The organism is Streptomyces sp. NPDC093065 (assembly GCF_044754585.1).
Taxonomy (GTDB): Bacteria; Actinomycetota; Actinomycetes; order Streptomycetales; family Streptomycetaceae; genus Streptomyces.
In genome coordinates this window covers 103,692-219,034 of sequence record NZ_JBIVPJ010000015.1, presented here as the reverse complement: position 1 = coordinate 219,034, position 115,343 = coordinate 103,692, and the positions used below count along the sequence as shown (strand labels likewise).

Genomic DNA, 115,343 nt, shown 5'->3' with positions numbered 1-115,343 from the left:
CGGGCCAGAGGGCGAGCGTCGTGGCGACCGCGGCCAGAGCGGCTCCCGTGCCGATGGCGAGCCGCCTTCGCCCGCGTGTGCCCGGTCGTCTCAGCCTGGGCAGCCGGGCGGTGAACGCGCCGCTGACGCCGTCCTGTTGTGGACTCACGGGATCCGCCATGGCGGGATCCTAGTGTCCTGTGCCATAAGTTGATCGTCAGTGAGTGTTTTCAGGGCTGCCTCTCCAGGGTGAAAACGGCCTTGCCGTTCGACGGGTGCCCGGGACGTGGTCAGTGCCCGGTTGACCGTCCGCCGTGTCGGGGACAGCTGCCCGCCGGCAAGGCCGGCGGCATCCACAGCATGTGCCCGGCCGGGTCGGTCACGACCTGCATGTTCACGCCGTGGCCGCGTGCGTGTGCGAGTAGTCGGCCCGGCCGTCGCCGACGCGGTTTCGGCGCCGGTAGTGCTCCTGGTCGAACCAGGCGGGCCGGAACTGTATGCCTTGTCGCCGCTGGCATGAGCTGGCCGGCTTCGGGGGCGCCCGCTCGACGGACGGGGAACCGGGTCCGGTCCAGAACCTCGGTCATCTGCGGTGCGTAACCCCCCGGCCTCCCCGGCCACCCGACGGCGGCAGGTGTGGCCCCAGAAGCGACCACTCGCGCTTCGTCAGATCCCCTCGACGCATGACCGGACCAACGAGCGAGCGATCAGAGAAGGTGACTTCGTCCGCCGGACAGGACCTGGTCCCCCTACCCTGCGAGCGTGTCCAGGACGTCCGCAACCGGGGTGGGATCCAGAGGGCCGACGTGTGACGCTCCGGGGAAGTCGTGCACGCGGAAGCTGTTGCCGGGTGTGGACGCGTCGGCTTCCGCGATCATTCTGTCCTGGAGCGCGGTGGCGATCGTACGGTCCCTTCCGAAACGCAGGTACGTGCGGGGAATGCGCCCCCAGCTGCCGGCCCGGCCGACCGCTCGGCCCGCATAGGCGGCGACGGGCTCGTCGGTCTGCATGCCGGCCAGTATCCGGCGGAAGTCGGCGTCGGGGTAGTCCGCGCAGATCATCTCCTTCAGGAGGGCCAACTCACCGCTGACACCCGTACGAAAGTTCAGCCGCAACACCCCGAGCCGGTCCGGGTCGCCCACCGTCAGCTCCACCGGGCTGACGGCGTTCGCGTTCTCGGGTGCCGCCGTGCAGGCGTCCGCCGTGGGCAGGACGCGGCTCGGACAGAAGGCCGCCATGTAGCAGATGTGGTGAAGCAGGTGCGGGACGGCGTCGCCGACACGGCTGACCGACACGCCACCCAGGCTGTGCCCGACCAGCACCACCGGGCCGTTCCGTGCGGCCTGCCGCACGACGCCCGTGACGCGTGCCTCGTAGTCGTTCAGCCCGAGGCCCTTCAGAGGGGAGGGCTCGACCGCCATCGCCGCGAGGTCCTGCCGCTGGTACGACTCCGCCACGAAAGCCTCCGCGCCGTGCCGCGGCTGGTCCACCATGACGACGCGGTGGCCGCGCAGCACAAGTTCCCGCGCAACCGGCATCCAGAACGCGCCGGCGCTGTGGGTGCCGTGCACCAGCACGTAAGTTCCGAGCCCGCGACGCGGGGCCGCCGCGGCCGACGAGGTTCCGAGCCCGGTGGCCAGCGCCGTGCCCCCCACTGCGAGACCCAGCCCACGCAGCGCCGTCCGTCGGGTGGCACCCTTTCGTTCTTCGTTCGTGTCATCCATCATGAACACAACGCTATGAACGGTCCGTTCGGCCCACCAGCGGTCCAGCACCCCCACAGGGGTGGACCCAGAACCACCCCGCCGTGCGGCTCGCGGGGTCAGCCCCGCGCGCCGGCGTCTTCGCAGGCAACGGCGTTTGCGGCACCGGGGCGTCGGGCTGCGCAGCTCGATGACGGCCCAGACGCAGACGGCGTCGAGCGCGGCTTCCGCATCGTCGAAGGCATCGACTGGCCGACCGCCGTCTTCAAGACACAGGACGACCGGGTTCGACGCGGTGGTGCGGCACCCGGGGACGGTGGTCTGACGCGGGCCGCCCGCTTCGTCCGCTTCACCCCACGCCGCCGTACTGCTCCCTCTCGCAGGGCACACCGACACGGCCGATCCGGAAGAAACGGCACAGCTGTGCTGTTGGCCTTGTCGAAGCGACTGCCCGGACCGTTCGGACGGAGGTGCGACGCGTGACACGTGTGCTGCGTGCCGTCCGCCTCCACTCCCGGCCCCACATCGACCTCCAGCGCGTGGCCGGCTCGCTCTGTAGTTCCTGACCCGTTTCCCCAGCGCCGCGCGCCCCGGATCTCCGCGGGCAGGCGATCTCGTACGGACCTTCAGGAAGGCACTCCCGTGTCCGCAACCCCTGCTTCCCCTCTGCACCTCGCCGTGGCCCTCGACGGCGCCGGCTGGCACCCGGCCGCCTGGCGCGAACAAGTGGCCCGCCCCCGGGACCTGTTCACGGCCGGATACTGGGCGGACCTCGTCACCGAGGCCGAGCGCGGCCTGCTCGACTTCGTCACCTTCGAGGACGGGCTCGGCCTCCAGTCCTCCCACTACGGCGAGCTGGACGGCCGCACAGACCAGGTCCGCGGCCGCCTCGACGCCGTGCTGACCGCCTCCCGGGTCGCACCCCTGACCCGGCACATCGGCCTGGTGCCGACCGTGGTCGCCACCCACACCGAGCCGTTCCACATCTCCAAGGCGATCGCCACCCTCGACCACGTGAGCACCGGACGCGCGGGCCTGCGGGTGCAGATCAGCGCCCGGCCGCACGAGGCCGACCACTTCGGCCGTCGCACCCTCCCGCCGGTGAGCCTGGAGGAACTGCGGACGCCAGCCGGGCAGGACCGGCTGAGTCACCTCTTCGACGAGGCCGCCGACCACGTCGAGGTCGTGCGCCGGCTCTGGGACAGCTGGGAGGACGATGCGGAGATACGTGACTCCGCCACCGGCCGCTTCATCGACCGCGACAAACTCCACTACATCGACTTCGAGGGCGTGTACTTCAGCGTCAAGGGCCCCTCGATCACTCCGCGTCCGCCGCAGGGTCAGCCGCCGGTCACCGCCCTCGCCCACCAGACCGTCCCGTACCGGCTGGTGGCCCGCCAGGCCGACGTCGGCTACGTCACCCCGCACGACGCCGAGCAGGCCCGCGCTGTCGTCGCCGAGATCCGCGCCGAGCAGCGGGCGGCCGGCCGGGCCGACGAACTCCTGCACGTCTTCGGCGACCTGGTCGTCTTCCTGGACGACGAGAAGTCCGCCGCCGAAGACCGCCGTGCCCGCCTCGACGCCCTCGCCGGGGAGCCGTACACCAGCGATGCACGGATCTTCACCGGAACCATCGGACAACTCGCCGATCTGCTGCAGGAGGTGGCGGAGGAGGGGCTGACCGGCTTCCGGCTGCGGCCCGGCGTCGCCGGACACGACCTCCCGGCAATCACCCGCGGCCTGGTCCCCGAACTCCAGCGCCGGGGCGCCTTCCGCACCGCCTACGAGGCCGACACCCTGCGCGGGCTCCTGGGCCTGGCCCGTCCCGCCAACCGCTACGCCGCCGCCTGAGCCGGGAGGACCGTACCGACATGACCAGCAAGCCGCCGAAGCAGATCCATCTGGCCGCGCACTTCCCCGGGGTCAACAACACCACCGTGTGGAGCGACCCGCGCGCCGGCAGCCACATCGAGTTCAGCTCCTTCGCCCACTTCGCCCGGACCGCCGAACGCGCCAAGTTCGACTTCCTCTTCCTCGCCGAAGGGCTGCGGCTTCGCGAGCAGGGCGGAAAGATCTACGACCTCGACGTCGTCGGCCGCCCCGACACCTTCACCGTCCTCGCCGCGCTCGCCGCCGTCACCGAGCACCTGGGACTGACCGGCACGATCAACTCCACCTTCAACGAGCCCTACGAAGTCGCCCGGCAGTTCGCGACCCTCGACCACCTCTCCGGCGGCCGTTCCGCGTGGAACGTCGTCACCTCCTGGGACGCCTTCACCGGTGAGAACTTCCGCCGGGGCGGCTTCCTGCTCCAGGACGAGCGCTACTCCCGCGCCGAGGAGTTCCTCGCCACGGCGAACGAACTCTTCGACTCCTGGCACGGCGACGAGCTCCTCGCCGACCAGGAGACCGGCACCTTCCTGCGGGACGCCAAGGCAGGCTCCTTCGTCCACACCGGACGGCACTTCGACATCCACGGACAGTTCAACGTCCCCCGTTCCCCGCAGGGCCGGCCCGTCGTCTTCCAGGCCGGCGACTCCGACGAGGGCCGCGAGTTCGCCGCCGCCGAAGCGGACGCCATCTTCAGCCGGTACGGCACCCTGGAGGCGGGCCAGGCCTTCTACACCGACGTGAAATCCCGCCTGGCCAGGTACGGCCGCCGACCCGACCAACTGCTCATCCTGCCCGCCGCGACCTTCGCCCTCGCCGACACGGACGCCGAAGCCGAGGAACTCGCCCGCGAGGTCCGCCGCCAACAGGTCAGCGGGGCCACCGCCCTCAAGCACCTGGAGTTCGTCTGGAACAGGGACCTGTCCGGCTACGATCCCGAAGGCCCGCTGCCCGACATCGACCCCGACACCGGCGACGACCACATCTCCCAGGGCCGAGCCCAGGTCCGCATGTACCGGGACCCGCTGGCAACGGCCCGAGAGTGGCGGGAACTGGCCGCCGCCAACAACTGGTCCATCCGCGACCTGGTCATCCACACCGGCAACCGGCAGAACTTCGTCGGCTCCCCGTCCACCGTCGCCGAGACCATCGACGAGTTCGTCCAGGCCGACGCGAGCGACGGCTTCATCCTCGTCCCGCACATCACCCCGAGCGGCCTCGACGAGTTCGCCGACAAGGTGGTTCCGCTGCTTCAGGAACGGGGTGTCTTCCGCACCGAGTACGAGGGCACCACTCTGCGCGACCACCTCGGCCTCGCCCACCCGGACGATGCCCGCGACGAACCGGCGTCCTCGTGAGGTTCAACGCCATCGCCCTCGTCGTGCACCGCCCGGACCGGATCACCGGCGTGCGCAAGTCGACCCACGAGCGGTTCCGCGAGGTCGTCGACAACGCCCGGCTCGCGGAGGAACCGGGCTGCGACTGGGACCGCAACGCCGAGGTGTGGCCCCGCCCCTACCAGCAGTGCATCCGGGTCTGGCACGGCGGCGCCACCAGCAAGGTGCCGGTCGACCTCGCCGCCCGCTACGGCGGCCCACCTGTGCTCCGCGAACGTCACCCACCCCATCGAGCCGTACGCCGGGCTGATCAGCCACCACCGCGAACGCCGGGAGCACTTCGTCGAACGCAGCTCCGCACTGATCGGCAGTCCCCAGCAGGTCATCGACAAGGTGCACCGCTGCCACGAGCAGACCGGACACACCGTGCTTCATCTGCGCGCGGACGCCGCGGAGTTGACGGTTCATCAGCGCGGCACCTCCCCGCAGCTGTTCCAGTCCCAGGTCGCCCCCGTGCTGCGCCGCGACCGGATCCGCCGTTCGCGTGGGAGCCGGTGAGTCCCGCCCCCGCCCCCGCTTCCGCCCACACCCAGGAGTCCGCCCGTGCCTGACATCCCCCTCAGCGTCCTCGACCTCGTTCCGATCTCCTCCGGATCGACGGCTGCCGAAGCCCTGCGCAACTCCATCGACCTCGCCCAGCAGACCGAGCGGCTCGGCTACGCCCGCTACTGGTTCGCGGAGCACCACCTCAACCCGGGAGTGGCGGGTACGTCCCCCGCGGTCGTCCTCGCCCTGACCGCCGCGGCGACCTCCACGATCCGGCTCGGCTCCGGTGCCGTACAACTCGGCCACCGCACGGCGCTGTCCACGGTCGAGGAGTTCGGCCTGATCGACGCCCTGCACCCCGGCCGCCTCGACCTGGGCCTGGGCCGCTCGGGCGGCCGCCCGCCCGCGGAGAGGACCACCACGCCGACAGCCACCCCGATCGTCGACGGCCGCGCCCCGAACGGCCTGACCATCCCGCCCCGCTTCTCCCTCGAGCGCCTGCTCGGCTCACCCCGCGTGGCACTGCAGCGCAAACTGCTCCAGCTCCCGGGCGCCGAGTCGCAGGACTACGCCGAGCAGATCGACGACATCCTCGCCCTGCTGGCCGGCACCTACCGCTCCCCGGAGGGCGTCGAGGCGCACGCCGTGCCCGGGAAGGGCGCCGACGTGCACGTGTGGATCCTGGGCAGCAGCGGCGGACAGAGCGCCGAGGTCGCAGGCGCCAGGGGTCTGCGCTTCGCGGCGAACTACCACGTCAGCCCCGGCACGGTCCTGGAAGCGGTGGACGGCTACCGGTCCTTCTTCCAGCCCTCCGAGTTCCTCGACAAGCCCTACGTCAGTGTCTCCGCCGACGTCGTCGTCGCCGAGAACGACGCGACCGCCCGCGAACTCGCCACCGGATACGCCCTGTGGGTCCGCAGCATCCGCACCGCCGAAGGCGCCATCGAGTTCCCGACCCCCGGGGAAGCACGCGCCCACGCGTGGAGCGACGACGACCGAGCGCTCGTGCGGGACCGCGTCGACACGCAGTTCGTCGGCTCACCGGCCCACGTGGCCGACCGGCTTGAACAACTCCAGGAAGCCACGAACACGGACGAGTTGCTCATCACGACGATCACCCACGACCATGCCGACCGGGTCCGCTCCTACCGACTGCTCGCGGAGGAATGGGGCCGACGCCACTGAGTCCACCCTCCGAGGGCCGATTCGGCCGCCGGGTGTGCCCACCTGGTGAGACGTCGTGACGTCGGCCGAACGGCCCTCTTGACGCGGTTCGCGCACAGCCCGAGACTCCACTACGGGACACCTAGTGAAACGGTAGGGGAATCATGGGCCGTGCCGCGCTGGACCTCGGCAGCGACGCCGTTCGTGTCGCCGTCCGGCCGCTGCCCCTGCTGACCTCCCGGCGCCACATCGACCTCGAGCGTGTGTGCAGCGCGGCAAGTTCCCCGCGCGCCGGCGGCCGAGTCCCCGGCCACGCCTGACCTTCCGGTACACGTACCGCCTGCCGGCCGTGCCGAAGCCGCCGCGTGCCGCCGCCTCCTTATGCCCGTACACCTGTGAGCACTCCAGGGAGACGCATGTCCGCCACCTTCCCGACATCCGCGCCGTCCTTCCGCAGCAGGATCGGCTGTGACGCGCGCAGCGGCTACTTCGCCGCCCCCCACCGCTACCGGCTCCACCTGGCACTGTCGTGCCCGCACTGTCTGCAGATCGCCGTCACCCACGGCCTGCTCGAACTCGACGACACCCTCGCCGTGACGTTGCTGCCCGCCGTCCCCGACGGGCCCGACGGCGGGCACCGGGCGCTGCGCCCGCTGTACGAGGCCAGTTCGCACCAACACCCGGGCCCGGCCGTGGCGCCGGTCCTCAGCGACAACTGGACCGGGCGCATCGTCAGCACCCACACTCCCGACATCGTGCGGGACATGGCCCGGAGGTTCGGCGGTCGCGGCGCCGATCTCCACCCGCGCGCCGCCGAAGAGGCGATCGAGGCCGTGGGCCGGCTCTGCGAGCAGGGCATCACCGCGAACGCCCAGCGTGCCGGGCAGTGCGGTGGTGACCCGGCGGCCAGGGGCACGGCGCTGACCGCCCTGCTGGGCGCCCTGGACACGCTGGAGAGGCGGCTCGCCTCCCGGGGGTACGTCCTGGGAGACGAACTCTCGCTCGCGGACGCGCAGTTGTGGGTGACCCTGGTGCAGCTGGACACCGTGCACCGGCACCACCTGGACGCCGCTGCGGTGGACCGGATCACCGATCATCCCCGTCTGTGGGCGTACGCACGACGGCTGGCGGCACGTCCCGCCTTCGGCTCCCACCTGGACCTGGACGGCATTGCCCGCAGGCACCACGCCCACTGCCGGGGCCAGGAGGACGCGGGCGCGGCGGTACAGATCGTGGACTGGGTCTCGTACGCGCCGCGCAAGGAGTCGGCGCCCGTGCGCATGCCTGGCTGAGGGCATGCGCACGGGCGCCTCGTACCGCGCCGACCGGAGGTGGGCCCGCGGCTCAGCCGGCCGGCGCGAACGTGGCCGTGTGCCCGCCCAACGCGGCGGAGAACTGGTCTGTCACCTGGCACAGGGCCTCGGCGGCCCCTGGCGCGACGACCGTCGACCCGTCTTCGTCGACGGTGATGTCCTTGTCGAGCGTGAACCAGCCGGGGACCACGTGCAGGGCGCCCATCGAACTGAGCACCGGCCGCAAGGCGTAGTCGATGGCCAGGACGTGTGCCGTACTGCCACCGGTGGCCAGCGGGAACACCGTCTTGCCGGCCAGCGCGTACTGCGGGAGCAGGTCCAGCAGCGACTTGAGCAGACCCGAGTACGCGGCCTTGTACACCGGGGTTCCGATGACCACGCCGTCCGCCTGCTCGAAGAGCGATGCGGCGCCGGTGATCGCCGGATGACGGAAGTCGGCGCCCAGCAGCGCATCGGCCGGCAGGGTGCGGACGTCGAGGGGTGTCACGTGGTGCCCGTGCAGTCGCAGCCGGTCGTCCAGGTGGCGCAGGAGGCGAGCGGTCCGTGAGGTGGGGGAGGGGCTTCCGGAGACGGAGAGGATGGCGGCCATGAGGGCACCTTTCGCGGTCGGGGGTTCAGCGGGGCGGCTGGGCCGGGAGATCACCGGCCCGACCGCGGACGTCACCAGGCGCTCGACTCCACCGTGACCACGGGGACCAGTTCGTTGCGCACGGTCTCCAGGAAGGCGACGATCTCGGCGGCCACCGAACGGTGCTGCACGTCGTTGAGGACGTCGTGGTGCGCGTCCCGGACCACCGACAGGCGGGCGCGGGGCAGGGAGGCGGAGATCCGGCCCAGGGCCCCGCGGTCCGCGAGCGGGTCGGCGTCGCCGACGAGAAACAGTGCCGGAACGGTGAGTTCGGCATCGTAGGCCGCGTCGAGCAGGGCCGGGGACAGCGCCTCGTTCAGCGAACCACGCCGGACCTGGGTGTCGGTGCTGAGCGTCCCGCGGTGCGCGGGGCAGGAGGTGCGTACGTCGAGTTCCTCGTCCCAGGTGCCGACGCCGGTGGTTGTACGGCCCGGCAGCCCGGCGAGGACGGCCGCGTCGGGCCTCCGGCCGCCTGTGGGCAGCGCGGCAGTGCTCAGATGCGCGGCGAGCAGGGCGGCCCCGGCGTCTGCCCCCAGCAGGACGAGGGGCTCCGCCACGGCGCCGTCGGTGACGGCGCCTTCGACCGCGTCGGCCAGCCGGGCGCCGAAGCGGTCCAGGGCCCCGGAGAGATCGGCGGCGGTGGTGTCGGGGTTGTCGACGACACGGACGCGGTACGCGTCGGCGGCGAGTCGCGCCGCGAGCCGTCCGTAGGTGGCCCGGGTCTCGCCCCGGCCGGGCACGACGATGACCGTGCCCCGGGTGCGCAGCCCTTCGGGGGCGTGGTGGTCGGTGTGGTCGCTCATGTGCGGGCTCCTGCGGGTACGGGCTCGTTGCGGGGTGCCGGGCTCCAGCCCAGGGCCGGTGCCACCTCGGTCGCGATGAGTTCCAGCGCGCGGATCGTGGCGTCCTGGTCGGGGACCGCGGGATTGAACTGGGTGATCAGGTCCGTCGCGAGAGGGAGCACCTTCTCCTGCCGGAAGGCCGCGACGATCTCCTCCGGGGAGCCGTGGAAGGCGTGGAAACGGCGCAGCGCCTCGTCCCTGTCCAGCCCTTCGGGGAACGCGCCGCTCTTGGCCATGCGCAGCGCCGCGCGGTGGACGTCGTCCCCGATGTGGGCCAGCGCCGTACGCCGGTCCTTGGCCGGGAACACCAGCCTCGACACTCCTATGCGCGGTCCGCGGGGCCGGTTCCAGGCGGTGAGGTAGGCGTCCGTCCAGGGACGCTGCACCTCGTCGGTGGACGCGTCGTGGCCGTAGGCGGCCCGGTTGAGGAGGAGGTTCGATCCGAGGCTCGCGGCGTACGCCGCTCCCCGCGCGCTGAAGACGCCCTGCCAGATGCGGTCGGTGAAGTCCCCGGGCGTCGGCTGGACGCGGAAGCCGGGGGCGCCTACCTCCTCGCCCCGCAGGGCGCGACGCAGCACGTCGAGGTGTTCGCTGGTGAGCTCGCGTCTGCGGGTCGCGTCCCGGCCGAACGCGGCGTACTCCAGGTCGCTGGAGCCGCTGCCCACGCCCAGCTCCACCCGGCCGCCGCTCAGCGTGTCGACGGTCGCGACGTCCTCGGCGAGGCGGACCGGGTCCTCCAGCGGCAGGACGGTGATGGCGGTGCCGAGACGGATGCGGCTGGTGCGCGCGGCGGCGTGGGCCAGGAAGGTCCACGGCGAGGACAGCCCGCCACCGCCGCCGGGAACGTGGTGCTGGGCCACCCAGCCGACGTCGAGGCCCAACTCGTCGGCCGCGACGAAGAGTTCCTGGGCGTTGCGGTAGGTCCGGGAGAGGTCGGCGTCACGGCCCTGGACGTGGGTGAGGAAGCCCAGTCTGAAGCGGGGTTTCCCGCTGGTCATGGCAGGTCCCCTCAGCCGTTCGCGGGAAGGCGGTCGAGGGTGTGGCGGTTCGCCGGAACCGGCAGGCCGAGGTTCCCGCGCAGGGTGTCGGACTCGTACTCGGTGCGGAACAGGTCCCGCTTCTGCAGGATCGGCACCACCCCGTCCACGAAGAGGTCCAGCTCGTCCTGCGTGCGGAAGGCGAGGTTGATGCCGTCGAAGGTGCCGGCGTCGAACCACCGCTCGATCGTGTCGGCCACGGTCTCGGGCGCCCCCACGAACGGCGAGCGACGGAACTCGGCGACCGACTGCGCCACCTGACGAAGCGTCAGCCCCTCCGCCCTGGCCCGCTCGATGATCCTCGCCGCACCCGTACGGCCCCCCTTCTCGGCGAGGTGGGCGACGTCCGGGAACGGAGCGTCCAGGTCGTGCACGCTGAAGTCGTAGGCACCGAAGGATCGGCCGAGCAGCGCGAGATGCCGGTCGAAGTCGTTGTCCTCCTCGAAGATCTCCCGCTCCCGGCGCCGGGCCGCCTCGTCGGTCGCGGCGACCACGGGGCCCCCGTGGATGAAGATCTTGATGTGGTCGGGGTCGCGGCCGTACGCGGCGGTCCGCTTCTTGATGTCGGCGTAGTACTCCCGTGCCTGCTCCAGCGAGCCGCCCGGCGCGTAGATGCCCTCGGCGACCCGTGCGGCGAGGTCGCGGCCCTCCTCGGAGACACCGGCCTGGAAGACGACCGGCTGGCCCTGCGGCGAGCGGGAGAGGTTCAGCGGGCCCGCGACCTTGAAGTGCTCGCCCTCGTGGTCGAGCGCGTGCAGCTTGGCGGGGTCGAGGAACACGTTGCGCTCCAAGTCCGCGGGAAAGGCGTCGTCCTCGTAGGAGTCCCACAGCCCGCGGGCGACCTCGACGAACTCCAGAGCCCTTCCGTACCGGGTGGTGTAGTCGAGGTGCTCGTCCAGCCCGTAGTTGCGCGAGGTTCCGGTGTCGAAGCTGGTCACGACGTTCCAGCCGGCCCGGCCGCCGCTGATGTGGTCCAGCGAGGCGAAGCGGCGGGCCAGATTGAAGGGCGAGTTGTACGTCGAACTGGCCGTGCCCACCAGGCCGATGTGCCGGGTGTGGGTGGCGACGGCCGACAGCAGGGTCAGCGGCTCCAGCCGGTTGAGGTAGTGCGCCGGGTAGGTGGCGTTGATGAACTGGCTGTCCACGATGAACAGGGCGTCGAAGAGCGCGTGTTCGGCGGCCTGGGCCTGGCGTATGTAGTACTCGATGTCGATGCTGGCGTTCTTGGCGACGCGGGGGTCCTTCCACAGGCCGTGCTGGCCGGGGCCGCCGACGCCGTAGGGATGCAGAGCGAGATGAATCTTCCGGGGCATGCTTCTTCCTGTCTGTGGTGAGGACGGTGTGGGGCGCGGGCGGGGCGGGTCAGGCGTGCAGCAGGGCGCGCAGGGCCTCGCGTTCGGAACGGTCGGCGGGGGCGCCGTGCAGGGTGGGCGCGGAGCCGACCAGCAGACGGGTGTAGGGGTGTCGCGGCCGGCCGATGACGTCGCGGGCGGTACCGGTCTCCACCAGCTCGCCCCGGTACAGCACGGCGATCCGGTCGGCGATCCCGGCGACCGATCCGAGGTCGTGGGAGATGAAGACGAGGGCCACTCCGGTGGCGCGCAGTTCCCTGAGGATTTCCAGCACCTGGACCCGGTTGGCCGAGTCCAGGGCGCTGACCGGCTCGTCCAGGATGACCAGCCGCGGCTCGGTGACCAGTGCCCGGGCCACGGCGATGCGCTGGCGCTGCCCGCCGGACAGCTCCCCGGGCAGTCGCCCGAGAAGGTCCTCGGACAGCCGCACCCGGGGGAGGAAGGCGCGCACCCGTGCCCCCGCCTCCGCCCGGGCCACACCCCGGACGAGCAGCGGCTCGGTCAGCGAGTCCTCCACGGTGAGGTCGGGGTCCAGGCTGCGCAGGGGGTCCTGGAAGACGTACTGGACCACACCTCGGCGGCGCAGGTCGCGCCACTGCCGGGGGCCGTGATCGGTGACGTCCTCGCCGTCGAGGACCACCGACCCGGCGGAGGGGCGCACCAGGCCGAGCACGGCGCGGGCGAGCGTCGACTTGCCCGAGCCGGTCTCGCCGATGAGGCCGAGCGTCTCGCCCGGCGCGACGCTCAACGAGACGCCGTCCAGGGCCCGTCGGCGTCGGTGGCGTGCCCCGTAGTGCACCTGCAGACCGGTGACGTCGAGGACGGGCCGGGCAACGGCCCTTGTCCGGGCGGTGGTCATGCGTCCTCCCGGGGGGTGAGGCCCTGAGGCGTGCGGAACTTCTCCAGGCCGTACTGCTCGTGCTCGTCGATCAGCAGCCGCGTGTACGCGTGCCGCGGCTCGTCCAGGACGGTGCGGGTCGGGCCCTGCTCGACGACCTCGCCCTGCCGCATCACCAGTACCTCGTCGCACAACTGGGCGACGACGGCGAGGTCGTGGGAGACGACGACCAGGGCGAGTCCGGCCCGTTCGCGCAGGTCGGCAAGGAGGTCGAGGATCTCCGCCTGCACGGTGACGTCCAGTGCGGTGGTGGCCTCGTCGGCGATGAGGATCCGCGGGTCCGCGGCGATCGCGGCGGCGATCAGGACCCGCTGGAGCATGCCGCCGGACAGCTCGTAGGGGTACTGGTCGTGGACCAGTTCGGGGTCGCGCAGCCGTACCGCGTGCAGCAGATCGAGGACCCGCCCGCGTGCCTGGCGGCGGCCGAGGCCCTTCTTGACGCGGACGACCTCCGCGATCTGCTTGCCGATCCGCAGCGACGGGTTGAGATAGGACGCCGGGTCCTGGAAGACCGCGCCGATCGTCGCCCCGCGCAGCGCGGTCCACCGGGCGGGAGTGAGACCGGTGATGTCGGTGCCGCCGATCTCGACGGTGCCGCCGGTGACGTCGAAGTGGGCCGGCAGGATGCCGAGGGCCGCGCGGCAGGTGAGGGTCTTGCCGCTGCCGGACTCGCCGACGATGCCGACCACCTTGCCGGGGGTGAGGTCGAAGCTCACGCCGTGCACGATCTCCCGGCCGTCGCTCCGGTCACCGATGCGCACGTCGCGCAGGGCGAGCAGGGGCGCGGGCGGGGACTGCGGATCCCGCGCTGCGGGCAGGCCGGTTTCCTCGGCCCGCGTGAGGAGCCTCTCGGATGCCGTTGTCATCACGCATCTCCTGTAGCGGCGGGAGCGGAGTCGGTTCGGCCGGCGCGGGTTCCGCGGCCCTTGAGCAGGGCCCGGCCCGCCTCGCCGGACACGTCTCGGATCGCGTCGGCGAGCAGGTTGCCCGCCCAGACGGTGACCATGATCAGTAGCGCGGGGACCAGCGGGGCCCACGGACGGTGGCTGAGATAGCCGAGATCGGAGGCGAGGAGACCGCCCCAGGTCGGCTCCGGGGGCTGCACACCGATGCCCAGGAACGTCAGGCTGGAGACGATGACGAAGCCGACGCCGATGGTCTGCGCGAACGCCACCGCGATCGGCGGCAGCACCTTGGCCCACACATGGCGGCGCACCACCCAGCCGACGGAAGCGCCGGAGATCAGCGCCGCCTCGACGTACTGGGAGCGGGCCACCGCCAACGTGGCGGCGCGCGAGACCCGGTAGAACAGGGGCGACACCAGCACCCCCGTCACCAGCATCGCCTGCGTCAGCCCGTTGCCGAGCAGGGCGATCACGGCGACGGCGAAGAGCAGGAACGGCAGGGCCACCAGCGTGTCGGCCAGCCGCAGGGTGATCCACTCGAAGACCCGGCCGAGGTACACCGACAGGATCCCGGGGACGGCGCCGACCACCAGTGCGGTGAACGCCACTTCGAGGGCTCCGAGCACGCTGACCCGGGAGCCGTCGAGCAGGCGGCTGAGGACGTCCCGGCCGAGGTAGTCGGTGCCCAGCCAGTGGCCGCCGGACGCGGCGGCCAAGGTGTGGTCGCTGGTGGCCAGCGGGTCCTGCGGGGCCAGCAGCGGTCCGAGGACCGCGAGCAGGGCGACGGCGGTCAGGATCGCGACGGCGACACGGCCGGAGGCGAGGGAGAGGACGCGACGGACCATGGTTCACACTCCCCGCTGGGACGCCGGCGTGACCCGCGCCAGCACCAGGTTGACGACCAGGTTGAAGGTGACGACCAGCGCGATCGACACCACGAGCACTCCTTGTACGGCCGGTACGTCACCGGCCTGGGCGGAGTCGTTGGCGAAGCGGCCGAAGCCCTGCAGGCCGAAGATCCACTCGGTGACCACGGAGGCCCCGACCAGGGCCGGGAACTTCAGGCCCAGGGTGGCGAGCGCCGGACCCAGTCCGTTGCGCAGCACATGGACGAAGAAGATCCGCCGCGGGCTCAGCCCTCGTACCACCGCGCCCGTCACGTAGTTCTCCTGGTAGGCGGCGACGAGACTGGACCGCAACTGGCGCGCCACGTCCGCGATCACGTCGAAGCTCAGCGCCAGCGCGGGAAGCGTGATGTGCGCGAGCCACGGTCCGAACCCCTGCTCCGCCGGCACGTAACCGGCGGAGGGGAAAAGATGCAACTGCACGGCGAGTACGGCGACCAGCACGATGCCGACCACGAACGCGGGCATCACCGAGATCACCGTGACGAACCCGGTGATCGCGCGGTCGACCCATGTCGTGCGGCGCAGCGCCGCCAGGGTGCCGAGGGCGAAGCCCACGACCACACCGATGATCAGCGCGAACGTCGCCACGGAGAGACTGACGCCCAGGCCGAGACCGATGAGGGTGGAGATGTCCGCGCCGTTGCTCCAGCTCGACCCGAGCTGCCCCTGCAGCACGCCACCGATCCAGTCGCCGTACTGGACCAGGAACGGCCGGTCCAGTCCCCACTGCGCCTCCACCCGGGCGATGGCCTCCGGGGTCGCCTCCTCGCCGAGCTGGATCCGCGCCGGGCTCAGGCCGCTCAGTGAGCGCAGCGCGAACGTCACGAACGTCGCCACCAGGAACACGGGCACGAAGATCGCGACCGACCTGGCGACGGTGGTCAGGGCCCGGCCCAGCGTGTGCCGCCCCCGGGCCTTGGCGAGTGCCCGCGGCGGCGCGGGTTTTGCCGGTGCCTCGGTCGTCGTCACGGAGTCGCCTCCTTGCCGCCGATGGTCACGCCCGTCCAGTCGATGTGAGCGGGGTTCTTCGGCAGGCCGGAGACCGACTTGCTCTTGGCGACGAGGTTGGGCGAGGAGTACGTGAAGACCAGGGCCTTGCTCCGCAGTCCGGCCCGGGTCGCGTCCTGGAGCACTCGCGGGTACTCGGGTGCGTCCAGCGGGGTCTGGCGTACCTTCGCCACGGCCGCCTCGAAGCCCTTCGGCTGGTAGGGGGAACTGAGGTTCAGCGGCCCGTCGGGGCCGAAGTGGGCGGTGAGGGTCTGGGCGGCGGAGTCGCGGCCGGTGGTGCCGTAGAGCGAGAAAACAAGCTCCTTGGCGAAGAAAGGTGTGGCCCAGTTCTTGTCTATCTTGATGTCGACGGTGATGCCCACCTTGGCCAACTGCGACTGGACGATCTCCGCCTGGGGATCCTCCGAGGGGATGACCAGGTCGAGCTTGATGTCACCGGCCTGGTAACCGGCTTCGGCGAGCAGCTTCTTCGACTTGGCCGGGTCGTAGGGGTAGCCGTCGGCGGACTTCGGGTCGTAGGCCACGTAGCCCTTCGGGAAGGGCTGGTTGGTCGCCTCGCCGTAGCCGAAGGTCAGCTTGTCGACGAACTCCTGCCGATTGACGGCGTGCCGGACCGCGTCGACGACCTTGTCGTTGTCGAACGGAGCCTTGTTGATGTTCAGGCTGATGTTGGAGGCGTTGAACCCGGGCTGGACGAAGACGTCGAGGCCGGCCTTCTTGGCGGCGTCCGCCTGGCTGGGGTCGATGTCGGCGAAGTTGTAGACGCCGGTCTGCAGCCCCGAGACGACCGTGGAGGCGTCGGGGGCCGAGGTCAGCTCCACGTTGTCGATGTGGATGTTCTCCGCGTCCCAGTAGTCGGGGTTCTTCTTCAGGACCGCCTTGGTCCCGGGCACGATCTGGGTGACGGTGAAGGGACCGGCACCGACCGGGTTCTGGTCCAGCTTCTCGGGCGCGGCGGCTGCCTTGGGGCTGGCGATCTGCAGGACCCGCTGACCGAGCAACTGCGGTATCTGGTAGTCGACTTGGCTGAGGTGTACGACGGCGTCGAGCCCGTCGGCGTCGACCGACTCGATCGACGTCAGGTCACCGAAGAGCGCCGAGTTCTTCTGCTTCTGGGCACGTTCGATCGCGGCCTTGACGGCGTCGGCGTTCACGGGCTCGCCGTCGCTGAACTTCAGTCCGGGGCGCAGGTGGAAGGTGATCCGGTCGCCCTTGTCGTTGTACTCCCAGCTCTCGGCGAGGTCGGGGACGGCCTTGCCCGTGGCGTCAGTGCGGGTCAACGAGGCGTAGACGAGGGAGAGTTCACGGAACTGGGCGCCGCTTCCCCCGACGACCGGGTCCCAGTGGGCGGGGAAGTAGGTCGAGGTCCACTTGAGGGTGGCGCCGCCGTTCGCGGAGGCCGCGTCACCGCCGCACGCGCTGAGGGCGGGGACGAACACGGTGGCGAGTGCGGCGCCGAGTGCGGTGGCACGCAGTCGGCCGGATCGGCGGAGCGGTCCGGGGCGGCGGGGCGTGAGTCGTCCGGGCATGTCGTACCTTCTGTGACGGTCCCCGAGCCGTGTCCGGGCAGCCGGAACGGGAGCGGGGCAAGGGGTGGTGGCCGGCCGCGCCGACGTCCGTTCGGACGCGCCGGGGCGGCGTTCCGTGCCGAAGGAGGGGAGCGGACGGTGAAGTGTGGCGAAGAGTGCGGAGAGCGGGCGGCGCGGGCGGCGGGCGCGGTTGAGCGGCGGACGGCCGGACTGACAGCAGGTGTCGGAGCGTCAGGCGCCTGGAAGCCGCGAAGTGCGGCCGGTCAGCGACAGAGGGCGCTGCAGGTGCGCCGCAGATCCACGTAGCGGCACACCACTGCGGGGTGCGTCGTGAGCATGCTGCACATCCTGGAGGCAGCGATGAGCGCCTGTCAATGGACACCAATTGGTGTCTCATTGGGCGGGACGCAGCCCTGACCGCAGATCAGACGCCCGTCGAAGGCCGACCGGGGACGCGCGGACGGACCGCGGGGTGGGTTGCGGCCTCCTCGGGATGCAGCCACAGCGGACCGTTGCCCGTCTCGACGCGAACCGCCCCCGCCGACGGCCAGGGCCCGTCCGTCAGCAGCCTCCACTCGGGCTCGGTCATGCTCCCGTACCGTCGCAGGGCCTCCTCGGGCGCCAGCCGTTCCGGCTCGCGCGCGGGCGTCGGGAACACCTCGTGCAGAGCATCCGCGTACGCCTCGTAGGGGCGCAGGCCCGGTACGAGCCGACGCCCCCCGAGCCCCCGGACCAGCACGGTCGGCAGCGCGTACCGGTACCCGCCGTCGACCGTCTCCTTGGCAGCCCCGGGATGCGGCGAACCGCCCGGCACCGACCGCGCCTCGGAGACCGGACGGCGCGCCTCGGCACGGTCCGCACAGACCTGCTCCCGCACGGCGTCGGACCGCGCGTCGGCGGCCAGCCGCGCCGGATCCAGACCGGGGACGCCCCACACCGCCGACAGGGCCAGCTCGAAGGTGTCGGCCGGCTCGCCGAGGACGAACGCCGTCTCCCGCAGCCGGCGCAGTACCCGGTCGGCGACAGGGGCGCCCTGCGGCTCCGCCGCCTTCGCGACCAGCGACGCGGGCCAGGAACTCGCCGCCACCCGGCTCAGCCGCACGGCCCGCGGGGCACCGGTGTGCCGGCCGATCTCCGCGACGTACTCCGCGTACCAGGCCGTCTCCGCCTCCGGATCCGGCGCCGGGTCGTCGTCCTCGTCGAACAGGATGCAGAACACCCGGCGCACGCGGACCTCGTCGGGCAGCGCCGCGCGGAACGCGCGGAACACGGGCTCAGACCCCCACGCCCACGGACACAGCGGATCGGTGTACTCCACCACCTCGGCCGACGGCGCGTCCGGCACCGACGTCACGCGGCCCCCGTCCCGGCCAGCCGCTCGCCCGTCGCCCCGGCCAGCAACGAGGCCACGGTCACCGCACCCAGGACTGCCGCCGCGTCCGCCTCGATCCGGCGCCACACCTCGGGCAGCCCCGCCGCGGCACCCGGATAGACCAGCGCGGCCAGGGGCTCGCCGCGCAGGGTCAGCAACTCACCGTCGACGACGCGAGAGACGTCGAGAAGGGTGATCTCCTCGGCCGGCCGCCCCAGCCAGTAACCGCCCTCGCAACCTCGTTGGCTGCGCACCAGACCGGCCTTGCGCAGCTCACCCACCACGGACTTCAGGAAGCGGAACGGAATCTGCTGCGACGAGGCGATGGACTCACAGGTCAGCGGACGGGCAGGTTCACGGGCGAGCTCCAGAAGGGCACGCGTGGCGTAGTCCGCCTTCGCGGAAATATGCATGCGCTCATGATGCCCGACCCGAACACGCCGACACGGACCCTCACCCCGCCCACGCTGTATTGCGGCAACATTTCTGCAGGTGAAGGGCATTGGACACCTCTTGACATCCTTTTCGGGCCTCTCCTAGCGTCCTCGATATGAGCGAGCCGCTGACAGCCCCCGGTGAAGGCTTCCACCCCCACCTGCCAGATGCCCCCGCGCCCGTGGTCCCTGCGTTGCGCGCCCGCCTGCACCACATCCGCGCCGACTCCCTGGACGGGGGCACCGCGCAGACCGGGGGCATGCGCAGGTTCGCCGCCGTCAGCGGCCGGGCCGTGGGCTCCGAGAAACTGTGGATGGGCCAGACCCACGTCGCTCCCGCCACCTCCTCCTCCGACCACCACCACGGCGAGTCGGAGACCGCCATCTACGTCGTCAGCGGCCACCCCGAGTTCGTTTTTCTGGACGACACCGGCGGCCGCTCCGAAGAGATCCGACTGCGCACCTCACCCGGCGACTACATCTTCGTCCCGCCGTTCGTCCCGCACCGGGAGGAGAACCCCGACCCCACCGACGAGGCGGTGGTCGTGATCGCCCGCAGTACGCAGGAGGCGATCGTGGTCAACCTCCCAGAGCTGTACGCACTCCCGGCACAGGACACCTGACCGAGGCGAAGACCCACTCGGTCACGGCGAACACCGTGCGGCGCGTTCAGGTGCCGCCTGTAGGCCCGGCGGGGCCGCCGACGCTCCACCACCGATGCCACACCGCACTCGACGGCCACCCACCGATCGGCCGCGTGAACAGCCCTGCGGGTCAATACAGCTAGAGCGTCGCCATCGTGGTCATCACGCCGTGATGTTGGCGCTGTCGCCGCCGGTGGCGGCGAAGCTGGTGCCGGTCACCATGCGCGCCTCGCCGGAGGCGAGGAACACCACCAGCGGTGCGACGTCCTCGGGCTCGACCCACGGCACCCCGAGCGGCAGCTTGCCGCGCTGGGCGTCGGCTGCCGTCTGCTCATCCTTGGCGACGTCGCCGGTGGGCTCGTTGCCGCCCGTGCGGATGATCTGCGCATAGCGGTCCTCGTGACGGGTGAGCGCCGTGTTGACCAGCCCCGGGATGACGGCGTTGACGGTGATGCCGTGCTTGCCGAGGTCGAGGGCCGCCGACTTCATCAGCCCGATCAGTCCCCACTTGGACGCCGAGTAGCCTGCGCCGTCGAGGGTGCCGTGCTGGCCCTGGGTGGAGGACGTGACGATGATCCGTCCGCCTCCGCGCTCGATGAGGAGCGGCGCGGCGGCGCGGAGAACGTTGGCGGTGCCGGTGAGGTTGATGTCGATCTGGTCGTCCCAGAGCTCGTCGCTCATCTGAAGCAGGGACGCGAAGCCCTGGATACCGGCGTTGGCGAAGACGACGTCGAATCCCCGAAACGTTCTACGACCTGGTCGAACCCGGCCTTCACCGCGCTACGGTCGCGCTGGTCGAAGACCACCGGCAGCCACTCGGCCCCGGCCTCCTGGACGAGCCGCCCGGTCACGGCGAGGTCCTCGGGCGTCGCCGGGTGGTAGTCCATCGCGGAACTCGCCGGGGCCGCGATGTCGGCCCCGGCGACGCTGTATCCCTCTCGTGCGAAAGCCACGGCTGTGGCGCGACCGATCCCGCGGGCCGCCCCGGTGATGACCACTACTCGGTTCTCGCTCATCTCTGACTTCTTGTCGTTCATCGTCCGGCTTCTATCCGGGTCGTTCAGGGATCGTTCGAGTGCTGACCGCCCGGCGTCCTTCCCGGTGCCGCGCCACCCCGAGCCCGATCGCGCCGAGGGCCATGCACGCACCGGCCACGAGAAGTGCCCCGGCGCCGGACCAGGCACTGATCAGCAGCGCGCCGAGAGCACCTCCTGCGCCCATCGAGACAACCGCTCCCGCGCGGCGGACCCACTTGTCGCCGGTGCCGCCGGCGAGCGGGCTGTCCAGCGCGAAGTTCACCAGCGTGCTCGTGATGACCACTGTGGTGACGTCGGAGATCCGTGTCCCGCGGGCGACCACCGCCTGCACACCCATCGTCGCGGCGAGCAGAGCCGTGAGCCCGATCAGCCATCCGCCGGCCGGAGCGCCCAGCAGCCGCCAGGCGACTCCGATCACGAGGACCGTGGCAGCGGTGCCGGACAGGGCCAGCAGGTGAGCGGTGGGCAGGCGCGTGACGTGCGTGCGCCCGTGCACGAAGCGTCCTGCGACGATTGCGCCGGCGAGGAACCCCGCCAGGGCGACCGCGTTGTTCAGCAGAGGCACTTGCCCGGACCCGGCGAGCCCGAAGCCCACGAACAGCACGTTGCCGGTCATGTTCCCGGTGAAGACGTGGTCCAGCACCAGGTAGCTGACCGCGTCCACGAGGCCGGTGGCAACCGTGAGCGCGAACAGTCCCACCAGGTACGAGGCATCGCTGTCCGTCGGCTTCATGGGCTCAGGGTCTCGCGTGACGGCGCCGTTCCGGCGAAGGCGCGTCTCTCGTAGCCCTGTGTGTGGGCACGTGGGGGAGTTCCGGTTCCACGTGTAGCTGCTGACACCATGTCACTGGTCTGGAAAACGTACAGGTCAGGTGCTGTCTGACTCTCCGGGGAACTCTACGGCGCCGACAGGCGGGCCTTGCGCCGCTAGTTGCCCTCCGCGCGGCGGGCGTTGGCTGCGTCGCCGGACATCCAGGGAGATCTCCTCACCTGCACGCTGGAGCGCACCACCACACGTGGCCAACTGTGGAACCTCGCCCATTGGAGGGAACCGGCGGCTCGTGGCTTCGGCGGTGCTGCCGTGCCGGTGAGCATCCGGATCGCTTGGTGGCGTACTGCCGATCTCCGCCCGCTTCCGGAGCCACGCCGCCGAGCGCGGGGGTCGAGGTCCTTCGGGGCCCGCTGCTCCCAACCCTTCTGCGTCGTGTCGTGTCTACGGCAGTCGTACGAGCCCGTGCCGGGGGGCGTGGCCCGGCACGGCAGAGGAGTACGTCGTGCCGAACAACCAATCCACCGCCGCACAGAGCCCGCCGGGCAAGCAGGAGCGGGGGCGGGTGCACCCAGGCCCTGTGCCGCGCGAAGACCAGCGAAAAGCCTCGCACACCGCACGTCCTGCGGTTCCTGGCGGAGCGTCGGGGGAGTCCCAACCAGCCGGTGGGCGGCATCGCGGCGGCCTGGGCGCAGCCGGAGCCGACGTCCAGTACGCTGCACGATCGGCGGCTCGCAGCGGCAGCGCATCGCGCAGTGCGGGCTCATCGACCTGGACCACAAAGGTGCCCGCCGTCTCCAGGTCCCGCACCTCGTCACACAGGGTTGATGGCGTCGCGTTGGAAGCGGAGCCGGACGTGGGCGTAGACGGTTGCGGCGAGTGACGCCCAGGCGGCTTTCGAGGGCGATCTGGAAAGCGCTCAGTCGCGCCTCCCAGCGCGCATCGTCCAGTGGCGTCGTCCTTGCGAAGCGAACCGGCAACGCACCCCGCGGGATGCAACCTGGCGCAATCTCGCCGCCGGCGCCCTCCGGCTGAGCGGCGTCAAGAGCTTCGCCGCCGGCGTCCGCCGCACGGCATGCGACGTCCGTCGTCCGCTCGCGCTCCTCGGCCTCTCGTGATCACAAAGCGGGCGCCCGCCGACTGTGCCGAAGCCCTGGGTCCTGCAGAGGGCTGATGGCGATGCTGGGGGTGGGTGCGGGTGGTTTCGTAATCGAGAGCCAGCAACGTTTGTCGATGGTTTCGGGTAGCACTTGGCGATCAGACGGCTCGAAAATGTCGATGAGAACTGGCAACGCTGAGAATCGGCTGCGGAACCTGTCACGCCAACCGCGGGAGCAGGACCGTGCGATCCCGGTTCGAGTGCTAGAGGAAAGCTTACTCACGGGCGATGACTTCGCTCCGGTGTAGGAGTCTTCCCCATGAACGCCCGTGCCGGACGCTCACCTGTTCCAGCCCGGGAAGATGGAGACCACGACCCGTGACAGGAGACCTGCCCGTATGACTGATCCCAAGCTGACAGCTGACCGCAGCCGTGGAACCGGGGTCTGGCCCTTGATCCGCACTGAGCGAGCGGCGCTGGCAGCCGATGTTGGAGATCTGACGGCCGAGCAGTGGACGACGCTTTCGTTGTGCTCCGGTTTGACGGTGCGTGAGGTGTTGGCGCATCTCACCGCGGGCGCCAGCCTGAACACCGTGCGCTGGCTGGCGGGAGTGATCCGCTGCCGGTTCGACTTCGACAAGCAGGTGGCCATGCGGCTGGCCGAGCAGCTGGGCACGACTCCGGCTGAGACCCTTGAGCGGTTCCGGCACATCATCCCGAGCGAGACCAAGCCTCCCTTGCCTGCCATCGCCATGCTGGGCGAGACGATCGTGCACGGACAAGACATCCGGCGCCCGCTGGGCATCCGTCGTGACTATCCGATCGAGGTCGTCACGCTGGTGGCCGAGTATTACCAGGGCTCGGATCTCGTAGTTGTTGCCAAGGGGCGAATCGGTGGACTGGAACTCGTCGCGGATGACGGTCCGTTCACGACCGGTTCCGGACCGCGTGTGTCCGGTCCCACCTTGGCATTGGTAATGGCCATGACCGGACGCGCGACGTACTGCGACGACCTCGACGGCGACGGTGTGGAACTGCTGCGCAGCCGCTGCGGGCCGGCGTGAGCTGATGTCGTGGGCATCCTGCCCGGCTCCCCGGGCCAGTGGCTGAGGCCATACCGGGTCGACCTGCCGTGGATGGTTGCTGTCGTGCCGGTGATGAGAGTGGGTGGTCAGCCTGCGGGAGCATCCTGATCACCCTCCGCTGAAGCGAGGCATTCTCGGTCCTGAGTAACAAGCGGTGTCGGATCCCGTCAACAAACCATGCGTGTCCTCGCGGGGGGTCCATGCGGGCGACGGTTACCCGGTGAACTGGCCGGATCAGCCCGGAGAGTGGCTGTCACCCGGCTCTCTGTTGGCTCCTGGGTTTCCGAAACTCGAAGGCGGCCTGGTCGGGCATGTCGGTTTGTCGCGGCATCGTGTCCGGTGTCCGGCGTCGTCGCGTCCGATACTGCGGCGGCAGTCCTGTACGAGTGGTCGGGCTGGGAGCTGATGGCCAGAGTCGAGCAGCAGCCGGGCTCGCACCAGACGGTGGCCGTCCGCTGCAGCGCCGTCGTGACGTCTACGTCTACGTCTGATCGGTCGGTGCAAGACCGGTCTGCCATGCCCATGCGGCGATGCCCATCCGGTTGCGGACCTTCAGCTTGCGTTGGAGGTTGGCCGCATGGGATTTACGGTGGCGAGGGAGACGAAGAGTTCTTCGCCTATCTCGGTGTTCGTCAGTCCCGCGGCGATCAGCGCTGCCGCCTCCTTTTCGCGCTGGGTCAACGGTTCGGAGGGAGGGCGCAGTGTTCCACCTTCCTGCCGGCGGGCCCAGGCGGCCACCACCGCCGACCTCGGCTGCTGCGAACTGGGCTCCGAAGTGGCCCTGGTGCGCCGGACCGGCAGACGAATGTAGGTTAGCCTTGCCTTGCTTTCCGCTCGTCGATGTCGACTCCTGAGGAGTGCCCGGGTGAACCGTCGTTCTGGAGTGCGGGACACGGCGGTGGTGGACGGCGCTCCGCGGGCCGTGCCGGTCCGGGCGGGGCCCCGGGCGCTCCTGCGCGGCGGCGGAATCGTCCTACTGGCCTCCGTACTGTTCCTGCTGGTGCTGCTGAGCACCTGGCTGGGCACCAAGGACACCTCTCTCGCCCAGGTGTGGGGCGCGCTGTGGCACGACGACGGCTCGTACACCACGGGTGTCGTCCGTGAACTGCGCCTGCCCCGCACGCTGGTGGGCCTCATGGTCGGAGCGGCGCTCGGAGTCGCCGGCTCGCTCATGCAGACCATCACCCGCAACCCGCTCGCCGACCCCGGGCTCCTCGGGGTCAACGCGGGAGCGTCGGCCGCGGTGGTCTTCGGGATCGGGGTCGTCGGCCTCGGCGACTTCACGTCCCTGGTCTGGTTCTCCTTTCTCGGCGCGGCCCTGGCCGGCGTCGTGGTGTACGTCCTGGGCGCCTCCGGGCGGGCCGGCCCGACACCGGTGCGGCTGGCGCTGGCCGGCGCGGCCGTCAGCGCCTGTCTGGGGGGAGTGATCGCGGGGCTGACGGTCTTCGACGCCGCGACCTACGACTACCTGCGGTTCTGGATGGTCGGCTCACTGGCCGGACGCAGCCCCGAACTCGTCGTGGACCTGGTGCCGTTCGTCCTGACCGGCCTGGTGGTGGCAATGTTCCTCGCCCGCGCCCTGAACGCCCTCGCCCTCGGGGAGGAACTGGGCAGGGGGCTGGGCGTACACCTGGGCAGGACCCGGGTGGCGACCGTGATCGCGGTGACCCTGCTGTGCGGGGCGGCCACCGCCGCCGCCGGTCCGATCGGCTTCGTCGGTCTCGTCGTGCCGCTGGTCTCCCGCTGGCTCAGCGGTCCCGACCTGCGCTGGTCGCTGCCGTACTGCATGCTCCTGGCGCCGGTGCTCCTGCTCGTGTCGGACATCGTGGGGCGACTGGTGCTCCCACAGGGGGAGTTGGAGGTCGGTGCCGTGACGGCGGTGATCGGCGCGCCGGTCTTTATCGCCATGGTGCGCCGGTACCGGACGGTGTCCCTGTGACGCTCACCCGAACGCCCCATTCCGCGGTGCGCAGGCCGCCCGCCGCCTCCGTGCGCTGGGGCCGTCTCTCCTTCCGGTGCCACCGTCGTACGGTTCAGGTGTGCGCGGCCTCTCTGGCGGTCGCGGCGCTGCTGCTCGCTGTGAGCCTGTGCACCGGCGCCTACGCGGTGGCTCCGGCGGACGTCGCGCGCGCCCTCTTCTTCGGCACCGGGGACCGGCTGGCGGTCCACTTCGTCAACCAGGAGCGGCTGCCCCAGGCGCTGTTGGCCGTGCTCGTCGGCTGCGCGCTCGGCATCAGCGGGTCCATCTTCCAGAACGTCTCCCGCAACCCGCTGGCCAGCCCGGACGTCATCGGCTTCAACAGCGGTGCGGCGACCGGGGCGATCGTCGCCATCGTGTTCGGCGGGGGAGCCGCCGCAGTCGCCGTGTGCGCCGTCGGCGGTGGCCTCGCCACGGCTGCCGTCGTGTTCCTGCTCGCCAGCAGCGGTGGTCTGCACGGGGTGCGGCTGGTCCTGATCGGGCTCGGTGTGACGGCCATGCTCGGCTCCGTGAACTCCTATCTGCTGACGCGATCCACCCTGCACAACGCGCAGAACGCGCACGTCTGGCTGATCGGCACCCTGAACGGCCGGTCGTGGAGTTCCGTGCAGACCATGGCGGTGGCCCTCGCCGTGCTGCTGCCGGCCGCCGTCGTGCTCAACCGGCAGCTGCGGATGCTGGAGATGGGCGACGAACTGGCCCACGGCCTCGGTGTCCGGGTGACCCGGGCACGGCTGGCCCTCACCCTGCTCGGCGTGGGGCTGTGCGGAGTCGCCGTGGCCAGCGCCGGGCCGGTGCCGTTCGTGGCGCTCGCCGCGCCGCAGATCGCGATGATGCTCACCCGCGGACCGGTGAGCGTGCTCGCGGCCGGTGCCACGGGGGCGGCGCTGCTGTCGGGTGCGCACCTCGTGTCGAACCAGGCCATGCCGCTTTTCGCCGAGCTGCACCTGGTGGCCGACACCCAGCGCGACGGACAGCTGCCGGTCGGCGTCACGACCGGTGTGCTGGGCGGCGCCTACCTGGCATGGGTGCTCTTCCACCGGCGTAGGGGCCGGGCGGTCTGACGCGGTGTCCGGGCCCTTCAAGTCCTCTGCGGTCAAGGGCGTTTGATGGCCGGAAGTGGCCTGTGGGTCGCTCTTGTCTTCTGCGATTAGGGAAGGTTAGCCTAACCTAAGTAGATCGAAGGAGGAGTTGTGACCAACCCGTTCGAGGACGAGAACGGCACCTACCTGGTGCTCGTCAACGACGAGGGCCAGCACTCGCTCTGGCCCTCCTTCGCGGACGTTCCCGCCGGCTGGACGGTGGCCCACGGAGAGGACACGCGTGCCGCGTGCCTGGAGTACGTGGAGGCGAACTGGACGGACCTGCGCCCCAAGAGCCTGATCGAGAGCATGGCTGCCGACGCCTCATGACCTCCTTGCCGAATCTCGGACGGGCCGCGCTCGGCAGACGGGGCTTCCTCGTCGGGGCCGGCACCCTCGGCACGGGTGCCGCCTTCGGAGCGGGTGCCCTGCTCACCGGAGGCAGCGCCCATGCAGCGCCGGTCCCGCCCCGCCCCGACCTGATGACCGTCGCCCTCGGCACACCGCTCGACACGCTGCCGCAGGCCCTCGAAGAGGCTCGCGAGGCCGGGTACGCCACCCGGGCCGACACGGCCGCCGTCCGGGCGGCGGCAAAGGCGGCTGCGACGCTCAGGCCCTTCGTCGACCGGCTGCCCGTGCCACCGGTGCTGCGCGGTCGCAACGGCTCGCTGACGGTCTCCCTGCGCAGCGCCTCCGTGCGACTGCACCGGGATCTGCCGGCCACCCGCCTGTGGACGTACGAGGGTTCCCACCTCGGCCCCACCATCGAGGCGCGCAGCGGCCGCCGGCTCCGCGTGGCCTGGGAGAACGACCTCACCGGCGCGTTCCCCGTCCCCGCCGTTCGGGTCCCTTTCTCCTACGAGGAGGGTCAACCGCTGATGTGGGACCGCCCCGGACGAGAGGGTGGCCTCCTGCGCGAAGACGTCGCGGCCCTGCCGCCCTGGACCGCCGTGCACCTGCACGGCGCGGTGACCGGGGGCGCCAACGACGGATGGGCGGAGAACGCCGTCCTGCCCACGCACGCCCAGCTCTCGGAGTACGGCAACCGGCAGCCCGCGTGCGGCCTGTGGTACCACGACCACGCCATGCACATCACGCACCTCAACGTGATGACCGGCCTGGCCGCGGGCCTGTACCTGGTCCGCGACGACGAGGAGGCCCGTCTGCGCCTTCCCTCCGGCGAACACGAGGTGCCGCTGGTCCTGTTCGACCGCAACCTCGACCTCGACGCGGACGGCGCGTTCACCGGGGACCTGCTCTACAAGGGCATCGTCGTCGCCGACGACCCCTACGAGCTGGTGCGCCCCTTCACCGGCCCGTACACCCTCGTCAACGGCAAGATCTGGCCCTACCAGGACGTCGACGCCGCCTGGTACCGCTTCCGGGTCCTCAACGCCTCCAACAACCGGCCCTATCTGCTGAAGCTCCTCGACGAGGAGGGCCGGGAGGTGCCGTCCGGGGCGTTCGTCCAGATCGGCACCGACGCCGGTCTGCTGCCCGTGCCGGCACCGGTCGTGGACGGCGTCGCCCTCGCCCCGGCGGAACGGGCCGACGTCCTCGTGGACTTCTCCCGTTTCCGCGGACAGCGGCTGCGCCTGGCCAACGCCCTGCCGGAGCCCGGGATCCGCGCCGAGATGCTGGAGTTCCGGGTCGCCTCACGTGCCCACGGCGGCGGCTACTCGGTGCCCGACAAGCTTGCCCGCTCCTTCCGGCCCGTCGACCGGGGCAAGCTCGCCGGGTCCCGGGAACGGATGGTGCTGGTCACCCCCGTCTACCCCAAGGACCCCGAACTGTGGGAGATGGAGGAGACCGACGACCCCACCGGCGACCTGCCCGTCGACGGCATCGTCCAGTTCGAGGACGCCCTGGGCCGGGTACGCACCTTCCGGCGCGTCTCGTCCACCTACGCCGACCCGGTCGCCTTCACCGTGCCCGCGGGCACCACCGAACGCTGGACGTTCCTCAGCCTGGAGCAGTCCGAAGGCTCCTACCCCCACCCCATGCACCTGCACGCCACCGCCTTCCAGGGGCTGAGCCGCGACCTGTACGACGTCAGCACCTTCACCTTCTTCGAACTGGAGGAAGGCGGCTACGGAGCGGGCACCACCACCCCGCTCAAACGCAAGGGGGCCGGTACGCTGACCGCCGCGGAGAAGGGTCCGAAGGACACCATCGCCCTCCATCCGGCGGAAATGATCACGGTGGCCGCGGAGTTCAAGGACGAGCCCGGCCGTTTCATGCACCACTGCCACATCTACGAGCACGAGGACATGATGATGATGCGGCCCTTCGTGGTGCAGCCGCAGGCCGTCATGGCCCTCGCCCCGCACGGCGGCCACGGCGGGGCACCGTCCACCGGCACCTCGACGACTCGGCACACGCCGCACTAGCCCCCACCGACACGCGCCCCACCAGCCCCGCCGCCTTACGCTCGCCAGCCCCCACCGACCAACGCATTCCGCGCTCGACACCCCATCACCCCACCGCCCGACCGCCCGCGCCCACCGGCACGGGCGGTGCCGGGGCGTGCCCCCGTCCGGGAGACCGGTCCCCACCGCAGACCCTCACCGCCCGCCGGCGGCGAGAGAGCACGCCGGGAGATTCCGCATGAGCACCGACCGCGACCGCCTGCCGCTCACCGCGGCCCAGCAGGGCCTGTGGACCGCCCAGCGGCTCGACCCCGCGAGCCCCGCCCACCTCACGGCCGAGTACGTGGAGCTGACCGGGCCACTCGACCCGGACCTGCTGTGCCGGGCGGTGACCGACGCCGTGGCGGAGACGGACGGACTCTCTGTGCGCTTCGTCACCGAGGCCGACGACGACGGGGAACGGGTCTGGCAGCGACCGGGTGCGGTACCCCCGCAGCGCCCCGACGTCCTCGACCTCACCCATGAAGCCGGCCCGACGGCCGCCGCACTGTCCTGGATGGACCAGGACCGCTCCGTCCCCGTCGACCTCGAACACGGGCGGCTCCACCGGCACGCCCTGCTGCGCACCGGCACGCACACGTGGCTCTGGTACCACCGCTGCCACCACATCCTCCTGGACGGCTACGGCTTCCAGCTCCTCGCCGCACGCGTCGCCGAGCTGTACCACGCCCTCGACACGGGCACCGAACCACCCGCGTCCCGCAATACCTCGGTGCGGGAGGCGATCGCCGAGGACCAGGCGTACGCCGGGTCCGAGGAGGAACGCGCCGACGGGCAGTGGTGGCGTGAGCAACTCGCCGACCGCCCGCGCCCGGTGACCCTCGGGGACAAGCCCCTGCCCGGCGCCGCACACGGCTTCCGCCGGGAGCGGCGGACCGTGCCGGCGCCCGAGGCGGCCGCGCTGGCGGAGTTCGCCCGGCAGGCCAAGGCCACCTGGCCCGAAGCGGTGCTCGCCGCGTGGGCGCTGTACCTGACCGGTCTCACCGGCACCCGCGAAGCGGTCATCGGCCTCCCGGTCAGCAACCGCACCAAGGGAGCGCTGCTCCGCGTACCCACCACCGCGGTCAACGTCGTCCCGCTGCGTGTCGAGGTCGACGTACACGAGTCACTGGCGGCGCTGCTGCGCCGGGTGACGCTGGCGATGCGCGCCCAGCGCCGGCACCAGCGCTACCGGGGTGAGCAACTCCGGCGCGACCTCGGGCTGTTCGGCGACGGTCGGCGGCTCACCGGACCACACGTCAACATCAAGCCCTTCACGGACGTACTGACCTTCGGCCGCTGCACCGGCACCGTGCACTACCTCGCGGCGGGCGCGGTCGAGGACCTCACCGTCAGCGTCAGCGGACAGCCCGGGACCAGCGGCCTCACCCTCACCCTCGACGCGCACCCGGACCTCTACACGGACGCCGAACTCGCCGCGCACGCCGACCGGTTCACCGACCTGCTGCGCCGCCTGCCGGACACCTCCGTGCAGGCGCCCGCCGGCCGGCTGCCCCTGGTGTCCGAGCGGGAGCGGCACCGGTTGACCCGGACCTGGGCGACGGGCCCCGACGCGCCCGACCGGGCCCCCGACCTGGCGCGAGCCTTCGCCGCACAGGTACGGCGCACCCCGGACGCCCCCGCCCTGTGGACGGCCGACGGCGAGCTGACCTATGCCGAACTCGACCTGCGCGTCGAAGTGTTGAGCCGGTGTCTGCGCGCCCGGGGCGCCGGCCGCGGCACTCTGGTCGCCGTCCTCCTGCCGCGCACCGAGGCGCTGGTGGTGTCTCTGCTCGCGGTCGTCCGCGCCGGGGCCGGATACGTACCGCTCGACCCCGCCTATCCGGGCGAGAGGATCCGGCAGACGCTCACCGACAGCCGCCCGGTGCTGCTGCTCACCGACACCGACACCGACGGCGCCCGGGACCGCGGCGTACCCGAGATGGTGGTCGGCCGGGACGGCACGCCCGCCGTTCCCGTGGAGCCGCGCGGCGGGGACGACCGGCCGTCCCGCACCCCGGGGGACACCGCCTACGTCATCTACACCTCCGGCTCGACCGGACGGCCCAAGGGCGTCGTCGTCTCGCACGGCGCCCTCGGCAACTTCCTCGCGGCGATGCGCTCCCTGCTGGACCCGCGGCCCGGCGACCGGATGCTCGCCGTGACGACCGTGTCCTTCGACATCGCCGCCCTCGAGCTCTTCCTCCCGCTCGTCACCGGCGGCACCGTGGTCCTCGCCGACCGGGAGGACGTACGGGACCCGTTCGCGCTCGCGACGCTCGTGCGGGCCCACCGCCCGCACCTCATGCAGGCCACCCCCTCGCTGTGGCGCGTACTGACCGATGCCGACCCCGGGGCCCTGGCCGGCGTACGGCTGCTGTCCGGCGGCGAGGCGCTGCAACCCGACCTCGCCCGGCGTCTCGCCGGGCTCGGCGCGGATCTGACCAACCTGTACGGGCCCACCGAGACCACCATCTGGTCGACTGCCGCCGCCCTCGGCCCGGACTGCCGCCCGCACGTGGGCCGGCCCGTCCGGCACACCCGCGCCTACGTCCTCGGCACCCGGCTCTCGCCTCTGCCCACCGGCACGACCGGAGAGCTGTACCTCGCCGGAGAGTCCGTCGCCGACGGCTATCTGGGGCGGGCGGGGCTGACGGCGGAGCGGTTCACGGCGGATCCCTTCGGTCCAGCGGGGGAGCGGATGTACCGGACGGGGGACCTGGCCCGGTGGCGGGCGGACGGCACGCTGGAGGTGCTGGGCCGGGCCGACCACCAGGTGAAGATCCGCGGCCACCGGGTCGAACCCGGCGAGGTCGCCGCCACCCTGTCCGGACACCCCGGGGTGCGCGAGGCCGCCGTCGTCACCCGGACACCCGGCGACGGCGCCGAACCCGTCCTCGTCGCCTTCCACACCGGTACCGCCGAGGAGCCCGAACTGAGGGCCCACCTCGCCCGCCTGCTCCCCGCCCACCTGGTCCCGGCCCACTTCCACCCGCTGCCCGCCCTGCCCCGCACCCCCAACGGCAAGACCGACCTCGGTGCACTGCCGCAGACCGGCGCCACCCCGGGTGAGCGGCGCCGCGCCCCCGCGACCGCGACCGAGGAACTGCTGTGCCGCCTGTTCGCACGGATTCTCGGCGTCCCCGAGGCAGGTGCCGACGACGACTTCTTCGCGCTCGGCGGCCACTCCCTGAGCGCCGCCCGCCTCACCACCGCCCTGCGCGCCGAGGCGGGGGTCGAGCTGCCGGTGCGGGCCCTGTTCGACCGACCGACCCCGGCCGGGCTCGCCGCTGCCGTCGAAGCCGCCCGCGACGCCCGCGAGCCCCTGGCACCGCAGCCGCGCCCGCACCGGATTCCGCTCTCACCCGGACAGCGCCGTCTGTGGTTCTTGCACCAGGCCGAAGGAACGAGGAGCGGCGCGTACAACATCCCGCTCGCCGTCCGCCTGGCCGACGCCCCCGGCCCGGCCACCCTCACCGCCGCAGTGAAGGACCTGCTGCTGCGCCACGAGGTACTGCGCACCGTCGTCCGCACGCCCGCAGCCGGCGCCGACCCCCATCAGGAGATCCTCGACGCCGCCGGATCGGCACCACCCGTACACCGGCACCGTGTCACCCCGGGGGAGCTCGACCGGGCGATCCGAGAGGCCGCCGCCGAGCCCTTCGACCTCGGACACGAACCACCGCTGCGCGTCCACCTGTTCACCACGCCCTCCGGCACCGAATGCACCCTGCTGTTGGTCCTGCACCACATCGCCGGCGACGAATGGTCCCTCACACCGCTCCTGCGCGACCTCGGCGAGGCACTGACGGCGCGCGGCGCGGGTCACGCCCCGGACTTCACACCCCTGCCCGTGCAGTACGCCGACTTCACCCTCTGGCAGCGGCGCACCGCACGCCGGGACGAGGCCGAGCACCTGGCCCACTGGCGGGAACAGCTGCGCGGCGCGCCCGAGCAGACCGAGCTGCCCTGGGCCCGCCCCCGGCCCCACGAGAGCGGCGGCCCGGCCGCCACCCACACCTTCGCCCTCGACACCCGCCGCTACGAGCGGGTGACCGAACTGGCCCGCCGCAGCCGCACCAGCACCTTCATGGTGCTGCACGCCGCCCTCGCGGTGACCCTGTCCCGCCTCGGCGCGGGGGACGACCTGGTCCTCGGTGCCCCGGTCGCGGGCCGCGACGACGAGGCGCTGAAGGACGCGGCCGGCCTTTTCATCAACACCCTCGCGCTGCGCACCGACCTCGGCGGCAACCCGACCGTCGACGGGCTCATGGAGCGGGTCAGGGAGACCGACCTGGAGGCACTCGCCCACCAGGAACTGCCCTTCGACCGGATCGTCGAGGAGGTCAACCCGGCCCGCGTCGCCGGGGTCACCCCGCTCTTCCAGGTGCTCTTCGCGGCCCGCGAGGAATTCGGCCGTACCCCGCTCCTGCCCGGCCAGTGCGGCAGACCGCGGCTGGTGCACACCGGGGACGCCAAGTTCGACCTCCAGGTCACCTTCAGCGAGGACCGGGAGTCCGGCACGGCGGACGGCCTCCTCGAGTACCGCACCGCCCTGTGGGAGGCGCGGGACGCGGAGCGCTTCGCCGACACCCTCGTCCGCGTGATCGACCAGCTGACGGAGGACCCCACCCGCCCCCTGTCCGCCCTCCGGACGCTCCCCGACGCCGAACGCGAGCGGATCCTGACCGCGCCCAACTCCACCGCCCGCGCCCTTCCCGCCACCCATCCGGCCCTGCTCTTCGCCGGGCAGGCGACGCGCAACCCCGACGGGATCGCCCTCGTCAGCGGCGTCGAAGAACTGACATACCGCCAACTGGAGTCGCGGGCCGCGCGGCTGGCGACCGTACTCACCGAACACGGAGCGGCCCCCGGCACCCTCGTCGGCGTCAGCCTGCCGCGTGGCACCCAACTCGTCGTCACCCTGCTCGCCCTGGCCCGCACCGGTGCCGCCTACCTCCCCGTCGACCCCGACTTCCCCGCAGAACGGATCCGGCTCCTGCTCGCCGACGCCGACCCGGACCTCCTGATCGCCGGCCACACACCCGACGGCGTCCTGCCGCCGCACCGGCTGCTCGACCCGGACGACCCCGCCTTCCGCGCCCGCGTGGCGGACGCCGCCGAACTGCCCCCGCCGCCGCCGAGGCACGGCGCCCACCCCGCCTACGTCATCCACACCTCCGGCTCCACCGGCGCCCCCAAGGGCGTCGTCGTCACCGAGGCCGCCCTGACCAACTTCCTGCTCTGCACGGCGGACACGCTCGCCTTCACCGGCGGGGAGCGGCTGCTCGCCGTCACCACCGTCGGCTTCGACATCGCCGTACTGGAACTGTTCCTGCCGCTGATCACCGGCGGCACGGTGGTCCTCGCCGGACGCGAGGAGGTCCGCGACCCCGCCCTGCTCGCCGGTCTCCTCGGCCGCAGCGGCGCCACCGTCATGCAGGCCACCCCCTCGCTCTGGCGCTCCCTGCTGGAACAGGCCCCCGAAGCGCTGCACGGGCTGCGGATCCTGTGCGGCGGCGAGGCGCTCGCCCCCGACCTGGCCGTCGCCCTCGCCGGACTCGGCGCGGACCTGACCAACCTGTACGGGCCCACCGAGACCACTATCTGGTCCACGTCGGCGGCGCTCGACCGCGGTGCGGCCGCCGCCCCGCACGCGGGCCGCCCCCTGTGGAACACCCGTGCCTACGTCGTCGACCGCTTCCTCGCCCCGGTCCCGCCGGGTGTACCTGGGGAGCTGTACCTGGCCGGGGAGGGACTCGCCCAGGGGTATCTGGGGCGGGCGGGGCTGACGGCGGAGCGGTTCACGGCGGATCCGTTCGGTCCGGCGGGGGAGCGGATGTACCGGACGGGGGACCTGGCCCGGTGGCGGGCGGACGGCACGCTGGAGGTGCTGGGCCGGGCCGATCACCAGGTGAAGATCCGCGGTCATCGGGTCGAGCCCGGCGAGGTCGCCGCCGCCCTCCGCGAGGACCCGCGCGTACGGGACGCCGCCGTGATCGCGCACACGGCACCGGGCGACCCCGCGCCGCGCCTGGTCGCCTACCTCGTGGGCCCGCACGGCCAGGAGGAGGCCGGGCGGATCCGCGAGGACGTGGCCGACCGCCTCCCCGCCCACCTCGTCCCCGCCTTCTGCCTGGTGCTCGACGCGCTTCCGCAGACGCCCAACGGCAAGCTGGACCGCGCCGCCCTGCCCGAACCGGGCCCGGCCGCCCGTGCCTCACGCGCCCCGCGCGGCCCCCGGGAGGAAGCCCTGGCCGCCCTGTTCTCCGAGATCCTGGGCGGCGTCGAACCCGGGGCCGACGACGACTTCTTCGCGCTCGGCGGCCACTCGCTGCTCGCCGCCCGGCTGGTGGCCAGGGCTCGGCCCCTGCTGGGCGACGACCTCACCGTGCGCCACGTCTTCGACCATCCGACCGTCGCCCGGCTCGCCGCCCGCACCACCTCCGCCCGGCGCACGACACCGCCCCCGACCCGCGGCGAGCGTCCCGCACGGCTCCCGCTCTCCCCGGCCCAGGCACGACTGCGCTTCCTGGACTCCCTCGGCGGCACCGGCACCTCCTACCACCTGCCGTTCGTCCTCACCCTCACCGGAGACGTCGACCTCGCGGCCCTCGACGACGCGCTCACCGACCTGACCGACCGCCACGAGGTGCTGCGCACCGTCTTCCCCGACGACGGCGACGGCCCCCACCAGCGGATCCTGGACACGGCCGGACCCGTCGAGCACGCCGACGTGCGCGACGAGCGGGAACTGGAGCAGCGGCTCGCGGAGCTGAGCGGCCGGCCCTTCGACCTGGCCGCGGAGCCGCCCCTGCGGATCACCGTCCTCACCGGCGCCGGCCGGGTGACCGTACTGCTCCTGCTGCACCACATCGCGGGCGACGAGTGGTCCGTCACCCCGCTGCTCACCGACCTGTCCGCCGCGTACGCCGCCCGTCGCGCCGGGCACGCGCCCGACCGGCCTCCGCTGCCCGTCGACTACGCCGACTACGCGCTGTGGCAGCGGCGGCTCCTGGACGACGGCCGCTACGAACCCGAACTCGCCTACTGGCGAACAGTGTTGACCGGCGCACCGGCGGTGCTGGAGCTGCCGGCCGACCGGCCCCGGCCCGCCCGGCCCTCCGGACGCGGTGGTTACGTTCCCTTCACCGTGCCGGACAGCACCGCCAGCGCCCTGCGACGGCTGTCCCGCGACACCGGCACCACGCCGTTCATGGTGACGCAGGCCGCACTCGCCGCGCTGCTGAGCGCCCTGGGCGCGGGGGAGGACATCCCTATCGGTGTGCCCACGGCCGGCCGGGAGGAGCGGCACACCGAGGACCTGATCGGCTTCTTCGTCAACACCCTCGTCCTGCGCACCGACCTGACCGGCACGCCCACCTTCCGGGACCTGCTCGACCGGGTGCGGACCACCACGCTCGACGCCTTCGACCACGCCCGGGTGCCCTTCGAGCGGGTCGTGGAGGCGGTCCGGCCCGAACGCGCCGCGCACAACCCGCTGTTCCAGGTCATGCTCACCTACCAGAAGCGCGACGAGGTGCCCTTCTCGGCGCCCGGAGTCGAGGCCGCCTTCGCGCTGCGGGAGACCGACACCGCCAAGTTCGACCTCGTCGTCGGCCTCACCGACCACGTCGGCACCCACCGCCTGGACGGCGCCGTCAACTACAGCGCCGACCTCTTCGACCGGGCCACCGCCGAGCGCTTCGCCGCCCGCCTGGTACGGCTGCTGGACGCGGCCGTCGCCGCCCCGGACACGCCCGTGCAGCGGCTGCCGGTCCTCGACGACGAGGAACGCCGCACCGTCCTCACCGACTGGAACCCGGCCAGAACCGAGCAGCCCGGCCCCGACCTGCTCGGCCGCCTCGCGCTCGCCGCCACGGCCCACGCCTCGCGCACCGCCCTCACCTGCGGCGAGCACAGCGTCGACCACGCCACCCTGGACCGCCGCACCAACGCGCTCGCCCGCACCCTCGTCGCCCGCGGGGTCGGCCCCGAGGACCGGGTCGCCCTGCTGCTGCCCCGGTCCGCCGCCCTGGTGGAGGCCGTACTCGCGGTGGTCAAGGCAGGTGCCGCCTACGTGCCCGTGGACCCCCGCTACCCGGCCGCCCGCATCGCGTACACCGTCCGGGACGCCGCACCCGCGCTCGTCGTCACCACGGGCGCCACCGAGGCCCCCGACGGCGTCCCGGTGCTCGACCTCGACGACCCCCGGGTCCGCGACGACCTCGCCACCGCACCCGACGGGCCGGTCACCGACGCCGAACGCACCGCGCCCGTGCACCCGGACCACGCCGCCTACCTCATCTACACCTCCGGCTCCACCGGCACCCCCAAGGGCGTCGTCGTCACCCGGCGCAACCTCACCCGGCTCTTCGACGCCACCCGCCCGCTCTTCGGCTTCGGCCCCGACGACGTGTGGACGCTCTTCCACTCCTACGCCTTCGACTTCTCCGTCTGGGAGATGTGGGGCGCGCTCCTGCACGGCGGACGGCTGGTCGTCGTCCCGGACGGGACGACCCGCTCCGGGCCGGACTTCCTGAACCTGCTGCACGAGGAGGGCGTCACCGTCCTCAACCAGACCCCCGCCGCCTTCGCCCAGCTCACCGAGTCCCTGCCCGGCCGGGGCGTGCCCGCCTCCCTGCGCTGGATCGTCTTCGGCGGCGAGGCCCTGGAACCGGGCCGTACTCTGCCCTGGCTCACCGGCCCCACCCCGCCGCGCCTGGTGAACATGTACGGCATCACCGAGACCACCGTCCACGTCACCGCGTACGAACTCACCCGCGACCGCGCCGAGGAGGCCGCACGCCTGGGCGTCAGCCCCGTCGGACGCGCCGTGGACGACCTGCGCCTGTACGTCCTGGACGACGGACTGCGCCCGGTCCCGCCCGGCGTCAGGGGCGAACTCTACGTCGCCGGCGGCGGACTCGCCCGCGGTTACCACGGCCTGCCCGCGCTGACCGCGACCCGGTTCCTCGCCGACCCGTTCGGCCCGCGTGGCAGCCGCATATACCGCAGCGGCGACCTCGCCCGCTGGTCCGCGTCGGGGCAACTCCAGTACCTGGGACGCGCAGACGACCAGGTGTCGCTGCGCGGCTTCCGGGTGGAGACCGGCGAGATCGAGGCGGTACTCGGCCGCCACCCCGACGTGCGCACGGCCGCCGTCGTCCTGCGCACCGACCTGCCCGCAGGGCCCGGACTGGTCGCCTACACGACCGGCACCGCGCCTGCGGGGCGACTGCGCGAAGCCTGCGCCGCCGCACTGCCCGAGCACATGGTGCCGACGGCCTTCGTCACCGTCGACGCGCTGCCGCTCACCGCCAACGGAAAGCTCGACCGGGCCGCACTGCCGGTACCCGACACCTCCCGCCAGGCCGGGGCAACCGCCCCGCGCACCGCCCTCGAAAGCACCCTGAGCGAGCTGTACGGCAGCGTCCTCGGCGTGCCCGAGGTCGGCGTCGACGACGACTTCTTCGCCCTTGGCGGGCACTCGCTGCTCGTCACCCGCCTCGCCAACCGCATCCGGTCGGCCCTCGGCAGGGAGGTCGCCGTACGCACCCTCTTCGAGGCCCGCACCGTCGCCGCCCTCGCCGCGCGGCTGTCCGCCACCGGGGCGGCCGACCTCGCCCGGACGGCCGCCGCGCCGCTCGCCGTCGCGGAAAGGCCGGCCGCACTGCCGCTCTCGCCGGCACAGGCCCGCCTGTGGTTCCTGCACCGGCTCGGCGGAGCCGCCCGCACCTACGCCGTGCCGCTGCTGCTGCGCCCCATCGCGCCGCTCGACACCGAAGCCCTGACCGGCGCCGTGCACGACCTGGTCGAGCGGCACGAGATCCTGCGCACCGCCTACCCGGCGCCCGAGGGGCACCCGGTTCAGCACGTCCTGCCCACCCCCGACCCGGCCGTGGGGCCACCGGTGCCCGCGACCGACCCGGCCGCCACGGCACGCGCCCTGGCCGACCGGGAATTCGACCTGGAGGCCGAGCCGCCGCTGCGCGTGCACCTGATCGAGGGGCCGACGGGGGAGCGCAGCCTGCTCCTCCTCCTGCACCACATCGCTTTCGACGAATGGTCCCTCGCCCCGCTCGTCGACGACCTGGCCGCGCTCTACTCCGCCCGGCTGCACGACACCGGCTCCCCGCCCGTGCCCCGGCACCAGTACGCCGACTACACCCTCTGGCAGGCGAGCGCCCTCACCACCCGCGAGCAGCCGCTGCTCGACCACTGGCGGCAGCGGCTGGCCGGGGCCCCGGCCGAGATCCCGCTGCCGCTGGACCGGCCGCGGCCCGCCGAGGTCGACCAGGACGGCGACTCGGTCGAGTTCACCGTCCCCGGCGGCGTCCTGCATGCCGCCGAGACACTCGCCGCCCACACCGGCAGCACGCTCTTCATGGTGCTGCACGCCGCCCTGGCCGCCCTGCTCACCGCGCACGGCGCCGGCACCGACCTGCCGATCGGCACGGTCCTGAGCGGACGCACCGAACGGGCCCTCGAAGAGATGCCGGGCCTGATGGCCAACACGGTCGTCCTGCGCACCGACACCTCGGGCGACCCCACCTTCCGGGAACTCGTGGACCGGGTGCGGGCGACGGATCTGGACGCCTTCGAGCACGGCGAGCTGCCCTTCGAGCGCCTGGTCGACGCGCTGGAACCAGAACGCTCCCTCTCCCGCCACCCGCTCTTCCAGGTGGCCCTGGTGCACCAGCGCACCCCCGGACGACGCGCCGACTTCGACGGCGTACCCGTGGACGTCGAACTGATCGAGACCAAGGGCGCCAAGTTCGACCTGACCCTGGCGGTGGTGGAACGACCGGACGGCGACCACCTGTCCGCCGCCTTCAACTACCGCACGGCGCTGTTCGACGCCGCGACCGTGGCGGCCCTGGGACGACGGTTCACCGCGCTGCTCGACTGGTGCACCACGCATCCCGACCTGCCCCTGACGGCCGCACCCCTGCTGTCGGACGCGGAGGGGCGCAGGGCGGTGCTCGGCGCCGCCACCGGCGAGAGCCGTGACCTGCCGCCCGCCACGGTGCCGGAGCTGGTCCGCCGCCAGGCCCACCGCACCCCGGACCGGGAGGCGCTGACGGACGGCGAACGGCGCTGGACCTACGCCGAGTTCGACACCGAGGCCGACCGGCTCGCGCACGCGCTCGCCGAACTGGGCGCCCGACGCGGCCGGGTGGTCGCCGTCGCCCTGCCCCGCTCGCCCGAACTCGTCCTCGCCGTGCACGCCGTACAGCGCGCGGGTGCCGCGTATCTGCCGATCGACCCCGAACTGCCGGTGTCCCGCGTCCGGGAGCTGCTCACCGACTCCGGCGCCCACTGCGTCGTGACCACCGGCGCGCTCGCCGACCGGGTCAACCCGGACGGCCTGCCCGTACTCGACCCGATCGGACCGCGCTCTGCCGTCCCGCCGCCGGCCGGCGCCGGGCCCCTGCCCGCGGACCCCGCCTACCTCCTGTTCACCTCCGGCTCCACCGGGCGGCCCAAGGGCGTCCTCGTCCAGCACTCCGCGATCGTCAACCGGCTGCTGTGGGCCCAGGAGACGTACGCCCTCGGCGCCGACGACCGGGTGCTGCTCAAGACGCCCGCGAGCTTCGACGTCTCGGTGTGGGAGCTGTTCTGGCCGCTGCTGGCCGGCGCGACCCTGGTGACCGCGGGAGCCGACGACCACCGCGACCCGGCCGCGCTGGCCCGCATCGTGCGCGAACAGGCCGTCACCACCGTGCACTTCGTACCGTCCATGCTCGCCGCCTTCACCACGGTCGCCGAACCCGCCGACTGCCGGAGCCTGCGCCGTGTCCTCGCCAGCGGCGAGACCCTTCCGCCGGCCGCCGTCACCTCCGTCGCCCGGATCGCCCCGCACGCCGAACTGCACAACCTGTACGGCCCCACCGAGGCCGCCGTCGACGTCACCGCCCGGCACACCACCCCGGCGGATGCCACGGCCGTCGCCGTCCCCATCGGCCGGCCGGTGTGGAACACCCGGGCCCTGGTCCTGGACGCCGCCCTGCGCCCGGTACCGCCCGGCATTCCCGGCGAGCTGTACCTGGCCGGTGCCCAACTCGCCCTCGGCTACCAGGGACGCCCCGCGCTCACCGCCGAACGCTTCACCGCCGACCCCTACGGCCCGCCCGGCGCCCGCCTCTACCGCACCGGCGACCTCGCCCGGTGGCGCCACGACGGTCAACTCGACCACCTCGGACGCGCCGACGACCAGATCAAGCTGCGCGGCCTGCGCATCGAACCGGGGGAGATCACCGCCGTACTCGACGCCCACCCGGCCGTCGCGCACAGCGCCGTGACCGTCTGGACCGACCCGGCCACCGGCGCGGGACACCTCGTCGCCCACGTCGTACCCGCCCGCCGCGACGAGCCGCTGCCCGACCTCACCACGCACCTCGCCGAACGCCTTCCCGCCCACCTCCTGCCCAGCACCGTGGAGCCCCTGGACGCGCTGCCGGTCACCGCCAACGGCAAGCTCGACCGGTCCGCGCTGCCCGCACCCCGGCTCGGCGGGGACGGGGCGGGGACCGAGCCCGCCACACCGCAGGAGCGGCGGCTCGCCGGGCTCTTCGCCGACCTGCTCCACACGGACCACGTCGGGGTCGACGACAGCTTCTTCGCCCTGGGCGGCGACAGCATCCTGTCCATCCAACTCGTCGCCGCCGCACGCAAGTCGGGCCTCCTCATCACCCCGCAGGACGTCTTCCGGCACCGCACCGTGCGCGGCCTGCTCGCCGCCGCCCGCCCCGAGGAACCCGCCCGGCCCGACGACCCCGCCCGGTCCCCGGCCACCGCCCTCGCCGGGCTCGGCCCCGAAGGCCCCTGGCCGGTGACCCCGCTCCAGGAGGGCCTGCTCTTCCACTCGCACTACGACACCCGGGGCGGCGACGGCGACCTGGACGTCTATCACGTACAGGTCGTCCTCGCCCTCACCGGCCGGGTCGACACCGAACGGCTCCGGGCCGCCCTCCAACGGGTACTGGAGCGGCACGCGCCGCTGCGCACCGGCTTCACCCGGACCGACACGGGCTGGTCACGACAGCTGCGGGCGGCGCGGGCGGACGTCACGGAAGTCGACCTGCGCCGCCGCACCCCGCGCGAGACCGAGCGCCGCGCCCGGCGCCGCATCGAGGACGAACGCGTCCGCCGCTTCGACCTGGACGCACCCCCGCTGCTGCGCTGCCTGGTCGTGCACCGCGAGGACACCCGCACCGACCTGGTCCTGACGGCCCACCACCTGGTGCTGGACGGCTGGTCGGTGCCGCTGCTCGTCCGGGAGCTGCTGCACGCCTACGGAGGAGCCGAACTGCCCGGCACCGGACCCGACCACCTCGACCACCTGCGGTGGCTGCACAGCCAGGACCGCCCGGCCGCCGAGGACGCCTGGCACACCGCCCTGGCGGACCTGGACGGACCCACCCTGGTCGCACCGGACGCGCGGTACGAGACACAACTTCCCGAGGAGTGCGTCCGCCTTGCCGACCGCGCGCTGACCGGGCGGCTGACGGCCTTCGCCCGGAGCCGGGACCTGACCCTGGCCACCCTTCTCCAAGCCGCCTGGGGCCTCGTCCTCTCCACCGCCACGGGCCGCCGCGACGTCGTTTTCGGCAGCGTCGTCTCCGGCCGCCCCGCCGACGTGCCCCGGGCCGACGAGATGATCGGCCTGTTCGTCAACACCGTGCCGGTCCGGGTCCGCCTCCGGCCCGAACAGACCCTCGGCGAACTGCTCACCGAGGTCAGGGACGCCTTCACCGGACTCCTGCCCCACCACCACCTCGGCCTCGCCGACATCCAGCGGGCCACCGGTCACGGCACCCTTTTCGACACCCTCACCGCGCTGGAGAACTACCCCGCGGACCCGACGGACGCCCTCGCCGAGGCCGCCGGTATCGGTGTCGCAGAGGTGCGCGGGAGCGACGCCACGCACTACCCGCTCACCTTCGTCGCCGTACCGGGCGACGAACTCACCCTGCGCGTCGCGTACCAGCCGGGCTGCCTCACCGCGACCGAGGCCGAACGGTACGCCGAGCGGGCGCTGCACATGCTGCGGCTGCTCTGCGAGGCGCCCGACACCCCCGTGGCCGCCCTCGATCCGCTGCTGCCCGCCGAGCGCGCCGCCCTCCCCGCCCACGCGGACGGACCGGCCGCGCCCACACCGGCGACCTGGGCGGACCTCGTCGCCCGTCAGGTGGCCGCCCGGCCCACGGCACCCGCCGTTGAAGGCCCGGGGGAGACCCTGACGTACGCCGGACTCGACGCCCGCGCCCGAGCCCTGGCCGCGCGGCTGACCACCGCCGGACTGCGCCCCGGCGACCTCGCGGCGCTCGCGCTGCCGCGTTCGGTGGACCTCGTGGTCGCCCAGCTCGCGGTCCAGCAGGCCGGCGCCGCCCACCTGCCGATCGACCCCGACTATCCGGCCGAGCGGGCGCGTTACATGCTGGACGACGCGGCTCCCGTCCTCGTACTGAGCCACCGGGAGCTGGTGGACCGCTTCCCGGACGCCCTCTTCGTCGACGACGGACCCGCCGGAGCCGACGACGAACCCACCGGTGCCGACACCGAACCGTCCGGAGCCGACCGTACCGCCGGCGTGCGGGTGCCCGTCACCTCCCGGCACCCCGCCTACGTCATCTACACCTCCGGTTCCACCGGTCGCCCCAAGGGCGTCGTCACCACGCACGCCGGACTGGCCGCCCTCGCGACCGCACAGGCCGAACGCCTCGGCATCGACGCCACCGGCCGGGTCCTCCAGCTGGCCTCGCCCTCCTTCGACGCGTCCGTCATGGAGAGCCTCATGGCCCTGGCCACCGGGGCCACCCTGGTGATCCCGGAGCCCGGGCCGCTCGCGGGAGAACTCCTCGGCGAGACGCTGACCGGCCGCCGTATCACGCACGCGCTGATCCCACCGACCGCGCTGACCGGACTCGACCCCGAGAACGCCGGCACCCTGCACACCCTCGTCGTCGGCGGCGAGGCGTGCACCGCGGCACTCGCCGCCCGCTGGGCACCCGGCCGCCGCATGGTCAACGCCTACGGTCCCACCGAGGCCACGGCCTGCGTCACCATGAGCGCCCCGCTCGACGGCCGGGGCACGCCCGCCATCGGCACGCCCCTGCACGGCGTGCGCCTGCACGTCCTGGACGGCATGCTGCGACCGGTCCCGGCCGGCACCACCGGCGAGCTGTACGCCGCCGGGGACGGCGTCGCCCAGGGCTACCTGCGCCGGCCGGGCCTGACCGCGAGCCGCTTCACCGCCGACCCGTACGGCCCGCCCGGCTCCCGCATGTACCGCACCGGCGACCTGGTCTCCCGCGACGCCGAGGGCGTCCTGCACTACCACGGCCGCGCCGACGACCAGGTCAAGATCCGGGGCTTCCGCGTCGAGCCGGGTGAGATCACCGCCCGCCTGGAGGCGCGGCCCGGGGTCGGCTCGGCGGCCGTCGTCGTCCGCGGCGCAGGCGGCGACGCCTCCGACGGGCCCCGCCGCCTGGTCGCCTACGTCGTTCCGGACCGCACGGACCGCACGGACCGCACGGAGGACACGGACGGCCCGGACACGCTGGACACCGAACGCCTGCGCACCGACCTGGCCCGGGTTCTGCCCGACCACATGGTGCCCACCGCGTTCGTCACCCTGCCCGCGCTGCCGCTCACCCCCAACGGCAAACTGGACCACAAGGCCCTGCCCGAACCGGACTTCACCGACGCCGTCGGGGACGCCGCCCCCGAAGGTCCCCTGGAGACCGCGCTCGCCGAGGCGTTCGCCCGGGTACTGGGACTGCCGGCGGTCGGCGCCGAGGACGACTTCTTCCACCTCGGCGGCGACAGCATCCTGTCCCTCCAACTCGCCTCCCGGGTCAGAGCGGCCGGGCTGCGGGTGACCCCGCGCGAGGTCTTCGAGCACCCCAGTGTCCGTGCCCTGGCCGCACTGCTGGGCGACCGCGGCACCGTCACCATCACCGACGCAGCGCCCGGTGCGACGGGCAGCGCACCGCTCACGCCCATCATGCGCTGGCTCCTCGAACGCGGCGGCCCTGTCGGCAGGTTCAGCCAGTCCATGCTGCTCACGCTCCCCGACGGCATCGAGGCCGGACAGCTGAACGCCGTCCTGGACGCCGTGGTCGGCCGCCACGACGTCCTGCGCGCCCGCCTCGACGCCGACGCCGGCACCTTCGTCGTCCCCGGTCCCGATGCCGGCGACCGTGCCCACCTCCCAGACCACCGCGAGGCCGCCCGGCTGTTCGACGCCGAGTCGGTCGGCCGCGACGTCGACGAGCTGGCGGCCCGGCTCGACCCGGCCGCCGGACACATGCTCCGCACCCGCTGGTACGGGGCCACCCGGTCCCGCACCGGGCGGCTGCTGCTCGTCGCGCACCACCTGGTCGTGGACGGTGTCTCCTGGCGCATCCTCCTCGACGACCTCGCCGAGGCGTGGCACGCCGTACGCGAGGACCGGGCGCTCGCCCCGGCCGGCGTGCCCACTCCCTTCCGGGGCTGGGCGGCGGAGCTGCCACGACTGGCACACGACCGCCGGGACGAACTGCCCCTGTGGCAGCGCGTGCTGAGCACACCGGCCGACCTGCCCGGCGTCCGCCGCGCTGCTCCGCCGGGCACCGTGGCGGCGGCTCGCCACCAGGTGTTCGTGCTGCCGCCCGAGGACACCGCAGACCTGCTGACCCGGGCCGTGGAACGCTTCGACGCCTCGGTGCAGCACGTCCTGCTCGCCGCCCTGGCCACCGCCGTACGCGCCGCCGACGGCGGGTCCACGGTCCGCTTCCTCGCCCATGTCGAGGGACACGGAAGGGAACAGCAGATCCGCGAGGGCTTTGACCTCTCCCGGACCGTGGGCTGGTTCACCTCCCTCTACCCCGTCGCCCTCGCCGCGGGCACGGACGAGAGCTTCGCGGACACCGTCGCCCGGGTGCGTGGCGACCTGCTCGCCCTGCCCGACAACGGCATCGGCTACGGACTGCTGCGCCACCTGCTCCCCGACGCCGGGACAGGGCTCGCCGACCGGCCCGCACCCGCGCTGTCCTTCAACTACCTGGGCCGCTTCGGCACCCCGGCGGACACCGGTGTCCCCTGGACGGCGGCCCCCGAAGCGCCCGTGCTCGGCGGCGGCATCGACCCGGACCTGCCGATGGCCCACGCACTGGAGATCAACGCGGTCACCCGCGACACCCCGCGCGGCCCGGAACTGCACACCCGCCTCACCTGGGCGCCCTCTGCCGTCGACGACGCCGTCGCCGAAGACCTCGGCACCCGCTGGCTCGACACCCTGCGCGGGGCGGCCCGGGAAGCCCGTACGGCGGCACCCGGCGCCACCGCGCGTCAGACCGAGGCCCCCGCACCCCCGACGGCCGGGGCGAGCGCGCCCCTGTCGCCGCTCAGCCCCGAACAGACAGCACGGCTCGCAGCCCGATGGAGGAACCGGTGAGCGCCGAGAACGGCCCCGACCACGGCCTGGACGACATCCTTCCGCTGACACCCCTGCAGGAAGGACTGCTCTTCCACTCCGGCCTCGACAGCTCGGGCCCGGACGTCTACACCCTGCGTCTGGTCCTCGACCTGGACGGCCCGCTGGACGGCGCCGTGCTGCGCCGGTCCGTCGACACCGTGCTGCGCCGGCACCCGAACCTGCGCGTCGCTTTCGTCGACGAGGGACTGGACCGTCCCGTGCAGGTGGTGCCGTCCACCTGGTCGGTGCCTTTCCGGGAGGCCGACCTGCGCGAACTCGCCCCCGACCGCCGTACGAGGGAGGCCGGGCGGATCCTCGACGAGGAGCGAGCCCACCGGTTCGACCCCGAGCGGCCCCCTCTGCTGCGGCTCACGCTGATCCGGCTCGGCGACCGCGCCCACCGGCTCGTGGTCACCGCCCATCACGTCCTGCTCGACGGCTGGTCCATGCCCCTGTTCGGCCGGGAGCTGTTCGCCGCCTACGCCCTGCACAGCGGGTCCGCCACCGCCGTGCCGCTGCCCGAGGTGCGCCCCTACCGGGACTTCCTCGCCCACCTCGCCACCCGTGACCGCGCCGCCGCCGAGGCAGCCTGGCGCGAGGCGCTGTCCGGCCTGGCCGAGCCGACCCTGCTCGCGTCCCCGGCCCCGGGCAGTACCGCCGCGCCCGCCGTGCCGCTCCAGACCGAGCTGCGCGTACCGGCCGCCACCGCGGCGGGTCTCGGCACCCTCGCCGCCGGCCACCGGGTCACCACCGCCACGGCCTACCAGGCGGCCTGGGGCATCACCCTGGCCCGGCTGACCGGCCGTGACGACGTCGTCTTCGGCACCACGGTCTCCGGCCGGCCCGCCGACCTGGACGGCGCCGAATCCATGATCGGGCTCTTCATCAACACCCTGCCCGTGCTCGTCCGGGCCTCCCCGTGGCGCTCCCTCGCCGCGACCGCCGCCGACCTCCAGCGGGAGCGGACCCGGCTGCTGGACCACGAACACCTGGGGCTCGCCGACATCCAGCGGCTCGTGGGACTCGGCCCGCTGTTCGACACCCTGATCGTCGTCGAGAACTTCGGCGTGGACTCCGGGGCCCTCGCCGAGGCCCAGGCCGCCGGTGGTCTCACCGTCACCTCCGCGGTGGGGGAGGACGCCACGCACTACCCGGTGACCGTCGTCGTCCACCCCGGCCCGGAGCCCCGCGTCGTCCTGCGCCACCGTCCCGACCTGGTGTCCGAGGAACAGGCCCGGGCACTGGGCGCCGCCTACGTCCGCGTCCTGACCGCCCTCGCCGACCGGCCCGACACCCCCGCGGGCGCCGTCGAACTCCTCGCGGCGCACGAGCGGCACCGTGCCCTGGAGGACGGTGCCGCCCTGGAGGCGGGCCCGCCGCCCGAGGACACCCTCACCGCCCGTTTCGCGGAGACGGCCGCCCGCACCCCGGATGCCGTCGCCGTCACGGACGCCGGGGAAGAACACACCTACCGCGAACTCGACGCGTACTCCGGCCGCCTGGCCCGGCTCCTGCGCGAACACGGCGCCGGGCCCGGCACCTTCGTCGCCGTGTGCCTCGAACCGTCCTTCGAGCAGATCGGCGCCCTGCTCGGCATCCTGAAGACGGGCGCCGCCTACCTGCCGCTGCCGGCGGACCTCCCCACGGGCCGTGCAGCGGCGCAACTGGGCACCGCACGCCCGGCCGCGGGACTCACCACCACCGCACTGCGCGCCGCCCTCCCGACGGACACGGGCACGGCCTGGATCGCGCTGGACGCCCCGGACAGCACCGCCCGGCTCGCCGCGTCCGACCCCGCCGGGCCGGTCGCCGTACCCGCCGCGTCCCCCGCCTACGTCATCCACACCTCCGGCTCCACCGGCACCCCGAAGGGCGTCGTCGTCGGCCACCAGCAGGTGCTGCGGCTGCTGGACACCACCGACGAGGTGTTCGGCTTCGACGGCGAGGACGTGTGGACCCTCTTCCACTCCTTCGCCTTCGACTTCTCCGTCTGGGAGATCTTCGGCGCGCTGCTCACCGGCGGCCGGCTCGTCGTCGTACCCCGCGCGACGACCCGCGCACCGGAGGAGTTCGCCGCCCTGCTGCGCCGCGAGGCCGTCACCGTGCTCAACCAGACGCCCTCCGCCTTCCACCAGCTCACGGACGCACTCCTCGCCGACGAGGGCCCCGGACCCGAGGGACTCGCCCTGCGCGTGGTGATCTTCGGCGGCGAGGCCCTGGAACCGGCCCGACTGCGGGCGTGGCAGCGGGCCGTGGGCGAGTCCGGCCCCGAACTGGTCAACATGTACGGCATCACCGAGACGACCGTCCACGTCACCCACCACCTGCTGGACCACACGGGATTCGCGGACGTTCCCGCCGGCACCGTCGGACGGCCGCTGGACGACCTCTCCGTCCGGCTCCTGGACACCGCGCTGCGCCCGGTCGGCCCCGGCCGCACCGGCGAGATCCACGTGGCCGGCCCCGGCCTCGCCCACGGCTACCTGGGCCGCCTCCCGCTCACCGCCACCCGGTTCGTCGCCGACCCCTACGGTCCGCCCGGCACCCGCATGTACCGCAGCGGCGACCTCGCCCGCTGGACCGAGGACGGCGACCTCGACCACCTCGGACGCGCCGACGACCAGGTGCAGATCCGCGGCTTCCGGGTGGAGCCCGGCGAGGCCCGCGCGGCCCTCGCCGCGCTGGACGAGGTCGCCGACGCCGTGGTGCTGGCCCGGCCGGGACCCGACGGCGCCGTCCGGCTCGTCGCCTGGGTCACTCCGGCCGGAGAACCGGTGGACCCGGCACGGCTGCGCCGCGCGCTGCGCGAACGCCTGCCGGAACACCTGGTGCCCGCCGCCGTCGTACCGGTCGACGGCTGGCCGCTGACCGGCAACGGCAAACTGGACCGGGCCGCGCTCCCCGAACCGGAGGACCGGCGGACCGCGTCCGGCCGCGCCCCCGCCACCTGGCACGAGGAGATCGTCGCCGGACTCTTCGCGCAGCTCCTGGGGCGCGAACGGGTCGACGCCGAGGCCGACTTCTTCGCCCTGGGCGGCCACTCGCTGCTGGCCACCCGTCTGGCCTCCCGGATCCGGGGCGCCTTCGGCACCGGTCTGTCCGTACGCGACGTCTTCGAGGCACCCACCGTGGCGGAACTCGCCCGCCGCGCCGCCGAAGGCCCCACCGCCGAAGGACCGCCGCTCGCCCCGCGTGAACGCCCCGCGCTCATCCCGCTCTCCCCGGCCCAGCGCAGGCTGTGGTTCCTCCAGCAGCTGCACGGCCCCGGCGCCGACTACAACATCCCCTTCGTCGCCCGGCTCACCGGCCCCCTCGACGTCCCCGCACTGCGTGAGGCCCTGCGGGACGTCCAGCTCCGCCACGAGAGCCTGCGCACCGTCTTCCCGTCGACCGCGGGCACGCCCCGGCAGCACGTACTGGCACCGGAGGACCTCGAGGACCCGCTCACCGTCCTCGACGCGTTTGACCGGGACCTCGACGGCGCGGTCACCGAGGCCGTCACCGCCCCCTTCGACGTAGAGCACCGCCCGCCCCTGCGCGCCACCCTGCTCCGGCTCGGCGCGCAGCAGCACGTCGTCGCCCTGGTCGTGCACCACATCGCCGCCGACCAGTGGTCCGCCCGGCCGCTGCTCGCCGACCTGGCCGCCGCGTACGGCGCCCGTGTCCGGGGCAAGGCGCCGGAGTTGCCGCCGCTGCCCGTGCAGTACGCCGACTGGACCCTGTGGCTCCGCGACCGACTGGGACAGGACGGGGGCGGGGACGTGAGTGCGGGCGAGGACGCGGGTGCACTCGCCGGCCAACTCCGCTACTGGAGAGAGCAGTTGGCTGGCCTCCCCGAGGAGACCGCGCTGCCCGCCGACCGTCCCCGCCCCGCCACGCCCAGCTTCCGGGGCGGCTTCGCCCGCTTCACCGTGCCCCCGCACACACACCGGGGACTGCGGGCCCTCGCGCGCTCCGCCGCCGGCTCCCTGTTCATGGTGAGCCACGCCGCCCTGGCCGCCCTGCTCACCCGGACCGGCGCCGGCACCGACGTGGTGATCGGCACGCCCGTCGCCGGACGCCACGACACCGCGCTGGACGACATGGTCGGCTTCTTCGTCAACAACCTGGTCCTGCGTACCGACACCTCCGGCGACCCCGACTTCACCACCCTGCTGGAGCGGGCGCGCCGCACCGACCTGGCCGCCTACGCGCACGCCGACGTGCCCTTCGAGACCCTGGTGACCGAGCTGAGCCCGCACCGCTCGCTCGCCCGCCACCCGCTCTTCCAGGTGATGCTCGCCTACGAGAACCGCGCCGCCGACGAGATCGGCCTGCCCGGTGTGACCACCACCGCGATCCGGGCCGCCGCCGGGGCCGCCAAGTTCGACCTCACCTTCACCCTGGTGGAGCGCGACGGCGCCGACGGTCTCGAAGGCGTCCTGGAGTACGCCCGCGACCTCTTCGAGCCCGCCACGGCCGAGGCACTCGCCCGGCGCTACGTCCGGCTCCTGACCGCGGTGGCCGAGCAGCCCACCACCCCCCTGCACCGGATCGACCTCCTCGACGCCGACGAACGCGCCGCCCTGCTCGCCGGGCCCCGCACCGCCCGGCCGGCGCTGCCGCACGCCTCGGGCACCCTGCCCGCGCTCTTCGCCCGCCAGGTCGCCGCACACGGCGCACGTCCCGCGCTGGCCGGACCGACCCTGGCGGGTGCGGCGCGCACCGAGCTGACCTACCGGCAGGTGGACGAGGCGGCCGACCGGCTGGCCGCCCTCCTGACCGCGCACGGCGCCCGGCCCGAGCACCGCGTCGCCGTCGCGCTGCCCCGGACCGTCGAGGCCGTCGTCGCCATGCTCGCGGTGCTCAAGGCCGGCGCGGCCTACGTGCCGGTCGACCCCGGCTACCCGGCCGAGCGCATCGCCCACATGCTCACCGACTCCGCCCCCGTGCTCACCCTGACCGCTCCCGGCGCCCCCCTCGACGGCACCCCCTGCCTGGAACTCGACCCCGCTCTCCTCACCGCCGGCCCGCCGGCCGCCGAGGCGCGGGGGTGGCGGACCCTGGCCTCCGCCTCGGCCGCGTACGTCATCTACACCTCCGGCTCCACCGGCCGCCCCAAGGGCGTCGTCGTGTCCCACGCCGGGCTGCCCGACCTGGCCGCGACCCTCCACGACGGCTTCGGCGCCGGACCCGGCTCCCGGGTGCTCCAGTTCGCCTCGCTCAGCTTCGACACCTCCGTCTGGGAGATCGTCATGGCGCTGACGGCGGGCGCCGCACTGGAGATCGTCCCCGCCGAGCAGCGCCTCGGCGCCCCGCTCGCCGAGTTCCTCACCGCGCACAGCGTCACCCACCTCACCGTCCCGCCCGCCGTGCTCGCCGCGCTGCCGCCCGCCGCCGTCGACCCCGGCAGCACCCTGATCGTCGCGGGTGAGGCCTGCCCGCCCGGCCTCATCCGCGACTGGGCCGCCCGCACCCGCATGTTCAACTCCTACGGGCCCACCGAGACCACCGTCGACGCCACCCTGTGGCGCTGCACGGCGGACGGACTGCGCGGACCCGCGCCCATCGGCCGTCCCGTCGACGGCACCGCCGTACGGCTGCTCGACGCGCACCTCCAGCCGGTCCCGCCCGGCACCGCCGGCGAACTGTACGTCTCCGGCACCGGACTGGCCCGCGGCTACCTGGGCCGGCCCGCGCTCACCGCGGAGCGCTTCGTCGCCGACCCCTACGGCCCGCCCGGCACCCGCATGTACCGCACCGGTGACCTGGCCCGGCGCAACGCCGACGGCGAGCTGGAGTACCTGGGCCGCGCCGACGGCCAGGTGAAGCTGCGCGGCTTCCGCATAGAACTGGGAGAGGTGGAGCGGAGCCTGACCGCGCTGCCCGGCGTCCGGCAGGCCGCCGCCGTACTCCGCGAGGACACCCCCGGCCGCCCGATGCTCGTCGGCTACCCGGTGCCCGAACCCGGCGCCGGACCCACCGAGGGGGAACTGCTCGACGCCCTTGCCCGGGACCTGCCCGACTATCTGGTGCCCTCCCGGCTCGTCGTCCTGGACGCCCTGCCGCTGAGCCCCAACGGCAAGGTCGACCGCACCGCCCTGCCCGCGCCCACCCGCGCCACCGGCACGCTCCCCGCCGGGGACGGTCCGGCCGGCGAACTGACCACGCTCTTCGGCGAGGTGCTGAACCTCGACCGGGTGGCCGCGGACGACTCCTTCTTCGCCCTCGGCGGCGACAGCATCTCCTCCATCCAACTCGTCGCCCGCGCCCGCGCCACGGGACTCGACCTCTCCGCCCGCCAGGTCTTCGAGCTGCGCACCCCGCAGGCCCTCGCCGCCGCCGTGCGGCCCCTGCGCGGCCACGCCGGCACCGCCCAGGACAGCGGACCGATCCCGCTCACCCCCCTCATGCGCTGGCTGGAACGCATGCCGGAACACTGGCGCACCTTCCACCAGGCGATCCTGCTCACCGTCCCCGCGGGCCTGGGGGAGAGCGTGTTGCGCGGCGCCCTGGACGCCGTCGTGGCCGCGCACGGCATGCTGCGCGCCCGCACCACCACGGACCCCGACGGGCGCACCGTCCTGGAGACCCTGGACAAGCCCGCGCACGAAGTCGTCGTGGCCGACGCGACCGGCACGGACGAGCACACCCTGCGCGAGCTGATCGCCGAGCAGTCGCGCGCCGCGGTCCGGCGCCTCGACCCGGCCGAGGGCCGGACGGTGCAGGCGGTGTACTTCCCGCGCGGCGCGGGCGACGGCGCGGCGGAGGACGGGCGGCTGCTGCTGGTGGCGCACCACCTGGTCGTCGACGCGGTGTCCTGGCGGATCCTCCTGGCCGACCTGGAGCGCGCCGCCGGGGGCGCCGAGGTGCCGCCGCCGACGGGGACCGCCTTCGGACGCTGGTCCCGGGAGCTGTGGGACGCGGCCGACGGCCTCACCGGCGAGCGCGGGTACTGGCAGGCCGAACTGGCCGCCGCACAGCCGCCGTTCCCCGCCCCGTCCGGCACCGGGGAGCCCGTCGAACTGCGCACGGTCCTGCCGCCCGCCCTCACCGGCGACCTGCTCACCCGGGTCGCCGCCGCCTTCCGCGCGGGCCCCGACGAGATCCTCCTCGGCGCCCTGGCCCGCGCCCTCCGACCCGGCCCGGGCGGCGTCCTCGTGGACCTGGAGTCCCACGGCCGGCACGAGGACCTGGTGGAGGGGGCCGAACTCTCCCGGACCGTCGGCTGGTTCACCACCCAGTACCCCCTCCGCCTGACGCCCGGCGACGGCCACGCCGGCGAGGCCGTGCAGCGCGCCAAGGAGTCCCTGCGCGCCGTACCGGGACACGGCACCGGCTACGGCCTCCTGCACGACCAGGCACCGAGCGGAGCCCGGATCGCCTTCAACTACCTGGGCCGCTTCGGCACCCCGACACAGGACGGCCACTGGGGCCCCGCGCCCGAGTCGAACGCCGTCGACACCGGCTCCCTGCCCGCCCTCACCGACGGGCACGTCCTGGAACTGCACGCCTCCACCCTGGACGGCGCGGACGGCCCGGAGCTGACCCTGCGCTGGACGTACACCGCCGACGTCCTCGACCACGAGCAGGTCGACGCACTCGCCCAGCGGTTCACCGACACCCTCGCCGAACTGGCCGAGCATGCCCACGAGCCGGGCTTCGCGGGCCCCACACCCGGCGACTTCCCGCTGCTCGCCCCCACGCCCGCCGAAATCGCCGAGATCGCCGCGGCCGGACCCGTGCCGCACACCCTCCTGCCGCTGAGCCCGCTCCAGGAGGGCCTGGCCTACCACGCCCTGTCCGACCCCCACGCACCGGACGTCTACGTCGTCCAGCTCGAACTGGAGCTGACCGGCGACCTGGACGCCGAACGGCTGCGCAGCGCGGCCCGCGCCGTCGTGGAGCGCCACGACGTCCTGCGGGCGGGCTTTTGCCAACTGTCGACCGGTCGTCTCGTGCAGTACGTGGCAGGCCCGGGACCCGTGGACTGGCGCACGGCCGACCTGCGCGACCACCCGGCCGACCTGCCACGGCTGGCCCACGAGGACCGCACCCGCCGCTTCGACCTCGACGCCCCGCCCCTGCTCCGCTTCACCCTGGCCCGGCTGGCCGACGACACCTGGCGCCTGCTGTTCACCAGCCACCACCTGCTGCTGGACGGCTGGTCCTCGCCCCTGTTCCTCACCGACCTGTTCACCGCCTACGCGGGCGGCACCCCCGCGCCCCGCAGGCCGTACGCCGACTACCTGGCCTGGCTCGCGGACCGGGACCGCGACGCCGCGCTGGAGGCCTGGCGCGAGGAACTGCGCGGCCTGGAGGCACCCTCGCTCGTGGCCGACGCCCCGGACACCCCGGGCGCCCTCGAACCCGGCGAGAGCGAGCACGTCCTGCCGCCCCGTCTGCGGGACGCCCTGGAAGCCGCCGCACGGGCGACCGGCACCACCCTCAACACCCTGATCCAGACCGGCTGGGCGCTGGTCCTGTCCCGGCTGACCGGACACACCGACGTGGTGTTCGGCGCCACGGTCTCCGGCCGCCCCGCCGACCTTCCCGGCGTCGACGCGATGCTCGGCCTGTTCGTCAACACCGTCCCCGTACGGGTGGACACGGCACCCGGGCGGAGCCTGCGCGACATCGTCACCGCTCTGCACGACCGCCAGGCGGCCCTGCTTGACCACCAGCACCTCGGGCTCGCGGACCTCCAGCGCGAGTCCGGTCTGCCGGTGCTGTTCGACACCATGACCGTGTTCGAGAACTACCCCTTCGACGAGGACGCGCTCACCGCGAGCGAGGCGGCGGCCGGGCTCACCGTTCGGGGGACCGGCGGCCGGGACGCCACCCACTACCCGCTCACCCTCTCCGCCACCGCGCACGGCGGCCGCATCCGGCTGCTGCTCAAGCACCGCACCGACCTGTTCGACGCGGAGACCGCCCGGCGCGTCCTCGGCGGGCTGGCCACCGCCCTCGAAGCCCTCGCCGGGGACCTGAACCGCCCAGCCGGCGCGCTGGACGTCCTGCCCGTCGCACCCGCGCCCGTCGCACCCCGCCCCGTCCCCGCCGTGGCCGACGCACCGTCACCGGCCGGCGTGGTCGCCCGGCACGCCGCCGCCGACCCCGGGGCCGTCGCGGTCCGCGGCCCGGATGGCACCCCGCTCCTGACGTACGCCGAACTGACCCGCCGTGCGGCGGCGTTCGCCGGCCGCCTGCGCGCGGTGGGCGCCGGTCCCGAGACCCCGGTCGGGATCCTGCTGCCCCGCTCGCCCGAACTGGTCGTCGCCCTGCTCGCGGTCAACTGGGCCGGCGCCGCCTACCTGCCGCTCCACCCGGACTGGCCCGCCGCCCGCTCCCGTGCCGCCCTGGACGCCGCCGGGGCCGTCGCCCTGGTCGCCCGGGAGACCGGCCCCGGCGTCGCGGGCGACCGCCCCGTGCTCACCGGGGCGGCAACCCCCGTGGGCGCGGAGAACCCCGCTGCCGCGCCGGCCCGCCTCCCCGGCACCGCCCTGGCCTACGTGATGTACACCTCCGGCTCCACCGGCGAACCCAAGGGCGTGGCCGTCACCCAGGACGACATCCTGGCGCTCGCCGCCGACTCCCGGTTCGCCTCCGACGCGCACCGCCGGGTCCTGCTGCACTCCCCGCACTCCTTCGACGCCTCGACCTACGAGCTGTGGGTGCCGCTGCTGCGCGGCGGCGAGATCGTCCTCGCCCCCGACGGGCCGACGGACCCGGAGCGCTGGCGGGAGCTGCTGACCCCGGGACGGGCCGACGCGGCCTGGTTCACCGCGGGCCTGTTCGACCTGCTGGCCCAGGAGGCACCGGAGGCGTTCACGGGGCTGCGCGAGGTGTGGACCGGCGGCGCCGTGGTTTCGCCCGGCGCCGTGCGGGCCGCCCTCGCCGCCGCACCCGGGCTGCGCGTGACCAACGGCTACGGACCCACCGAGACGACCACCTTCGCCACCGCCGGACCGGTGGACCCCGCCGCCCTCGACGGGCCGCTCCCGATCGGCCACCCCCTGGACGGCACGGCACCGCGCGTCCTCGACCCGGCACTGCGCCCGGTGCCCACCGGCGTGGCCGGCGAGCTGTACCTCGCCGGTGCCGGACTGGCCCGCGGCTACCTCGGCCGCCCGGACCTGACCGCCGAACGCTTCGTCGCCGACCCCTTCGGACCGGACGGCGCCCGTATGTACCGCACCGGCGACCTGGTCCGGCAACGGGCCGACGGCGCCCTGGACTTCCTGGGCCGCGCCGACGACCAGGTCAAGCTGCGCGGCTACCGCGTCGAGCCCGGCGAGGCCGAGGCGGCACTCGCCGCCCTGGACGGCGTCGCACGAGCCGCCGTCGTCGTCCGCGACGACCTGCCCGGCGGTCCCGCCCTGGTCGGCTACACGGTCCCCGCCCCCGAGCGGCCCCGTCCGGCGACGGAACTCCTCGCCGAACTGCGCGCCGCGCTGCCCGCCTACCTCGTACCGGCGGCCCTGGTCACCGTCGACTCCATCCCGCTCACCGCCAACGGCAAGGTCGACCGCGCGGCGCTGCCCGCGCCCGCGGCACCGCACGCGACCGACGACACGCACGGCACGGGCGGCGGCCCCCGCGAGGAACTGCTGCGCGCCCTGTTCGCCGAGGCACTGGGGCTGGAAAGAGTCGGCCCGCACGACGACTTCTTCACCCTCGGCGGACACTCACTGCTGGCGATGCGCCTCACGGGCACCGTCCGCGCCGCCCTCGGCGCCTCGCTGAGCGTGCGCGACCTGTTCGAGGCGCGCACCCCCGCCGCCGTCGCCGCCCTCCTGCGTCCCGACGGCCGCTCCACGCCGCCGCTGGTGGCCCGCCCCGACGCCGAACGCCCCGACCGGGTCCCGCTGTCGCCCGCCCAGCAGCGCCTGTGGTTCCTCGACCGGCTGGAGAGCGAGCCGTCCGCCGCGTACAACGTGCCCGTCGCGCTGCGCCTGACCGGTCCGCTGGACACGGCCGCCCTGCGCGAGGCGCTGGCCGACGTCGTCGCCCGGCACGAGGTGCTGCGCACCGTCTACCCCGAGCACGAGTCGGTGCCGTACCAGAAGGTGCTGGACGCCGGTGAGAGGGAGGTGCGGCTGCGGGTGCTGCCCGCCGCTGCCGCCGACGACCCCGCCGCGGTGGCGGCCCTCGAACGCGAGGCCGCCCAGCCCTTCGACCTGGCCCGCGACCTCCCGCTGCGCGCCCTGTGCCTGCGCGCCCCCGACGGCGACGTACTGCTGCTCGTGCTGCACCACATCGCGGGCGACGAGTGGTCGGTGCGCCCGCTGCTCGACGACCTCTCGGCCGCCTACACGGCCCGCTCCGAGGGTCGCCCGCCGCGGATGCCGGCCCTGCCCGTGCAGTACGCCGACCACACCCTGTGGCAGCGCGAGGTGCTCGGGGCGCAGGACGCGCGGGACAGCGCGGTCGCCCGGCAGCTCGCCCACTGGCGCGAACGGCTCGACGGCGCGCCGCCCGAACTGCCGCTCCCCTTGGACCGGCCGCGCGGTCCGCGTGCCGGGTACAAGGGCGACGTCGTCACGTTCGAGGTCCCCGACCCCGTCCGCCGGGGGCTCGCCGAACTGGCCGTGCGCACCGGTGCGACGCCGTTCATGGTGGCGCACGCGGCGCTCGCCGTGCTCCTTCGGCGGCTGGGTGCCGGCGACGACGTGCCGGTGGGCACCCTCGTCGCCGGACGCGAGGAGGCCGCCGTGCACGACCTGGTGGGCTTCTTCGTCAACACGCTCGTCCTGCGTACGGACTTGAGCGGGGACCCCACCCCGGCCGCGCTAGTGCGCCGCGTCCGGGACCGGGACCTGGACGACTTCGACCACGCCGACGTGCCCTTCGAACGCCTCGTCGACGTCCTGGACGTGGAACGCTCACTGTCCCGGCACCCCCTGTTCCAGGTGATGCTCAACCACCAGACGCGGGTGGCCCGCGGGCCCTCCTTCGCCGGTCTGGACAGCACGCCGTTCCCCGTCGGCACCGGCACCGCCAAGTTCGACCTGACCTTCACCACGGTGCGGGACCCGGGACCCGACGGCGCCCTCGGCGGGGGCATCACCTACCGCACCGACCTCTTCGACCGGGAGACCGTCGAGTCGCTGGCCGCCCGCTTCCTGGACGTCCTCGCCGACTTCGCCGCCCGCCCCGACGCCCCCCTGAGCACCCTCGACCCGTGGCACGGACCCGAACGCGACCAGGTCCTCGTCACCTGGAACAGTGCCGAACCGCCCGTCGCCGAACCGCCGTGCCTGCCCCGGGACTTCGCGGCGCAGGCGGAGCGCACCCCCGACGCCCCCGCGGTCGTCACCGACGACACGGTCCTCACCTACGGCACCCTCCTGCACCGCGTGCGCGGCGCGGCCGACGCGCTGCACGCCGCCGGAGTCACCGACGGCGACCTGGTGGCGGTGCTGCTGCCGCGCTCCCCGGAACTGGTGGTCGCCGCCCACGCCGCACACCACGCGGGAGCCGTCTACCTGCCCCTGGACCCCGCCCACCCGGCCCCCAGGCTGGCCCGCGTGCTGGCCGCCAACCCGCCCCACGCGGTCGTCACCGACCGGGCCACCCGCGCCCTGCTGCCCGCCGACGGAGCCTGGCGGCTGCTCCTGACCGAGGACCTCCCGCCCACCGGCGAAGCGCCCGCCGCGGCGCCCCACCCGGCCCAACCCGCCTACGTCGTCCACACCTCCGGCTCCACCGGCGAGCCCAAGCCGGTCGTCGTCCCGCACGGCGCGCTCGCCAACCGGCTCGGCTGGACCCGGCGCGCCCACCCGCTGGGCCCCGGCGACCGCATGCTGCTCAAGGCGGCGCCCGGCTTCGACGTCTCGGTGTGGGAGATCTTCGGCCCGCTCCTCGACGGCGCCGCCGTGGTCGTCGTCCCGCCCGACGCGCACCTCGAACCGGCGTCCGTGGCGGGCCTGATCCGGCGCCACGGCGTCACCGCCGTGCACTTCGTGCCCTCGCTGCTCGCTCTGTTCGCCGAAGCACCGGAGGCGGCCCGCTGCACGAGCCTCAAGTGGATCTTCAGCGGCGGCGAAGCCCTTGACGACGCCCTCGTGCGGGCCGTCGCCGACCGGCTGCCCGCCACGGTCGTCAACCAGTACGGGCCCGCCGAGGCCGCCGTCGACGTCACCGCCCGCCCCGCCGCCCCCGGCGAGCACACCCAGGTGCCGCTGGGCCGGCCCGGCGCGGGTACCCGCGCCTACGTCCTCGACGCCGCACTGCGCCCCGTACTCCCCGGCGTGCGGGGCGAGCTGTACCTGGCCGGTGCGCAACTCGCCCTCGGCTACCTCGGGCGGCCCGCCGCCACCGCCGAACGGTTCGTCGCCGACCCCTTCGGCCCGCCCGGCGCCCGCCTGTACCGCACCGGCGACCTCGCCCGCTGGAACCGGCACGGCGAGCTGGAGTTCGCCGGCCGGGCGGACGACCAGGTGAAGCTCGCCGGTGTCCGCGTCGAGCCGGGCGAGGTGCGCGCCGCGCTGCTCACCCACCCCGAGGTGAGGGAGGCCGCCGTACTCGTCCGCGACGGGCGCCTGCTCGGCTACGTCACCCCCCGCTCCGACGCCGACGCCCCGTCCGGCACAGACCTGATCGGCCACCTCGCCGCCCTGCTGCCCTCCTCGACGGTGCCCGCCGACGTGCAGGTCCTGGACGCGCTCCCGCTCACCGCGAGCGGCAAGCTCGACCGGGCCGCGCTGCCGGACCCCGGCCCGCACCCGGGCGCCGCCGAACCGGCGCCCGCCGGCACCGCGGAGGCGATCCTGTGCGAGGTCGTCGCCGACATCCTGCAGCTCCCCGAAGTCGGCGTCCACGACAGCTTCTTCGCCCTCGGCGGGGACAGCATCTCCTCCATCCAGCTGGTCGGCGCGGCCCGGCGCCGCGGGCTCCTGCTGACCCCGCGCCAGGTCTTCGAACAGCGCACCCCGGCTGCACTGGCCGCCGTCGCCCGGCCCGTGCGCGAGGAGAAGGCCGTCCACGACCCCGGCACCGGTGAGGTACCGCTCACGCCCGTCATGCACGCGTTGCGCGAACGCGGCGGCGACCACCGGCAGTTCAGCCAGTCGCTGCTGGTCACCGTCCCCGCCGCCGTCACCGCCTCCCGACTGGAGGCGGCACTGCTGCGGCTCCGGGAGCACCACGCGATGCTCCGCGCCCGCCTGGACACCTCGGGCACCTGGTCCCTGCACGTGCCGGACGAGACGCCGCCCGGCTCCGTCCTGCGCACAGTGGTGGTCACCGGCGACGACACCGGGCTGACGGAGGCGGTACGCCGGGAGTCCGCCCGCGCCGTGCGCGAACTCGACCCCGAGCGGGGCGAGATGCTGCGGGCCGTCTTCTTCGACCGGGGCCGAGAGCGCACGGGCCGGCTGCTGCTGCTCGCCCACCACCTGGTCGTGGACGCGGTCTCCTGGCGGGTGCTCCTGCCCGACCTGGAGTCCCTCTGCGCCGACGAGCGGTCCGACGCCGCCCTCCCGCCGGTCGAGGTCTCCTTCCGCGCCTGGGCCGGCGCCCTCGCCGGGTCGGTGCCCGACTGCCGGGAGGAACTGCCGTACTGGACGCAGGTACTGACCGGCGAACCGTCCGGGCCGCCCGCCCCCGATCCGCTGCGGGACACGCCCGACACCGTCCGGCAGCACGTCACGACGGTCCCCGCCGAGACGACCGAGGCACTGCTCGGCGAGGTGACCGCCGCCTTCCACTGCACCGACCAGGACGTACTGCTGACCGCCCTCGCCCTCGCCCTCGGCGCCTGGCAGGGCGGCGGCGACCCGCTCGTCCGGCTGGAGGGACACGGCCGGGACGCCGACGTCCTCGGCGACCGCGAGCCTTTCCGCACCGTGGGCTGGTTCACCACCGTCCATCCCGTGCGGCTCGGCCTGGGCGGCGCCGACCCGGCCCGCGCCCTCGACGACCCCGCCGAGGCGGGCCGCGCGCTGAAGCACGTCAAGGAACTGCTGCGGTCGGTCCCGGGCCACGGCGCCGGATACGGGCGGCTGCGCCACCTGGACCCGGACTCCGGACCGCGGCTCGCCGCCCTGCCCGAACCCCGGATCGGCTTCAACTACCTCGGCCGCTACGACGTGTCCGACGACACGCCGGGCGCAGCCGACGGCTCGGGCGGATGGACGCCCGCCCCGGAATCCGGGGCGCTGTGGCGCGAGCCCGCGGCCCTCGGCGTCGACCTCGCGGTCGACCTGAACATCGCGGCCCTGCACCGCACCACGGACACCGGCGCCCGGGTCGCCGAACTCTCGGCGACCTGGCAGCACGCCGAACGGATCGTGCCCGCCGACCGCCTCACGGCCCTCGCCGGCCACTGGCGCCGGGCCCTGGAGACCCTGGTGGCCGCGGCCCGCACCGCGGCGGGCGGACACACCCCGTCCGACCTCGACCTGCTCACCATCGACCAGGACGAGATCGACGCATTCGAAGACGAGTGGAGGACCCAGTGACCACCGGCGCACCCTCGGGACTGCGAGACCTGCTCCCGCTCTCCCCGCTCCAGCAGGGGCTGTACTTCCTGTCGTCCTACGACGACGGCGCGCTGGACGTCTACACCGTGCAGATCGCGGTCGAACTGCGCGGCCCCCTCGACTCCCCGCGCCTGCGCAGGGCCGCCGAGGCGCTGCTCCAGCGGCACCCCAACCTGATGGCCGCCTTCCGGCAGCGCAAGAACGGCGAGCCCGTCACGCTGATCCCGCACCGCGTCGACCTGCCCTGGACCGAGGTCGACCTGACCCGCACCGACCCGGCGGAGGCGGCCGACCGCCTGGCCCGCCTCACCGACGCCGACCGCACCGCCCGCTTCGACCTGGCGACGCCCCCGCTGCTGCGCTGCACCCTGATCAGGACGGGAGAGGAGCACCACCGGCTGCTCTTCAGCCACCACCACCTGCTGCTCGACGGCTGGTCCACCGCCCGGGTCGTCCAGGAGCTGTTCACCCTCTACGACGCGGACGGCACCCCCGACGCCCTGCCGTCCGTCCCGCCCTTCCGGGACTACCTGGCCTGGGCCGCCCGCCGCGACCGGGACGCCGACGACGCCGCCTGGACGCGGGCCCTCGACGGGCTCGACGGGCCCACCCTCGTCGCCCCCGCGGCGGCCGACGGGCCCGCGGCCGAACCCGCGACCCTCGACGTCGAGTTGAGCCCTGAGCTGGGGGCCGCCCTCACCGCCACCGCCCGGCGCCTCGACATGACCGTGCCCGTCGTCGTGCAGACGCTGTGGGCCCTGGCCCTCGCCGCGATCACCGGACGCGAGGACGTGGTCTGCGGCACCACGGTCTCCGGCCGCCCCGCCGAACTGCCCGGCGTCGAGCACATGGTGGGCCTGTTCATCAACACCCTGCCGTTCCGCGTACGCCTCGACACCGACCCGGGCCTCGGCCTCGCCGGCCTGCTGCGGCGCGTGGCCCGGGAACAGGCGGCCCTGCTGCCGCACCACCACATCCCGCTCTCCGACGTCCAGCGCATCGCCGGACAGGGCGGCCCCCTCTTCGACACCCTGTGCGTCTTCGAGAACTACTGGGTGGACACCGGCGGCGCGGAAGACGTACCGACCGACGGCTTGAGCGTTTCCGCCGTCAGCGGCCGGGACGCCACGCACTACCCGCTCACCCTGGTCGCCGCCCAGACCCCCGGCGACGGACTCACCCTGCGGCTGCGCCACCGAGAGGACGTCTTCACCGCCGCCGACGCCGAGCGCGTCGCCGCCCGGCTGCGCCGCGCCGCCGAGGAACTCGTCCACGACCCCGAACGCCCCCTGAACCGGCTCGACCTGCTCACCCCCGGCGAACGCGAACAGGTCCTGCACACCTTCAACTCCGACACCACCGAGGTCCGGCCACGCACCCTGGCCCGGCTCTTCGAGGACCAGGCCGCCGCCCACCCCGACCGGCCCGCCGCCGTGGACGGCGACACCACCCTCACCTACGCGGAACTCAACACCCGCGCCAACCGGCTGGCGCACCACCTGATCGGCCTGGGCGTCGGCCCCGAGGACGCGGTCGGCTGCGCGCTGCCGCGCGGCGTGCCCACCGAGGTCGGCATGCTCGCCGTCGCCAAGGCCGGCGGCGTCTTCGCCCCCCTCGACCCGGACTACCCGGCGGACCGGCTCGCCCGGCTCGTCCGCACCCTGGACGCCCGGGTCGTGCTCACCCGGTCCGGGACCGAGACCGACCCGTGGTGCGGAGACGCCACCGTCGTACACCCCGACCTCGTGAGCACCGGCCCCGCCCACGACCCGGACGACGCGGACCGCCGGGCGCCGCTGCGCCTGGACAACAGCGCCTACGTCATCTTCACCTCCGGCTCCACGGGCGAACCCAAGGGCGTGGTGATCCCGCACCGCCCGCTCGCGGACCTCGTCGCCTGGGCCAACGCCTGCTTCGGCACCGAACCCGGCGACCGCGTCACCCAGTTCGCCTCACCCAGCTTCGACGTCACCTTCTGCGAGCTGGCCAACTCCCTGTTCTCCGGCGCCACCCTCGTCGTCGTCCCCGAGGAACGCCGCGCCGGTGAACCCCTGACCTCCTTCCTGCGCGAGGCGGACATCGACCTCGCGGTCATCCCGCCCTCCGTCGTCGCCAGCCTGCCCACCGGCGCGGACCTGCCCGCCGGCATGGAACTGATCGTCGGCACCGAGGCGCTGCCACCCGAGGTCGTCCGGGCCTGGACCGCCCGGCACCGCCTCCACAACGCCTACGGCCCCACCGAGGCCGTGGTGAACTCCGCCACCTGGCCCGTGCCCCGGGACTGGACCGGCGGCCCCGTGCCCATCGGCCCGCCCGACGTCAACAAGCGTGCCTACGTCCTCGACCGGCACCTGCGCCCCGTCGCCCCCGGTGTGCTGGGCGAGCTGTACATCGCCGGAGTCGGCCTCGCCCGCGGCTACCTCGGCCGCCCCGGCATCACCGCCGACCGCTTCGTCGCCTGCCCCTTCACCGGGCCCGGCACCCGCATGTACCGCACCGGCGACCTCGCCCGCTGGAACGAGGCCGGGGAGCTGGAGTACGCGGGCCGCACCGACCACCAGCTCAAGATCCGCGGCTTCCGGATCGAACCTGCCGAGATCGAGGCCGTACTGACCCGGCATCCGGACATCGCCCGCGCCGTGGTCACCGGACACGAGGACGGGCGCGGCGTGAAGCGCCTCGTCGCCCACGTCGTGCCGGCCGGCGAACGGCGGCCCGCCCAGGCGGAAGTGGCCGCCTGGGCGGGGGAGTCGCTGCCCGAGCACATGGTCCCGTCCGCCCTCGTCGTCCTGGACGCGCTGCCCCTGACCCGCGCCAACAAGATCGACCGCGCCGCCCTGCCCGCCCCCGAGTTCACCACCTCCACAGGCGGCACCCCGCCCCGCACCGAGACCGAACGGGTGCTGGCCGCCCTGTTCACCGAGATCCTCGGCATCCCGGACATCGGCGCCCAGGACGGCTTCTTCGCCCTCGGCGGCGACAGCATCTCCTCCATCCAGCTCGTCGGCGCCGCCCGCCGCAAGGGCCTCCTGCTGCGCCCCCGCGACGTGTTCGAGGGCCGCACCGTCGAGGCGCTGGCCAGGCTCGCCCGCCGTACCGACGCACCCGCCCCCGCCTCGGGCGACGACACCGGCCCCGCCCCGCTCACCCCGATCCAGCGACGGCTGCTGGAACGCGGCGGCCCGATCGCCGACTACCACCAGTCCACGGTGCTGCACACCCCGCCCGGCACCGGGGCCGGGCACCTGCGCACCGGACTCGCCCGCGTCCTCGCCCACCACGGCGCCCTGCGCGCCCGCCTCACCTCCGAGGGCCTGGACATCCCACCGCCCGGCACCCCGGACGCCGGGGCGCTGCTCACCCGCGTCGACGCGGTCAGCCTGCCCGAGGCCGAACTCGACGCCGCCCTCGGCGAACACGCCGCGCGGGCGGCCCGCGCCCTGGACCCGTACGCGGGGACCATGCTGCGCGCCGTGTGGCTCGACGCCGGACCGGACCGCGGCGGACTGCTGGCCGTGCTCGTCCACCACGCCGTCGTCGACGGGGTGTCCTGGCGGGTGCTGACCGAGGACCTCGCCACCGCGTTCGAGGCCGCCCGCACCGGCACCCCCGCCGACCTGCCCCCGGTCGGCACCCCCTGGCGCGCCTGGGCCACCGGACTCGTCCGGGCCGCCGCCCGGCCCGAGCGCCAGGCCGAGGCCGGCCACTGGCGGTCCGTCCTCACGGGATCCACCGACCGGCTCGCCGCCCCGCTCGACCCCGCCGTCGACACCTTCGGCACGCTGAGCACCGTCTCCGTGCGCCTGGAGGCCGAGACGGCGGCGGCCCTGCTCGGCCCGCTCGCGGCGCGCTACCACGCCGGCCCCGACACCGTGCTGCTCACCGCGCTCGCCCGCGCCCTGGACACCCTGCGCGGCCGTCCCGCGCCCGTGCCGGTCGACCTGGAGGGCCACGGACGCGTCGAGGACGCGGTGCCCGGCGCCGACCTGTCGCGCACCGTCGGCTGGTTCACCACCGTCCATCCCGTACTCCTCGACCTCACCGGCGTCTCCCGCTCCCACGACGCCGCATTCAAGCAGGTCAAGGAACAGCTCGCCCAGGCCCCCGACCACGGCATCGGCCACGGACTGCTGCGCGACCTCGGACACCCGGAAGGCGCCGGCGCGGAACTCGCCCGGCTGCCCCAGCCGGAGATCGGGTACAACTACCTCGGCCGCTTCGGTGCCCCCGGAGAGAGCGCCGACGCCGCGCCCGCGCCCTGGAGCCCCGCCCGGACCGGCTCCCTCGGCGGCGGCGCCGACCCCCGCCTGCCCGCCTCCCACACCCTCCAGCTCGACGCCTCCGCCGTCGAGACCCCGGCCGGCCCGGTCCTGCACGCCGCCTTCCGCTTCCCCGAACGCCTCCTGGACACCGCCACCGTGGAGCGGCTGGCCGAACTGTGGCTGGACGCCCTGCGCACCCTGCGGCGGCTCGCCGACGAGCCCGCGTCCGGCGGTCACACCCCTTCCGACTTCCCCCTGGTCACCGTCGACCAGCACGAGATCGACACCCTTGAGCGGCAAGGACCGCTCGACGACCTGCTGCCGCTGTCACCGCTCCAGGAGGGCCTGTACTTCCTCGCGGGCCTCGGCGCCGAGGGGGAGGGCCCCGACGTCTACACGACACAGCTCGTCCTCGACATCGAGGGCGACCTCGACGCGGAACGGCTGCGGGCGGCGGCCGGGCAACTGCTCCACCGCCACCCCAACCTGCGGGCGGGCTTCCACACCCGGCCCGGCGGCGACCCCGTACAGGCCGTGCCCACGCACTACGAGACGCCCTTCGCCGAACACCGGCTCGGCGCCGACGACGCGGAGGCGGCCCGCTCGCTGCTCGCGGCGGAACGGTCCCGCCCGTTCGACCTCGCCCGGCCCCCGCTGATGCGGCTCACCGTCGTCCGCCTGGGCGAGGACCGACAACTCCTCGCGATCACCTCGCACCACATCCTGCTCGACGGCTGGTCGGGACCGCTGCTCGTACAGGACCTGCTCGGCCTCTACCGAGGCGAACCCGCGCCGGCGCCCCGCCCCTACCGCGACCACCTGCGCCGCCTCGCCGAACGCGACCGCGAGGGCACCGCACGCGCGTGGCGGGAGGCACTGGCCGGACTCGACGGGCCGACCCTGCTCGTGCCCGAGGCGGCCGGGATGCCCGCCGGAGTGCCCGAACGCGTCGAGGTGGACCTGCCCGACGGTCTCGCCGAGCGGCTCGGCGCCTTCGCCCGCGACCGGCAGGTCACCGTCAACACCGTGCTCCAGACCGCCTGGGGACTCCTCCTCGGCCTCCTCACGGGACGCGAGGACGTCGTCTTCGGCATCACCGTCTCCGGGCGCCCCGCCGACCTCGACGGCTCGGAGTCGATGATCGGTCTCTTCATCAACACCGTGCCCGCGCGGATCACGGCCCGCCCCGGCGACACCCCCGCCGCGCTGGTGGCCGGGACGGCAGCCCGGCAGGCCGCACTCATGGACCACCAGGACGAATCGCTCAGCGAGATCCTGCGGGCCGCCGGACACCGCGAACTCTTCGACACCCTGGTCCTGTTCGAGAACTACCCGGTCGACGGCGAGCAGCTGCGCCGCTCCGAGGCCCGCGCCGGACTGCGCGTCACCGGGGCGGAGGGGCACGACGCCACCCACTACCCGCTCGTCCTGGTCGCACTGCCCGGACGGGACCGCCTCGCCCTCGCCCTCGACCACCGGCCCGAACTGGTCGACCGCACGGCCGCGGAGGACATCGCACGCCTCCTGGCCGACACCCTCGCCGCCATGGTGGCGGCACCGGACCGCCCCGTACACACCCTGCGCCCCGGCGCTCCCGCCTTCGGGCAAGGTCCCCGTGAGGACATCACCGAGGCCACCCTCGCCGAGCGCTTCCTCGCCCGGGCCTCGGCCACCCCCTCGGCCACCGCCCTGGTCACCGGCGACGAGGAGTGGACCTACCGGAGGCTCGCCGACCGCGTCACGCTCCTCGCCCGGCGGCTCACCGCCCGGGGCGCGGGCCCCGGGACCCTGGTCGGCGTCGCCCTGCCGCGCGACGCCGACCTGGTGGCGACGCTGCTCGCCGTCGCCGCGACGGGCGCCGCGTACCTCCCCGTCGACCCCGGCTTCCCCGCCGAGCGGATCGCCTTCCTCCTCGACGACGCACGCCCCCTGCTGCTCGTCGAACCCGGGTCGCCCCTCCTCGCCACCGACACCGACCGCGACATCGGTTCCGACACCGACATCAGCACCGACTCCGCGCCCGCCCCGGCGGCCGACGCCGGGCCCTTCGTGCCCTTGCGACCCCACCCGCACGACACCGCCTACGTCATCCACACCTCCGGCTCCACCGGAACCCCCAAGGGCGTCTCCGTCACCCACCGCAACCTGGCCAACCTGCTGGACGCCATGGCCGACGTGACCGGGACCGGCCCCGGCGACCGGCTGCTCGCCGTCACCACGGTCAGCTTCGACATCGCCGTACTGGAACTGTTCACCCCGCTGGTCACCGGGGCCACCGTCGTCCTCGCCGACCCCGACCGGGCCCGCGACCCGCGCCTGCTCGCCCGGCTCGCCGCCCGCACCGGCGCGAACCTTCTCCAGGCCACCCCGTCCCTGTGGCGGGCCCTGGTGGAGGGCCCACCGGAGATCCTCGCCGGCCTGACCGTGCTGAGCGGCGGCGAACCCCTCGCCCCGGACCTCGCCGCGCGCCTCGCCGAGGGCGGCGCCCGGCTCGTCAACCTCTACGGCCCCACCGAGACCACCGTCTGGTCCACCGCCGCCGAACTCCCGGCGTCCGCCCCCGTCCCGCACGTCGGCACCGCCCTGCGCAACACCACCCTGCACGTCCTCGACGGCTGGCTGCGCCCCGTGCCCCAGGGCACACCCGGCGAGCTGTACATCGGCGGCGCGGGCGTGGCCACCGGCTACCTCGGCCGGCCGGACCAGACCGCCGCCCGCTTCGTCGCCGACCCGCACGGCACGCCCGGCGAACGCCTCTACCGCACCGGCGACATCGCCGAGTGGCGCCCCGACGGGACCCTGCGCATCCTCGGCCGCGCCGACCACCAGCTCAAGGTCCGCGGGCACCGCGTCGAGCCCGGCGAGATCGAGGCCGTGCTGCGCGCCCATCCGAGCGTCGGCGACGCCGTCGTCACCGGGGACACCGACACCGGCGGCGCCGTGCGGCTGGTCGGCTACGTCACCGGGGACACCGGCGGCACCGAAGGGCTGCGGGAGCATCTGGCCGCCCGGCTGCCGGAGTACCTGGTGCCGTCGGTGCTGGTGCCGCTGGCCGAACTGCCGCTCACCGCCAACGGCAAGGTCGACCGGAGCCGGCTGCCCGCCCCGGGATTCCCCGCCGCGCCGACGCGCGCCCCGCGCGACCCGAGGGAGGAGGTGCTGACCGGGCTCTTCGCCGACGTGCTCGGCCTGCCGTCGGCCGGTCCCGACGACGACTTCTTCGCCCTCGGCGGGCACTCCCTGCTTGCCATGCGCCTCGCCAACCGCGTCCGGTCCGCCCTCGGCACGGACGTCGCCCTGCGCGACGTCTTCGACCACCCGACACCGGCCGCGCTGGCGGCGGCCGTACTGCCCCGGCCCGGTGCCCGGCTGCCCCTGACCCGGCGCACCCGCGAGCGGGGCGAGCGACTGCCCCTGTCCTTCGCGCAGCTCAGGCTGTGGTTCCTGCACCGGCTGGAGGGCCCCGGAGCCACCTACAACCTGTTCTTCGCGCTGCGCCTGGGCAGCGGCCTCGACGTGGCCGCCCTGCAAGCCGCCGTGGGGGACCTGCTGCGGCGCCACGAGAGCCTGCGGACCGTCTTCCCCGACGCGGAGGGCACCCCCTACCAGGACGTCCTCGACGCGGACCGGGCCCTGCGCGGCCTCCGCCTGGACCCCGTCCGCGTACCGGAGGACGCCCTGCCCGCCGCACTGCGCGCCGAGGCGACCGCCGCCGTCGACCTCACCCGCGAGATCCCCCTGCGCGTCCGCCTGCTGCGCGTCGGCCCCGACCACGTGCTGACCGTGATGCTGCACCACATCGCCGGCGACGAATGGTCGATGCGTCCCCTGACGGCCGACCTGCGCACCGCATACGCCGCCCGCGCCGAGGGCCGGGCCCCCGACTGGCCCGAACTCCCCGTGACCTACGGCGACTACGCGCTGTGGCAGCGCGAGGTGCTCGGCGACGAGGACACCCCCGGCAGTCCCGCCGCGGCCCAGGCCGCCTACTGGCGCACCGCGCTGGCCGGCGCCCCCGAGGAGCTGGCCCTGCCCTACGACCGTCCCCGCCCGGCGGTGGACGACCCGGCGGGCGCCACCGTCGAGTTCACCGTGCCGCCCGCCGCGCACCGTGCGCTGCGCGCCCTGACCGCCGAGACCGGCACCAGCGTGTTCATGGCCGCGCAGGCGGCCCTGGGCGTCCTGCTGGCCGGGCACGGCGCCGGCACCGACCTGCCGATCGGCACCCCGGTCGCCGGCCGCACCGACGCCGCCCTCGACGACCTGGTCGGCTTCTTCGTCAACACACTGGTGCTGCGCACCGACCTCGGCGGCGACCCGAGCTTCCGGGAACTCCTGGGCCGCGTCAGGGAGACGGACCTGGCCGCCTTCGACCACGCCGACCTGCCCTTCGAACGGCTGGTGGACCTGCTCTCCCCGCAACGCGTGCTTTCCCGGCACCCCTTGTTCCAGGTGCTGCTCGCCGTCCAGAACCTCACCGGCGAGGCCCCGTCCTTCCCGGGCGTCGAGGCCGGCCTGCTCGGCGCGGACCCGGGGACGGCCAAGTTCGACCTCTCCTTCACCCTGGCGGAGCGGGCGGGCGTCGACGGCCTCGCCGGGCAACTCACCTACCGTACGGCCCTGTTCGACGCCTCCACGGCCCGCGCTCTGGCCGACCGCTACGTGCGGCTGCTCGGCGCCCTCGCCGACGCCCCCGACACGCCCTTCTGGCGCGTCCCCCTGCTCGACGGGGACGAACTCGCACGGCTGCGCGCCGTGGGCACCGGCGAACCCCGGCCGCTGCCCGACACCACCCTGCCCTACCTGATCGCCGCCCGGCTCGCCGAGGACCCCCGGCGCACCGCCCTCGTCGACGACACGGTCAGCCTCGACCGCGCCGCCCTCGGCGACCGCGTCGGCCGTCTCGCCCGGCTGCTCCGCGAACGCGGCGCGGGTCCCGGCGTCCGGGTCGCCGTGGGCCTGCCCCGCTCCGCCGACCTGGTCGTCGCCCTGCACGCCGTGCACCGGGCCGGGGGCGCCTACGTCCCCGTCGACCCCGGTCACCCCACGGCCCGTCTCACCCACCAACTCGCCGACAGTGCACCTGAGATCGTCCTGACGGACACCGCCCACGCCGGCCTCCTGCCCGTCCCGCCGGGCGTGCCGCTCCTGCTGCTGGACGACCCCGCCATCCGCGCGGAACTCGCGGCCGCCGCACCGGTCGGCCCGCACCCCGCCCAGCGCGGCGACGACCCGGCCTACGTCCTGTACACCTCCGGCTCCACCGGCCGCCCCAAGGGCGTGGACGTCAGCCACCGGGCCGTCCTCAACCGGCTGTTGTGGATGGACGCCGCCCACCCGCTCGTCGGGGACGACCGGATCCTCCAGAAGACCCCGGCCGGATTCGACGTCTCCGTCTGGGAGTTCTTCTGGCCGGCGCTCGCCGGAGTGCCCCTCGTGGTCCTCGCCGACGGCGCCCACCACGACCCGGCCGAGGTCGCCGCCGCGATCCGCCGGCACTGCGTCACCGTCGCCCACTTCGTGCCGTCCATGCTGGCCGCGTTCGCCGCCGAGGAGGCCGCCGGCTGCCCGGGCCTGCGCACCGTCTTCGCCAGCGGCGAGGCCCTGCCGGGCCCCGTGGCACACGCGCTGCTCGCCGCCCTGCCCGGCGTACGGCTGCACAACCTGTACGGTCCCACCGAGGCCGCCGTCGACGTCACCGCCTGGCCCGTGGACCCCGCGGCCCCGGCCGCGCCCACCGTGCCCATCGGGCACCCGGTGCACAACACCGGCACCCTCGTGCTCGACCCCTGGCTGCGGCCGGTCCCCGACGGTGTCACCGGCGAGCTCTACCTCACCGGCGTCCAGCTCGCCCGCGGCTACCACGCGCGCCCCGCGCTGACCGCCGAGCGGTTCCCCGCCCACCCGTGGGGGCCGCCGGGCAGCCGCATGTACCGCACCAGCGACCTGGTGCGCCGCCGGCCCGACGGCGCCCTGGTCTTCGTCGGGCGCGCCGACGGCCAGGTGAAGCTGCGCGGACTGCGCGTGGAGACCGGCGAGATCGAGGCGGTGCTCGCCGCCCACCCCGACGTCACCGCCTGCGCGGTCGTGGTGCGCGAGGACCAGCCGGAGCGGCGCGTCCTCGTCGGCTATGTGGTGCCCGCCGGCCCGCACTGGGAACGGGCGGACGTCCAGCGGCACTTGGGCGAGCACCTGCCGGAGCACATGGTGCCCACCGCCCTGGTCGCCGTGGACCGGCTGCCCCTGACCTCCAGTGGCAAGCTCGACCGGGCCGCGCTGCCCGCCCCGGACCTCGCCGCCGACGCCACCGGGATCGCCCCGCGCGGCATGCGCGAGGCCCTGCTCACCGGCCTGTTCGCCGAGCTGCTCGGCGTGCCCGGAGCCGGCGCGGAGGACAGCTTCTTCGCCCTCGGCGGCGACAGCATCCTCTCCCTCCAACTCGTCGCCCGCGCCCGTCGCGACGGCCTCTCCCTGACGCCGAGGGACGTCTTCGAACACCGCACCCCGGCCGCCCTCGCCCGCGTTGCCACCGACACGGAGAGCAGCACACCGCCGCCCGTCGCCGCGAGCGGACGCGCCCCCCTCACCCCCCTGATGCGCTGGGCCCTGGACCGCGGCCCGCTGGACGGCATGTTCCAGTACCAGCACCTCGTCACCCCGCCCGGCACGACCCGCGCCACCCTCGCCGCGGCCCTGGGCGCCCTGCTCGCCCGCCACCCCGTCCTGCGCGCCCGCCTCGTCGGCAGCGGCGCCGAACGCGCCCTCGACCTGCCCGGACCGGGCGATCCGAACGGCGCCGACGCCCTGCTGTACGCCGACCTGTCCGGCGTCTGCGACGACGCGCTGCCGGACCTGCTCGCCGCGCACGCGGCCGACGCGGTCGCCGGGCTCGACCCCGAACAGGGGCGGATGGTCCGTGCCCTGTGGTGCGACCGGGGACCGGACCGCGAAGGGCGATTGCTGCTCGCCGTGCACCACCTCGCCGTGGACGGCGTCTCCTGGCGCGTCCTGCTGCCCGAACTCGCCGCCGCCCACCGGGCCGCACACGACGACCGCACCTGGGAGGCCCCTGCGCCGGGTACGTCCTTCCGGCAGTGGAGCCTCGCCCTCGCGGACGCCGCACGCGCACGTGCGGCGGACGCCGACGAGGCCAAGGTCTGGCGCGAACGCGACGAACGGGACCGGCCGCTCCTCGGCGAGCGGCCCTTCGACCCCGCCCGCGACACCCGCGACACCGTGCGCTCCCTGACCCGCACCCTGGACAGCGGCACCACCAGGGCCCTGCTCACCGAGACGCCCGCCCTCGTCCACGGCACCGTGCACGACGTGCTCGTGGCCGCCCTCGCCGTGGCCCTGGCCGCATGGCGGCACGAGCGCGGACAGGACGGAGCAGCGGCCGACGTCGTCGCCGTGGAGGGCCACGGCCGCGAGGAGGCCCTGCTTCCCGGCAGCGACCTGTCCACCACCGTCGGCTGGTTCACCAGCTGGTACCCCGTGGTCCTCGACACCGGCGGCGTGTCCCCGCACCAGGCCCTCGCCGATCCCGCGGCCGCCCGGCGGCTCCTGGCCACGCTCAAGGAGCACCTGCGCCGAACCCCGGACGCCGGCATCGGACACGGACTGCTGCGCCAGTCCGCCGGCCGCCCGCCGGGCTCCCACGACCCGGAGATCGTCCTCAACTACCTGGGCCGCTTCGACCGCACCGGCCGTGCCAGGACCCCGTCGCCGGACGCCGAGGCCCCCTGGCCCCACGCACCCGAGCCGCTGCGCACCGCCCACCCGGTCCCGGCGCCCGTCCTCTTCCCGCTCGAAGTGATCGCCTCGACCGTCGACGGCGAGGACGGCCCCGTCCTCACCACGCAGTGGTCGTACGCGGCCGGACTGCTGTCCGAGGACGACGCACGGACCCTCGCGGGGCTGTGGTGCCGGGCGCTCGAAGCCTTCGCCGGGCACCGCGCGCCGCCCACGCACACCCCGTCCGACTTCCCCCTGACACCTCTCGGCGGCCCGGACGTCGAGGCGCTCCAGGAACGGCTGCCCGCCCTCACCGACGTCTGGCCGCTCACCCCGCTCCAGGAGGGCCTGTACTTCCTGAGCGCGTACGCGGACGACGAACTCGACGTCTACACCATGCAACTGGCGCTGCGCTTGGACGGCACGGTCGACCCCGCCGCCCTGCACGCCGCCGCGGCGGACCTCCTGGCCCGCCACGACAACCTGCGGGCGGCCCTCGTCACCACGCCGTCCGGAACACCCGTGCAGGTCGTCCTCGACCCGGCCGCGGTGACACCCGACTGGACCGACACCGATCTGTCCGGTCTCGCGCGGGAGGAACGCGAGGAGGCCCTGCGCGGCCTGGCGCACGAGGACCGCACCCGCCGCTTCGACCTGGCCGCACCGCCCCTGCTGCGGCTGCGCCTGGTACGGCTCGGCGCCGACGGCACCGTCCTCGTCCTCACCAACCACCACGCCGTACTGGACGGCTGGTCGGTGCCGCTCCTGGTCAAGGAATTCCTGGAGCTCTACGCCAACCGCACCGCGGGAACCCCGGCCCCCGCCCGGCGCCGCCCCTTCCGTGACTTCCTGGCCTGGCTCGCCCGGCAGGAACCCGGCGCGGCCGAGAACGCCTGGCGCCGGGCACTCGACGGCGTCACCGAACCCACCCTCTTCGCCCCGCCCTCAGGCACCGGCGGACCCGCACTCTCCCGCCACCTCTCCGTCGTCCTGGACGACGAGCTGCGCACCGGCCTGGACACCCTGGCCCGCTCCGCCGACGTCACCCGCAACACCGTCGTCCAGTACGCCTGGGGGCTGCTGCTCGCCCGGCACACCGGCCGCGAGGACGTCGTCTTCGGCGCCACCGTCTCCGGGCGCCCACCCGAGCTGGACGGCGCGCAGGACATGGCCGGGCTCTTCATCAACACCCTGCCGGTCCGCGTCCGCGAGGAACGGGGCGAGACCGTGCGGCAGGCCCTGGCCCGCCTCCAGGACGAGCAGTCCCGGCTCTCCGCCCACCAGCACCTGGGGCTCTCGCACATCCAGCGGATCGCCGGCATCGGCGAACTCTTCGACACCCTCCTGGTGTTCGAGAACTACCCGGTCGACGCCGACGGACTGCGCCGGGCCGAGCGGTCCGGCGCCCTCGCCGTCACCGGCGGTGAGAGCGCCGACGCCACCCACTACCCGCTGACCCTGGCCGTCGTGCCGGACGCCGGGCGCTTCACACTGGAGTACCGGCCCGACCTGTTCGACCAGGACCTGGCCGAGACCCTGCTGCGCCGGCTCACCCACCTGCTCGGCGCCCTCGCCGCCGACCCCGGCGTCCCCGCCCACCGCATCGAGGCGTTGGACACCGGTGAGCGCGACGCCCTGGTGCGCGACCGGAACGACACCGCCCACCCGTACCCGGGCGGCACCCTCCCCGATTTGCTCGCCGCGCAGACCGCCGGGGGACCCGGGCAACCCGCCGTGGTGCACGGCGACACCACCCTGACCTTCGCCGGACTCGCCGAGCGCTCGGCCCGGCTGGCCCACGAGCTGATCGCCCACGGCGCCGGCCCCGAGGACGTGGTGGCCCTCATGCTGCCGCGCACCGAGGAGATGCTGGTGGCGATCTGGGCCGTCCTCAAGGCGGGCGCCGCCTACCTCCCCCTGGACCCCTCCTACCCCGACGAACGGCTCGCCTTCATGCTGGACGACGCGGCCCCCGGCGTCCTGCTCACCACCGGAGCACTGAGGACCCGGGTGCCCGGCGGCCGGGCCGCCGACGTCCTGGTCCTCGACGACCCCGGCACCCGGGACCGCATCGCCGCCCGCCCGGCCACCGACCCCGGCGACCGGGAGCGGCTGCGCCCCCTGCGCCCGGACCACCCGGCCTACGTCATCCACACCTCCGGCTCCACCGGCACCCCCAAGGGCGTGGTCGTCAGTCACGCGGGCGTCGTCAACCTCTTCCACAGCCACCGCAGGAACCTGTACACCCCGGTGACCGAACGCACCGGACGGGAGCGGCTGCGGGTCGGACACGCCTGGTCGTTCTCGTTCGACGCGTCCTGGCAGCCACAGCTCTGGCTCCTCGACGGGCACTGCGTGCACGTCCTGTCCGAGGACCTGCAACACGATCCCGACGCACTCCACCGCCACCTCAGGGAGCACCGGATCGACTTCGTCGAACTCGCCCCCTCGCTGCTCGCCCAGGTCGAACGGGCGGGGCTCACCGCGGAGGGCGACTGCCCGGTGCCGCTGCTCGGGGTCGGCGGCGAGGCCGTCCCCGACGCCCAGTGGGCCCGGCTGCGGACCCTGCGCGGCACCGAGGTCGTGAACCTGTACGGACCCACCGAGTGCACGGTCGACTCCCTCCAGGCCTTCGTCCGCGACAGCGAACGGCAGGTCGTCGGGCACCCGGTGGACAACGCGCGCGCCTATCTGCTGGACGCCGCGCTCCGTCCGGTCCCGACGGGCGTGCCGGGCGAGTTGTACCTCGCCGGAGCGGGACTGGCCCGGGGCTACCTGGGCCGCCCGGGCCTGACCGCGGAGCGCTTCGTCGCCGACCCGTTCGGCCAGGACGGCGGACGCCTGTACCGCACGGGGGACCTCGCCCGCTGGACGCCCGAGGGCGCCGTGGAGTTCCTGGGCCGCACCGACGACCAGGTGAAGATCCGCGGCTTCCGGGTGGAGCTGGGCGAGATCGAGACCGCCCTCGCGGCCCATCACGAGGTCGCACAGGCGGTCGTGGTGGCCCGCGAGGACGGCGGCGTACGCCGGCTCGTCGGCTACGCGGTCGGCCGCGAGGGCACCGATCCCGCCCCCGAGCAGCTGCGGTCCCTGGTGGCCGCGACCCTGCCGGAGCACCTCGTGCCCGCGGCCATAATCGTGCTGGACGCCCTGCCGGTCACTGCGAACGGCAAACTCGACCGGGACCGGCTGCCCGCGCCCGACTTCGGCCGGGCCGCGGCCGGCGGCCGGGCACCGCTCGGTGAGGACGAGACGGCGCTGTGCGCCGCCATGGCCGCGGTCCTCGGCCTGCCGGAGATCGCCGCCGACGCCGACTTCTTCGCCCTGGGCGGCGACAGCATCGTCTCCATGCAACTCGTGGGCCGGCTGCGGGCCGAGGGCTGGCAGGTGTCCCCGCGCCAGGTCTTCGCCCTGCGCACCCCGGCCGCCCTCGCCACCGAACTGAAGCGGGACGCCCCCGCGCAGACCGACGACCCGGCGGGCCGCTCGGGCCGGGCGCCGGTGACACCGGTCGTCGAGTGGCTGCGGGAACTCGGCGGTCCCCTGGGCGAGTACTCCCAGGCCACCGTCGTCCAGGTGCCGGCCTCGCTGCGGCGCTCCGAACTGGACGCCGCGCTCCAGGCCCTCCTCGACCGGCACCACCTGCTGCGCGCCCGCCTGGACCGCCCCGGTGACGACGCGTGGTCCTTCCTGATCCCGGAGCCCGGGACGGTCGACGCGGCGGCCCTGATCGAGCGCGTGGACGTCACCGGCGTACCCGCCGGACGCGAACTGGCCGGGGTCATGGGCGAGAAGCTGCTCGCCACCACCCGTGAACTGGCGCCGGACGACGGCCGGATGCTGCGCGCGGTGTGGTTCGATGCGGGCCCCGAGCGTCCGGGCCGGCTGCTGCTGGTCCTGCACCACCTGGTGGTGGACGGCTACTCGTGGCGCGTCCTGCACCCCGACCTCAAGGAGGCATGGCAGCAGGCGCGGGCCGGCCGGGCCCCCGAACTGCCGCCCGTCCCCACCTCGTTCGCCACCTGGGCCAGGGAACTCGCTCGCGCCGCCGAGGCTCCCGAGCGGGAGGCCGAGCTGGAGCACTGGCTCCGTACGCTGGCCGCCGACCCCAGCGAGCTGGGCGACCGGCCGCTCGACCCGGCCACCGACACCGTACGTGGGCTCGACCACCTGCGCGTCGAACTGCCCCCGCGGTTCGCCGAACCCCTTCTCGGCGCCGTGGCCGCCCGCCCGGGGAGCAGCGTGAACGCCGTTCTGCTGGGCGCCCTCACCCGGGCCCTCGCCCGGTGGCGCGCCCGCCGGTCCACGGCCGCCTCTGCCCGCACCGTGATCGCGATGGAGGGCCACGGCCGCGAGCCCGACGCCGTACCGGGCACCGACCCGTCACGGACCGTCGGCTGGTTCACCTCCGTCTACCCGGTCCTGCTGGACGCCGAGGGTGTCGACCTCGACGCGAGTGACGCGCTGCCCGTGCTGGTCGACCGTGCCGCCCGCGCGCTGGACGCCGTGCCCGACCGGGGCATCGGCTACGGCATGCTGCGCCACCTCAACCCGCGTACCCGTCCCCAGCTCGCGGCCCTGAGCGCGCCCCAGGTGCAGTTCAACTACCTGGGCCGGTTCGGCGCACCCGTGGGGGCCGACCGGACGGGGAGCGGGGCCGGAACCGGGACCGTGGAAGGCACCGGGGACTGGGAGACCGCCCCGGAGACCAGCGGGTTCAGCGGCGGACGCGATCTGGACATGCCGGTCGGACATCTCCTCGACATCACCGTGTCCGCGGTCGACGGGCCGGGAGGCCCCGTGCTGGGCACGGGCATGGTGTGGCCGGGCACGGCCCTGCCCCGTGCGGAGGTGGAGGCGTTCGCCCGGGAGTGGCAGGCGGCACTGCGGGAAACGGTGCGGGCCTGCACGGAGGCAGGCCCGGGGGAGTGAGGCGGACGCAGGGGTGTGCGCCGGTGACGGACCGGCGCACACCTTGCGGCTCGGAGCCGCTAGAGCTTCTTGAGGACGGCCTCGATCTCGTCCACCGCTCCGTTGGCGAAGGAGTACGTGCACACGCCGTAGTGCTTGACCGGGTAGGCGTGGCCCGCCTTCACGGCGGGGACGCCCTTCCAGAGCTTGTTCTTGAGCAGCTCCTGAGTGGGCGGCGGAATGGTGCCGTCGAACGAGCCGACGTAGAGCAGCACCGTGCAGTCGTCGAGGACGTCGAGCTGCTCGTAGCTCTTCTCCACGAAGCCCGCCTCGTCGGCCGGGATGCCCGCGCCGATCTTCAGCCCCAGGTCCCGCATCACCGTGAGCAGCGGGGAGCCGAGGTAGAACTTGCCGCTCTGGCCGCCGCTCAGCGAGGCCCAGGTCGACTTGGCGATCTGCTCCTCGTAGGTCTCGCGGACCTCGGCGACCCGCTTCTCGTAGGTCTTCCTGGCCTCGGTGAGCTTGTCCTCGCGGTTCACCGCCCTGGCGATCTTCGCGACCTGCTCGTGCCACAGGGCGCCGCTGGTGCCCCAGTCGAAGAAGGCCACGGGCGCGATCGTCGCCAGCGGCGCGGTCTTGTCCTTGTAGAACTGGTCGAGGATCAGGTCGGGCTTCAGCGCGGCGACGGCCTGGGCGTTGGGGGTGCCGGGGGCGCCGATCGTCTTGACGCCCTTGAGCTTCTCGTAGGAGTCGGCGGGCATGAGCGCCGGTACGGCGGTGCCGTCCGGCACGCCCACCGGGACCAGCCCCAGGTCGAGCAGCATCAGGGCGTCGTAGTTGACGGTGGCGACGACCCGCTCGGGATGCTCGGGCACCGTCACCGTGCCGTTGTCCGTCTTGAGCTGCCGGGTGCCCGCCTTTCCGCCGTCCTTCTTCGCGTCCTTCCCCGAGTCGTCGTCCGACTCGCTCACGCCGCAGGCGGACAGGACGAGGGCGGCTCCGGCCCCCGTGAGCCCGCCGAGGAACCGTCTGCGGTCGAGGGCGACCGACAGGCTGCGCGAACGTGTCATGTCCGTTTCTCCTTAGAGAGTTCCGGGCAGGGGGAAACGACCCCGCACTCGGATGAAGCGAAGGTTAGCCTTGCCTAACCTATAGGGTGTGTGGGTCATCGAGGTACCGGTGGCACGGACAACTGCCGAGCGACGAGGAGAAGTTGACATGAGCGGCTCGTCCGCCCAGGAAACCGCCCGAACGAGCCGCAAGCCGGGAAGACTGCACGTCACCCGGGTCGGCGCGGTCCGTGCCCTCACCCCGAGGATGCGGCGGATCACCTTCGCCGATCCCGAACTGACCGGTTTCCTCAGCAACGGCACGGACCAGCACGTGGCAATGTACTTCTACGAACCCCACGTCACCCTGCCCCGCCCCTTCACCATCGAGGCGGCCCGCGACCTGCTCCCGGTGGCCCGCCCCCGGCTGCGCCGCTACACCATCCGGCACCACCGCCCCAAGAGCGGCGAGGTCGACATGGACTTCGTGCTGCACGGTGCCGACCAGCTCGCCTCCGGCTGGGCCGAGCGCGCCCGGCCCGGCGACGAGGCCATCTGGTTCGGACCGACCCCGGCCTACCCGCTGGGCACCGAGGCCGCCTGGACCGTCCTCCTCGGCGACGAGACCGCCCTGCCGGCCGTCGCCGTCATCCTGGAGGAACTGCCCGCCGGACACCCGGTCACCGTCCTCGTCGAGGTCGCCGACGCGGAGGAGGAACTGCCGCTGCCCACCCGCGCCGACGCCCGGGTGCGCTGGCTGCACCGCCGAGGCCGCCCCGCCGGGGAGCTGCTCGCCCGGCACGCCACCGCCCTGCGCACCCCGCCGGGGCGCGGCCGGGTCTGGGGAGGCGCCGAACGCGAGACGATCCGCACCCTGCGGCACCACTTCACCCGCACCCTCGGCATGGACCGCGCCGACACCCACCTCACCGCCTACTGGACCCGGGGCGCGACCCAGGACAGCGAGGTCTGAGCCGCATGCCCACCGTCCCCCTCAACGGCATCGACCTGACCTACGACGACCAGGGCACCGGCGACCCCGTCGTCCTGGTCATGGGCTCCGGCGCCTCCCGCCGCCCCTGGCACCTGCACCAGGTGCCCGCACTCACCGCCGCCGGACACCGCGTGATCACCCTCGACAACCGGGGCATCCCGCCGAACGAGAAGCCGGCCGGCGGCATCACCCTGTCCGCCATGGCCGGCGACGTCCTGGCCCTCGTCGACCACCTGCGTCTGCCGCCCTGCCGCCTCGTCGGCTACTCGCTGGGCGCGTCGATCGCCGCCGAGGTCCTGCTCACCCGGCCCGAGGCGGTCCGCCAGGCCGTGCTCCTGGCCGGCCGCGCCAGGGTCGACACCTTCGCCCGCGCCGTCATCCGCGCCGAGCGCGAACTCGCCGACAGCGGCGTCGCGCTTCCCGCGGCCCACCACGCCGTGCACTCCGCCCTGCGCTACCTCTCGCCCGCCACCCTCCGCGACGACCAGGCCGTCCAGGACTGGCTGGAAGTCTTCCAGTTCGCGCCGCAACCCACCGGCCCGGGCCAGCTCGCCCAACTCGACCTCGACGACATCGGCGACCGCCGCGCGCGGTACCGCTCCATCCGCACGCCCGCGCTCTGCGTCGGCTTCCGCGACGACACCGCCGTACCCGCCGCGGCCACCCGCGAACTCGCCGACTGCCTGCCGAACGGCCGGTACCTCGAACTGGCCGACTGCGGACACTACGGTCACCTCGAACGCCCCGCCGAGGTCAACGCCGCCCTGCTGGACTTCTTCGCCGGAAGTGAGGCATGACGACCACACCCCCCGCCCCCGCGGCCGAGCAGCCCCCGGGCACCCGCGACGCGCTGCGCCTGCTCACCGGCTGTCTGCGCCACCGGGCCGGACTCCTCGCCCTCGCCCTCACCGGCGGACTCCTCTACCAGGTCTCCCTCATCGCCATCCCCTGGTGCATCGAACGCGCCGTCGACCGGGGCCTCGTCGCCGACGACAGCGACTCCCTGCACACCTGGGCCCTGACGGTCCTCGCGGCCGGTGTCGTCGCGGCCGTCGCGGAGATGGCCCTCGGCTGGTTCTCCACCCTGTCCGCCACCCTGGAGGGCAACCGCCTCTACACCGCACTCGCCGACCGCGTGGCCACCCTCGAACCGCGCGCCCTCGCGAAGTTCGGCGAGGGCGACCTCGGCATGCGCGGCACCCGCGACATCGACCTGGTGCGCACCTGGCTCATGGGAGTCGGCTCGTTCGTGACCGGCGTCGCGGGCTTCGTCCTGATGGTCGTCGCCATCGTGCGCCTCGACCCGCTGCTCGCGGTGATCTGCCTGCTGTGCGTCCCCCCGCTGGTGTTCCTGAACACCTACTGGTTCCCCAAGCGGTTCGGACAGGCCAACACCGCCCTGTCCGCGGCCCACGGCAGCCGCGCCGACGCCGTCGCGGAACTGCTCTCCGCCAGCGCCGCGGTCCGCGGCCTCGGCGGCGAGAGCGCGCTCGTACGCCGCCACGACGCACGCAGCGCCGACGTCACCCGGCACACCCTGGTCACCGCCCGGGTGTCCGCCGACTGGGCCGCGCTCTCCCCGTTCGTGCCCGCCCTCGCCATCGGCGCCGGGCTCGCCGCCGGCGGTCTCGCGGTCCTCCGCGACTCCATGTCGGTGGGGGGCATCGTCGCCTTCACCAGCTGGATGAGCATGCTCGTCCTGTGGGTCGGCGTGCTCACCATGCGCCTGAGCCAGCTCAGCCAGGCCACCACCGCCGCCCGCCGGCTCCAGGAGGTGCTGCTGCCCGGCCCGCACGAACGCGACACCGCCGCACCGGCCACCGCACTGCCGGAGCACGGCGACCTCGTGGCCGGGAACGTGAGCGTCCGCGCCGGCACCAGGACCGTCCTCGCACCCGTCGAACTCGTCGTCCGGCCGGGCGAGTTCCTCGCCGTCACCGGGCCGCTGGCGTCCGGCAAGACCACGCTGCTGCGCGTCCTCGCCCGGCTCACCCCCGCCGACGAGGGCACCGTACGCTACGGCGGCACACCCCTCGACGAGGCCGGGCCCGAGGACGTCCACCGGCGCATCGGCTTCGTCCCGCAGCGCCCCGTCACCCTCTCGGGCACCCTCGCCGACAACCTCCGCCTCGGCTCCGCCCACACCGACGAGGAGCTGTACGCCGCCCTGCGCACCGCCGCCCTAGACGACCACGTCCGCTCGCTGCCCGACGGCCTCGACACCGAGGTCGGCGAAGGCGGCACCACCCTGTCCGGCGGCCAGCTCCAACGCCTGGCGCTGGCGCGGGCGTTGCTGCGCCGTCCCGCCGTGCTGCTCCTCGACGACGTCACCTCCGCCCTCGACACCGCCACCGAACGCGTCGTCGTCGACCGGCTGCGCGCCTGGGCCGGGACGGCGACCGCCGTGGTCGCCGCCACCCACCGCCCCGCCCTCCTGGACGCGGCCGACCGGATCGTGAGACTGGAACCCGCCGGTGCACCGGCCGAGCAGGAAGCACAGGTGAGCACCCGTGGCTGAGCAGAAGCGGCTGAGCGCGACGCCCGACAGCAGCCGCGTCCTGAGACGGGCCTGGGGCCACACGGTGGGGCACCGACGGCTCATCGCGCTCGCTCTCGCCGCGAGCACCGCCGCCACCCTCACCACCGTGGCCGTGCCCGCCGTCATCGGCGCCGGAGTCGACCAGCTCCTCCAGGACGATCGCGCCGGACTCCTGACGGCCGCCGGCGCCCTGGTGGTGTTGGCGTTGCTCCGGCTGGTGCTCTTCCGGCAGTCGGAGATCCTGCTGACCGAGGCCGGCGAGCGCGTGGTGCGCCGGCTGCGGGAGCTCGCCGTCGGGCGGCTCTCCCGGGCACCTCTGCGCTTCCTGGAGGCACACCCGTCCGGCGACCTGCTGCGGCGCACCACCACGGAGATCGCCGACCTCGCCAACTTCGTCCGGGGACAGCTGCCCGACGTCCTGAACGTGGCCGGGTACCTGCTCTTCACCCTCGTCCTGCTGCTCAGCCAGTCCTGGTTGCTGACTCTCGCCCTGCTCGTCGTCTTCGTCCCGGCGCTGCTGCTCGTACTGCGCCGGTTCAAGAAGGCGGCGCCGCCCGCCTTCGCGGCCGAGGCCGCCGCCGCGGGCCGGGTCGCCACCACCTACCAGGAGCTGGTGGGCGCCCGCGAGATGCTGCTCACCAGCGGCGGAACCGGGTACTGGCGGCAGCGCTTCACCGCGGACAACGAGGCCCGTTACCGGGCCGCCCGGCGCACCCAGCGGACCCTGTTCGTGATCAGCCTGTCCCGGATCGTGCAGGGCGTCACGAGCGGGGCACTGCTGGTCGTGGGCGGACTGCTGGTGTCCGCGGACCGCGTCAGCGTCGGCGTCGTCGTGGTGTTCGTCCTCGCCACCCGCCAGCTCTTCGACTCCGCCACCCAGGCGTCCAACCTCGTCGGGCAGGTCCAGCACACGGTCACCGGCCTGGCCCGCCTGCTCGACCTGCTGGAGACCACCGACCGCGGCGCGAAGACACGGGCGGCGCCCCCCGTTCCGGCCCAGGAGAGGGTGCGCACCGCGCCCCGCGGCACCCTGGAGGCGGAGGGCGTGCACTACTCCTACACCGACGGATCCGAGGTCCTGCACGGTCTGTCGCTCCACGTGGCTGCGGGGGAGCGGGTCGGCCTCGTCGGCCCGACCGGCGCGGGCAAGACCACCCTCGCCAAACTCCTCACGGGGCTCTACACGCCCGACCGCGGCCGGGTCCGCTACGACGGTGTGAGCCTGACCGACCTGCCCCCGGACGAACTGAGGCACCGCGTGGTCCTGGTGCCCCAGCGGGTGCACCTGATCGCCGGTTCGCTCCTGGACAACCTCGGCCTCGTACCCGGCGACCCCGACGAGGCGGAGATCCGCCGGGCCGTGCACCGGCTCGGCCTGACCGGCTGGGCCGACACGCTCCCCGACGGACTCCACACCGCGCTCGGCGGCGACCGGGGACGACTGTCGGCCGGCGAACTCCAGATCGTCGGGCTGGTCCGCGCCGCCCTCCTGGACCCGGCCGTCCTCGTCCTGGACGAGGCCACCGCGGACATCGACCCGGACACCGCCGGCCGCCTGGAAACGGCCCTGGACGCCCTGCGCACCGACCGCAGTCTCGTCGTCATCGCCCACCGGGAGACGACGATCGCCCGCCTGCCCCGCGTGGTGCGCCTGGACCGGGGAGCCGTCGAGGCGGCCCGGCCGTGACCGGCGCCCGGGTCGGTTGAGGTTTGCCTACCCTAACCTGGACTGTTAGGTTGTCGACGCTTTCGGATCGGGGCTCCGGGGACGGCCGGCGCGTCACGGCTGTGAACCACCCGGTGGTCCACGGCGGTCGGGTGTTTCTGGGCCCGCCGCCCGCCGGGGCCCCGCCCTCGCACACGAACCGACCATCCGTGAGGGCGATACGCCCGGCACGTGTGCGGGCCGACCGCGCTCCTGACCGTGAAGGGCACCCGCATGCCCGGCAGTCCGCCCTCGCCCGGGAGCACGCGCACACCACCACTCCCCGCCGCACCACGCCCGCCCCGGGCGCTGTTCGCGTCGTCCCTGCGGCGGCACTCCGGGAGGCTCGCGGCCGGCTGGCTGCTACTGGCGCTGCACCAGGCGGCGGAGGCCGCCGTCCCGATCGCCATCGGCCTGATCATCGACCGCGCCGTGGCGACCGGCGACCGTACGGCCCTGGCCTGGTCCGTGGCCGGTCTGGCCGTGCTCTTCACCGTGCTCGCCCTGGCCTGGCGCAACGGCGCCCGGCACGGGGTGACCTCGCTGGAGCGGGAAGCGCACCTGCTGCGCGTCGACGTGGCTCGTGCCGCGCTGGACCCGCGCGGGCGCCGTACGGGGCTGCGCACCGGCGAGTTGCTGGCGGTGGCCTCGTCGGACGCGCAGAAGACGGCGCTGATCATCCGGGCGGTGTCCATCGGCTTCGGAGCGGTCTCCGCGATCGTCGTCTCGTCCGTGGCCCTGCTCGTGACCGACGTGCCCCTCGGCCTCGGCGTGCTGGTGGGCGTGACGCTGTCGGTGCTGCTCAACGGGTGGGTGGGCCCCCGGCTCACGCGGCACAGCGCCGCCCTGCAGAAGGCCACCGGGCGCGTCACGGCCATGGCCGCCGATCTGCTCGGCGGACTGCGCACCCTGCGCGGCATCGGTGCGCAGAGCACCGCCTCGGACCGCTACCGCGTGGCGGGGGAGTCGGCCCTGCGGGCCGGGCTGCGGGCCGCCACGACCACCGGGCTCTACCAGGGGGTGACGGTGGCGGGCAGCGGACTGTTCCTCGCCGCCGTCGCCGGATTCGCGGGCTGGTCGGCGCTGACCGGCCGGCTCACGGTGGGTCAGCTCGTGACGGTCGTCGGCCTGGCCCAGTTCATCGCCGAGCCGCTGCGCACCCTGGGCTTCTGCGGGCAGATAGCGGCGGGTGCCCGCGCCTCCGCCCGGCGCGTCGCCGGCGCCGTCGACGCCGGGTCCGAGGCGGCCTCCGGCACGCGCGGCAGCGCCCCGGACCGGGCGGACCTGGTGCTGCGCGACGTGGCGCACCGGACGCTGGAGGGCCTCGATCTGCACGCCCCGCACGGAGAGTTCACCGCGGTCGTCGTCCACGACCCGCGCGACGCCGAGGCGCTGCTCGCGGTGGTCTGCGGACAGGCGGCCGGGCACGGGGGAGAGGTCCTGGTCGGCGGTGCGCCCGCCGGTGAACTCGCCCTCGACACCCGGCGCCGCACCGTGCTCGTCGAACAGCACGACGTCGCGCTGTTCGAGGGGAGCCTGCGGGAGAACCTGACCGCAGGCGGCGACCACGACGACGAGGCGATCGCCGCGGCGGTGACCGCGGCAGCCGCCGACGACATCGTCGCCCTGCACCCGGCCGGCCTGGAGCACCGGGTGACCGAGCGCGGCGGATCGCTCTCCGGCGGCCAACGGCAGCGCATCGGCCTCGCCCGCGCTCTGCTGGCCGCGCCGCCCGTGCTCGTCCTGCACGAACCGACCACCGCGGTGGACGCGGTGACCGAGGAGGCGATGGCCCAGCGGCTCGCCGCCCACCGGCGGGGGCTCTGCACCGTCGTGATCACCAGCAGCCCCGCGCTGCTGGCCCGCGCCGACCGGGTGGTCGTGGTCGACGGCGGGCGCTCCACCCGTATCGGCACCCACACCCGGCTCGCCGCCTCCGACCCGGCGTACCAGAAGGCGGTTCTTCGATGACCGGGCGGAACGAGGCAAGCGGCGAGACCGGAGTGGCCGAGCCGGCCGTCGAGCGGGAGACATCGCACGGGCGCGACCTGCTGCCCGTCGCCTCGCCGCGCCGGACCTGGGCGCTGCTGCGCGGCGAACTGTCCGGCCACCGCGGGCTCGCGGCGGCCGCCGTGGTGGTGATGCTGCTGGCCAGTACGGCGGGACTGGTCGCTCCCTGGGTGATCGGCACCCTCGTCGACGACGTGCGGGCGGGCGCCGGGACCGGCCGGCTGCCGTCCGCGGTCGCCGCCCTCGTGGCCGCCGCGGTGGCCGCCGGGGTGCTCACCGGCGTGGGCGCCGCCCTGGCGGCGCGGCTGGGCGAGACCGTCCTGGCCCGGGTGCGCGCCCAAGTCCTCGACCGCGCACTGCACCTGCCGTCCGCGACCCTGGAGCGGGCCGGCACCGGGGACCTGCTCTCCCGCACCGGGGACGACGTCGCCGTCGTCACCTCGGCCGTCTCCGGCGTCGTACCACCGCTCGTGAACGCCGTGTTCACCGTCGTGCTCACCGGCGCCGGGCTGTTCGCCCTCGACTGGCGGCTCGGTGTCGCCGGACTGGCGGCCACGCCGGTGTACGTGCTGGCGCTGCGCTGGTACCTGCCGCGCTCGGGCCCGCTGTACGCCGAGCAGCGGGTGGCGACCGGTGCCCGCACCCAGGCACTGGCGGGCGCCCTGCACGGGGCGTCCACCCTGCGTGCCTACCGCTGGGAGGCCGAGCACGTGGGCCGGGTGGAGCAGCGGTCGGGCGTGGCCCGCGACGTGTCGCTGGCGGTGTTCCGGCTGTTCACCCGGTTCAGCTCGCGGCTCAACCTCGCGGAGTTCGTCGGCCTCACCGCCGTACTCGTCACCGGCTTCCACCTGGTGCGGGCCGACGTGGTGACGGTGGGGGCCGTGACGGCGGCGGCGCTCTACTTCCACCGGCTGTTCAACCCGATCGGCTTCCTGATCACGCAGTTCGACGACTTCCAGGAGGCCGGGGCGAGCCTGGCCCGGCTGGCAGGAGTCGCCACCATGAGCCCGCCGGCCGAGCCGGAGGCCCCCGAGACGCCGGCCGACGGGAGCCTGGAACTGCGCGGTGTCGTCCACGCCTACGGCGACCGCACGGTACTGCGCGACGTCACGCTGCGCGTAGCTCCCGGTGAGCGCGTGGCGCTGGTCGGAGCCAGCGGCGCGGGCAAGACCACGCTCGCCTCCGTCGCCGCCGGGGTGCTGCGCCCGACGGCCGGCACCGTGCGGCTGGGCGGCGCGCGACTCGAGCGGATCGGCGACAGCCGGCTGGGCCGTCACGTCGCCCTGCTCAGCCAGGAACAGCACGTCTTCCACGGCACCTTGCTCGACAACGTACGCCTCGGCCGGCCCGCCGCAGACGACGAGCAGGTGTCGGCCGCGCTCGGCGCCGTCGGTGCCCTCGAGTGGGTGCGTGCCCTGCCGGACGGCGCCGCCACCCGGGTCGGTGAGGGCGCTCATCGGCTGACCGCCGCGCAGACCGGTCATCTGGCGCTGGCCCGCCTCGCCCTGGCCGACCCTCCGGTCGCGGTGCTGGACGAGGCGACGGCCGAGGCGGGCAGTGCCGGCGCCCGGGTGCTGGAGGAGGCGGCAGAGGCGGCGACCCACGGCCGGACCACGTTGCTGGTCGCGCATCGCCTCACCCAGGCGGAACGGGCAGACCGGATCCTGGTGCTCGACGAGGGTGCCGTGGTGGAGAGCGGCACGCACAGCGAACTGCTCGCGGCGCGTGGGCGGTACGCCGAACTGTGGTGGAGCTGGTCGGGCCTGCGCCCCGACCCGGGGGGGCGGTCCGCGGCCCTCGGTGCCGGCGCCCCGCTGAGCCCGGCCGGGGTTGCGAATGCGTCACGGCAGCCCTCGCGTGGCTGAAATTAGGTTAGCCTTACCTCGCCTTTGTCTGATCTTCACGGAGTGCCCATGCCCCGCTCGTCCCGCCCCCTCAAGATCTTCCCGATCGTGATGCGCCGCGCGAAGGTGGCCGGGGTTGTCGACATCACGCCGAACATGCGGCGGATCACCCTGGCCGGCGGCGAGCTGAGCGAGGGCGTCATGGGTGAGGGCCACCACCGGCCCGCGTTCCGCTCCGACGGCTTCGACGACCACGTCAAACTGGTCGTTCCTCCCGCGGACGGCGAACTGCCACGCATCGGCACTCAGGAGGAGAACCGTTTCGCCTGGAATCCCGAAGTGCTGGGCAACACCCGTGACTACACGGTCCGCTCCTGGGACCCGGACACCCGCACCTTCACCCTCGACGTGGTCCGCCACGACCACGGCCTCGCCGCCTCCTGGGCGTTCGGGGCGCAGCCGGGCGACGAGATCCACTTCGCGGGTCCCAAGTCCTGCGCCGGCGTCAACACCGACGCCGACTGGCACCTGCTCGCCGGTGACGAGACCGCGCTGCCCGCCATCGCCCGCTGGCTGGAGGAGGCGCCCGAGGGGACCCGCGGCCACGTCGTGATCGAGGTGGCCGCCGAGGAGGACCGCCAGCGGGTCGAGACGCGGGCCGACGTGCGCGTCGAGTGGCTGGTCCGCGACGGCGAACCCGCCGGCACCGGCACCCGCCTCTTCGACGCGGTGCGCCGCGTCGACCTGCCCGAGGGGCGCGTCTACGCCTGGGTCGCCGGCGAGGCCATGACCATCGCACCGATCCGCCGCTACCTGCGCGGCGAACGGAAACTGCCCAAGGAGGACGTCGAGGTCACCGGCTACTGGCGCCGCCCGATGACCAAGGCGGTGCGCGAGGAGAAGGCCCCGAAGGACAACGCCGAGAGCCTGACGCCCGTCCCGGCCTGCGACGGCGAGCAGACCTCCGCCGACCTGCTGCTCCAGATCCACGAGATGACCGAACTCGCGCCGCCCGTCGTCACCCGCGTCGCCGTCACACTCGGCATCAACCCGGCCGTCTCCTACGGCGTGACCACCCTGGACGGCCTCGCCGCCGACACCGGCGTACCGGCCGCCCGGCTCGCCCCGCTGCTCGACGGCATGACCGCGCTCGGCCTCCTGGAACGTGAAGGCGACCACTTCCGCAACACCCCGCTCGGTGCGGTGCTCTGCGAGGACTCCGCCCTGGACGAACTCTCCCTCGACAACCCGGCCAACCGGGAGGCGCTCGCTTTCGTCGACCTCCTGGACGTGCTGCGCACCGGCGGCCACGCCGAACGCCTGGGCAAGCTCCCGTGGCGCGAGCGGCGCGCGGCCGACCCCGCCCTCGACGCCGCCCACCACGACCGCGCCGCCGAGCAGTTGACGTACGTCCTCGACCTCCTGCCCGACGTCCCCGCCGTGCGCGCCGCCGCGACCCTCGCCGTCGGCGGGGAGGCCGCCGCCCACGTGGCCGAACGCATCGCCCGGGGCCGTACCGTGCACCTGCCCGGGACGGACGCCGCCGCGTGGCCCGCCCACGACTGCGCGGTGCTCGTCGCCGCCCTGGAGGGCCGCGACGACGACGCGTGCCGCGACCTGCTGCGCGCGGCGCTGTCCGCGGGCCCCGCCCTCGTCCTGTTCGAGCGCACCAGCGACAAGGCCGCCGTCGACGACCACACCGCCGAGCACGTGCTCACCAGCCTGGCCGTCACCGGCTCCCCGCTGCGCTCCGCCGAGCGGATCGCCGGCCTGCTGCGCGAGGCCGGTGCCCGCAGGGTCGAACGCACCGTGCTCGGCTGGGGTTTCGGCCCCTTCGGAACGGTCACCGTCGCCCATGTCTGAGCCCACCCGGGCCGCGCTCGCCCGGGACGTCTCCCCGTCCGGGTCCGGCGCGCGAGAGTCCCTGCCCGCACCGCGTACCACCGCGGAACCCTCGACGTCGGCGCGTATGCCGCTCGTCCTCGCCGGACTCGCCGTGGCCCTCCTGCTGTGCGTCGCGGCCGGCCTGCTCGTCGGTGCGGAGGCCATCGCACCCGGCCGGGTCGTCGACGCCGTCCTCGGCCACGGCGACCGGCAGGCCGACGCCATCGTGCTCGACTCGCGGCTGCCGCGCACAATCGTGGCGATCGCGGTCGGCGCCGCGCTCGGCGTGGCCGGCTCCCTCATCCAGGCGTTCACCCGCAACCCGCTCGCCGACCCCGGCATCCTCGGCGTCAACGGCGGCGCGGCCCTCGGCGTGACCCTCGCGCTGTGGGCCGGACTCTCCACCTCCACCAGCGCCCTCATCCTGCCCGCGCTGGCCGGCGCGCTGCTGGCCACCGTCGCCCTGCTGCTGCTCGCCTCCGCGGGCAAGGGGCCGGCGACGCCGGTCCGCATGGTCCTCGCCGGTGTCGCGCTCGCCGCGGTGCTCGGCGGGCTCACCACCGCCATCCGCCTCTTCGACGTCACCACCTTCGACGGGTACCGCTCCTGGGCCACCGGGTCGGTGGCCGGACGCTCGCTCACCGACCTCACCGGAGTCACCGGATACCTCGTCGTGGGGCTGGTGCTCGCGTTCACCCTGGTGCGCCCGCTCAACGCGGTCGCGCTCGGCGAGGACACGGCCGCCTCCCTCGGCGTCGACACCCGGCGCGTGCGGCTGCTGACCATCGTCGCCGTCACCCTGCTCGTCGGCTCGGCCACCGCCGTCGCCGGACCCATCACCTTCCTCGGGCTGATGGTGCCGCACGTCTGCCGCCTCCTGGTCGGCAACGACCAGCGCCGCATCATCCCCCTGTCCGCGCTGGCCGCCCCCGTCGTCCTGCTGGTCTCCGACGTCGTGGCCCGCGTCGCGCTCCCGCTGCGGGAGATGCCCGTCGGCGTCGTGACCGCGTTCGTCGGCGCCCCGGTGCTCATCCGGCTGATCTCGAACCGGAAGGTGCACACCCAGTGACCACATGGACGACGACCGACCGGGGCGACCTGGTCGTCCGTGCACCGGGCAGCGTACGGATCTCCGCACGGGTGCCCGTGCGCTCCGTCGCCGTGTGCGCCGCCCTGCTCGCCCTGACCGCGGGTGTGACCCTGGCCGCCCTCATGCTCGGCAAGGTGAACTACTCCCCGGTGGAGGTCTTCCGGACACTGACCGGCGGCGGCACGCGTGTCAGTGAACTGTTCGTCACGCAGTGGCGGTTGCCGCGCGCCGTGGCCGCCGTCGTCCTCGGGGCGATGCTCGGCGTGGCCGGTGCCCTCTTCCAGTGCATCACCCGCAACCCGCTCGGCAGCCCCGACATCATCGGCTTCACCGCCGGCGCGTCGGCCGGTGGCGTCGCGGTGATCACCTTCGTCGGCTCCGGCTTCGCGGCCGTCTCGGGCGGCGCCCTGGCGGGCGGCCTCGTCGTCACCCTGCTCGTCGTGTTCCTCTCCCGCGGCGGCGGCACGGCGGGCTTCCGCCTGGTCATCGTGGGCATCGGCCTCAACGCCATGCTGGTGGCGCTGGAGACGTACCTCTACCTCGTCGCCGACTCCGACATCTCCCAGATCGCCGCCGTGTGGGGCGCCGGCTCCCTCAACGCCGTCAGTTTCAGCCACACCGGTCCCGCGCTCGTCGTGGGCGCCGTCGCGATGCTCGTCGTCTGCGCCGGACTCCAGCGCGCCCTGCCCCTGTTCGACCTGGGGGAGGACGTCGCCGCCACGCTCGGTGTCCGGCCCGCCCGGCTGCGGCTGCTGCTCGTCCTCGGCGGTGTGGTCCTCGTCGCGGTGGTCACCGCCGCCGCGGGCCCCATCTCCTTCGTGGCGCTGGCCGCGCCTCACGTCGGCCGGCGGCTCGCGGGCGCGGCCGGCACCGCGCTGGCGCCCGCCGCCTGCGCCGGTGCCCTGATCCTGGCCAGCGCCGACCTGGTGGCCCAGCACGCCGTACCGGGGGTCTCCCTCCCCGTCGGCGTGGTCACCGTCGCCGTGGGCGGCCTCTACCTCCTGATCCTCCTCGTCCGTGAGAACCGGAAGGGAACCCTGTGAGCACCCCCGCCCGTCCGGCGCCGGCCACCTCGCTGCGCGCCGACGACATCACCATGGCGTACGACGGCCGGGTCATCGGCGACCACCTGAGCGTCGGAATCCCCGACGGTGAGTTCACCGTGATCATCGGCCCCAACGCCTGCGGCAAGTCCACCCTGTTGCGGTCGCTTTCCCGCCTCCTCAAGCCGGCCGAGGGCACCGTGTACCTGGACGGCAAGGACATCCACCGGATGCGGGCCAAGGACCTCGCCGTCCGGCTCGGTCTGCTGCCCCAGTCGGCCGTGACCCCGGCCGGCATCCCCGTCCTCGACCTCGTGCGCCGGGGCCGCTACCCGCACCAGTCGGTCCTGTCCCGGTGGAGCCGCGAGGACGAGCTCAGCGTCCGCCACGCCCTGGAGCAGACCGGGATGACGGACCTGACCACCCGCCCCGTCGACGAACTCTCCGGCGGACAGCGCCAACGCGCCTGGGTGGCGATGGCGCTCGCCCAGGAGAGCCCGATCCTGCTGTTGGACGAGCCGACGACGTTCCTCGACGTCTCGCACCAGATCTCCCTGCTGGACCTGTTCGCCGACCTCAACCACACCGGCGGCCGCACCGTCGTCGCCGTGCTCCACGACATCAACCACGCGGCCCGGTACGCCGGACACCTCGTCGTGATGTCCGCCGGCCGCATCGTCGCCGAAGGCCCCCCGGCCGAGGTGCTCACCACCGAACTCCTCGCCGAGGTCTTCGACATCCGGGCCACCATCATCGAGGACCCGGTCAACGGCGGTCCTCACATCATCACCCGGCACCAGGGCCGCCGCCCGGCGCCCGCTGCCCCGCAACTCCGGAAGGTCGCACCATGAAGTCCACCCCCGTCACGCTCGTCACGGGCGCCGCCGTCCTCGCCCTCGCCCTGACCGGCTGCTCCTCCGACGACGAGGGCGCCTCCGGGGACGGCAAGGACGCGAAGGCCACCACCCGCACGGTCACCGACGCCACCGGCGCGAAGGTGAAGGTGCCCGACACGCCGAAGCGCGTCGTCACCCTGCACTACGCGGCGACCCAGCCGGTCATCGACCTCGGCTTCGACCTGGTCGGCCAGGGCGCCTTCGAGGAAGGCATCATCCCCGAGGACCAGGTCGCCGCGGCCGAGAAGGTGCCGGTCGTCGCCCAGCAGGAGCCCAAGCTGGAGGACATCGCCGCCCTCGAACCCGACCTGATCTTCGCGCCGAACGTGTACGACGAGGAGACCACCGCGGCGCTGAAGGACATCGCGCCCGTCTACACCTTCACGCTCCGCGGCGGAGACCGGGCCAAGTGGACGCAGCGCACGGAGGAGGTCGCCGACGCCCTCGGCGTGCCCGAGAAGGCCGACGAGCTCCAGACCGCCTTCGCCGAACGCCAGAAGGGCATCGCGGAGAAGTACGCGGACGTCATCAAGGGCAGGACCGTCGGTGTCGTCGGCTCCTACGAGGAGAACAACTTCTACGCCTGGGGCGAGAAGAACATGCAGGGGTCGCTGCTCGTGCCCCTCGGCTTCACGTACTCCAAGCAGGAGAGCGACATCGTCAAGGACCAGAAGGAGCCGGAGGCCACCCTCTCCAACGAGAAGCTGGAGTCCGCGGTGGGCGACGCCGACGTCCTCTTCCTCGACTCCAACCTCCGCGGCGAGGTGAACGCCTTCATGAAGAACGTCCAGGCCACCTCCCTCTACAAGCAGCTGCCCGCGGTGAAGGCGGGGCACGTCTACGTCGGCGGCAAGAACACGGTGGCCGGCTACACGGACGCCAACTACACCCTCGACCGCGTCGAGGACGCACTGAAGAACCTCCAGGCCAAGTAGGAACCGTGGCCCCTTCGAGGCCCGTCGTCGGCGGGCCTCGAAGGGCGTCGCGCCTGCCCTCGCTCCTGCGAAGTCCAATGTCTCGGAAGAGACCAGCCAAGAGCGTGACCTGCGACGTCTGGTCGCCGTAAGTCGTTGACCTGCATGAACGCTCTTTCGGCTCTTTCATGCTCGTGCTGGCCGATGCGGCCGGAAGTCCCAGAAAAGTCCCAGAGGACTCCCAGGGACAGGACCTACTCTTTCGGCTCCGCACAGGGATTACGCGTGTCTGCTCGAACGGATCGCACTTGGTGAGGAGCTCACGCGGTCTGGGCGACGAAGCGGCAGCCGGCGGACATGCTGCAGCATGGGACGTCTGCTGCCGCCGCCCTGCACGACGTGACGAGCCTCGGCGGGTTCTTCGCCCTGCGGGTCGGCGGACGGGACGAGGGCCGGCACCTGGTCGCCCGCTCCTACACGGGCGGGATTCACCGACCTCGCCGAGGCGGTCGCGCCGTCACCACACCTCGGAGCCGCGCGTCGCCGTCTCCATCGCCCCACTCGGTCACGCCGCCCGCCCAGGTCGCCGGCTGTGGCCTGCATCGTCCTGCGGGGATCGTCCCCGACCTGGAAGGGCTGCAGCGGGCCGACGACGGGCCGGCCCTCTCGGTGCCCCGCGCGGTCGGATGGTACGCCGACCGGCTCGGCGGTGGTCCCGTCCGCGCCTGTACGAGCAGGTGACGGGCCGCCTGTCGGCACTTGGCCGACGGGCTGCGCGTCAAGATCGCTCCACACTGCTGGACGGGAACTCGGCCGGCGCTCGCCGGGCGACCCTGCCCTGCGCGTACTCCGTCCAGCGTTTCACGGACCGCTCACCGACCTCACGACCGTGCTGCTGGACACCGGACGCCTGGTCGGCACCGGAGTACTCACCGCCCCGACCGCGCGTTCCGCCGCCGCCGAAGTCGCTGCCTCCACCGCCGTGCGCCTAACGGTTCCGAGTGCTGACTGCGGGCCGGCCGTGAGGGGCGCTCCCACGATGACCGCGCCAGGGGTCCAGAGCAGCCCGGCAGGATGACCCCCGAGGTCAGACGCAAGAGAGCAGGGCGGGGACCGAACCGAGTGTGTCCGGGAGATGTTCGCTCGGGATCCCACCGCCCTGGGCCAACTCGGGGGAGCCGCCGCCTCTGCCGTCGAGCAGCCGCCTCACCAGGACCGAGGCGTCCCGGCCCGCGTTCCGGGCCGCGCCGTTCACCGCGGCCACCAGCGTCTCCCGGTCGCCGGCCGATGTGCCGATGACGACCACGCCGGGCCGGGCGGCGGGCAGGCGGTCCCGTACGGCGAGGGCGAGAGCCCGGGCGTCGCCGTTCGTGGTTGCGGTGACCACCAGGGTGCCGTCGACGTCGGTGGCGTCGGTGGCGAGATCGCCTGCACGGACCTGGTCGGCCTGCTCTCTGAGGCGTCGGTTCTCTCGGTCGGCGGACTTGAGCCGGTCGAGCAGCCCGGCGACGCGGTCGGGGAGTTCGGCGCGCGGTGCCTGGAGCTGTTCGGCGATGCGGGTCACCAGGTCGCGTTCGCGGGCCAGGTAGCCGAAGCCCTCGACGCCGACCGCGGCCTCCAGACGGCGCAGGCCGGCACCGACCGATGACTCGGAGGTGAGGGCGACGGTGCCGATCTGTGAGGCGTGTGCGACGTGGGTGCCGCCGCACAGCTCCCGGGACCAGGCGCCGCCGATCTCCACGACGCGGACCTTCTCGCCGTAGGTCTCGTCGAACAGGGCCAGCGCGCCCAGTTCCTTGGCCTCCGGCAGCGTCATCCAGCGTACGCCGACCGGGAGGTCGCGGCGCAGGGCCTGGTTGGCTGCCTCCTCGATCTCGCTCCGGGCCGCGGGGGAGAGGGCGCCTCGCCAGGGGAAGTCCAGGCGGAGGTAGCCGGGGCGGTTGTAGGAGCCGGACTGCAGGGCGTTCGGGCCGAGGACCTGGCGCAGGGCGGCGTGCAGGACGTGGGTGCCGGAGTGGGCCTGGCGGGCGCCGAGCCGCTACTCGGGGTCGACGGCAGCGTGCACCCGGTCCCCGGTGGCCAGTTCGCCGGACAGGACGCGGACCTGGTGCACGACGAGTCCCGGCAGCGGCCGCTGCACGTCCAGGACTTCCGCCTCCACCGACGGGCCGGTGAGGTGGCCGGCGTCGCTGTCCTGGCCGCCGGACTCGGCGTAGAAGGGGGTGCGGTCCAGGACGACGGTGGCGATGTCGCCCTCACGGGCCGCCAGCGCCGGGCCGGTGGCGCCCAGGACCGCCAGGACCTGGGAGTCGGTCGTCAGGGTGTCCCAGGCGCGCCAGTCGGTCGGGCCGTGCTCGTCCAGTACCGGTCGCAGGACGGTGAGGTCCGTGCCGCCGGCCTTGCGGGCGCGGGCGTCGGACCTGGCGCGTTCGCGCTGCTCGCGCATGAGGGTGGTGAAGCCCTCGCGGTCGATTTCCAGGCCCTGTTCGGCGGCCGTCTCCAGGGTGAGATCGATGGGGAAGCCATAGGTGTCGTGCAGGAGGAATGCCTGCGCGCCGGGCAGCGCCCGGCCGCCTTCCGCCTTGACCTTGGCCACCGCCGTCTCCAGTACGGTCGTGCCCTGCCGCAGGGTGGCGCGGAAGGCGTCCTCCTCGCTCGCGGCCCGGTCGGCGATCCGGTCGTACGCCTCGGCCACCTCGGGGTAACTGGGCGCCATGCAGTCCCGAGCGACCGACAGCAGGTCCACGAGCACCGGCTCGGCGTAGCCCAGTTGACGCATCGAGCGGACCGCGCGGCGCAGGATGCGGCGCAGTACGTAACTGCGGCCCTCGTTGCCCGGACTGGTGCCGTCCGCGAGCAGCATCAGGGCGGTGCGGACGTGGTCGGCGACCACGCGCAGCCGCACGTCGGCCTTCGCGTCCGCGCCGTAGCGCACCTCGGCCAGGGCCACGGCCCGGTCCAGGACCGGGCGGGTCTCGTTGGTCTCGTAGAGGCTGTCGACGCCCTGGAGGAGAGTGGCCATGCGTTCCAGGCCCATGCCGGTGTCGATGTTGCGACGGGGCAGTTCGCCCAGGATCGGGTAGCCGGACTTGCCGGGCCCCTCACCGCGTTCGTACTGCATGAAGACCAGGTTCCAGAACTCCATGTAGCGGTCCTCGTCGACCGCCGGGCCGCCCGCCCGGCCGAGCGCCGGGACGGTCGCCACCGTCGCCCTCGGTCTCGCCCTCGCCACGGCCCCCGCCACCGCGTCCGCCCAGGACGCCCCGAACAGGAACGCGCCGGTCAGGGTCACCCTGACCGTTCAGGGTCCGGACGGCCTGCTGTTCAAGGGGAAGATCAGGACCAAGGGACACGAAGTGACCACCGCGACCGGTGGCACCCACAGATGCGACGGAACCAACGGCGCCGCCCATCCCACCGCCGTCCCCACTCCGACGGCGGCCCTCGATGACGCAGCCCGCAAGCGGCACTTCACCTGGGACGGCACCTGGTATGCCTCGTTCGACGACTACTCGGTCGACACGATCAAGAACGTCAGCGGCGACGGAGTGGCGTACTGGAACATCTCCGTCAACGGCACGTCCACCCCGGTCGGCGGCTGCCAGTTCAAGCTGAACGCGGGCGACAAGGTGGCGTTCACCTGGACGGCGTTCTGACCGTTCCGCTCACAGGCGGCGGGCTTCGGCCGGCGTGACCGGCTCGCCGACCCGTACGCCGTGCAGGACGTGAGCCAGCACCTCGGCTCCGCGCACCACCCGGGGTCCTGGACGGTTGAAGTAGGACGGGCCGTCCAGGACCCACACGCGGTCGGACCGTACGGCCGGCAGGTCCTGCCAGCCGGGCAGACCGGTGAGCAACTCCCGCTCCCGCACGGTACGGTCCGGCGGGAAGCCGCAGGGCAGTACGAGCACCACGTCCGGGCGGGCGGAGCGTACCGCCTCCCATGTCATCGATTTGGTGTGCTCCCCGGGCGCGGCGAGGAGCGGCTCGCCGCCGGCCGCCGAGACCTGCTCGGGCACCCAGTGTCCCGCGGGCCACAGGGGATCCAGCCATTCGATCGCAACCACCCGGGGACGGGCACGGCCCGCGACCGAGGAGCGGACCCTGTCGAGGCGGTCGGAAAGCCGGGCCCGGCGCCGCTCGGCGCGGTCCCGCACGCCGAGCAGCGTTCCGACCGTGACGAGGCAGTCCAGTACGTCGTCCAGCGTGCGCGGCTCCAGGCTCAGCACGCGGGTGTCGGAGTCCAGGAGGCGCACCGTCGTGCTGACCCGCTCGTACGAGACGGCGCACACGTCGCACAGGTCCTGGGTGAGCACGACCTCGGGGCGCAGCGCCGAGAGCGCCTCGGTGTCCAGGGTGTAGAGCGAGGATCCGGAGTGCGCCGACCCGCCGACGGCGTCGGAGATCTCCCGGCTGGTGAGCCGGTGCTGGTCCAGGTCGGCGCCGGTGACCACGGGGACGGAGGCGATCTCCCCGGGTGGCCAGTCGCATTCGTGGGTGCGGCCGACGAGCTGTGCGGACAGGCCGAGCTCGGTGACGACGTCGGTCGCGGCAGGCAGCAGGGAGACGATGCGCATGCCGCGACCCTACGACTCCGACAGCGGCGTCAGGCGCCCCAGCGCACGGCGATCGTGTCGCCCACCGCCACGGCCGTACCGCGAGTGGCGGTGGTGAAGGACGAGCCGTCGACGCTGACCTTCCAGGTGTTCGAGCCGCTGTTGGCCTTGCCGTTGAGGGAGGTGACGGCTCCCGTGCCGGAGGCCGGCGCCACCGAGGTCACGCAGCCGGACGGGGTGGCGGCGGTGACGGCGGCGTCGAGGACCGCACCGAGGGTGGTGGTCGACGCGGTCGGGGTGAGGGAGACGGAGCAGACCTTCAGGTTTCCCGCTCCGTCGTCCACCGTCAGCGCGAGCTTCGCCGCCGTACCGGAGGTGAAGGTGCCCTGGCTCACCCACTGCGGCGCACCCGGGGTGGCCGGCACGGGCGGTGCCGCCGTGAATCCGGCGCCGGCCACCGCGCGCAGCCCGTCGATGGAGGCGTACGCCGACGGGCTCGTGTCGCTCGGCAGGTACTTGAACCCGCCGCCCGGGTTGAACTGCTGCGCGATCAGGAAGTCGACCGGCGTCTTGCCCATGGAGGTGAGGAAGTCGCCGGTCTGGGGGTTGATGCCGCAGGCGTTCAGGCCGGACACCGCCCACCCGTTGGAGTTGGTGTTGACGCCGAACATGGCGTTGAACGCACCGCTGTTCGCCACCAGCTTGCTCTTGAGGAACGCCTTGGCCTGCACGATGTCGGTGTCGGTGTTCGGCACGCCCGACACGCACAGGGCGGCCATCGCCGCGCCGGTCATGTCGATGTCCGAGGTCTTCGCCAGTTCGGTCGCGCTGCCCTCGGCCTTGCTGAAGTTCCAGCCGCCGTCGTTGTGCTGGTTGGCGCGGATCCGGGTGACCATCGACTCGCGCAGCTTCTGCGGGACGCGCACCTGACCGGACTGGGTCTTGGCGCCGCCCAGGGCGAGGGCGGCGAAGACGGTGCCGTTGAAGTTGGCGGACGGGCCGAAGTAACCGGGCTCGGCAGTCTGCCAGTAGCGGTAGATGTCGGCGATCAGGTTGCGGGAGGCGGAAACGCGAGCCGGATCGATGCCAGCGGCGTACGCGTTGAGGGTGGCGCGCTCGTAGTCGGTGACGACGGGGGAGGCGGAGGGCCAGCCGCTGGTGGCCAGCAGGTTTCGGTAGACCGTTCTCGCGTTCTTGCTCGCGTCGCCGCCGGGGGTGACGTCCACGGCGGCGGTGCCTGCGGCGGCGAAGGCGCTGAACGCCCATTCGTTGGACAGGCCCGACCCGGCGTACGAGCCGTCCGCCGCCTGGAGCGTCTTGAGGTATGCGACGCCGTTGGTCTTCGACGTGGCTATCTGGGCGGGTGTCGCGGTCGCCGAGGCCGGCAGGGCCGTCAGCGCGAAGGCGCCGGCCGCGGCCACCGCGGTCAGGGCGGAGCGACGCAGGGACGGGGACACGGTACGGGGCATGAACTGCTCCTGGGATGGGGGACCGGACCGGCCCCGCACTGTCGCCGTCGGCGGTGAGCGTGGGCGGGAGCAGCGGGTGCGGTCGCGGTCCGAGACGCGTGGACCAGCTTCCAAGGTGCTGTGCCGCCTGGGCATTCGGGCTCGGAACGGCCCCCTGCCGTCCCACACCGCTGCGCGTCAGCCCCGGACTCCCACCGGGTTCCCCCACTCGGCAGACCGGGACGGTACCCGACGCGCATCGAGGCCGCCAGAGGTACCCCGTGCCGACCCGTGTGTCGCCCCGGGGCCGCCTTGACGCCTTCGGCGAACCGTGCTCAAATCCGGTCGATACGCCTTGAGTTCCAGGGGAAGCCGGTCGAAGTCCGGCGCTGACCCGCAACCGTGGGCCCGGCAGGTGCCGGGCGAGCCGGAATGCCTGGAGCGTTCATCAGCAACAGACGCCGTCGCGGACTACGGCGTGGTGCGACCGGCTTCGGCACGTGGGCTACGTCCCGTCCCGGAGCCCTCTCCCACGTCACCGTCCGCGCCGGGCAGGCAACGAAGGGGCCGCGGTGGGGAGCGAGCAGCGAAGAGACGGGCGGGTGGGAGCGAGACCCGGCCCGGTGACGGCACTGGTGACCGCCTTCCTGGTGCTGACGGCCGCCTGCGTGACCTTTTTCACCACGTCGTCGGCCTCCGCGGACCCGATCGGGGAGTGCACGGCCACCAAGGGCGCGGTCGTCGCGGTCGACTTCGGACCGTTCGGCGGCGACGTCGTGCGCGGCTGCGACCCAACGCCGACCACCGGCTACGAGCTGCTGCACGAGGGCGGTTTCGGCACCACGGGCACCGGCCACGACGGCCCGGCCTTCATCTGCCGCATCGGTCACGGCTCGTTCGACGGCGGCACCCAGCACCCGACCGCGGACCGGGACGACTGCGTCCTCACCCCGCCAGCGACCGCGTACTGGTCCTACTGGGTCGCCTCGCCAGGCGACGACGACTGGTCCTACAGCCAGTACGGCGCCATGAGCCGCAATCTCAAGGACGGCGACGTCGACGCCTGGGTGTACGGCGGCACGGACGTCGGCGGCAGCACCGGCAGGCCCGACTTCAGCCCGGACGACGTCCGCGCGGGCGACACCGGCGGCACACCCGACCCCGGAACGCCGACGGGAGCGCCGGGCGAGGTCGACGCGGCCGCCGCGGCGGCCTGGCTGAAGGGCCGACTCACCGACGGCGAACGTGTCGTCGACGACGGCAGCGACGTACCGAACTACCTCCTGACCACGGAGACCGCCTACGCCCTCGCCGCCACCGAGGGCAAGAGCGCTGATCTCGACAAGGTGGCCGCCTTCCTCGCCGCCCACGCCGGCGACTACGCCTACCCCAACGGCACCGACGAGGCCCCCGACGCCACCGCCGCCGCCCGGCTGGTTCTGCTGGCCGAGAGCACCGAGGCGGACCCGCGCGCCGTCGGCGGCCACGACCTCGTCGCCGACCTGGCGGCCAACGTGTGCGCCGCCGGGCCCGAGTCCGGCGAACCGACCCCCGGCTGCACCGCGAAGGGCGACTTCCGCAACGCCGGCTACACCGAGGGGCAGGCCCTGTCCGTCCTCGCGCTGCTGCGCGCCGGAACGGCACCCGCGGCCGAGACGGTGGACAGGCTGACCCAGATGCAGTGCCGTGACGGCGGAGTGACCAGCGTCCTCATCCGCCCCGGCGAGAACTGCGACGGCGACCCGGCCACCACCGGCCTCGTCGCGCTGACCCTGGACGAAGCGGGCGGTCACGCCGCCGCCGTCGAGAAGGCCCGGACCTACCTGGCCGGCGCCCAGCGCACCGACGGAGCCTTCCCCGGCTACACCGGCGCCACCGCCGGCAGCGTCTACTCCACCGCCTACGCCGCCCAGGCCCTGCGGGACCTCGGCGACACCGAACGCGCGGACGCCGCACTCGGCTGGTTGTCCCGCCAGCAGCTCGACGGTGGAGGCTTCGGCTTCGAGGAGGACGCCACCGACCCGGCGCCCTACCCGACGTCGGTCGCCGTCCTCGCCGGCGCGCGCACCAGCCTCGCCACCCTGACCACGAAGAAGTCCGAGCCGTCCGGCCCGCCGACCTCCCAGCCGCCCACCACAGGGCCCTCCACGTCCCAGCCTCCGACCACGGAGCCCGGCACCCCGCCCCGGGGAGAGGGACCCGACCTGAAGAAGGGCGTCGCCTACCTCACCGGCGCCGCCCGGCTGAAGCAGGGCCACTACCACCTCTTCGATCCGAACTCCCCCGAAGCCGACTTCGGCCTCACCATCGACACCGCCTACGCGCTCGCCGCCACCGGCCTCGACAACAACAAGCTCCGCGGCATCGTCGACTTCATCGACGGCGGCGGCGAGGACGGTGCGGGAAAGAGCATCCGCGACTACTCCGGTGCCGGCACCGCCTACGCGCAGGGCGGCGCCATCGGCAAGACCGCGCTTCTCGCCCAGGCCGTCGGACGCGACGCCCGCGACTTCGCCGGCCTGGACCTCATCGACGCTCTCGACAAGAGCGTCTGCGCCAAGAGCAGCCTGCCCAAGAGAGGGTGTGCCGCCAAGGGCAACTACAACTACGCCGAGTCCGTGTTCAAGCAGTCCCTGGGCGTCATGGCACAGCTGCGCGCGGGCGAGCACGAGGCAGCCGAGGAACCGGTCGCCTACCTGGCCAGCCTCCAGCACGAGAACGGGGCCTGGCCCAGCCTGATCCCGGCGACCGGTGACTCCGACGTCGACTCCACCGCCATCGCCGCCATGGCCCTGGACATGGCCGGCGGCGCCGAGGCCGAGCGGGCAGTCGACCGGGCACTGGCCTGGCTGGCCTCGCGGCAGCTGCCCGACGGCGGCTTCCCCGGCACGGTCGGCATCTCGGTCAACTCCACCGGTCTCGCGGTGCAGGGACTGTCGCTCGACGCCTCCCGGTACGCCGACGAGATCGCCGGAGCACGCAAGTTCCTCGCCGGCCAGCAGAATCCCGACGGCGGCTTCAACGCCTCGGCCGACGGGCAGCGCGGCTCCGACCTGCGCGCGTCCGCGCAGGCGGTGAGCGGGGCCACCGGCATCTCCTTCGGCGAGCTGGAACGCAGTCTGGCCGGTACCTCACCGCAGCCCACCCCGGACCCGAGCGACGGCGTCCCGGACATCGTCACACCGGGCGACACCTCGGGCGGGTACGGCGCTTCCGGTGGCGGTGGCGGCGGTGGCGCGCTCGCCTCCACCGGCGTTCAGGTCGGACTCCTGGCCGCGATCGCCGCGCTGATGGTGCTGGCCGGGTGGCGCGTCGCGGTCGCGGCACGGCGCAAGGCCATGGCGGAGGGCGGGCGATGATCGGCTCGCGCCTCGCCGGGACGGCGGCCCGGGCGACGGCGGCCCTGGCCGCGGCTGCCGCCGCGCTCGGTGTCACCGCACCCTCGGCCGCCGCCGACCCCCAGCCCATGGGCCGGTGCACGACCACGTCCGGCGTGGTCCTCGCGGTCGACTTCAGTGACTGGGGCGGCCCTCTGTTCCGTTCCTGCGGGACGACGCCCACCACCGGCTACGAACTCCTCAACCAGGGCGGCTGGCGCACCACGGGCACCGGCCACGACGGACCGGCGTTCATCTGCCGCATCGGCTACAGCGGCTATCAGAACGGCAAGCAGTTCCCGACCCCGGCCCAGGACGACTGCGTGCTCACCCCTCCGGCGTCCGCGTACTGGTCGTACTGGCACGCGGACCGCGGCGAGAGCACCTGGGAGTACAGCCAGCTCGGCGCCATGCTCTACAAGCCCAAACCGGGCAGCGTGGACCTCTGGGTCTTCGGCGGCACCGACATCGGCGGCACCAAGGGCCGCCCCACCGTCACCCCGGACCAACTGCGCGCCCACAACACCAAGCCGAGCGGCGACACCGGCAAGCCGCCCTCCGACGAGAAGGCGCCCGAACTGCCACCGGACGTCGACACCGGCCCCGCACCGCAGCGGCGCAGCCCCGAGCGTCCCGCACCCGCACCCACCGCGTCGAAGAAGCCGGCTCCCGAGAAGTCCGGGACGAAGAAGGCCGAGCCGAGCAAGAGCGCAAGTGCCACGCCCTCTCCCACGCCCAGCGCCACAGCGACCTCTTCGGACGTAGCGGCACCGGGCCCGAGCACCAAGGTGGTGGACGCGGCTCCGGCCGCAGACGCCCCGCACGATTACGGCTCCATCGTGCCCGTGGTCACCGGTGCCTCGCTCGTCGTCCTGATCGGCGGCGCCGCGGTCTACGCGGCACGCCGGCGCCGACGCACCGAGTGAGCGGCGTGTCCCGTACGACCGTTCAGGCCCCCGCAGCCCCGTTTGGCCGTCCGCCGGACCGGGGCGGCCGGCGCCTGCCGCGCATCCTGCACCCGATGGCCTGGTGGGTCTGGGCACTCGCCCTGGCCACCGCCGTCAGCCGTACCAACAACCCGCTTCTGTTGTTCCTCGTCCTCGCCGTCCTCGGCTACGTCGTCACCGCCCGGCGCACCGAGGCGCCCTGGGCCCGCGGCTTCAAGTACTACCTGTACCTGGCCCTGACCGTGGTGGCGATCAGGGTCGTCTTCCGCGCCGTCTTCGCCACCGGCATCACCCCTCGCGACCACTTCCTGTTCTCCCTCCCGCACATCCCCACCCCCGACTGGTACGCGGGCATCCGGATCGGCGGGCCGGTCTCGCTGGAGGCGCTGCTGTCGGCGGCGACCGACGGCCTGCGCCTCGCGTGCATGCTGTGCTGCATCGGCGCCGCCAACACCCTCGCCAACCCCAAGCGGGCCCTGCGCGTCCTGCCGGGCGCGCTGTACGAGCTGGGCGTCGCAGTCACCGTCGCGATCAGCGTGGCCCCGCAACTGGTGCAGAGCGTGCAACGCGTCGTACGCGCCCGGAAGCTGCGCGCCGGCACCACCAAGGGTGCCCGGGCCCTGCGCGGCATCGTCATCCCCGTCCTGGAGGACGCCCTGGAGCGCTCCCTGCGCCTCGCCGCCGCCATGGACTCCCGCGGCTACGGCCGTGCGGGCCGGGCCACCCGCCGCTCCCGCCGGATCACCGGCGCACTGATGCTGCTCGGCATGTGCGGCCTGTGTGCCGGCGCCTACGGGCTGCTGGACGCCACCGCCCCCGCGTTCCTGGGCCTGCCCGCCATGGGGTGCGGCGCGCTGCTGTGCGTGGCGGGCCTGCGCCTGGGCGGCCGACGGGTCACCCGCACCACCTACCGCCCCGACCCCTGGCGCCTGCCCGAGTGGGCGGTCGCAGGCAGCGGTGTCCTGTCGGCGGTCCTGCTCTTCACCAACCTCGGCTACGACCCCGCCCAGCTCAACCCCACCTTCTATCCCCTCACCTGGCCCGGCCTGCCGCTCGTACCGACCGCCGCGATCCTGCTCGCCGGCACCGCCGGATTCCTCGCGCCCCCGCCCACCCCCGTCCGGAGAGCCGCCGCCCCGTGATCACCTTCGACCAGGTCACCGTCCAGTACGACGACACACCCGAGCCTGCCCTGCGGGACGTCGACCTCACGGTGGAGGAGGGCGAACTCTGCCTCGTCGTCGGACACACCGGCGTCGGCAAGTCGACACTCCTGGGCGCGGTCAACGGGCTCGTCCCGCACTTCACCGGTGGCACGCTCTACGGCCGGGTCACCGTCGACGGCCGGGACACCGCCCACCACCCGCCCCGTGAACTGGCCGACGTCGTCGGCGTGGTCGGCCAGGACCCGATCGACGGCTTCGTCACCGACACCGTGGAAGAGGAACTCGCCTACTCCATGGAGCAGTTGGCGACAGCACCGGGGACCATGCGCAAGCGTGTCGAGGAGACCCTGGACCTGCTGGGCCTCGCCGACCTGCGTCACCGTGCGCTGCACGAACTCTCCGGCGGTCAGCAGCAGCGTGTCGCCATCGGCTCGGTCCTCACCGCCCATCCACGGGTCCTGGTCCTGGACGAACCGACCTCCGCCCTGGACCCGACGGCAGCCGAGGAGGTCCTCGCCGCGGTCACCCGCCTCGTCCACGACCTCGGCGTCACCGTCCTGATGGCCGAGCACCGGCTGGAGCGCGTCGTCCAGTACGCCGACCGTGTCCTCCACCTCCCCGGTGACGGCCGCGCCCGCATCGGTCCCGCCGCCGAGATCCTGCGCACGTCGGCCATCGCGCCACCGATCGTCGAACTGGGCCGGGCAGCCGACTGGTCACCCCTGCCCCTGTCGATCCGCGACGCCCGCCGTGCCGCCGCCCCCCTGCGCACCGAACTGGCCGCCCGCACGCCGGACCCGGTCCGCTCGGCCCCGGCCGGCGAGCGGCGCCGGCTCCTGACGGCGCGCGGCATCACCGTCACCTACGGCGGCGTTCCCGCCGTACGGGAGGTCGACCTCGACCTGTACGCGGGTGAGGTGACCGCCCTCATGGGCCGCAACGGCTCCGGCAAGTCCTCCCTCCTGTGGGCGCTGCAGGGGTCGGGCCCGCGCCGCGCCGGGACGGTGAAGTCGGCCGACGGCCCCGATCCGCGCGACGTGCCCGCCACCCGGTCCCGTCAACTCGTCGGGCTGGTCCCGCAGACCCCCTCCGACCTGCTCTACCTGGAGAGCGTGCAGCAGGAGCTCGACCAGGCGGACACCGAGTCGGGCACCACGACGAAGGCCCGCATCGTGCTGGACCGGCTCGCCGTGGGCATCGACGACGCCACCCACCCCCGCGACCTGTCGGAGGGACAGAAGCTCGCCCTCGTCCTCGCCATCCAGCTCTCCGCCGCGCCCGAGGTCGTTCTGCTGGACGAGCCCACCCGCGGCCTGGACTACCGGGCGAAGACCGCACTGATCGGCGTCGTGAACGCCCTCGCAGCGGAGGGCAGGACGGTGGTGATCTCCACCCACGACGTCGAGTTCGCCGCCCGCGCCGCCGACCGCGTTGTCGTCATGGCCGAGGGAGACGTCGTCGACGACGGTCCGACCCCGGACGTCATCGTCTCCTCTCCCGTGTTCGCGCCCCAGACGGCGAAGATCCTCGCCCCGCTGCCCTATCTGACCGTCGACCAGGTGAAGGCGGCCCGATCATGACGACGACCACCGCCGCCATCCGGCTGACCCCACGCGTCGGCGTCGTCATGACCCTGGCGGCGTTCCTCGGTGTCGTCGCCTTCTTCTGGCCGTTCGTCGTCGCACCCGGGAAGTTCGGATCGAACTACGTGCCCCCGCTCATCTTCGGCGTGCTCCTGGTGCTCGTCCTGTGTGTGGTCCTCTCGGAGATCGCCGAGGGCGGCATCGACTCCAAGGCCCTGGCCATGCTGGGCGTCCTGTCCGCCGTGAACGCGGCCCTGCGTCCCCTGGGCGCCGGAACCGCGGGTATCGAGACCGTCTTCTTCGTCCTGGTCCTGGCCGGCCGTGTCTACGGCCCGGGCTTCGGCTTCACCCTCGGGTGCACCTCGCTGTTCGCCTCGGCGCTCATCACCGGCGGGGTCGGGCCGTGGATGCCGTACCAGATGTTCGGCTGCGCCTTCGTCGGGATGCTCGCCGGATTCCTTCCCCGGGCCACGGGCCGTCGTGAGGTGCTGATGCTGGCCGTCTACGGTTCCCTGTCCGGCTATCTCTTCGGGTTCCTCCTCAACCTCTCCTTCTGGCCGTTCTCCCTGGACCCGAACAGCTCCATCGCCTACCTGCCAGGACTGCCCTTCACCGAGCAGTGGCAGCGCTACGTCGCCTTCGACGTGGCCACGTCCCTCGGGTGGGACACCGGGCGGGCCGTCACCAACCTCGTGTGCATCCTGCTGGCGGGGCCGGCGGTGCTGACCACCTTCCGGCGAGCCGCACGCAAGGCCAGGTTCCGCGCTCCGGTCCGCTTCGCCGGACCCCGGACGGCCGATTCCGAACCTTGCTGACCCGTCGTGTCCGGGGACCCGCTCACGGTACTGGATTTACTAGGACGTCCAACTATATAGTCGCGAGCACAAGGCCCGCGGTGCAGGGAAGCCGGTGTGATTCCGGCACGGTCCCGCCACTGTGACCGGGGAGTACGCCGTCGAGCAGGACGCCACTGACGAGCAGGATGTCGGGAAGGCGGACGGCGCGCGCTGATCCGGGAGTCAGGATACCGGCCGCGGGATGTTCCGTGTTGTCCACGAGGATGGAGCTGACACGCATGGCACCGGTGTGTATCCACGACCCTGGTGAGCCCCCCGTCTGACAGGGCTTTGGGCCATGAGCGTTCCCGCGTTCCCGGCACCCGTACGCCACCGGCGTCCGCGTGCGGGGTGAGCGCGCCATCCCCGGATCCCGATCCCTCCTGACGAGAGCAGGCAGTCATGGTCCGCGAGCACGAACGCGCCTCCGTGCGCGAGTTGACCCACTTCGTCGGCGGCAAGCGCACCCCGGGCACCTCGGGGTCCTTCGGCGAGGTGTACGACCCCAACACCGGCGAGGTGCAGGCCCTGGTGCCCCTCGCGAACCGCGCCGAGACCGAGGTGGTCATCGCCGACGCGGTCCACGCGCAACGCGAGTGGGGCGAATGGAACCCGCAGCGCCGCGCCCGGGTCATGATGCGCTTTCTCCAGCTCGTCGAGCAGGAGAAGGACACGCTGGCCCGGCTCCTGTCCGCCGAGCACGGCAAGACGATCGCCGACGCCCACGGCGACATCCAGCGCGGACTGGAGGTCGTCGAGTTCGCCGCCGGCATTCCGCACCTCCTCAAGGGAGAGTTCACCGACAACGCCGGCACCGGCATCGACGTCCACTCCCTGCGCGCCCCGCTCGGCGTCGTAGCCGGAATCACCCCCTTCAACTTCCCCGCGATGATCCCCCTGTGGAAGGCCGGCCCCGCGCTGGCCTGCGGCAACGCCTTCGTCCTCAAGCCGTCCGAACGGGACCCGTCCGTCCCGCTGCGGCTCGCCGAACTGTTCCTGGAAGCGGGACTGCCGCCCGGCGTCCTCAACGTCGTCAACGGCGCCCGCGAGACCGTCGACACCCTCATCGAGGACCCCCGCGTGGCCGCCCTCGGCTTCGTCGGCTCCACTCCGATCGCCGCGCACGTCTACGCCACCGCCGCTGCCCACGGCAAGCGCGCCCAGTGCTTCGGCGGCGCCAAGAACCACCTGATCGTGATGCCGGACGCCGACCTCGACCAGGCCGTGGAGGCGCTGATCGGCGCCGGGTACGGCTCGGCGGGGGAGCGGTGTATGGCGATCTCGGTCGCCGTCCCGGTGGGGGAGGAAACCGCCGACGCGCTCGTGGCCCGGCTCAAGGAACGCATCGCCGCGCTGCGGATCGGCCGCAGCGACGACCCTGAGGCCGACTTCGGTCCCCTGGTCGGCCGGGACGCCGTGGACCGGGTCCGCTCCTACGTCGACCTCGGCGTCGAGGAGGGCGCGGACCTCGTTGTGGACGGGCGGGACTTCGTCCTGGAAGGGCACGAGAACGGCTTCTTCGCCGGCGCCTCCCTCTTCGACCGGGTGACACCCGCCATGCGCGTCTACCAGGAGGAGATCTTCGGCCCTGTGCTGTCCGTGGTGCGCGCCGCCGACTACGAGGAGGCGCTGCGCCTGCCCAGCGAGCACACCTTCGGCAACGGCGTGGCGCTCTTCACCCGGGACGGCGACACCGCCCGCGACTTCACCCGGCGCGTGAACACCGGCATGGTCGGCGTCAACGTGCCCATCCCGGTGCCGGTCGCCTACCACACCTTCGGCGGCTGGAAGCGTTCCGGCTTCGGCGACCTCAACCAACACGGCCCGGACGCGATCCGCTTCTACACGCGGACGAAGACGGTCACCTCGCGCTGGCCCGCCGGCCTGCGGGAGGGCGCGAGCTTCACGATCCCCACGATGGGCTGAGCGGCCATGACCAGCACCCTGCTCACTGAGGACCAGCAGGCCCTCGTCGAGACCACCCTGGACTTCGCCCAGGATCACCTTGCCCCGCACGCCCTGGACTGGGACCGGGACAAGCACTTCCCGGTGGACGTGCTGCGCAAGGCGGCCGGGCTCGGCCTCGGCGGCGTCTACGTACGCGAGGAGTCCGGCGGCAGTGGCCTCACCCGCTCCGACGGCGTCCTGGTCTTCGAGACCCTCGCCTCCGGCTGCCCGTCCCTCGCGGGCTACCTCTCCATCCACAACATGGTCGCCTGGATGATCGACCGCTACGGCGCCGACGCCCAGCGCGAGCGGTGGCTGCCGCGCCTGTGCGCCATGGAGGACCTCGCCAGCTACTGCCTGACCGAACCGGGCGTCGGCTCGGACGCGGCGGCCCTGACCAGCAGGGCCGTACGGGACGGTGACGGCTGGGTGCTCACCGGCGTCAAGCAGTTCATCTCCGGCGCGGGAGCCTCCCAGCTGTACGTCGTCATGGCCCGCACCGGCGGCGAGGGCGCCGACGGCGTGTCCGCGTTCGTTGTCGACAAGGACGACGCCGGCCTCTCCTTCGGACCGAACGAACGGAAGATGGGCTGGAACGCCCAGCCCACCCGCCAGGTCGTCCTGGACGGCGTCCGCCTGCCCGCCGACCGGCTCCTCGGCCGCGAGGGCGACGGCTTCCGCATCGCCATGAGCGGCCTCAACGGCGGCCGCATCGGCATCGCCGCCTGCTCCTTGGGCGGCGCCCGCAGCGCGCTCGACCGGAGCCTGGCCCACCTCGCCGACCGCGAGGCATTCGGACGACGGCTGCTGGACGCCCAGGTCCTGCGCTTCCGCCTGGCCGACATGGCGACCGAGCTCACCGCCGCCCGTGCCCTGGTCCAGCAGGCCGCCCAGGCACTCGACCGGGGCGACCCGCAAGCGCCGTACCTGTGCGCGATGGCCAAGCGGTTCGCCACCGACACCGGCTACTCCGTCGCCGACCGCGCACTCCAACTGCACGGCGGCTACGGCTACCTCAGCGAGTACGGCATTGAAAAGATCGTCCGTGACCTGCGTGTCCACCAGATCCTGGAAGGAACCAACGAGATCATGCGCGTCATCGTGGCCCGCGGCCTGACGGAGGCGTTCCGGTGAACGACGACGTCCTGTTCCGCACGAGCGGCCGTGCCGCCCACATCGCTCTCAACCGCCCGAGGGCCCTCAACTCCCTCACCCACGACATGGTGCTCCGCATCGACGCGAAGCTCACGGAGTGGGAGCACGATCCGGCCGTCGAGACCGTCGTCATCACCGGCGAAGGGGAGCGCGGCCTGTGCGCCGGCGGCGACATCCGCGCCATCCACGACGACGCCCGCGACGGAGACGGCAGCGTCTCGGCCGCCTTCTGGCGCGACGAGTACCGCCTCAACGCCCGTATCGCCGGCTATCCGAAGCCGTACGTCGCCGTCATGGACGGCATCGTCATGGGCGGCGGCGTCGGCGTCTCCGCGCACGGCAACGTCCGGATCGTCACCGAACGGTCGAGGATCGCCATGCCGGAAACCGGTATCGGCTTCGTCCCCGATGTCGGTGGAACCTATCTGCTCGCCCTGGCACCGGGGGAGCTGGGCACGTATCTCGCACTGACGGGCGCACAGATCGGTGCCGCTGATGCCCTGTTGTGCGGGCTCGCCGACCAGTACGTGCCCTCGGTCTCGCTCCGGTCCTTCGTCGACGACCTCACCGACCTGCCGGTGCGCGAGGCCCTCCGGCGTCACGTCCAGGATCCGCCGCCGGGGGAACTCGCCGACCACAGGAGCTGGATCGACGCCTGCTTCTCCGCCGACACCGTCGAGGAGATCGTCGAGCGGCTCCTCGCAGAGGACAGCCCGGCCGCCAAGGCAACCGCCGAGACCCTCCTCCTCAAGTCCCCGACCGCGCTCAAGGTCACCCTGGCCGCCGTGCGCCGCGCACGACGGCTCGGCCCGCTGGAGCGCGTCCTCGACCAGGAATACCGCGTCTCCCTGGCCTGCCTGCACGCCCCGGACCTGGTGGAAGGCGTCCGCGCCCAGGTCATCGACAAGGACCGGAACCCCCACTGGTCGCCTGCGACTCTCATCGAGGTCACCGACGCAGACGTCGAGCGCTTCTTCACCCCCCTCGGCGAGCGGGAACTCGGCCTCGCCGACGCAGCCGACACCACCGAGGAGGTGGCCTGGTGAGCCGGACCGTCGCGTTCGTCGGACTCGGACACATGGGCGGCCCGATGGCCGCCAACCTGGCGAAGGCCGGCCACCGGGTGCTCGGCCACGACCTGGTCCCCGAGGCCGTTGAGGCCGCCGCCCGGGCCGGTGTGGAGCCTGTCACGTTCGCGGCCGAGGCCGTCGCCGCCGCCGACGTGGTCGTCAGCATGCTGCCCGCCGGACGCCACGTCCTGGGCCTCTACGACGACATCCTCACCGTGGCCCGCCCCGGCACCCTCTTCGTCGACTGTTCCACCATCGATGTTGCCGACGCCCGCACGGCCCATGAGCGGGCCCTCGCCGCCGGTATGCGGGCTCTGGACGTGCCCGTGTCCGGCGGTGTGGTCGGGGCGGAAGCCGCCACCTTGACCTTCATGGCCGGTGGCGGAGAGGGCGAGTTCGCCGAGGCGCGCCCTCTGCTGGAGGCCATGGGAAAGAAGGCAGTGCACTGCGGCGGGCCGGGCGCCGGCCAGGCCGCCAAGATCTGCAACAACATGATCCTCGGCGTCTCCATGATCGCTGTCAGTGAGGCGTTCGTTCTCGGCGAGAGCCTCGGCCTGTCCCATCAGGCGCTGTACGACGTGGCCTCGACGGCATCCGGCCAGTGCTGGGCACTCAGCGTCAACTGCCCCGTCCCCGGCCCGGTGCCGACGAGCCCCGCCAGCCGCGACTACCGGCCGGGCTTCGCCGCCTCCCTGATGGCCAAGGACCTGGGCCTGGCCGCCAACGCCGTCCGCGAGGGCGGCGTGCACGCGGAACTCGGCCTGCGCGCGGCCGAGCTGTACGCGGCATACGCCGAACGGGTCGGCGACGCGGAGGACTTCTCCGGCGTTGTACGCACCATCAGGGACCGGAGCGGAGAGACAGCCGCATGACCACCGACTACGAGACGATCCTGGTCGAGCCCAAGGGACGCACCGCACTCGTCACGCTCAACCGGCCGAAGGCCCTCAACGCCCTCAACCTCCAGGTCATGAACGAGGTCGTGGCCGCCACCGAGGCACTCGACCGGGACCCGGACTGCGGCTCCATCGTCGTCACCGGCTCGGCGAAGGCCTTCGCGGCCGGTGCCGACATCAAGGAGATGCAGCCGCAGGGGTACATGGACATGTACCTCACCGACTGGTTCGCCGCCTGGGACCGGCTCGGACAGCTGCGGACGCCGACGGTCGCGGCGGTCGCCGGATACGCCCTCGGCGGTGGCTGCGAGCTGGCCATGCTGTGCGACATCCTGCTCGCCGCCGACACCGCCGTCTTCGGCCAGCCCGAGATCAAGCTCGGGGTGATCCCGGGCATCGGCGGCTCCCAGCGGCTGACCCGGGCCGTGGGCAAGGCCAAGGCTATGGAGCTGTGCCTGACCGGGCGCACCATGGACGCCGTGGAGGCCGAGCGTGCCGGACTCGTCTCCCGCGTGGTGCCCGCGAACGACCTGCTCGGCGAGGCACTCGCGGTGGCCGAGCGGGTGGCGGACATGTCCCTGCCGGTGGCCATGATGGCGAAGGAGGCGGTCGGTCGGGCCTTCGAGACGACTCTCGCCGAGGGTGTCCGCTTCGAGCGGCGCCTCTTCCACGCGGTGTTCGCCACCGCCGACCAGAAGGAGGGCATGGCCGCCTTCGCGGACAAACGAGCGCCCGCCTTCCGCCACAGGTAAGCGTTGAGTAAAAGCAGGTCCCGCCCCTCGGCCCGGTATTGGTCATGTACGGGCCGAGGGGTACCGTCGCTCTGATATCGACGACGGCAGGACGGAAGCCGGTGGGAATCCGGCACGGTCGCGCCACTGTGTGCCTCCCTTCGGAAGAAGGACGGCAAGTCAGACCCGTAGCCGTCGTCATGTGCACCACCGAGATGGGACGCGAACTCCCAGAGGAGGCCCTGCCATGGCGCAGCACGTCGCACCGCCGACCGACACCACCCCCGCTCTCCCCGCCAAGCTGCCGATCGGCGCCGTCGTCCCGTGGGCGGTCTTCTTCGGCATCCTGATGCTGGTCCTGCTGTACTTCGTCGGCGCCGAACAGGGCGCCACCGCCGTCGTCTCCGGCGAGGACGTCCACGAGTGGGTGCACGACGCCCGCCACCTGCTCGGCTTCCCCTGCCACTGACACCGGGAGCCGACACCCTCATGAACTCCAGCACCGTCAGAAACCTGCTCGTGCGCGGCATGCTCGCCGGCCTGGGCGCGGGAGTACTCGCGCTGGTCGTCGCCTACTTCCTCGGTGAGCCGAACGTCGACAAGGCGATCGGCTTCGAGGAGGCCCACGCCGCTGCCCACGAACACGAAGTCGAACTCGTCTCCCGCAGTATCCAGTCCACCGCCGGTCTGGCCACCGGTGTCCTGTTGTACGGAGTCGCCTTCGGCGGCATCGCCGCCCTGGCCTTCTGCTTCGCCCTCGGCCGCGTCGGCCGCCGCACTCCGCGGGCCACCGGTGTCCTGTTGTACGGAGTCGCCTTCGGCGGCATCGCCGCCCTGGCCTTCTGCTTCGCCCTCGGCCGCGTCGGCCGCCGCACTCCGCG

At 73.6% G+C, this 115,343-nt stretch carries 57 protein-coding genes, 6 pseudogenes and 4 riboswitches (1 of these 67 only partly in view); of the genes and pseudogenes, 40 read left to right on the top strand and 23 right to left on the bottom strand.

From position 1 onward, the window contains the following. The 4 genes and pseudogenes from ACIQFU_RS25280 to ACIQFU_RS25265 all read right to left on the bottom strand — a co-directional run. On the bottom strand, nucleotides 1-160 hold the start of the coding sequence (locus tag ACIQFU_RS25280; protein ID WP_402554435.1) for a hypothetical protein. It extends 704 nt beyond the left edge of the window; only the first 160 of its 864 coding nucleotides appear in the window; its start codon is at nucleotides 158-160; its stop codon lies off the left edge, out of view. A 154-nt stretch (nucleotides 161-314) separates the two neighbouring features. Continuing rightward, nucleotides 315-430, bottom strand: a pseudogene (locus ACIQFU_RS25275) (IS5/IS1182 family transposase); the annotation flags it as partial. A 38-nt stretch (nucleotides 431-468) separates the two neighbouring features. Further along, a pseudogene (locus ACIQFU_RS25270) lies at nucleotides 469-581 on the bottom strand (IS5/IS1182 family transposase); the annotation flags it as partial. A 147-nt stretch (nucleotides 582-728) separates the two neighbouring features. Continuing rightward, nucleotides 729-1,712 carry an alpha/beta hydrolase gene (locus ACIQFU_RS25265; RefSeq protein WP_402554445.1) on the bottom strand — a complete coding sequence of 328 codons (984 nt, stop codon included), beginning with the start codon at nucleotides 1,710-1,712 and terminating at the stop codon, nucleotides 729-731. A gap of 440 nt (nucleotides 1,713-2,152) precedes the next feature. Between ACIQFU_RS25265 and ACIQFU_RS25260 the strand changes: the two genes are divergently transcribed. From ACIQFU_RS25260 to ACIQFU_RS25235, 6 genes and pseudogenes are all read left to right on the top strand, one after another. Beyond that, nucleotides 2,153-2,248, top strand: a complete 96-nt coding sequence (locus tag ACIQFU_RS25260) for a putative leader peptide (RefSeq protein WP_402554434.1) — start codon at nucleotides 2,153-2,155, stop codon at nucleotides 2,246-2,248. 76 nt (nucleotides 2,249-2,324) lie between these two features. Then, nucleotides 2,325-3,533, top strand: a complete 1,209-nt coding sequence (locus ACIQFU_RS25255; protein WP_402554433.1) for an LLM class flavin-dependent oxidoreductase — start codon at nucleotides 2,325-2,327, stop codon at nucleotides 3,531-3,533. A gap of 20 nt (nucleotides 3,534-3,553) precedes the next feature. Continuing rightward, complete coding sequence (locus ACIQFU_RS25250; RefSeq protein ID WP_402554432.1) at nucleotides 3,554-4,930, top strand: NtaA/DmoA family FMN-dependent monooxygenase; 1,377 nt, start codon at nucleotides 3,554-3,556, stop codon at nucleotides 4,928-4,930. Next, nucleotides 4,927-5,520, top strand: a pseudogene (locus ACIQFU_RS25245) (hypothetical protein). The gene ACIQFU_RS25250 and the pseudogene ACIQFU_RS25245 overlap by 4 nt, the downstream one beginning before the upstream one ends. After that, nucleotides 5,513-6,640 carry an LLM class flavin-dependent oxidoreductase gene (locus tag ACIQFU_RS25240; protein ID WP_402554431.1) on the top strand — a complete coding sequence of 376 codons (1,128 nt, stop codon included), beginning with the start codon at nucleotides 5,513-5,515 and terminating at the stop codon, nucleotides 6,638-6,640. The pseudogene ACIQFU_RS25245 and the gene ACIQFU_RS25240 overlap by 8 nt, the downstream one beginning before the upstream one ends. A 395-nt stretch (nucleotides 6,641-7,035) precedes the next feature. Continuing rightward, nucleotides 7,036-7,911, top strand: a complete 876-nt coding sequence (locus ACIQFU_RS25235) for a glutathione S-transferase C-terminal domain-containing protein (RefSeq protein ID WP_402554430.1) — start codon at nucleotides 7,036-7,038, stop codon at nucleotides 7,909-7,911. Nucleotides 7,912-7,963: 52 nt separating this feature from the next. Here ACIQFU_RS25235 and ssuE read toward each other — a convergent pair whose 3' ends face one another. The 11 genes from ssuE to ACIQFU_RS25180 all read right to left on the bottom strand — a co-directional run bounded on the left by ssuE (nucleotide 7,964) and on the right by ACIQFU_RS25180 (nucleotide 18,824). Continuing rightward, nucleotides 7,964-8,521, bottom strand: a complete 558-nt coding sequence (gene ssuE, locus ACIQFU_RS25230; RefSeq protein ID WP_402554429.1) for an NADPH-dependent FMN reductase — start codon at nucleotides 8,519-8,521, stop codon at nucleotides 7,964-7,966. Between the two features lie 71 nt (nucleotides 8,522-8,592). Then, nucleotides 8,593-9,363, bottom strand: a complete 771-nt coding sequence (locus ACIQFU_RS25225; RefSeq protein ID WP_402554428.1) for an alpha/beta hydrolase — start codon at nucleotides 9,361-9,363, stop codon at nucleotides 8,593-8,595. Beyond that, the gene (locus tag ACIQFU_RS25220; protein ID WP_402554427.1) at nucleotides 9,360-10,400 is read right to left on the bottom strand and encodes an LLM class flavin-dependent oxidoreductase; all 1,041 of its coding nucleotides are present in this window, start codon (nucleotides 10,398-10,400) and stop codon (nucleotides 9,360-9,362) included. The genes ACIQFU_RS25225 and ACIQFU_RS25220 overlap by 4 nt, the downstream gene beginning before the upstream one ends. A gap of 11 nt (nucleotides 10,401-10,411) precedes the next feature. Next, nucleotides 10,412-11,752 carry an LLM class flavin-dependent oxidoreductase gene (locus ACIQFU_RS25215; RefSeq protein ID WP_402554426.1) on the bottom strand — a complete coding sequence of 447 codons (1,341 nt, stop codon included), beginning with the start codon at nucleotides 11,750-11,752 and terminating at the stop codon, nucleotides 10,412-10,414. Between the two features lie 49 nt (nucleotides 11,753-11,801). After that, entirely contained in the window at nucleotides 11,802-12,650 is an 849-nt protein-coding gene (locus ACIQFU_RS25210) for an ABC transporter ATP-binding protein (RefSeq protein WP_402554425.1), read from the bottom strand. After that, nucleotides 12,647-13,555 carry an ABC transporter ATP-binding protein gene (locus ACIQFU_RS25205; RefSeq protein ID WP_402554424.1) on the bottom strand — a complete coding sequence of 303 codons (909 nt, stop codon included), beginning with the start codon at nucleotides 13,553-13,555 and terminating at the stop codon, nucleotides 12,647-12,649. The genes ACIQFU_RS25210 and ACIQFU_RS25205 overlap by 4 nt, the downstream gene beginning before the upstream one ends. Next, the gene (locus tag ACIQFU_RS25200; protein ID WP_402554423.1) at nucleotides 13,555-14,439 is read right to left on the bottom strand and encodes an ABC transporter permease; all 885 of its coding nucleotides are present in this window, start codon (nucleotides 14,437-14,439) and stop codon (nucleotides 13,555-13,557) included. Before ACIQFU_RS25200 ends, ACIQFU_RS25205 begins: the two co-directional genes overlap by 1 nt. Nucleotides 14,440-14,442: 3 nt before the next feature. Further along, nucleotides 14,443-15,471, bottom strand: coding sequence for an ABC transporter permease (locus tag ACIQFU_RS25195; RefSeq protein WP_402554422.1), 1,029 nt, complete (start codon nucleotides 15,469-15,471; stop codon nucleotides 14,443-14,445). Next, nucleotides 15,468-17,039, bottom strand: coding sequence for an ABC transporter substrate-binding protein (locus ACIQFU_RS25190; protein WP_402554421.1), 1,572 nt, complete (start codon nucleotides 17,037-17,039; stop codon nucleotides 15,468-15,470). The genes ACIQFU_RS25195 and ACIQFU_RS25190 overlap by 4 nt, the downstream gene beginning before the upstream one ends. A gap of 424 nt (nucleotides 17,040-17,463) precedes the next feature. Then, entirely contained in the window at nucleotides 17,464-18,393 is a 930-nt protein-coding gene (locus ACIQFU_RS25185; RefSeq protein WP_402554420.1) for a DsbA family protein, read from the bottom strand. Continuing rightward, nucleotides 18,390-18,824 carry an RrF2 family transcriptional regulator gene (locus ACIQFU_RS25180; RefSeq protein WP_402554419.1) on the bottom strand — a complete coding sequence of 145 codons (435 nt, stop codon included), beginning with the start codon at nucleotides 18,822-18,824 and terminating at the stop codon, nucleotides 18,390-18,392. The genes ACIQFU_RS25185 and ACIQFU_RS25180 overlap by 4 nt, the downstream gene beginning before the upstream one ends. Nucleotides 18,825-18,961: 137 nt before the next feature. Between ACIQFU_RS25180 and ACIQFU_RS25175 the strand changes: the two genes are divergently transcribed. Beyond that, nucleotides 18,962-19,468: a cupin domain-containing protein gene (locus tag ACIQFU_RS25175; RefSeq protein WP_402554418.1), complete on the top strand. Its 507-nt coding sequence runs from the start codon at nucleotides 18,962-18,964 to the stop codon at nucleotides 19,466-19,468. A 183-nt stretch (nucleotides 19,469-19,651) separates the two neighbouring features. Here ACIQFU_RS25175 and ACIQFU_RS25170 read toward each other — a convergent pair. The 3 genes and pseudogenes from ACIQFU_RS25170 to ACIQFU_RS25160 form a co-directional block, all read right to left on the bottom strand. Then, nucleotides 19,652-20,505, bottom strand: a pseudogene (locus ACIQFU_RS25170) (SDR family NAD(P)-dependent oxidoreductase). Nucleotides 20,506-20,536: 31 nt separating this feature from the next. After that, nucleotides 20,537-21,259 carry a YoaK family protein gene (locus ACIQFU_RS25165; RefSeq protein ID WP_402554417.1) on the bottom strand — a complete coding sequence of 241 codons (723 nt, stop codon included), beginning with the start codon at nucleotides 21,257-21,259 and terminating at the stop codon, nucleotides 20,537-20,539. 480 nt (nucleotides 21,260-21,739) lie between these two features. Further along, complete coding sequence (locus tag ACIQFU_RS25160; RefSeq protein WP_402554444.1) at nucleotides 21,740-22,075, bottom strand: hypothetical protein; 336 nt, start codon at nucleotides 22,073-22,075, stop codon at nucleotides 21,740-21,742. A 717-nt stretch (nucleotides 22,076-22,792) separates the two neighbouring features. Between ACIQFU_RS25160 and ACIQFU_RS25155 the strand changes: the two genes are divergently transcribed. Continuing rightward, the gene (locus ACIQFU_RS25155; RefSeq protein ID WP_402554416.1) at nucleotides 22,793-23,458 is read left to right on the top strand and encodes a maleylpyruvate isomerase family mycothiol-dependent enzyme; all 666 of its coding nucleotides are present in this window, start codon (nucleotides 22,793-22,795) and stop codon (nucleotides 23,456-23,458) included. Between the two features lie 573 nt (nucleotides 23,459-24,031). Here the strand turns inward: ACIQFU_RS25155 and ACIQFU_RS25150 are convergent. Beyond that, nucleotides 24,032-24,217 carry a LuxR C-terminal-related transcriptional regulator gene (locus tag ACIQFU_RS25150; RefSeq protein ID WP_402554415.1) on the bottom strand — a complete coding sequence of 62 codons (186 nt, stop codon included), beginning with the start codon at nucleotides 24,215-24,217 and terminating at the stop codon, nucleotides 24,032-24,034. A 145-nt stretch (nucleotides 24,218-24,362) separates the two neighbouring features. Here ACIQFU_RS25150 and ACIQFU_RS25145 point away from each other — a divergent pair, with 145 nt between their 5' ends. The 7 genes from ACIQFU_RS25145 (at nucleotide 24,363) to ACIQFU_RS25115 (ending at nucleotide 78,803) form a co-directional block, all read left to right on the top strand. Continuing rightward, on the top strand, nucleotides 24,363-25,418 hold the full coding sequence (locus ACIQFU_RS25145) for a FecCD family ABC transporter permease (RefSeq protein WP_402554443.1): 1,056 nt from the start codon (nucleotides 24,363-24,365) through the stop codon (nucleotides 25,416-25,418). Next, complete coding sequence (locus ACIQFU_RS25140) at nucleotides 25,415-26,521, top strand: FecCD family ABC transporter permease (protein WP_402554414.1); 1,107 nt, start codon at nucleotides 25,415-25,417, stop codon at nucleotides 26,519-26,521. Before ACIQFU_RS25145 ends, ACIQFU_RS25140 begins: the two co-directional genes overlap by 4 nt. Nucleotides 26,522-26,650: 129 nt before the next feature. Next, the gene (locus ACIQFU_RS25135) at nucleotides 26,651-26,869 is read left to right on the top strand and encodes an MbtH family protein (RefSeq protein ID WP_402554413.1); all 219 of its coding nucleotides are present in this window, start codon (nucleotides 26,651-26,653) and stop codon (nucleotides 26,867-26,869) included. Continuing rightward, complete coding sequence (locus ACIQFU_RS25130; protein ID WP_402554412.1) at nucleotides 26,866-28,929, top strand: multicopper oxidase family protein; 2,064 nt, start codon at nucleotides 26,866-26,868, stop codon at nucleotides 28,927-28,929. The genes ACIQFU_RS25135 and ACIQFU_RS25130 overlap by 4 nt, the downstream gene beginning before the upstream one ends. Nucleotides 28,930-29,146: 217 nt before the next feature. After that, complete coding sequence (locus ACIQFU_RS25125) at nucleotides 29,147-46,390, top strand: non-ribosomal peptide synthase/polyketide synthase (RefSeq protein WP_402554411.1); 17,244 nt, start codon at nucleotides 29,147-29,149, stop codon at nucleotides 46,388-46,390. Beyond that, nucleotides 46,387-61,854 (top strand): amino acid adenylation domain-containing protein, encoded by a 15,468-nt coding sequence (locus ACIQFU_RS25120; RefSeq protein WP_402554410.1) that lies wholly within the window; start codon nucleotides 46,387-46,389, stop codon nucleotides 61,852-61,854. The genes ACIQFU_RS25125 and ACIQFU_RS25120 overlap by 4 nt, the downstream gene beginning before the upstream one ends. Beyond that, on the top strand, nucleotides 61,851-78,803 hold the full coding sequence (locus ACIQFU_RS25115; RefSeq protein ID WP_402554409.1) for an amino acid adenylation domain-containing protein: 16,953 nt from the start codon (nucleotides 61,851-61,853) through the stop codon (nucleotides 78,801-78,803). The genes ACIQFU_RS25120 and ACIQFU_RS25115 overlap by 4 nt, the downstream gene beginning before the upstream one ends. A 59-nt stretch (nucleotides 78,804-78,862) precedes the next feature. Here the strand turns inward: ACIQFU_RS25115 and ACIQFU_RS25110 are convergent, their stop codons facing one another. Then, a complete protein-coding gene (locus ACIQFU_RS25110) occupies nucleotides 78,863-79,852 on the bottom strand; it encodes an ABC transporter substrate-binding protein (RefSeq protein WP_402554408.1) in 990 nt (329 codons plus the stop codon). A gap of 148 nt (nucleotides 79,853-80,000) precedes the next feature. On the opposite strand from ACIQFU_RS25110, the gene ACIQFU_RS25105 reads away from it, so the two are divergent. From ACIQFU_RS25105 to ACIQFU_RS25050, 12 genes are all read left to right on the top strand, one after another. Further along, nucleotides 80,001-80,804 carry a siderophore-interacting protein gene (locus ACIQFU_RS25105; protein ID WP_402554407.1) on the top strand — a complete coding sequence of 268 codons (804 nt, stop codon included), beginning with the start codon at nucleotides 80,001-80,003 and terminating at the stop codon, nucleotides 80,802-80,804. A gap of 5 nt (nucleotides 80,805-80,809) precedes the next feature. Beyond that, on the top strand, nucleotides 80,810-81,622 hold the full coding sequence (locus tag ACIQFU_RS25100) for an alpha/beta fold hydrolase (protein ID WP_402554406.1): 813 nt from the start codon (nucleotides 80,810-80,812) through the stop codon (nucleotides 81,620-81,622). Then, nucleotides 81,619-83,343, top strand: coding sequence for an ATP-binding cassette domain-containing protein (locus tag ACIQFU_RS25095; RefSeq protein WP_402554405.1), 1,725 nt, complete (start codon nucleotides 81,619-81,621; stop codon nucleotides 83,341-83,343). The genes ACIQFU_RS25100 and ACIQFU_RS25095 overlap by 4 nt, the downstream gene beginning before the upstream one ends. Continuing rightward, nucleotides 83,336-85,051 (top strand): ABC transporter ATP-binding protein, encoded by a 1,716-nt coding sequence (locus ACIQFU_RS25090; protein ID WP_402554404.1) that lies wholly within the window; start codon nucleotides 83,336-83,338, stop codon nucleotides 85,049-85,051. Before ACIQFU_RS25095 ends, ACIQFU_RS25090 begins: the two co-directional genes overlap by 8 nt. Nucleotides 85,052-85,303: 252 nt before the next feature. Next, a complete protein-coding gene (locus tag ACIQFU_RS25085) occupies nucleotides 85,304-87,040 on the top strand; it encodes an ABC transporter ATP-binding protein (RefSeq protein WP_402554403.1) in 1,737 nt (578 codons plus the stop codon). Then, complete coding sequence (locus ACIQFU_RS25080) at nucleotides 87,037-88,944, top strand: ABC transporter ATP-binding protein (protein WP_402554402.1); 1,908 nt, start codon at nucleotides 87,037-87,039, stop codon at nucleotides 88,942-88,944. The genes ACIQFU_RS25085 and ACIQFU_RS25080 overlap by 4 nt, the downstream gene beginning before the upstream one ends. 48 nt (nucleotides 88,945-88,992) lie before the next feature. After that, the gene (locus ACIQFU_RS25075; RefSeq protein WP_402554401.1) at nucleotides 88,993-90,786 is read left to right on the top strand and encodes a siderophore-interacting protein; all 1,794 of its coding nucleotides are present in this window, start codon (nucleotides 88,993-88,995) and stop codon (nucleotides 90,784-90,786) included. Beyond that, entirely contained in the window at nucleotides 90,779-91,876 is a 1,098-nt protein-coding gene (locus ACIQFU_RS25070) for a FecCD family ABC transporter permease (RefSeq protein ID WP_402554400.1), read from the top strand. Before ACIQFU_RS25075 ends, ACIQFU_RS25070 begins: the two co-directional genes overlap by 8 nt. Next, complete coding sequence (locus ACIQFU_RS25065; protein ID WP_402554399.1) at nucleotides 91,873-92,940, top strand: FecCD family ABC transporter permease; 1,068 nt, start codon at nucleotides 91,873-91,875, stop codon at nucleotides 92,938-92,940. The genes ACIQFU_RS25070 and ACIQFU_RS25065 overlap by 4 nt, the downstream gene beginning before the upstream one ends. 53 nt (nucleotides 92,941-92,993) lie before the next feature. Further along, nucleotides 92,994-93,791, top strand: a complete 798-nt coding sequence (locus ACIQFU_RS25060; RefSeq protein ID WP_402554442.1) for an ABC transporter ATP-binding protein — start codon at nucleotides 92,994-92,996, stop codon at nucleotides 93,789-93,791. Then, a complete protein-coding gene (locus ACIQFU_RS25055) occupies nucleotides 93,788-94,771 on the top strand; it encodes an ABC transporter substrate-binding protein (protein ID WP_402554398.1) in 984 nt (327 codons plus the stop codon). Before ACIQFU_RS25060 ends, ACIQFU_RS25055 begins: the two co-directional genes overlap by 4 nt. Nucleotides 94,772-95,107: 336 nt before the next feature. After that, on the top strand, nucleotides 95,108-95,491 hold the full coding sequence (locus ACIQFU_RS25050) for a hypothetical protein (RefSeq protein ID WP_402554397.1): 384 nt from the start codon (nucleotides 95,108-95,110) through the stop codon (nucleotides 95,489-95,491). 346 nt (nucleotides 95,492-95,837) lie between these two features. Here ACIQFU_RS25050 and alaS read toward each other — a convergent pair. Beyond that, nucleotides 95,838-97,943 (bottom strand): annotated as a pseudogene (alaS, locus tag ACIQFU_RS25045) (alanine--tRNA ligase); the annotation flags it as partial. 4 nt (nucleotides 97,944-97,947) lie between these two features. On the opposite strand from alaS, the pseudogene ACIQFU_RS25040 reads away from it, so the two are divergent. Further along, nucleotides 97,948-98,406: pseudogene (locus ACIQFU_RS25040) on the top strand (DUF4430 domain-containing protein); the annotation flags it as partial. 9 nt (nucleotides 98,407-98,415) lie between these two features. On the opposite strand, the gene ACIQFU_RS25035 reads toward ACIQFU_RS25040, so the two are convergent. Both ACIQFU_RS25035 and ACIQFU_RS25030 read right to left on the bottom strand, forming a co-directional pair. Continuing rightward, nucleotides 98,416-99,327 carry a cobalamin-binding protein gene (locus ACIQFU_RS25035; RefSeq protein WP_402554396.1) on the bottom strand — a complete coding sequence of 304 codons (912 nt, stop codon included), beginning with the start codon at nucleotides 99,325-99,327 and terminating at the stop codon, nucleotides 98,416-98,418. A 29-nt stretch (nucleotides 99,328-99,356) separates the two neighbouring features. Beyond that, nucleotides 99,357-100,775, bottom strand: a complete 1,419-nt coding sequence (locus ACIQFU_RS25030) for a hypothetical protein (protein ID WP_402554395.1) — start codon at nucleotides 100,773-100,775, stop codon at nucleotides 99,357-99,359. A gap of 129 nt (nucleotides 100,776-100,904) precedes the next feature. Further along, a riboswitch (cobalamin riboswitch) is annotated at nucleotides 100,905-100,980 on the bottom strand. A gap of 138 nt (nucleotides 100,981-101,118) precedes the next feature. Beyond that, a riboswitch (cobalamin riboswitch) is annotated at nucleotides 101,119-101,192 on the top strand. 164 nt (nucleotides 101,193-101,356) lie between these two features. Here ACIQFU_RS25030 and ACIQFU_RS25025 point away from each other — a divergent pair. From ACIQFU_RS25025 to ACIQFU_RS24970, 12 genes are all read left to right on the top strand, one after another. Beyond that, the gene (locus ACIQFU_RS25025) at nucleotides 101,357-104,113 is read left to right on the top strand and encodes a prenyltransferase/squalene oxidase repeat-containing protein (RefSeq protein WP_402554394.1); all 2,757 of its coding nucleotides are present in this window, start codon (nucleotides 101,357-101,359) and stop codon (nucleotides 104,111-104,113) included. Next, nucleotides 104,110-105,057 (top strand): hypothetical protein, encoded by a 948-nt coding sequence (locus tag ACIQFU_RS25020; RefSeq protein ID WP_402554393.1) that lies wholly within the window; start codon nucleotides 104,110-104,112, stop codon nucleotides 105,055-105,057. Before ACIQFU_RS25025 ends, ACIQFU_RS25020 begins: the two co-directional genes overlap by 4 nt. Then, nucleotides 105,054-106,220, top strand: coding sequence for an energy-coupling factor transporter transmembrane component T (locus tag ACIQFU_RS25015; RefSeq protein ID WP_402554392.1), 1,167 nt, complete (start codon nucleotides 105,054-105,056; stop codon nucleotides 106,218-106,220). Before ACIQFU_RS25020 ends, ACIQFU_RS25015 begins: the two co-directional genes overlap by 4 nt. Then, nucleotides 106,217-107,824: an ABC transporter ATP-binding protein gene (locus ACIQFU_RS25010; RefSeq protein ID WP_402554391.1), complete on the top strand. Its 1,608-nt coding sequence runs from the start codon at nucleotides 106,217-106,219 to the stop codon at nucleotides 107,822-107,824. Before ACIQFU_RS25015 ends, ACIQFU_RS25010 begins: the two co-directional genes overlap by 4 nt. Further along, nucleotides 107,821-108,642, top strand: coding sequence for an ECF transporter S component (locus ACIQFU_RS25005; protein WP_402554390.1), 822 nt, complete (start codon nucleotides 107,821-107,823; stop codon nucleotides 108,640-108,642). The genes ACIQFU_RS25010 and ACIQFU_RS25005 overlap by 4 nt, the downstream gene beginning before the upstream one ends. Before the next feature lie 54 nt (nucleotides 108,643-108,696). After that, a riboswitch (cobalamin riboswitch) is annotated at nucleotides 108,697-108,878 on the top strand. A gap of 187 nt (nucleotides 108,879-109,065) precedes the next feature. Further along, a complete protein-coding gene (locus ACIQFU_RS25000) occupies nucleotides 109,066-110,589 on the top strand; it encodes a CoA-acylating methylmalonate-semialdehyde dehydrogenase (protein ID WP_402554389.1) in 1,524 nt (507 codons plus the stop codon). Nucleotides 110,590-110,595: 6 nt separating this feature from the next. Continuing rightward, complete coding sequence (locus ACIQFU_RS24995) at nucleotides 110,596-111,744, top strand: acyl-CoA dehydrogenase family protein (RefSeq protein ID WP_402554388.1); 1,149 nt, start codon at nucleotides 110,596-110,598, stop codon at nucleotides 111,742-111,744. Continuing rightward, the gene (locus ACIQFU_RS24990) at nucleotides 111,741-112,811 is read left to right on the top strand and encodes an enoyl-CoA hydratase/isomerase family protein (RefSeq protein WP_402554387.1); all 1,071 of its coding nucleotides are present in this window, start codon (nucleotides 111,741-111,743) and stop codon (nucleotides 112,809-112,811) included. Before ACIQFU_RS24995 ends, ACIQFU_RS24990 begins: the two co-directional genes overlap by 4 nt. Then, a complete protein-coding gene (mmsB, locus tag ACIQFU_RS24985; protein WP_402554386.1) occupies nucleotides 112,808-113,707 on the top strand; it encodes a 3-hydroxyisobutyrate dehydrogenase in 900 nt (299 codons plus the stop codon). The genes ACIQFU_RS24990 and mmsB overlap by 4 nt, the downstream gene beginning before the upstream one ends. Further along, nucleotides 113,704-114,483: an enoyl-CoA hydratase gene (locus ACIQFU_RS24980; protein WP_402554385.1), complete on the top strand. Its 780-nt coding sequence runs from the start codon at nucleotides 113,704-113,706 to the stop codon at nucleotides 114,481-114,483. Before mmsB ends, ACIQFU_RS24980 begins: the two co-directional genes overlap by 4 nt. Nucleotides 114,484-114,526: 43 nt before the next feature. Further along, a riboswitch (cobalamin riboswitch) is annotated at nucleotides 114,527-114,671 on the top strand. Between the two features lie 38 nt (nucleotides 114,672-114,709). Next, a complete protein-coding gene (locus ACIQFU_RS24975; protein ID WP_402554384.1) occupies nucleotides 114,710-114,931 on the top strand; it encodes a CbtB-domain containing protein in 222 nt (73 codons plus the stop codon). Between the two features lie 20 nt (nucleotides 114,932-114,951). After that, nucleotides 114,952-115,343, top strand: a 392-nt coding sequence (locus ACIQFU_RS24970) for a CbtA family protein (RefSeq protein WP_402554383.1), incomplete at its 3' end; no start/stop codon positions are given.

Bases quoted from the DNA above. Each gene is read 5' to 3' on its own strand.
- ACIQFU_RS25050 (WP_402554397.1), top strand. From the start codon at position 95,108: ATGCTGCAGCATGGGACGTCTGCTGCCGCCGCCCTGCACGACGTGACG.
- ACIQFU_RS25215 (WP_402554426.1), bottom strand. From the start codon at position 11,752: ATGCCCCGGAAGATTCATCTCGCTCTGCATCCCTACGGCGTCGGCGGC.
- ACIQFU_RS25095 (WP_402554405.1), top strand. From the start codon at position 81,619: ATGACGACCACACCCCCCGCCCCCGCGGCCGAGCAGCCCCCGGGCACC.
- ACIQFU_RS25085 (WP_402554403.1), top strand. From the start codon at position 85,304: ATGCCCGGCAGTCCGCCCTCGCCCGGGAGCACGCGCACACCACCACTC.
- ACIQFU_RS25055 (WP_402554398.1), top strand. From the start codon at position 93,788: ATGAAGTCCACCCCCGTCACGCTCGTCACGGGCGCCGCCGTCCTCGCC.
- ACIQFU_RS25250 (WP_402554432.1), top strand. From the start codon at position 3,554: ATGACCAGCAAGCCGCCGAAGCAGATCCATCTGGCCGCGCACTTCCCC.
- ACIQFU_RS25130 (WP_402554412.1), top strand. From the start codon at position 26,866: ATGACCTCCTTGCCGAATCTCGGACGGGCCGCGCTCGGCAGACGGGGC.
- ACIQFU_RS25005 (WP_402554390.1), top strand. From the start codon at position 107,821: ATGACGACGACCACCGCCGCCATCCGGCTGACCCCACGCGTCGGCGTC.
- ACIQFU_RS25155 (WP_402554416.1), top strand. From the start codon at position 22,793: ATGACTGATCCCAAGCTGACAGCTGACCGCAGCCGTGGAACCGGGGTC.
- ACIQFU_RS25060 (WP_402554442.1), top strand. From the start codon at position 92,994: ATGGCGTACGACGGCCGGGTCATCGGCGACCACCTGAGCGTCGGAATC.
- ACIQFU_RS24975 (WP_402554384.1), top strand. From the start codon at position 114,710: ATGGCGCAGCACGTCGCACCGCCGACCGACACCACCCCCGCTCTCCCC.
- ACIQFU_RS25000 (WP_402554389.1), top strand. From the start codon at position 109,066: ATGGTCCGCGAGCACGAACGCGCCTCCGTGCGCGAGTTGACCCACTTC.
- ACIQFU_RS25030 (WP_402554395.1), bottom strand. From the start codon at position 100,775: ATGCCCCGTACCGTGTCCCCGTCCCTGCGTCGCTCCGCCCTGACCGCG.
- ACIQFU_RS25125 (WP_402554411.1), top strand. From the start codon at position 29,147: ATGAGCACCGACCGCGACCGCCTGCCGCTCACCGCGGCCCAGCAGGGC.
- ACIQFU_RS25020 (WP_402554393.1), top strand. From the start codon at position 104,110: ATGATCGGCTCGCGCCTCGCCGGGACGGCGGCCCGGGCGACGGCGGCC.
- ACIQFU_RS25035 (WP_402554396.1), bottom strand. From the start codon at position 99,327: ATGCGCATCGTCTCCCTGCTGCCTGCCGCGACCGACGTCGTCACCGAG.
- ACIQFU_RS25175 (WP_402554418.1), top strand. From the start codon at position 18,962: ATGAGCGAGCCGCTGACAGCCCCCGGTGAAGGCTTCCACCCCCACCTG.
- ACIQFU_RS25180 (WP_402554419.1), bottom strand. From the start codon at position 18,824: ATGCATATTTCCGCGAAGGCGGACTACGCCACGCGTGCCCTTCTGGAG.
- ACIQFU_RS25100 (WP_402554406.1), top strand. From the start codon at position 80,810: ATGCCCACCGTCCCCCTCAACGGCATCGACCTGACCTACGACGACCAG.
- ACIQFU_RS25080 (WP_402554402.1), top strand. From the start codon at position 87,037: ATGACCGGGCGGAACGAGGCAAGCGGCGAGACCGGAGTGGCCGAGCCG.
- ssuE (WP_402554429.1), bottom strand. From the start codon at position 8,521: ATGGCCGCCATCCTCTCCGTCTCCGGAAGCCCCTCCCCCACCTCACGG.
- ACIQFU_RS25165 (WP_402554417.1), bottom strand. From the start codon at position 21,259: ATGAAGCCGACGGACAGCGATGCCTCGTACCTGGTGGGACTGTTCGCG.
- ACIQFU_RS25205 (WP_402554424.1), bottom strand. From the start codon at position 13,555: ATGACAACGGCATCCGAGAGGCTCCTCACGCGGGCCGAGGAAACCGGC.
- ACIQFU_RS24995 (WP_402554388.1), top strand. From the start codon at position 110,596: ATGACCAGCACCCTGCTCACTGAGGACCAGCAGGCCCTCGTCGAGACC.
- ACIQFU_RS25190 (WP_402554421.1), bottom strand. From the start codon at position 17,039: ATGCCCGGACGACTCACGCCCCGCCGCCCCGGACCGCTCCGCCGATCC.
- ACIQFU_RS25235 (WP_402554430.1), top strand. From the start codon at position 7,036: ATGTCCGCCACCTTCCCGACATCCGCGCCGTCCTTCCGCAGCAGGATC.
- ACIQFU_RS25110 (WP_402554408.1), bottom strand. From the start codon at position 79,852: ATGACACGTTCGCGCAGCCTGTCGGTCGCCCTCGACCGCAGACGGTTC.
- ACIQFU_RS25210 (WP_402554425.1), bottom strand. From the start codon at position 12,650: ATGACCACCGCCCGGACAAGGGCCGTTGCCCGGCCCGTCCTCGACGTC.
- ACIQFU_RS25220 (WP_402554427.1), bottom strand. From the start codon at position 10,400: ATGACCAGCGGGAAACCCCGCTTCAGACTGGGCTTCCTCACCCACGTC.
- ACIQFU_RS25200 (WP_402554423.1), bottom strand. From the start codon at position 14,439: ATGGTCCGTCGCGTCCTCTCCCTCGCCTCCGGCCGTGTCGCCGTCGCG.
- ACIQFU_RS24980 (WP_402554385.1), top strand. From the start codon at position 113,704: ATGACCACCGACTACGAGACGATCCTGGTCGAGCCCAAGGGACGCACC.
- ACIQFU_RS25075 (WP_402554401.1), top strand. From the start codon at position 88,993: ATGCCCCGCTCGTCCCGCCCCCTCAAGATCTTCCCGATCGTGATGCGC.
- ACIQFU_RS25105 (WP_402554407.1), top strand. From the start codon at position 80,001: ATGAGCGGCTCGTCCGCCCAGGAAACCGCCCGAACGAGCCGCAAGCCG.
- ACIQFU_RS25225 (WP_402554428.1), bottom strand. From the start codon at position 9,363: ATGAGCGACCACACCGACCACCACGCCCCCGAAGGGCTGCGCACCCGG.
- ACIQFU_RS25070 (WP_402554400.1), top strand. From the start codon at position 90,779: ATGTCTGAGCCCACCCGGGCCGCGCTCGCCCGGGACGTCTCCCCGTCC.